112 protein-coding genes and 1 pseudogene (1 of these 113 only partly in view) are annotated in these 111,677 nt (G+C 56.5%); 32 read left to right on the top strand and 81 right to left on the bottom strand.

Annotated features, from left to right (window positions below):
• The 3 genes from BMX59_RS30985 to BMX59_RS24215 all read left to right on the top strand — a co-directional run.
• The coding region (locus tag BMX59_RS30985; protein WP_175486704.1) for an RHS repeat-associated core domain-containing protein at positions 1-678 on the top strand (678 nt) is incomplete at its 5' end.
• A gap of 3 nt (positions 679-681) precedes the next feature.
• The gene (locus tag BMX59_RS30290) at positions 682-1,314 is read left to right on the top strand and encodes a hypothetical protein (RefSeq protein WP_139212925.1); all 633 of its coding nucleotides are present in this window, start codon (positions 682-684) and stop codon (positions 1,312-1,314) included.
• 191 nt (positions 1,315-1,505) lie between these two features.
• Positions 1,506-1,868, top strand: coding sequence for an Mpo1-like protein (locus tag BMX59_RS24215; protein ID WP_058424472.1), 363 nt, complete (start codon positions 1,506-1,508; stop codon positions 1,866-1,868).
• Between the two features lie 2 nt (positions 1,869-1,870).
• Here the strand turns inward: BMX59_RS24215 and BMX59_RS24210 are convergent, their stop codons facing one another.
• The 3 genes from BMX59_RS24210 to BMX59_RS24200 form a co-directional block, all read right to left on the bottom strand.
• A complete protein-coding gene (locus BMX59_RS24210; protein ID WP_093126573.1) occupies positions 1,871-2,668 on the bottom strand; it encodes an acyl-CoA thioesterase in 798 nt (265 codons plus the stop codon).
• A gap of 90 nt (positions 2,669-2,758) precedes the next feature.
• On the bottom strand, positions 2,759-3,520 hold the full coding sequence (locus tag BMX59_RS24205; protein WP_093126569.1) for a CHAD domain-containing protein: 762 nt from the start codon (positions 3,518-3,520) through the stop codon (positions 2,759-2,761).
• Between the two features lie 44 nt (positions 3,521-3,564).
• Positions 3,565-3,843, bottom strand: coding sequence for a hypothetical protein (locus BMX59_RS24200; protein ID WP_012722962.1), 279 nt, complete (start codon positions 3,841-3,843; stop codon positions 3,565-3,567).
• 214 nt (positions 3,844-4,057) lie between these two features.
• Between BMX59_RS24200 and BMX59_RS24195 the strand changes: the two genes are divergently transcribed.
• Positions 4,058-5,095: a patatin-like phospholipase family protein gene (locus BMX59_RS24195; RefSeq protein ID WP_093126566.1), complete on the top strand. Its 1,038-nt coding sequence runs from the start codon at positions 4,058-4,060 to the stop codon at positions 5,093-5,095.
• Positions 5,096-5,156: 61 nt separating this feature from the next.
• Here BMX59_RS24195 and BMX59_RS24190 read toward each other — a convergent pair whose 3' ends face one another.
• The 6 genes from BMX59_RS24190 to kdpF all read right to left on the bottom strand — a co-directional run bounded on the left by BMX59_RS24190 (position 5,157) and on the right by kdpF (position 13,135).
• A complete protein-coding gene (locus BMX59_RS24190) occupies positions 5,157-5,846 on the bottom strand; it encodes a response regulator (protein ID WP_071490041.1) in 690 nt (229 codons plus the stop codon).
• 37 nt (positions 5,847-5,883) lie between these two features.
• Complete coding sequence (locus tag BMX59_RS24185) at positions 5,884-8,535, bottom strand: sensor histidine kinase (RefSeq protein ID WP_093126563.1); 2,652 nt, start codon at positions 8,533-8,535, stop codon at positions 5,884-5,886.
• A gap of 124 nt (positions 8,536-8,659) precedes the next feature.
• On the bottom strand, positions 8,660-9,205 hold the full coding sequence (gene kdpC, locus BMX59_RS24180; RefSeq protein WP_071490039.1) for a potassium-transporting ATPase subunit KdpC: 546 nt from the start codon (positions 9,203-9,205) through the stop codon (positions 8,660-8,662).
• Between the two features lie 64 nt (positions 9,206-9,269).
• Positions 9,270-11,333, bottom strand: a complete 2,064-nt coding sequence (gene kdpB / locus BMX59_RS24175) for a potassium-transporting ATPase subunit KdpB (RefSeq protein WP_093126560.1) — start codon at positions 11,331-11,333, stop codon at positions 9,270-9,272.
• Positions 11,334-11,341: 8 nt separating this feature from the next.
• The gene (gene kdpA / locus BMX59_RS24170; protein WP_093126555.1) at positions 11,342-13,036 is read right to left on the bottom strand and encodes a potassium-transporting ATPase subunit KdpA; all 1,695 of its coding nucleotides are present in this window, start codon (positions 13,034-13,036) and stop codon (positions 11,342-11,344) included.
• Between the two features lie 9 nt (positions 13,037-13,045).
• Positions 13,046-13,135 carry a K(+)-transporting ATPase subunit F gene (kdpF, locus tag BMX59_RS24165; RefSeq protein WP_003218754.1) on the bottom strand — a complete coding sequence of 30 codons (90 nt, stop codon included), beginning with the start codon at positions 13,133-13,135 and terminating at the stop codon, positions 13,046-13,048.
• Positions 13,136-13,533: 398 nt separating this feature from the next.
• Between kdpF and eat the strand changes: the two genes are divergently transcribed.
• Both eat and BMX59_RS24155 read left to right on the top strand, forming a co-directional pair.
• Positions 13,534-14,898 carry an ethanolamine permease gene (gene eat, locus BMX59_RS24160; RefSeq protein WP_093126552.1) on the top strand — a complete coding sequence of 455 codons (1,365 nt, stop codon included), beginning with the start codon at positions 13,534-13,536 and terminating at the stop codon, positions 14,896-14,898.
• Between the two features lie 112 nt (positions 14,899-15,010).
• On the top strand, positions 15,011-15,178 hold the full coding sequence (locus BMX59_RS24155; RefSeq protein WP_003172675.1) for a DUF2897 family protein: 168 nt from the start codon (positions 15,011-15,013) through the stop codon (positions 15,176-15,178).
• 8 nt (positions 15,179-15,186) lie between these two features.
• On the opposite strand, the gene BMX59_RS24150 is transcribed toward BMX59_RS24155, so the two are convergent.
• Both BMX59_RS24150 and BMX59_RS24145 read right to left on the bottom strand, forming a co-directional pair.
• Positions 15,187-16,035, bottom strand: coding sequence for an urea carboxylase-associated family protein (locus BMX59_RS24150; protein WP_093126549.1), 849 nt, complete (start codon positions 16,033-16,035; stop codon positions 15,187-15,189).
• 15 nt (positions 16,036-16,050) lie between these two features.
• Positions 16,051-16,695 (bottom strand): GntR family transcriptional regulator, encoded by a 645-nt coding sequence (locus tag BMX59_RS24145; protein ID WP_093126546.1) that lies wholly within the window; start codon positions 16,693-16,695, stop codon positions 16,051-16,053.
• A 121-nt stretch (positions 16,696-16,816) separates the two neighbouring features.
• Here BMX59_RS24145 and BMX59_RS24140 point away from each other — a divergent pair, with 121 nt between their 5' ends.
• Positions 16,817-17,395: a TetR/AcrR family transcriptional regulator gene (locus BMX59_RS24140; protein ID WP_093126543.1), complete on the top strand. Its 579-nt coding sequence runs from the start codon at positions 16,817-16,819 to the stop codon at positions 17,393-17,395.
• Positions 17,396-17,414: 19 nt separating this feature from the next.
• On the opposite strand, the gene BMX59_RS24135 is transcribed toward BMX59_RS24140, so the two are convergent.
• Positions 17,415-17,747 (bottom strand): ComEA family DNA-binding protein, encoded by a 333-nt coding sequence (locus BMX59_RS24135; RefSeq protein WP_092247604.1) that lies wholly within the window; start codon positions 17,745-17,747, stop codon positions 17,415-17,417.
• Between the two features lie 725 nt (positions 17,748-18,472).
• Here BMX59_RS24135 and gmd point away from each other — a divergent pair.
• From gmd to BMX59_RS24120, 3 genes are read left to right on the top strand one after another with little or no spacing between them, the layout of a single operon-like run.
• Positions 18,473-19,558, top strand: a complete 1,086-nt coding sequence (gmd, locus tag BMX59_RS24130; protein WP_093126539.1) for a GDP-mannose 4,6-dehydratase — start codon at positions 18,473-18,475, stop codon at positions 19,556-19,558.
• Between the two features lie 6 nt (positions 19,559-19,564).
• Positions 19,565-20,509, top strand: coding sequence for a GDP-L-fucose synthase family protein (locus BMX59_RS24125; protein WP_218189507.1), 945 nt, complete (start codon positions 19,565-19,567; stop codon positions 20,507-20,509).
• On the top strand, positions 20,506-21,678 hold the full coding sequence (locus BMX59_RS24120; RefSeq protein ID WP_092247598.1) for a DegT/DnrJ/EryC1/StrS family aminotransferase: 1,173 nt from the start codon (positions 20,506-20,508) through the stop codon (positions 21,676-21,678). The genes BMX59_RS24125 and BMX59_RS24120 overlap by 4 nt, the downstream gene beginning before the upstream one ends.
• Positions 21,679-21,791: 113 nt before the next feature.
• Here the strand turns inward: BMX59_RS24120 and BMX59_RS24115 are convergent, their stop codons facing one another.
• The 26 genes from BMX59_RS24115 to mtnA all read right to left on the bottom strand — a co-directional run bounded on the left by BMX59_RS24115 (position 21,792) and on the right by mtnA (position 52,954).
• Positions 21,792-23,786, bottom strand: a complete 1,995-nt coding sequence (locus BMX59_RS24115; protein WP_092247595.1) for a polysaccharide biosynthesis protein — start codon at positions 23,784-23,786, stop codon at positions 21,792-21,794.
• Between the two features lie 109 nt (positions 23,787-23,895).
• Positions 23,896-24,906, bottom strand: coding sequence for an MraY family glycosyltransferase (locus BMX59_RS24110; protein WP_092247592.1), 1,011 nt, complete (start codon positions 24,904-24,906; stop codon positions 23,896-23,898).
• Positions 24,907-24,947: 41 nt separating this feature from the next.
• A complete protein-coding gene (locus tag BMX59_RS24105) occupies positions 24,948-25,904 on the bottom strand; it encodes an NAD-dependent epimerase/dehydratase family protein (RefSeq protein ID WP_092247589.1) in 957 nt (318 codons plus the stop codon).
• A gap of 1 nt (position 25,905) precedes the next feature.
• Positions 25,906-26,991: a glycosyltransferase family 4 protein gene (locus BMX59_RS24100; RefSeq protein ID WP_256572992.1), complete on the bottom strand. Its 1,086-nt coding sequence runs from the start codon at positions 26,989-26,991 to the stop codon at positions 25,906-25,908.
• An 11-nt stretch (positions 26,992-27,002) separates the two neighbouring features.
• On the bottom strand, positions 27,003-28,037 hold the full coding sequence (galE, locus tag BMX59_RS24095; RefSeq protein ID WP_092247583.1) for a UDP-glucose 4-epimerase GalE: 1,035 nt from the start codon (positions 28,035-28,037) through the stop codon (positions 27,003-27,005).
• Positions 28,038-28,055: 18 nt separating this feature from the next.
• Complete coding sequence (locus tag BMX59_RS24090; RefSeq protein WP_093126529.1) at positions 28,056-28,868, bottom strand: glycosyltransferase; 813 nt, start codon at positions 28,866-28,868, stop codon at positions 28,056-28,058.
• Positions 28,828-30,237 (bottom strand): mannose-1-phosphate guanylyltransferase/mannose-6-phosphate isomerase, encoded by a 1,410-nt coding sequence (locus BMX59_RS24085; RefSeq protein ID WP_092247578.1) that lies wholly within the window; start codon positions 30,235-30,237, stop codon positions 28,828-28,830. Before BMX59_RS24085 ends, BMX59_RS24090 begins: the two co-directional genes overlap by 41 nt.
• Before the next feature lie 244 nt (positions 30,238-30,481).
• Complete coding sequence (locus tag BMX59_RS24080; protein WP_092247575.1) at positions 30,482-31,345, bottom strand: alpha-1,2-fucosyltransferase; 864 nt, start codon at positions 31,343-31,345, stop codon at positions 30,482-30,484.
• Complete coding sequence (locus tag BMX59_RS24075) at positions 31,342-32,679, bottom strand: hypothetical protein (protein ID WP_093126522.1); 1,338 nt, start codon at positions 32,677-32,679, stop codon at positions 31,342-31,344. Before BMX59_RS24075 ends, BMX59_RS24080 begins: the two co-directional genes overlap by 4 nt.
• Positions 32,679-33,869 (bottom strand): hypothetical protein, encoded by a 1,191-nt coding sequence (locus BMX59_RS24070; RefSeq protein ID WP_139212924.1) that lies wholly within the window; start codon positions 33,867-33,869, stop codon positions 32,679-32,681. Before BMX59_RS24070 ends, BMX59_RS24075 begins: the two co-directional genes overlap by 1 nt.
• Positions 33,870-33,920: 51 nt before the next feature.
• Positions 33,921-35,195: an O-antigen translocase gene (locus BMX59_RS24065; RefSeq protein ID WP_092247566.1), complete on the bottom strand. Its 1,275-nt coding sequence runs from the start codon at positions 35,193-35,195 to the stop codon at positions 33,921-33,923.
• On the bottom strand, positions 35,195-36,322 hold the full coding sequence (locus BMX59_RS24060) for a DegT/DnrJ/EryC1/StrS family aminotransferase (protein ID WP_092247563.1): 1,128 nt from the start codon (positions 36,320-36,322) through the stop codon (positions 35,195-35,197). The genes BMX59_RS24065 and BMX59_RS24060 overlap by 1 nt, the downstream gene beginning before the upstream one ends.
• Positions 36,319-36,783 carry an acyltransferase gene (locus tag BMX59_RS24055; protein WP_092247560.1) on the bottom strand — a complete coding sequence of 155 codons (465 nt, stop codon included), beginning with the start codon at positions 36,781-36,783 and terminating at the stop codon, positions 36,319-36,321. Before BMX59_RS24055 ends, BMX59_RS24060 begins: the two co-directional genes overlap by 4 nt.
• Positions 36,767-37,180 (bottom strand): sugar 3,4-ketoisomerase, encoded by a 414-nt coding sequence (locus tag BMX59_RS24050; RefSeq protein ID WP_092247557.1) that lies wholly within the window; start codon positions 37,178-37,180, stop codon positions 36,767-36,769. The genes BMX59_RS24055 and BMX59_RS24050 overlap by 17 nt, the downstream gene beginning before the upstream one ends.
• A 568-nt stretch (positions 37,181-37,748) precedes the next feature.
• Entirely contained in the window at positions 37,749-39,098 is a 1,350-nt protein-coding gene (locus tag BMX59_RS24045; protein WP_093126511.1) for a Wzz/FepE/Etk N-terminal domain-containing protein, read from the bottom strand.
• Between the two features lie 424 nt (positions 39,099-39,522).
• Positions 39,523-39,765 carry a lipopolysaccharide assembly protein LapA domain-containing protein gene (locus BMX59_RS24040; RefSeq protein WP_093126506.1) on the bottom strand — a complete coding sequence of 81 codons (243 nt, stop codon included), beginning with the start codon at positions 39,763-39,765 and terminating at the stop codon, positions 39,523-39,525.
• A 24-nt stretch (positions 39,766-39,789) separates the two neighbouring features.
• On the bottom strand, positions 39,790-40,086 hold the full coding sequence (gene ihfB, locus BMX59_RS24035; protein WP_003189779.1) for an integration host factor subunit beta: 297 nt from the start codon (positions 40,084-40,086) through the stop codon (positions 39,790-39,792).
• Between the two features lie 132 nt (positions 40,087-40,218).
• Complete coding sequence (locus BMX59_RS24030) at positions 40,219-40,503, bottom strand: hypothetical protein (protein WP_071489068.1); 285 nt, start codon at positions 40,501-40,503, stop codon at positions 40,219-40,221.
• 162 nt (positions 40,504-40,665) lie between these two features.
• Positions 40,666-42,357, bottom strand: coding sequence for a 30S ribosomal protein S1 (rpsA, locus tag BMX59_RS24025; protein WP_071489067.1), 1,692 nt, complete (start codon positions 42,355-42,357; stop codon positions 40,666-40,668).
• Positions 42,358-42,476: 119 nt separating this feature from the next.
• Entirely contained in the window at positions 42,477-43,166 is a 690-nt protein-coding gene (cmk, locus tag BMX59_RS24020) for a (d)CMP kinase (RefSeq protein WP_003172653.1), read from the bottom strand.
• A complete protein-coding gene (locus tag BMX59_RS24015) occupies positions 43,163-45,373 on the bottom strand; it encodes a bifunctional prephenate dehydrogenase/3-phosphoshikimate 1-carboxyvinyltransferase (RefSeq protein ID WP_256572993.1) in 2,211 nt (736 codons plus the stop codon). Before BMX59_RS24015 ends, cmk begins: the two co-directional genes overlap by 4 nt.
• Before the next feature lie 28 nt (positions 45,374-45,401).
• Positions 45,402-46,514, bottom strand: a complete 1,113-nt coding sequence (hisC, locus tag BMX59_RS24010; RefSeq protein ID WP_093126497.1) for a histidinol-phosphate transaminase — start codon at positions 46,512-46,514, stop codon at positions 45,402-45,404.
• A 9-nt stretch (positions 46,515-46,523) separates the two neighbouring features.
• Positions 46,524-47,618: a prephenate dehydratase gene (gene pheA, locus BMX59_RS24005; RefSeq protein WP_003172650.1), complete on the bottom strand. Its 1,095-nt coding sequence runs from the start codon at positions 47,616-47,618 to the stop codon at positions 46,524-46,526.
• The gene (serC, locus tag BMX59_RS24000; RefSeq protein ID WP_093126493.1) at positions 47,618-48,703 is read right to left on the bottom strand and encodes a 3-phosphoserine/phosphohydroxythreonine transaminase; all 1,086 of its coding nucleotides are present in this window, start codon (positions 48,701-48,703) and stop codon (positions 47,618-47,620) included. Before serC ends, pheA begins: the two co-directional genes overlap by 1 nt.
• Before the next feature lie 216 nt (positions 48,704-48,919).
• The gene (gene gyrA / locus BMX59_RS23995; RefSeq protein ID WP_010211963.1) at positions 48,920-51,574 is read right to left on the bottom strand and encodes a DNA gyrase subunit A; all 2,655 of its coding nucleotides are present in this window, start codon (positions 51,572-51,574) and stop codon (positions 48,920-48,922) included.
• A 303-nt stretch (positions 51,575-51,877) separates the two neighbouring features.
• On the bottom strand, positions 51,878-52,954 hold the full coding sequence (mtnA, locus tag BMX59_RS23990; RefSeq protein ID WP_093126488.1) for an S-methyl-5-thioribose-1-phosphate isomerase: 1,077 nt from the start codon (positions 52,952-52,954) through the stop codon (positions 51,878-51,880).
• A 108-nt stretch (positions 52,955-53,062) separates the two neighbouring features.
• Between mtnA and BMX59_RS23985 the strand changes: the two genes are divergently transcribed.
• From BMX59_RS23985 to BMX59_RS23970, 4 genes are all read left to right on the top strand, one after another.
• A complete protein-coding gene (locus BMX59_RS23985) occupies positions 53,063-54,394 on the top strand; it encodes a TRZ/ATZ family hydrolase (protein WP_093126483.1) in 1,332 nt (443 codons plus the stop codon).
• 64 nt (positions 54,395-54,458) lie between these two features.
• Positions 54,459-55,157: a bifunctional 2-polyprenyl-6-hydroxyphenol methylase/3-demethylubiquinol 3-O-methyltransferase UbiG gene (ubiG, locus tag BMX59_RS23980; RefSeq protein ID WP_071489061.1), complete on the top strand. Its 699-nt coding sequence runs from the start codon at positions 54,459-54,461 to the stop codon at positions 55,155-55,157.
• Between the two features lie 4 nt (positions 55,158-55,161).
• Positions 55,162-55,833: an N-acetylmuramic acid 6-phosphate phosphatase MupP gene (mupP, locus tag BMX59_RS23975; RefSeq protein ID WP_093126479.1), complete on the top strand. Its 672-nt coding sequence runs from the start codon at positions 55,162-55,164 to the stop codon at positions 55,831-55,833.
• A gap of 185 nt (positions 55,834-56,018) precedes the next feature.
• Positions 56,019-56,759, top strand: coding sequence for a YciK family oxidoreductase (locus tag BMX59_RS23970; RefSeq protein ID WP_071489059.1), 741 nt, complete (start codon positions 56,019-56,021; stop codon positions 56,757-56,759).
• Between the two features lie 128 nt (positions 56,760-56,887).
• Here BMX59_RS23970 and BMX59_RS23965 read toward each other — a convergent pair whose 3' ends face one another.
• From BMX59_RS23965 to BMX59_RS23940, 6 genes are read right to left on the bottom strand one after another with little or no spacing between them, the layout of a single operon-like run.
• Complete coding sequence (locus tag BMX59_RS23965) at positions 56,888-58,402, bottom strand: ABC transporter substrate-binding protein (RefSeq protein ID WP_092247541.1); 1,515 nt, start codon at positions 58,400-58,402, stop codon at positions 56,888-56,890.
• Between the two features lie 35 nt (positions 58,403-58,437).
• On the bottom strand, positions 58,438-59,409 hold the full coding sequence (locus tag BMX59_RS23960; RefSeq protein ID WP_093126476.1) for an ABC transporter ATP-binding protein: 972 nt from the start codon (positions 59,407-59,409) through the stop codon (positions 58,438-58,440).
• On the bottom strand, positions 59,406-60,362 hold the full coding sequence (locus BMX59_RS23955) for an ABC transporter ATP-binding protein (protein WP_093126474.1): 957 nt from the start codon (positions 60,360-60,362) through the stop codon (positions 59,406-59,408). The genes BMX59_RS23960 and BMX59_RS23955 overlap by 4 nt, the downstream gene beginning before the upstream one ends.
• Entirely contained in the window at positions 60,359-61,216 is an 858-nt protein-coding gene (locus BMX59_RS23950) for an ABC transporter permease (protein WP_092247535.1), read from the bottom strand. The genes BMX59_RS23955 and BMX59_RS23950 overlap by 4 nt, the downstream gene beginning before the upstream one ends.
• Complete coding sequence (locus tag BMX59_RS23945; RefSeq protein ID WP_093126469.1) at positions 61,213-62,160, bottom strand: ABC transporter permease; 948 nt, start codon at positions 62,158-62,160, stop codon at positions 61,213-61,215. The genes BMX59_RS23950 and BMX59_RS23945 overlap by 4 nt, the downstream gene beginning before the upstream one ends.
• A gap of 3 nt (positions 62,161-62,163) precedes the next feature.
• Positions 62,164-63,051: a proline iminopeptidase-family hydrolase gene (locus tag BMX59_RS23940; protein ID WP_071489053.1), complete on the bottom strand. Its 888-nt coding sequence runs from the start codon at positions 63,049-63,051 to the stop codon at positions 62,164-62,166.
• 182 nt (positions 63,052-63,233) lie between these two features.
• Between BMX59_RS23940 and BMX59_RS23935 the strand changes: the two genes are divergently transcribed.
• A complete protein-coding gene (locus BMX59_RS23935; RefSeq protein ID WP_071489052.1) occupies positions 63,234-63,998 on the top strand; it encodes a LuxR family transcriptional regulator in 765 nt (254 codons plus the stop codon).
• Positions 63,999-64,090: 92 nt separating this feature from the next.
• A complete protein-coding gene (locus BMX59_RS23930; protein ID WP_092247523.1) occupies positions 64,091-65,023 on the top strand; it encodes a proline iminopeptidase-family hydrolase in 933 nt (310 codons plus the stop codon).
• Between the two features lie 115 nt (positions 65,024-65,138).
• On the opposite strand, the gene BMX59_RS23925 is transcribed toward BMX59_RS23930, so the two are convergent.
• Positions 65,139-66,641: a nucleobase:cation symporter-2 family protein gene (locus tag BMX59_RS23925; protein WP_092247648.1), complete on the bottom strand. Its 1,503-nt coding sequence runs from the start codon at positions 66,639-66,641 to the stop codon at positions 65,139-65,141.
• 158 nt (positions 66,642-66,799) lie between these two features.
• Here BMX59_RS23925 and BMX59_RS23920 point away from each other — a divergent pair, with 158 nt between their 5' ends.
• Complete coding sequence (locus tag BMX59_RS23920; protein WP_093126464.1) at positions 66,800-67,633, top strand: nucleoside-binding protein; 834 nt, start codon at positions 66,800-66,802, stop codon at positions 67,631-67,633.
• Here the strand turns inward: BMX59_RS23920 and punC are convergent.
• The gene (gene punC, locus BMX59_RS23915) at positions 67,630-68,814 is read right to left on the bottom strand and encodes a purine nucleoside transporter PunC (RefSeq protein ID WP_093126461.1); all 1,185 of its coding nucleotides are present in this window, start codon (positions 68,812-68,814) and stop codon (positions 67,630-67,632) included. The genes BMX59_RS23920 and punC overlap by 4 nt on opposite strands.
• A 122-nt stretch (positions 68,815-68,936) precedes the next feature.
• Between punC and punR the strand changes: the two genes are divergently transcribed.
• Positions 68,937-69,860, top strand: coding sequence for a DNA-binding transcriptional activator PunR (punR, locus tag BMX59_RS23910; RefSeq protein WP_092247516.1), 924 nt, complete (start codon positions 68,937-68,939; stop codon positions 69,858-69,860).
• Here the strand turns inward: punR and BMX59_RS23905 are convergent.
• Positions 69,832-71,010: an aspartate aminotransferase family protein gene (locus tag BMX59_RS23905; RefSeq protein ID WP_093126457.1), complete on the bottom strand. Its 1,179-nt coding sequence runs from the start codon at positions 71,008-71,010 to the stop codon at positions 69,832-69,834. The two genes, punR and BMX59_RS23905, sit on opposite strands and share 29 nt — an antisense overlap.
• Before the next feature lie 101 nt (positions 71,011-71,111).
• On the opposite strand from BMX59_RS23905, the gene BMX59_RS23900 reads away from it, so the two are divergent.
• Positions 71,112-72,017 (top strand): LysR family transcriptional regulator, encoded by a 906-nt coding sequence (locus BMX59_RS23900; protein WP_071489046.1) that lies wholly within the window; start codon positions 71,112-71,114, stop codon positions 72,015-72,017.
• On the opposite strand, the pseudogene BMX59_RS30880 reads toward BMX59_RS23900, so the two are convergent.
• Positions 72,014-72,384: pseudogene (locus tag BMX59_RS30880) on the bottom strand (hypothetical protein). The gene BMX59_RS23900 and the pseudogene BMX59_RS30880 sit on opposite strands and share 4 nt — an antisense overlap.
• Before the next feature lie 295 nt (positions 72,385-72,679).
• Between BMX59_RS30880 and BMX59_RS23890 the strand changes: the two are divergent.
• Positions 72,680-73,903, top strand: a complete 1,224-nt coding sequence (locus BMX59_RS23890) for an anthrax toxin-like adenylyl cyclase domain-containing protein (protein WP_093126454.1) — start codon at positions 72,680-72,682, stop codon at positions 73,901-73,903.
• A 69-nt stretch (positions 73,904-73,972) separates the two neighbouring features.
• Here the strand turns inward: BMX59_RS23890 and fabV are convergent, their stop codons facing one another.
• Entirely contained in the window at positions 73,973-75,166 is a 1,194-nt protein-coding gene (gene fabV / locus BMX59_RS23885) for an enoyl-ACP reductase FabV (protein ID WP_092247508.1), read from the bottom strand.
• Positions 75,167-75,477: 311 nt separating this feature from the next.
• Here fabV and BMX59_RS23880 point away from each other — a divergent pair, with 311 nt between their 5' ends.
• Positions 75,478-76,302 carry an aspartyl/asparaginyl beta-hydroxylase domain-containing protein gene (locus BMX59_RS23880; protein ID WP_093126450.1) on the top strand — a complete coding sequence of 275 codons (825 nt, stop codon included), beginning with the start codon at positions 75,478-75,480 and terminating at the stop codon, positions 76,300-76,302.
• A gap of 150 nt (positions 76,303-76,452) precedes the next feature.
• Positions 76,453-77,826: a nucleotide 5'-monophosphate nucleosidase PpnN gene (gene ppnN / locus BMX59_RS23875; RefSeq protein ID WP_025856956.1), complete on the top strand. Its 1,374-nt coding sequence runs from the start codon at positions 76,453-76,455 to the stop codon at positions 77,824-77,826.
• A 1-nt stretch (position 77,827) separates the two neighbouring features.
• On the opposite strand, the gene BMX59_RS23870 is transcribed toward ppnN, so the two are convergent.
• Positions 77,828-78,220 (bottom strand): RidA family protein, encoded by a 393-nt coding sequence (locus BMX59_RS23870; RefSeq protein WP_093126445.1) that lies wholly within the window; start codon positions 78,218-78,220, stop codon positions 77,828-77,830.
• A 145-nt stretch (positions 78,221-78,365) separates the two neighbouring features.
• On the opposite strand from BMX59_RS23870, the gene BMX59_RS23865 reads away from it, so the two are divergent.
• The 3 genes from BMX59_RS23865 to BMX59_RS23855 all read left to right on the top strand — a co-directional run bounded on the left by BMX59_RS23865 (position 78,366) and on the right by BMX59_RS23855 (position 79,461).
• A complete protein-coding gene (locus BMX59_RS23865) occupies positions 78,366-78,623 on the top strand; it encodes an AbrB/MazE/SpoVT family DNA-binding domain-containing protein (RefSeq protein ID WP_093126441.1) in 258 nt (85 codons plus the stop codon).
• Positions 78,620-79,015, top strand: coding sequence for a PIN domain-containing protein (locus tag BMX59_RS23860; protein ID WP_092247496.1), 396 nt, complete (start codon positions 78,620-78,622; stop codon positions 79,013-79,015). Before BMX59_RS23865 ends, BMX59_RS23860 begins: the two co-directional genes overlap by 4 nt.
• A gap of 101 nt (positions 79,016-79,116) precedes the next feature.
• On the top strand, positions 79,117-79,461 hold the full coding sequence (locus BMX59_RS23855; RefSeq protein WP_071489039.1) for a hypothetical protein: 345 nt from the start codon (positions 79,117-79,119) through the stop codon (positions 79,459-79,461).
• 25 nt (positions 79,462-79,486) lie between these two features.
• Here the strand turns inward: BMX59_RS23855 and BMX59_RS23850 are convergent, their stop codons facing one another.
• The gene (locus tag BMX59_RS23850) at positions 79,487-79,816 is read right to left on the bottom strand and encodes a YXWGXW repeat-containing protein (RefSeq protein ID WP_071489038.1); all 330 of its coding nucleotides are present in this window, start codon (positions 79,814-79,816) and stop codon (positions 79,487-79,489) included.
• A gap of 177 nt (positions 79,817-79,993) precedes the next feature.
• Positions 79,994-80,890, bottom strand: coding sequence for a LysR family transcriptional regulator (locus tag BMX59_RS23845; protein WP_093126435.1), 897 nt, complete (start codon positions 80,888-80,890; stop codon positions 79,994-79,996).
• 99 nt (positions 80,891-80,989) lie between these two features.
• Between BMX59_RS23845 and BMX59_RS23840 the strand changes: the two genes are divergently transcribed.
• The gene (locus BMX59_RS23840; RefSeq protein WP_093126431.1) at positions 80,990-81,661 is read left to right on the top strand and encodes an NADPH-dependent F420 reductase; all 672 of its coding nucleotides are present in this window, start codon (positions 80,990-80,992) and stop codon (positions 81,659-81,661) included.
• Positions 81,662-81,726: 65 nt separating this feature from the next.
• Here BMX59_RS23840 and mqo read toward each other — a convergent pair whose 3' ends face one another.
• Positions 81,727-83,373, bottom strand: a complete 1,647-nt coding sequence (gene mqo, locus BMX59_RS23835; RefSeq protein ID WP_093126426.1) for a malate dehydrogenase (quinone) — start codon at positions 83,371-83,373, stop codon at positions 81,727-81,729.
• Between the two features lie 483 nt (positions 83,374-83,856).
• Between mqo and BMX59_RS23830 the strand changes: the two genes are divergently transcribed.
• The gene (locus tag BMX59_RS23830; RefSeq protein ID WP_071489035.1) at positions 83,857-85,044 is read left to right on the top strand and encodes an MFS transporter; all 1,188 of its coding nucleotides are present in this window, start codon (positions 83,857-83,859) and stop codon (positions 85,042-85,044) included.
• 99 nt (positions 85,045-85,143) lie between these two features.
• Here the strand turns inward: BMX59_RS23830 and BMX59_RS23825 are convergent, their stop codons facing one another.
• Positions 85,144-85,365 (bottom strand): hypothetical protein, encoded by a 222-nt coding sequence (locus BMX59_RS23825; protein ID WP_093126421.1) that lies wholly within the window; start codon positions 85,363-85,365, stop codon positions 85,144-85,146.
• A gap of 263 nt (positions 85,366-85,628) precedes the next feature.
• Here BMX59_RS23825 and BMX59_RS23820 point away from each other — a divergent pair, with 263 nt between their 5' ends.
• From BMX59_RS23820 to BMX59_RS23810, 3 genes are all read left to right on the top strand, one after another.
• Positions 85,629-85,871 (top strand): CopG family ribbon-helix-helix protein, encoded by a 243-nt coding sequence (locus BMX59_RS23820; RefSeq protein WP_093126416.1) that lies wholly within the window; start codon positions 85,629-85,631, stop codon positions 85,869-85,871.
• A complete protein-coding gene (locus tag BMX59_RS23815) occupies positions 85,822-86,145 on the top strand; it encodes a type II toxin-antitoxin system RelE/ParE family toxin (RefSeq protein ID WP_093126412.1) in 324 nt (107 codons plus the stop codon). Before BMX59_RS23820 ends, BMX59_RS23815 begins: the two co-directional genes overlap by 50 nt.
• Positions 86,146-86,564: 419 nt before the next feature.
• Positions 86,565-87,458 carry a DUF2971 domain-containing protein gene (locus tag BMX59_RS23810; protein ID WP_093126407.1) on the top strand — a complete coding sequence of 298 codons (894 nt, stop codon included), beginning with the start codon at positions 86,565-86,567 and terminating at the stop codon, positions 87,456-87,458.
• Between the two features lie 129 nt (positions 87,459-87,587).
• Here the strand turns inward: BMX59_RS23810 and BMX59_RS30285 are convergent, their stop codons facing one another.
• The 4 genes from BMX59_RS30285 to BMX59_RS23795 form a co-directional block, all read right to left on the bottom strand.
• Positions 87,588-88,631: a hypothetical protein gene (locus BMX59_RS30285; RefSeq protein ID WP_139212923.1), complete on the bottom strand. Its 1,044-nt coding sequence runs from the start codon at positions 88,629-88,631 to the stop codon at positions 87,588-87,590.
• Positions 88,631-89,626, bottom strand: a complete 996-nt coding sequence (locus tag BMX59_RS30875; protein WP_256572991.1) for a hypothetical protein — start codon at positions 89,624-89,626, stop codon at positions 88,631-88,633. Before BMX59_RS30875 ends, BMX59_RS30285 begins: the two co-directional genes overlap by 1 nt.
• 413 nt (positions 89,627-90,039) lie before the next feature.
• Positions 90,040-91,317: a translesion error-prone DNA polymerase V subunit UmuC gene (umuC, locus tag BMX59_RS23800; protein ID WP_093126401.1), complete on the bottom strand. Its 1,278-nt coding sequence runs from the start codon at positions 91,315-91,317 to the stop codon at positions 90,040-90,042.
• The gene (locus BMX59_RS23795) at positions 91,310-91,735 is read right to left on the bottom strand and encodes a LexA family protein (protein WP_044286813.1); all 426 of its coding nucleotides are present in this window, start codon (positions 91,733-91,735) and stop codon (positions 91,310-91,312) included. The genes umuC and BMX59_RS23795 overlap by 8 nt, the downstream gene beginning before the upstream one ends.
• A gap of 101 nt (positions 91,736-91,836) precedes the next feature.
• Here BMX59_RS23795 and BMX59_RS23790 point away from each other — a divergent pair, with 101 nt between their 5' ends.
• Positions 91,837-92,586, top strand: a complete 750-nt coding sequence (locus BMX59_RS23790; protein ID WP_093126396.1) for an SOS response-associated peptidase family protein — start codon at positions 91,837-91,839, stop codon at positions 92,584-92,586.
• A gap of 123 nt (positions 92,587-92,709) precedes the next feature.
• Here the strand turns inward: BMX59_RS23790 and BMX59_RS23785 are convergent, their stop codons facing one another.
• Positions 92,710-93,504, bottom strand: a complete 795-nt coding sequence (locus tag BMX59_RS23785) for a DNA adenine methylase (RefSeq protein ID WP_093126392.1) — start codon at positions 93,502-93,504, stop codon at positions 92,710-92,712.
• A 172-nt stretch (positions 93,505-93,676) separates the two neighbouring features.
• Here BMX59_RS23785 and BMX59_RS30280 point away from each other — a divergent pair, with 172 nt between their 5' ends.
• Positions 93,677-94,216, top strand: a complete 540-nt coding sequence (locus BMX59_RS30280) for a hypothetical protein (protein WP_139212922.1) — start codon at positions 93,677-93,679, stop codon at positions 94,214-94,216.
• Positions 94,217-94,222: 6 nt separating this feature from the next.
• Here BMX59_RS30280 and BMX59_RS23780 read toward each other — a convergent pair whose 3' ends face one another.
• The 22 genes from BMX59_RS23780 to BMX59_RS23675 form a co-directional block, all read right to left on the bottom strand.
• Positions 94,223-94,759 carry a lysis system spanin subunit gene (locus tag BMX59_RS23780; protein WP_093126388.1) on the bottom strand — a complete coding sequence of 179 codons (537 nt, stop codon included), beginning with the start codon at positions 94,757-94,759 and terminating at the stop codon, positions 94,223-94,225.
• The gene (locus BMX59_RS23775) at positions 94,741-95,304 is read right to left on the bottom strand and encodes a glycoside hydrolase family 19 protein (RefSeq protein WP_093126383.1); all 564 of its coding nucleotides are present in this window, start codon (positions 95,302-95,304) and stop codon (positions 94,741-94,743) included. The genes BMX59_RS23780 and BMX59_RS23775 overlap by 19 nt, the downstream gene beginning before the upstream one ends.
• Positions 95,305-95,360: 56 nt before the next feature.
• Positions 95,361-97,256: an acyltransferase family protein gene (locus BMX59_RS23770; protein ID WP_093126377.1), complete on the bottom strand. Its 1,896-nt coding sequence runs from the start codon at positions 97,254-97,256 to the stop codon at positions 95,361-95,363.
• 127 nt (positions 97,257-97,383) lie between these two features.
• A complete protein-coding gene (locus BMX59_RS23765) occupies positions 97,384-98,427 on the bottom strand; it encodes a phage late control D family protein (RefSeq protein ID WP_093126372.1) in 1,044 nt (347 codons plus the stop codon).
• Between the two features lie 16 nt (positions 98,428-98,443).
• Positions 98,444-98,650 (bottom strand): tail protein X, encoded by a 207-nt coding sequence (locus BMX59_RS23760; RefSeq protein WP_093126368.1) that lies wholly within the window; start codon positions 98,648-98,650, stop codon positions 98,444-98,446.
• The gene (locus BMX59_RS23755; RefSeq protein ID WP_093126363.1) at positions 98,625-99,470 is read right to left on the bottom strand and encodes a phage tail protein; all 846 of its coding nucleotides are present in this window, start codon (positions 99,468-99,470) and stop codon (positions 98,625-98,627) included. The genes BMX59_RS23760 and BMX59_RS23755 overlap by 26 nt, the downstream gene beginning before the upstream one ends.
• Positions 99,471-99,479: 9 nt before the next feature.
• Positions 99,480-101,960: a phage tail tape measure protein gene (locus BMX59_RS23750; protein ID WP_093126359.1), complete on the bottom strand. Its 2,481-nt coding sequence runs from the start codon at positions 101,958-101,960 to the stop codon at positions 99,480-99,482.
• A 140-nt stretch (positions 101,961-102,100) separates the two neighbouring features.
• Entirely contained in the window at positions 102,101-102,403 is a 303-nt protein-coding gene (locus BMX59_RS23745; RefSeq protein WP_093126356.1) for a phage tail assembly protein, read from the bottom strand.
• Between the two features lie 14 nt (positions 102,404-102,417).
• A complete protein-coding gene (locus BMX59_RS23740) occupies positions 102,418-102,921 on the bottom strand; it encodes a phage major tail tube protein (RefSeq protein WP_093126353.1) in 504 nt (167 codons plus the stop codon).
• Between the two features lie 12 nt (positions 102,922-102,933).
• Positions 102,934-104,109 (bottom strand): phage tail sheath subtilisin-like domain-containing protein, encoded by a 1,176-nt coding sequence (locus BMX59_RS23735; RefSeq protein ID WP_093126350.1) that lies wholly within the window; start codon positions 104,107-104,109, stop codon positions 102,934-102,936.
• A 119-nt stretch (positions 104,110-104,228) separates the two neighbouring features.
• Positions 104,229-104,741 carry a DUF4376 domain-containing protein gene (locus tag BMX59_RS23730; protein WP_093126346.1) on the bottom strand — a complete coding sequence of 171 codons (513 nt, stop codon included), beginning with the start codon at positions 104,739-104,741 and terminating at the stop codon, positions 104,229-104,231.
• Between the two features lies 1 nt (position 104,742).
• Positions 104,743-106,287: a phage tail protein gene (locus tag BMX59_RS23725; RefSeq protein ID WP_093126342.1), complete on the bottom strand. Its 1,545-nt coding sequence runs from the start codon at positions 106,285-106,287 to the stop codon at positions 104,743-104,745.
• Positions 106,284-106,889, bottom strand: coding sequence for a phage tail protein I (locus BMX59_RS23720; protein ID WP_093126338.1), 606 nt, complete (start codon positions 106,887-106,889; stop codon positions 106,284-106,286). Before BMX59_RS23720 ends, BMX59_RS23725 begins: the two co-directional genes overlap by 4 nt.
• Positions 106,886-107,773, bottom strand: a complete 888-nt coding sequence (locus tag BMX59_RS23715; protein ID WP_093126335.1) for a baseplate assembly protein — start codon at positions 107,771-107,773, stop codon at positions 106,886-106,888. Before BMX59_RS23715 ends, BMX59_RS23720 begins: the two co-directional genes overlap by 4 nt.
• A complete protein-coding gene (locus tag BMX59_RS23710; RefSeq protein WP_093126331.1) occupies positions 107,770-108,096 on the bottom strand; it encodes a GPW/gp25 family protein in 327 nt (108 codons plus the stop codon). Before BMX59_RS23710 ends, BMX59_RS23715 begins: the two co-directional genes overlap by 4 nt.
• A gap of 5 nt (positions 108,097-108,101) precedes the next feature.
• Entirely contained in the window at positions 108,102-108,293 is a 192-nt protein-coding gene (locus BMX59_RS23705) for a hypothetical protein (RefSeq protein ID WP_093126327.1), read from the bottom strand.
• A gap of 46 nt (positions 108,294-108,339) precedes the next feature.
• Positions 108,340-108,897, bottom strand: a complete 558-nt coding sequence (locus BMX59_RS23700; protein ID WP_093126324.1) for a phage baseplate assembly protein V — start codon at positions 108,895-108,897, stop codon at positions 108,340-108,342.
• Positions 108,894-109,412 (bottom strand): hypothetical protein, encoded by a 519-nt coding sequence (locus tag BMX59_RS23695; RefSeq protein WP_093126319.1) that lies wholly within the window; start codon positions 109,410-109,412, stop codon positions 108,894-108,896. Before BMX59_RS23695 ends, BMX59_RS23700 begins: the two co-directional genes overlap by 4 nt.
• On the bottom strand, positions 109,405-110,061 hold the full coding sequence (locus BMX59_RS23690; RefSeq protein WP_093126315.1) for a hypothetical protein: 657 nt from the start codon (positions 110,059-110,061) through the stop codon (positions 109,405-109,407). The genes BMX59_RS23695 and BMX59_RS23690 overlap by 8 nt, the downstream gene beginning before the upstream one ends.
• Positions 110,058-110,378: a head-tail joining protein gene (locus BMX59_RS23685; protein ID WP_093126312.1), complete on the bottom strand. Its 321-nt coding sequence runs from the start codon at positions 110,376-110,378 to the stop codon at positions 110,058-110,060. Before BMX59_RS23685 ends, BMX59_RS23690 begins: the two co-directional genes overlap by 4 nt.
• A 2-nt stretch (positions 110,379-110,380) precedes the next feature.
• Positions 110,381-111,376 (bottom strand): major capsid protein, encoded by a 996-nt coding sequence (locus tag BMX59_RS23680; RefSeq protein WP_093126308.1) that lies wholly within the window; start codon positions 111,374-111,376, stop codon positions 110,381-110,383.
• A gap of 64 nt (positions 111,377-111,440) precedes the next feature.
• On the bottom strand, positions 111,441-111,677 hold the 3' portion of the coding sequence (locus BMX59_RS23675) for a head decoration protein (RefSeq protein WP_093126303.1). The gene runs 102 nt beyond the window's last position; 237 of the gene's 339 nt are visible here — the last part of the coding sequence; its start codon lies beyond the right edge, outside the window; the stop codon is at positions 111,441-111,443.

Raw genomic sequence — 111,677 nt, 5'->3', positions numbered from 1 at the left:
CCGCAGGAACTCACCGCCCAAGACGGCGAAATCGTCTGGTCGGCGCACTACCGCGCCTACGGCGAAATAACCCGCCTCGATATAGGAAAAGTCGACAACCCGCTGCGCTTCCAGGGTCAATACTTCGATCAAGAAAGCGGGCTGCACTACAACCGCCATCGCTACTACAATCCGGATGTTGGTCGCTACCTCACGCCGGACCCGGTGAAGTTGGCGGGTGGGCTTAACACGTACCAGTACGTGCCTAACCCGACCGAATGGGTAGATCCGCTAGGCTTAAGCACATGCCCTGGCGGTAATGGATGTAAACCAACACACAACGCTGACGAGCCGGAAAAACATGCCAAGGTAGACGAAGGCGATGCAGAACTCCCTAAGGGTGCTGATAGCAAACTATCTAGACGTGGTGCATTTAAAAGAGCAAAAGCAATAGGTGGAGTTCCAAAAAATCAACACCCAACTCAAATACATAGAGAGAAGATCAAAGATCAAGACCAACATACGATGGGCAGGGTGTATATATTTGAACTAAAGGAGCTCCAAATAGAGATCCAAGAACACTCACTTGGCCACAAAAAAGGAAACCTGGGTCCACACTTCAATACGAAGGTTACCATTGACGGAAAGTCAGCCCCATTAAAAAACCACACAGACAATCACTCATACTTCAGGAAATAAAAAATGGAAGCAGTATTTATCAGAGAGCTAGGCATACATCCCTGGGACCAGTTACACCCTAGCAACGATGAAAACTATATTACGGTCACACTGCTTCACCAAGATTACGCAGGCGCTTGGAAAGCCTGGTGTGAGTTCAGCTCTTTACTTACGCAAAAATGGCCAAAAATTGTACAATGGCACACCAACCTATTACCGTACCACAGTAAGACTCAAGAATACCTGTCACTAAAAAACTTCGCCAAAACCTCCCAACCAGGAGATATTTTCAGAAAAAATGAATCAACCGGAATTTACTCTAGAGTAATTCATTTAGATTGTGATCCATTTCACATAGATCCTAATCGTATGGCCTGCTATCGAACATCTGTAACACTGATGCAAAAAAGCAATAGCAGCCTTGAAAATCTGTGGCAAAACTTAAGTCAGCTCACAGACATTTCTAAAACGGAAGACTTTAAATTAATACTTGCTGATGAGCATTCTATTTCTTTCAGATTCTATGATGCAGAAACACATGGTGTGGCTCAACTCATTTGCCACTCAGAACATCTACCTCTTCTGAACGAAACAATAAAAAAGATTAACTTGGAAGAAATTCAGCAGGAAGGTGTCTACGCGTATATCCACAGTTAGCTTAAATTGGCAACGACATTCATTTATTTGTTTTACGTGCGCGCCCAATCAAAAGCTTCATCTTGGATTACTAATGGATCTCTTTTTTTCCCGCAAAGCTATAGACTCCATAGCCAGCCCCAATTCGCCGCCCCGCCCGCCCCCGCCTAAACTCTGTTCAAGTTGTTTCAACGGACAGAGGATTCATCATCATGGGCAAACGTCACCCCAATCTCCCCGCCTGGCAATGGCGTCACTACCCGCAGAACCATCAGCACCCGACCAACCTGGCGTTGCACCTGATTGCCGTGCCGCTGTTCATCATCGGGTTTCTGTTGATTGTATCCGGGGTGTTCAGCCTGAGCCTGGCCAGTTTTGCCGTCGGTGTGGTCGGTATCCTGGCTGGCCTGGCGTTGCAGCGTCATGGTCATAGCCTGGAAGCCCAGGCCAGTGAACCGTTCAGTGATCGTAAAGATGCTGTCCAACGCCTGGTGGTCGAGCAGTTCGTGACCTTTCCGCGCTTTGTGTTGAGCGGTGGCTGGTGGCGCGCCTGGCGGCAGCGCCACAGGCATTGAGATCAGGCGAAGACCACCACGGTCTGACGGCTGATGGCGATGAGTTTGCCGGTCGGGCTCCACAGGGCGGCGGCGGCATGGCCGTAGCCGTCGCGGGCGTGCTCGATATTGACGCAATACTGGCACCAGTCGAGGGTCGTGAGGTCTTGCAACGGCTGGATGAATTCGATGGTCCAGGTCAGGGTGCTGCCCGGTGCCGGCTTTTTCAGGTGCGGCAGCAACGCAGGGGGCCAGGCGTCGACCAGGGCAAGGATATGCGCCTCCGTCAGCGGCTCTTCCTTCACATCGCCGCGCAACCGTACCCAACCGCCCATGTCGCGGGATTTATTACCGGTAAAGGGTAAGCCGCCGACGCTCCAGCGCATCGCCAGATGGCGCATGAATTCCGGGGTGACGCCCTTGATATAAGGCAGTTCCTGGCACTCATCCCAGTGCTTGAACACCGGCGGCGCTTCGCTTTCGACCGCAATTTCCGACTCACGGGCCCCACCGAAACTGGCCTGTACCAGTGTCGCCACTTCACCGTTCTGCACCACACGGCCAAGCAATTGGCTGACGGCTTTGCCTTCGCGCAGCACTTCGACTTGATAACTGGCGGGGACGTCCGGCGCTACCGGGCCGACAAAGGTGATTGCCAGCGACCGTAAAGGACGATCCGCGGGCACTTGGGCACGCAGGGCTTCGTATTGCAATGCGGCGACCAGGCCACCAAAGGTCGCACGGCCCTGGGCCCATTCGGCGGGGATGGTGACATCCAGCGGGTTGCTGCGGGCGGCGTCGAGCAAATCACTAAAGCGCATGGCGGTCTCACATCAAAGGGAACAGATGAGGGATCTTAACCATCAGGCCAGTCAGGTACAGCGCCTATTCCGGCCAAAAGCCGGACCGGCTTAGAAACAATCAGCGCTGAGTTTATCCAGCACTCGATCCGCCTGCCCTTCCGCCTTGGCCATGGTGCGATGCCATACGGCAACACAAGGTTGCAGATCAGCCTGGTGTTCAGCCTGGGCCAACCACTGCCAGCAGTCATGCCAATCCCCCAGGGCGCCCTGGGCTTTTTTCAGGTGCGACATGGCGTTGGCGGGCAATTTATCCAACTCGGGATAGGCCTCGGCGGCGTAGCGCACGCGCTTGATCAGCAAGCGGAGGCGATGGCGATCATGGCCCGGATCCTTCAAGGCCTTATCGAGTGCCTGCCATTGCTTGGCCAGACGCTTTTCGATGCGTGGGCGCAGGCCTTTGAGCAACTTCTGGTGCTCAGAAGCACGGATGAAACGCGGGAAGGCGTCGAGGATCAGCAGCAAGTGCGCAAGTTCCGGGCTTTGCGCCACCTGACGATAGGCCTCGGGTTGCAGGCGCAGTCGTCGGTTTGCAGCCTCATGATGGCCATGCAGGTGCAAATACGCCGCCAGCACCTCGCGGTCGCGTAGCGGCGTAGTCAATTGGCCGACGGTGCTGGCCGCCAATTCAAGCTGCTCCACCCCTGGCAAGCCGCGCAAGGGGCGCAACAGGCTGCGCAGACGGCGCACAGTGGTGCGCAGGTCATGCAGGGCTTCATCGTCGGTGACGGCGGCAAGGCGAGCCTGGCAGCTCAGTAACCCTACTTCCAGGCCAATGACCTGAGCGACTAACTGATCGACCAAAACTGACATCCTGCCCCCACTACCTGATGAGAAATCCTACTCGCTGCTACAGGTCAACGCCCGGCGCGAGACTCACGAATATAGAACCGCGCTTTCTCGGCCTTGTTGGAGCAGCCTTCAAACGCTTCAAATTGCTGCTGGGTCTTGGCGCCTGTCAACAGAGACAGTGCCTTAGAGTAGCTCACGGTGCCGGCAAAGCCTTCGGCCTTGGCCAGGTCAAGTTCTTTCCAAGCGGCGTCCAACTGGCTGCCGCAACTGTCGCGGTAGGCGGTTTTCCCGGCGCAACCAGCCAGGGCCAACACGATCACAGGCACACACATCCAGGCTTTCATCAATGACACCTCAAAAAGAAAAAACAGTCGTACGTTGTAGACGTTGCCTACAGGGAAAAGTGCCTGTCCTTAGCCTGAAATCGATAGTACCTATTGGCCAGAGCATACCCGAGCAGCAGCGCTATCCTGGAAAAATATTGCAGGCTCCCACGAATATTGAAGCCGGCCTCTCATGGGTGCATTGTGGGCACCTGCCTTGGGGAGGACATGGACCATGAAGAAACGTGTTGCCTTGGTGCTGGGTTCCGGTGGAGCCCGGGGCTACGCCCATATCGGGGTGATCGAGGAAATCGAGCGGCGCGGCTACGACATCGCCTGTATCGCCGGCTGTTCAATGGGAGCGGTAGTCGGCGGCATTTACGCCGCTGGCAAGCTGGACGAGTATCGAAACTGGATTGAAAGCCTCGACTACCTCGACGTGTTGCGCCTGGTCGACGTGAGCTTCCGCCTGGGCGCCATTCGTGGCGAGAAAGTCTTCGGGCAGATCCGCAAGATCGTCGGCGAGATCAATATCGAAGAACTGCGCATCCCCTACACCGCAGTCGCCACCGACCTTACCAACCAGCAGGAAATCTGGTTTCAGGAAGGCTGCCTGCACCAGGCCATGCGCGCCTCGGCGGCGATTCCCAGCCTGTTCACCCCGGTGATGCAAGGCAACCGCATGCTCGTGGACGGCGGCCTGCTCAACCCGCTGCCCATCGTGCCGGTGGTGTCGAGCCACTGTGACTTGATCATCGCGGTCAACCTCAACGCCACCAATCAGAAGCACTACCAGTTGCCGGTGATCCAACGCCCGCCCGCGTTCAAGAGCCGCTTCAACAACCTGGCGAGATCACTCGGTTCGCACCTGCCCTTTCGCCGCAAGCAGGCCGAACAATTGATGAAACTCGAGCAGGAGGCGTTGGAAGCGCACGCGGCGGAGATCAACCCGTGGCTGGAATCTGCCGAACCGGAATCCCAACAACCCGCCGCGGCACCGGAAAAGCCCGGCGCACCGAAGTCGGCAACCGGGTCGTTCATCATTGATAACGTCGGCCCGGCTTCGCTGCTGGACCTGATCAACCAGAGCTTCGAGGTGATGCAGACGTCGCTGGCGCAGTACAAGATCGCCGGCTACCCGCCCGACGTGCTGATCAACGTGCCGAAGCGGGTGTGCCGTTTTTTCGAGTTCTACAAAGCGCCGGAATTAATCGCCCTGGGGCGGGAAATTGCCAGTGATACGTTGGATCGCTATGAAAGTGAGCAACGCTGAAACAGGCGCGTCACTAACGCCGTTGTGGCGAGCCCGCTCGCCACAGAGAAGCACCTGAGATCTATCCGCCCAACAACCGATACCCCACCCCCGCCTCGGTCACGATAAACCGTGGCTGGGTCGGGTCATCCGCCAGCTTCTGGCGCAGGTGTCCCACGACGATGCGCAGGTAGTGGCTGTCCTCGGTATGGGTCGGCCCCCAGATATCCTTGAGCAATTGCTGCTGGGTAATCACCCGCCCAGGGTGCCGTGCCAGTTGCGCCAGCACCGCGTACTCCTTGCGCGTCAGCGCCACTTCAGCGCCGTCCAGCAGCACCCGGCGATAGGCCAGGTCCACCGTCAGCGGGCCAAAACGCAAGGCTGCTTCCTGGGCTTCCCCCGCTGGCGCCTGGCGTAGCAATGCACGCACCCGGGCGAGAAACTCCTGGATGCCAAAGGGTTTGGTCACATAGTCATTCGCACCACCATCCAGGGCCTCGACCTTTTGCCCCTCGCTGGCCCGCACCGACAGCACCAGCACCGGCACCGTCGACCACTCGCGAAATTCACGCAGCACCTGCTGGCCGTCCATGTCGGGCAGGCCAAGATCGAGGACCAGGAGGTCCGGCTTGTTCAACGCGGCCTGGGCCAGGCCTTCGTTGCCGGTACCGGCTTCGATCACTTTGTAGCCCTGCGAGGCCAGGCTGATGCGCAGGAATTTGCGGATCTGCGGTTCGTCATCAATGACCAAAATCGTCGCGGTCTGGCTCATGGCTTCCAATCAAAATCCGTGAAGAAAACAGGGTAGCTCATGCCTCGCGCTCCAGGCCAGGCTGTGTCGGCAACGGCAGGAACAAGGTGATGCAGGTGCCACGCCCGTCAATGCCGTCGGCCACGCTGATATGCCCACCGTGGGCGCCGACCATGCCCTGGCAGATTGCAAGGCCCAGCCCCGTGCCCTGCCCGCCTCGATCACCGCGTGCTGCGGTGTAGAACATATCGAAGATCTTTGCGCGCTCATCATCGGGAATGCCGGGGCCTTCGTCGGCCACGGCGAAGAACAGCTGGTTATCGGCAACGCCGGCGCTCAGTTGCAAACGCCCTTGCGGCGGCGAAAAACGCGCGGCGTTTTCCAGCACATTCACCAACGCCTGCTCGATCAACGCAGCATGCACATACAACAATGGCAACTCGGGCGGTACGTCGGTACTCACCTGCAACGGCGCCAGCACTGCACGCAGACGGCCGAGGGCGCTGCCGACGATATCACCCGGCGACACCCAATCCCGCGCCAGCTTCAACGCACCGTGGCCGAGGCGGGTCATGTCCAGCAGGTTCTGAATGTAACGGTCAAGACGCTCAGCCTCATCGCGAGTGCCTTCAAGCAATTCGCGACGATCCTCCAGCGGGATCGCTTCACCAAGTGCCAGCAAGCTGTCGATGCTGCCACGCATGGAGGTCAGCGGTGTGCGCAAATCATGGGAGACCGACGCCAGCAAGGCGCTGCGCAGTTGCTCGGTTTCGCCGTGCAACCTTGCAGACTCCAACTCCTGGGCCAGTTGCGCCCGCGCCAGCGCCTGGGCCAATGGCTGGCTCAAGGCGGTGAGCAGGCGACGGCGTTGGCCGCTCAATTCCAGGCCCGGTTTGGGACTGACCCCCAGCAAACCCAGCGGGCCTTCTTCGCCCGACAACGGCCACCACCACCAACGCCCGAACGGCAGGGTCCCGGTGCCCATGCCCGCTGGTTGGTCATGTTGCCAAGCCCAATCGGCGGCGGCGCGCTCGGCTTCGGTAAGCGTCAGCGGGCCGCCGGTCTCGATTGTCCAACCGCCTTGGCCATCACGATTGACCAGGCACAGGTCCAGGTCGCTCCAGCCTTCCAGGTGATGTGCGGCAGCACTGATCACCGCCTGGCGATCGGTGGCGGCCGTGAGTTTGCGCGACAGGTCGAGCAGCTCGCTGGTTTCTTCCTGGGTGTCGCGCAACGCCTGCAACTGGCGGCGCTGGCGCGCAGCCAGGTTGCCGGTCAGCGCCGCCATCAACAGGAAGAACAACAGGGTCAGTACGTCTTCTTCACGCTGGATGGCGAAGGAAAAATTCGGCGGGATAAACAGGAAATCATAGGTCAGGAACGACAACGCCGCACACACCAGCGACGGCCCCAGGCTGCTACGCACTGCCACCAGCAATACCGCCGCCAGGAACACCAGAGAGATGTTCGGCAGCGGCAAGGCGCTGGACACCGCCCAGGCCACCGCCGCCGCGACCACCGTGGCCAAAACCGCCAGTGCGTAGTCGAACCACACTAGCCCGCGTACATCCGGCAAGCGCGGCGGCGCCGGGATATCGTCGCTGTCGAGGACGTTGATTTCCAAACCTCGCGCATTACGCAACAAACGCGCAGCCAGGCCGCCGCCGAACAAGCGACGGCGCCAACGCATCCGCGACTGCCCCACCAGCAGCAGACTGGCGCGGCGTTCGGCGGCGTGCTGGATCAGCGTCTTGGCCACCTCCCCTGCGCGCAGCAACACCACCTCGCCGCCCAGTCGCTCGGCCAACTGCTGGGCATTTTGCAGGCGCAGCCGCGACTGCTCGTCCCGCGCTCGGCCGTTATCGATATGCACCAGGCTCCACGGCAAATGGCGGCGCTGGGCAACCCGGCTGGCATGGCGCACCAGGCGCTCGGCCTGGGCATCGCCATCCACGCCCACCAACAAGCGCCCACGCACCGCCGGCGCGGCTTGGCCGAGCTGGCGATAGCCTTGGGCCAAATCGTCATCGACGTGGGCGGCGGCGGTTTGCATGGCCAACTCGCGCAAGGCCATCAGGTTGGTCTGGGTGAAGAACGCATCGATGGCCGCCCGCGCCTGCTCCGGCACATAGACCTTGCCATCGCGCAGGCGCTCCAGCAGCTCGCGGGACGGCAGGTCGATCAGCAGCAGTTCGTCGGCCTCTTGCAGCACCCAGTCCGGCAGGGTTTCACGCACTTGCACGCCGGTGATGCCGCGTACCTGGTCGTTGAGGCTTTCCAGGTGCTGGACGTTGACCGTGGTAAACACGTTGATGCCGGCAGCGAGCAGTTCCTGGATGTCTTGCCAGCGCTTTTCGTGACGGCTGCCGGGGGCGTTGCTGTGGGCCAATTCGTCGACCAGCACCAGCTTGGGCTTGGCGGCGAGCAGGCCGTCGAGGTCCATTTCTTCGAGCATCACGCCACGGTATTCGCTGCGCAGCAACGGTTGCTGCGGCAGGCCGCTGAGCAAGGCTTCGGTCTCGGCACGGCCGTGGGTTTCGACCACACCGGCGATCAGCTTCACCCCCTGTCGCAGTTGCGTGTGCGCGGCCTGGAGCATGGCGTAGGTCTTGCCCACACCCGGCGCGGCGCCAAGGAAGACTTTGAGCCGGCCACGGCCGTCCCGGGGTAGATCGGCTAACAGGGCATCGGCGCGGCCGGAGTCGCTCATGCTCGGGGTTCCTTCAGATGTTTATGGGTTGCGCCCCAGGCCGTCATCGCGGGCAAGCCCACTCCCACATTTGGAATGCATTCCCCTGTGGAAGCCGGCTTGCCTGCGATGGCGGCGCCACTGCCTACAACTTTTCCAGGGCCATATTCAGCGCCAGCACATTCACCACCGGCGGGCCTACCAGCGGGCTTTCGATGTGTTCATCGAGCAAACGCTGCAAAGTCGACACCGGCACATTCCGCGCCGCCGCCACCCTTGCCAGTTGATAGGCAATCGCCTGGGGTGGCAAGTGTGGATCAAGACCGCTGCCAGAGGTAGTCAGCGATGCCAGAGGCACCGGCCCTTGGCTCGGCACCAACTGTTTACTCGCGTCATCGAAGATACGCGTCGCCAGCGCCGGGTTGCTGGGGCCGAGGTTACTGGCGCTGCTGGAGACCGTCGCAAACGCGCCAGCCGATGGGCGCGGATGGAACCAGCTGGCACCGGTAAAGTCCTGGGCAATCAGGCTGGAGCCACGCACCTTGCCGCTGTCGTCGCGCACCAGGCTGCCATTGGCCTGGTTCGGGAAAGCCACTTGGGCGACACCAGTCACCACCAGTGGGTAAGCGACGCCGGTGATCAGGGTCATGAGCACCAGCAGGCTCAGGGCCGGGCGGATCATGTTGGACATTTCGGATTCCTCAAGTCGGTCATTGCAACCTGTGGGCACCCGTCGGGCGCCCACAGGAATCGGGTCAAACCAGGTGCAACGCAGTCAGCAGCATGTCGATCGCCTTGATGCCCACGAACGGCACCAGAATCCCGCCCAGCCCATAGATCAGCAGGTTGCGCCGCAGCAATGCCGCCGCGCTCGCTGCCTGTACGCGCACACCGCGCAGCGCCAGGGGGATCAGCACCACGATGATCAGCGCGTTGAACACGATGGCCGAAAGGATCGCGCTCTGCGGGCTCTGCAAGTGCATCACGTTGAGCACGCCCAGTTGCGGATAGATCGAAGCGAACAGCGCCGGCAGGATCGCGAAGTACTTGGCCACGTCGTTGGCGATGGAAAAGGTGGTCAATGCGCCACGGGTCACCAGCAATTCCTTGCCGATCTGCACCACGTCCAGCAGCTTGGTCGGGTCGCTGTCGAGGTCGACCATGTTGGCGGCCTCGCGCGCAGCCTGGGTGCCATCGTTCATCGCCATGCCGACGTCCGCCTGGGCCAGCGCCGGGGCGTCGTTGGCGCCGTCGCCGCACATCGCCACCAGGCGACCATCATTTTGCTCATGACGGATGCGGGCGAGTTTTTTCTCCGGGGTGGCTTCGGCCAGTACGTCGTCCACGCCCGCTTCAGCGGCAATCGCGGCGGCGGTCAGCGGGTTGTCGCCAGTGACCATCACGGTGCGAATGCCCAGTTTGCGCAGCTCGGCGAAACGCTCACGGATGCCCGGCTTGACCACGTCCTTCAGGTGGATCGCGCCGAGCAACTTGCCATCGGCACACACCAGCAACGGGGTGCCGCCGCTCTGGGCGATCTTGTCGATTTCCCGCGACAGCGCAGGCTGCAAGTCGCGACGTTGTTGACCGATGAAGGCCAGCAGCGAATCCACCGCGCCTTTGCGGAACACACGGCCCTGGTAGTCGACACCGGACAAGCGGGTTTCAGCACTGAACGGCACGGCCATCAGTTCGTCTGCGGTCGGCTCGGCTTGAGGGTGCAAGGCGCGCAGGTATTCAACGATGGATTTACCTTCCGCCGTGTCATCGGCCAGGGAGGCAAACAATGCGCCTTCGGCCACTTCCTTACCACTGACGCCAGGCGCCGCGACCACCGCCGCACAGCGACGGTTACCGAAGGTGATGGTGCCGGTCTTGTCCAGCAGCAACACATGCACGTCGCCCGCTGCTTCCACGGCACGCCCGGACTTGGCGATCACGTTGAGGCGCACCAGGCGGTCCATGCCGGCGATGCCGATCGCCGACAGCAAGCCGCCAATAGTTGTAGGAATCAGCGTCACCAGCAGTGCGACCAGGAACACCAACGGCAAGCTGCCGCTGGCGAAATGGGCGAACGGCTGCAGGGTTACCACCACCAACAGGAAGATCAGGGTCAGGCCGATCAGCAGAATATCCAACGCGACTTCGTTGGGGGTTTTCTGGCGCTTGGCGCCTTCCACCAGGGCGATCATGCGGTCCAGGGTCGACTCACCAGGGTTGGCGGTGATACGAATCAGCAGCCAGTCAGACACCAGGCGGGTGTTGCCGGTGACGGCTGAACGGTCACCACCGGACTCACGGATCACCGGTGCCGATTCACCGGTAATGGCCGCTTCGTTGACTGCCGCAATGCCTTCGATGACCTCGCCGTCACCGGGGATCATTTCCCCGGCGGCAACGCGCACCACATCGCCTTTGCGCAGGCTGGTGGCCGGCACGACCTTGAAGCTGCCATCGGCCTCCTTGCGGCGTGCGCTGAGGCCTTCGCTGCCGGCCTTGAGGCTGTCGGCGCGGGCCTTGCCACGCCCTTCGGCCAGGGCTTCGGCGAAGTTGGCGAACAGCACGGTGAACCACAGCCACACGGCGATTTGTACGGCGACAAACGTGGGCACGGTGGTGTCGGGCACGAAGCACAGCACAGTGGTGAGGATCGCGGTCAGTTCGACCACCAGCATCACCGGCGAACGTTGCAGTTGGCGCGGGTCCAGCTTGACGAACGCCTGGACCAGCGCCGGGCGCCACAGAGCCGAGACGGCGGTTTTGGCAGGCTCCTGGGTTTTGAACGGGGCCGCATTTTTTGCAGGCATATTCATGTTCATATCGCCTCTTAGAAGCCCATGCTCAAGTGTTCAGCAATGGGACCCAGCGCCAGCGTTGGCAGGAAAGTCAGGCCGCCCACCAGCAGAATGGTCACGGTCAACAGGGTCACGAACAGCGGGCCATGGGTCGGGAAGCTGTTCTGGCCGATCGGTGCGGTCTTCTTCATCGCCAGGCTGCCGGCCAGGGCCAGGACCGGGAGGATGTAGCCGAAGCGGCCGATCAACATGCCCAGGCCCAGCATCAGGTTATGGAACGGTGTGTTGGCGCTGAAGCCACCGAACGCCGAGCCGTTGTTGGCACTGGCCGAGGTGTAGGCGTAGAGCAACTGGCTGAAGCCGTGGGGGCCAGGGTTGCTGATGGCACTGGCCGGGCCAGGCAGGCTGGCGGCAATGGCGCCGAGCACGAGCACGCCCACCGGCATCACCAGCAGGGTCACCACCAGCAATTGCACTTCCTTGGCCTGCAGCTTCTTGCCCAGGTATTCCGGGGTGCGGCCGATCATCAGGCCAGCGAGAAACACCGCGATCAACACGTTGAGCAACATGCCGTACATGCCGGCGCCGACGCCGCCGAAGATCACTTCGCCGACCATCATGTTGACCAGTGCGACCATGCCGCTGAGTGGATTGAGGCTGTCCTGCATGCCATTGACCGAGCCATTGGATGCCGCTGTCGTCGTCACCGACCACAGCACCGTACCGGCGGTGCCGAAGCGTGCCTCCTTGCCTTCCAGTGGCGCAGTCTGCTCCACGGCCGGATTGTTCAGGGTCGGGTTGGGCTGGTATTCGGCCCACAGCGAGGTCGCGCCGCCGATGATGAACAACGCCAGCATGCAGCCGAGGATCGCGCGGCTCTGACGCAGGTCTTTCACGTAATGGCCGAAGGTGAACACCAGCGCCACGGGGATCAGGATGATTGACGCCACTTCGAACAAGTTTGCCCAAGCGGTAGGGTCTTCAAACGGATGCGCCGAGTTGACACCGAAGAAGCCACCGCCGTTGGTGCCCAACTGTTTGATCGCAATCTGACTGGCGGCCGGGCCCAGGGGGATCACTTGATCCACACCCTGCAGGGTCACGGCATCCACGTAATGGGCGAAGGTCTGCGGTACGCCCTGCCACACCAGGAACAACGCCAGCACCAGGCACAACGGCAGCAGGCCGTAGAGGGTGGCGCGGGTCATGTCGACCCAGAAGTTGCCCAGGGTCTTGGTGGATTTGCGACCGATCCCACGGCAAAGCGCGACCAGCACTGCCAGACCCGTCGCCGCGCTGACAAAGTTCTGCACGGTCAGGCCGGCCATCTGGCTGAGGTAGCTCAGGGACGCCTCGCCACTGTAGGACTGCCAGTTGGTGTTGGTCATGAAACTGACCGCGGTGTTGAAGGCCAGGGTCCATTCCTGCCCCGGCAATTTCTGCGGGTTCAGTGGGAGGTAGTCCTGGAACAACAGGATCGCGAACAGCAGCAAAAAGCCCGCGAGGTTGAAGGCAAGCAAGGCGAGCATGTACTTCTGCCAGCTTTGCTCCTGATGCTCGTCCACGCCCGACAGGCGATAACAGGCGCGCTCAACGGGACCGAACACCGGCGTAAGCCAGGTGCGCTGCCCTTCCATTACTTTGTAATAGAACCGCCCCAGGAACGGGGCCGGCACCAGCACCACGGCAAAGAAGGCAATGATCAGCCAATAGTCATAACTGTGCATGGCCAGCTCCTAGTTCCGATCCGCGCGTAACAGCGCAACCAGCAGATAAATGAACAGCGCCACGGCCAATAGCAGTGACACCCCGTCCAGAACGCTCATGGAAGTCTCTCCGTTTAGCGGCGAGTGCCGCGTGTGGGGCAATTGTCGGCAGGAGTGGCGTAAAGGAACGAGAGCGAGGGAGTGGGCGGGGCGTAAAGACGGCGTAAAGAGTGGGTTTATGCGGGGTTTACAGGGAGGGTTGTGCTGGATTGGAGGGCCTCATCGGGGGCCCCCTCCCACACCGGGCCTGCGTACACCGGTCAAAATGTGGGAGGGGGCTTGCCCCCGATAAGGCCCTGCCAGCCCCCCCCGCACTTATCTGGTGCGCAGTTGAAAAATTTTAAACGCCAAACCATCCCCCAGACGACAGTTGCGCCGCTTTACGACACGGTTGTAAGGCATGGCATGTCCGCTGCAACACCTTGAATCATTCCAAACCGTTCAGGGAGCGCGTCACGATGAACACACAACTCAAACCCACCCTAGGCACTCTGCACTTATGGGGCATCGCCGTCGGGCTGGTGATATCCGGGGAGTACTTCGGCTGGAGCTATGGCTGGGGCGTCGCCGGGACCCTGGGCTTCCTGGTGACCTCATTGATGGTCGCCGCGATGTACACCTGTTTCATCTTCAGCTTCACCGAACTGACCACCGCGATTCCCCATGCGGGTGGTCCGTTTGCCTACAGCCGTCGCGCCTTTGGTGAGAAAGGCGGCTTGATCGCGGGGCTCGCGACCTTGATCGAATTCGTTTTCGCACCGCCCGCCATCGCCTTGGCCATCGGCGCCTACCTGAATGTGCAGTTCCCGGCGCTGGACCCCAAACACGCCGCCGTCGGTGCCTACATCGTGTTCATGGGCCTGAACATCCTCGGCGTCAAGCTCGCCGCCACCTTCGAACTGGTGGTGTGCGTGCTCGCCGTCGCTGAGTTGCTGGTGTTCATGGGCGTAGTGGCGCCCGCCTTCAGCTTCAGTAACTTTGCCCTGAATGGCTGGGCCGGTTCCGACACGTTCGGCGCACCGGCGATTGCCGGCATGTTTGCCGCAATTCCCTTCGCCATCTGGTTCTTCCTTGCCATCGAAGGCGCCGCCATGGCCGCCGAAGAAGCCAAAGATCCGAAGCGCACCATTCCAAAGGCCTACATCAGCGGCATCCTGACCCTGGTGATCCTGGCCATGGGCGTGATGTTCTTTGCCGGCGGCGTGGGTGACTGGCGCACCCTGTCCAACATCAACGACCCACTGCCACAAGCCATGAAAACCGTGGTCGGCGACAGCTCCGGCTGGTTGCACATGCTGGTGTGGATTGGCTTGTTCGGCCTGGTGGCCAGTTTCCACGGCATCATCCTCGGCTACTCGCGCCAGTTCTTCGCCCTGGCCCGCGCCGGTTACCTGCCGTCTTTCCTCGCCAAACTGTCGCGTTTTCAGACACCCCATCGCGCAATCATCGCCGGCGGCGTGGTCGGCATCGCGGCGATCTACAGCGACGGCCTGATCAACCTCGGCGGTATGACACTGACCGCGGCGATGATCACCATGGCGGTATTCGGCGCCATCGTGATGTACATCATGAGCATGCTCAGCCTGTTCAAACTGCGCAGGACCGAACCGCTGCTGGAACGCACCTTCCGCGCGCCGGGTTACCCCATCGTGCCGAGCATTGCCCTGGTGCTGGCGGTGGTGTGCCTGGTGGCCATGGCTTGGTTCAACGCGCTGATCGGGCTGATCTTCCTGGGCTTTATGGTGGTGGGGTTCGCCTACTTCCAGATGACTGCGCAAGACCGTGCCGATGCACCGGCGGATGCGATGTTGACCGGGCTCTGATCTACTGCGAGGCAGAACGGGCCTACACTGAACTAGTAAGAAAGCCCGTCACTCAAAGCAGTCATTACCGTGGGAAAACTCTCCCGCGGCAATCTGCCTCAAGGAGAGCCTTATGCCGTGGTATGCGTGGTTGATTATGGTAGTTGCGATCGGGTCGATCGTCGGTGGACTGATGATGCTGCGTGACAGCGCCAACAAAGTGGAACTCACCGACGAACAACGCAAGCGCGTGGCCGAGCGCAACGCCCAGGCGGATGCCAAGGATGCGCAGGATCGCTGAGCCTTGGGCTACTCCCAATCCGCCTTGGCAATATGCAACCCGTGCTGCCCCTTGTAGGCAGCACGTTCCGGCTGGCTCCAGCCATTGAGCAGCGCATCCTCCAACGTGTAGATCTCAACCCCCAGCGGACGGCATACCGTCAGCGGGTCCTGCGCCTGCGGCCCCCACATCGGCAGCGACAAATCCCCTCCTGGGCACGTCGACAGCGCGCATAGCAAATCAATCTCGGCAAAGAACTCCAGGTAGTCGCCCTTCTGCGCGGGGCAGGCCTTCATGAAGTACATGTCGTCGTGATTTAGACCGGTGCACTGGAAAATATTCAGCACGTCATGCACGTCGAATTCCGTCAAACCGTGAGGCAAAACCGCGCGTGTCAGGTTGGAGTGGCAATGGTGATGGAAGTCTTCACCGGTGAGCATGCGGTTCACATAGGGATCGCAACGGGTACCGAGTAAATCGTGCAGCCGCCCGCCGTGCTCATCAATGCCGTAGCTGGCCAGGCTGTCATCGGTGATCGTCACCAAAGGCCGCAGGAATGGCAGGTTCGACCACAAGCGGTCATGGGTGCTGACATGGGCGCCCTGCAACTGCCGGGTGCGAGCCGCCCACAGGCGCTCACGGGGGTCATTGGCATTCCATACGTTGAAATCACCCACCTGCGGGCCGACCGGCGTGGTCACACGGAACACATGTCCGGCTGGCACCTTCCACGCCCTGCCCGTACGAATCGGCACCTCAAACTGCTCGATCAGCGTGCGCTGGTCTTTTCGATCACGGATGCGCTCGTAAAACGCTGTGTCGACCTGCAACGCCGAACCTTTACTGACCTGATAAGCGGCCGGATAGTCTTTGTACATGGTGCGGATCCTCGATCAGGGGTGGTTAAACAAGGCCAGGGACAAGCGTTCCGAATCATCCAGGTAGAGGCTCATCGCCTCCCCCGCCGCCGGTTTATCTTGCCGGACCAATAACGTGTAGATTTCACGATCACGCTCCAGCCACGGCGACTGGAAGCGCCGCTCATCGGGCGCGGCGCAGAACACCAGCCGCAGCTGGGCGATGACCTGGGCAAAAAACTCATCGAACAACGGGCTGCGCATCAACCCGACGATGTGCTGGTGAAACACCAGGCTATGGGTGGCGACCGCACGCCAGTCTTCGCGCTCGCGGGCGAGGGTGGTGGCATCGATGGCGTTCTGCATGCGCCTGGATTGATCTTCTGTCAGAGGGCCGCTCTGGGCGATGGCCTGCAACTCCAGGGTGCGGCGCACGACAAACAAATCCCGCACTTCCTCGCGCGCAACCCGCCGGACCATCACGCCTTTATTGCGCACATAACGGGTCAACCCTTCTTGCCCAAGGCGGTGCAACGCTTCACGGATCGTATTGCGCGATGCGTTGTAGGCTTTGACCAGTTCCCCTTCGACTAATGGCATGCCTGGCAGCAATCGCCCGCCGATGATGTCGGCGCGGAGCTCCAGGGCGATCTGGTCGGCGAGAGACAAACTGAGTGTCATGGTTACCTTCACGATTGTTGAACAATCCTTAGTGGGCAGGTAATCACTTTTCATGCCAACGTGTCAGCGTGTAAAAAGATTCAAGTCGGTTAAAATGCCAGCCTGTCACTGAGGCCCACCTATGCGTTACTCATCCGACCACAAAGCCAAGACCCACCAACGCATCATCAAGGAAGCCTCGGTACGCTTTCGTCGCGACGGGATCGGCGCGACCGGTCTGCAGCCGTTGATGAAAGCCCTGGACTTGACCCATGGCGGTTTCTACGCGCACTTCAAATCCAAGGACGAACTGGTGGAAAAGGCACTGCAGGCCGCGGCTGCCGAGCTGGATGCGCATTGCGAGATACTGTTCAGCCAGGAACGGCCGCTGGAAGCATTCATTGATAGTTACCTGTCTGAATGGCACCTGATCTCGCCGGCTGAAGGCTGCCCATTGCCGACCATGTCTTCCGAGTTGGGGCTGAGAGGCCAACACAGCGCGACTACAGATGCTGTGCTCGGCGCAAGGCTTCAGCAGATTGAGACAGCGCTGGGGGATGGACAACGTGATGCACAAAGCCTGGTGATGATGTCGACACTGGTGGGTGCCTTGGTGCTAGCCCGGAGTGTCGAGGACGAGGCACTAGCGATGCGCATCATGGACGTGGTGCGCGACAGCTTAAAAAACCAGGTTGCAGAGGATGAAAAAGCCGGTCAATGACCGGCCTCCCCTCATTGGATTAGTTGATGACAAGCCTATCGCGATTCTTTTCCAGCAGAGCCTTGCCGATCCCCTTAACTTCCAGCAACTCATCCACCGCAGTGAATGGACCATTGCTTTCACGATAGGCAACGATTGCTTTGGCTTTGGAGACGCCAATACCGAAGAGGTCGCGGCGCAGGGTTTCGGCGTCGGCAGCGTTGAGGTTGACCTTGGCGGCCTGATCTACCTTGTTCATCTGTGCAGAGATCGGCGTTTGCGCCTCGGGTCTACTGGCAGGTGCTGCTGCGCTGGCGACGGAGAGGCTTGTGAGAAAGGCAAATATAAGGGACGAGATGTAAGTGATTTGCATCGGTGACGCTCCATGACATAGTTGAGAGAGCAGCTTTTCCGAAGCTGCTTTTCTAGGGTAGGCGATGGAGGAAAGCTGTCAAAAATAACGCAGTTACAGAGTATGTGGAAGCTAAAAACAGATGACTAATGAGCAAGAAAAATGCATGCCCGTGCGCCAATGCTCATTGAGACCATGAGCACATCTACAACACTTGAAAAAATAACCTCCCAGTCCTCGCATCAGGTAAAATTGGTCAGAAGCGCGAAGTCAGGTGTAAAGTACTATGTTGACTTTGACTGCAGCGAAGCGGTGCGCCGCGAAAGCTCGCGAGACCACTATCAACAGCCTAATGCATAAGGTTTTGCTATGCGGTATGAAAATAGAGGGTCCCTTTTGCAAGGCCGTACATTTAATGACAATTCAGGTAAACATCTTAATTTGAACATACTCTCAGTCTTTTATTTTCCCGGAGGCTAATTAGGTCATGCGAATATCAGCTCTCCAAGCTTTTAGCCAAGCAGATCAATGATTATGACTGCGCACAATCTTAGATTAGAAATGGGATGAAACGCCGCGTAATGGAGGGACTATTACGAAGTAAATTTACATCGACCAAATATAGACTTACGTACGCCCTCTGTAAGATCTTCGAGTTTAAAAAACGGACCGTCTGAACTAGAAACCATCGAGTAAGCTCAGACAAATCCAGCCACTAAATCCAAAATACAATTATGGAAGAGAACATGACTAAAAAAGCACTTATTACTGGCATCACAGGACAAGATGGTGCTTACCTTGCTGAACTTTTGCTGAGCAAAGGTTATGAGGTACACGGGATAAAGCGACGCAGTTCGTTATTTAATACTGCCCGAATTGATCACCTGTTCCACGACGTACACGACAAAGGTCACCCTTTTTTCCTCCATCATGGAGACATGACTGACTCATCCAGCTTGACTCGTATCATTCAAAAAGTTCAACCAGATGAAATTTACAACCTTGCAGCACAAAGCCATGTTGCCGTTTCGTTTGAAGAACCAGAATACACCGCAAACTCTGACGCACTCGGCTCCCTGAGAATTCTGGAAGCCATTCGAATTCTTGGCCTCGAGAAAAAAACTCGCTTCTATCAAGCCTCCACCTCAGAACTTTATGGCCTGGTTCAAGAAACTCCCCAGAAAGAAACCACCCCGTTTTATCCGCGTAGCCCTTACGCGGTCGCCAAGCTCTATGCGTACTGGATTACCGTCAATTACCGTGAAGCCTATGGAATCTACGCTTGCAACGGTATTCTCTTTAACCACGAAAGCCCGATTCGCGGTGAGACTTTTGTTACTCGCAAAATCACCCGCGCACTCTCCCGCATCAAGCTTGGCCTGCAAGAGTGCCTCTATCTGGGCAATATGGACTCACTTCGAGACTGGGGACACGCCAAAGACTATGTCGAGATGCAGTGGCTGATGCTTCAACAGGAAAAACCTGAAGATTTCGTAATCGCAACCGGTGTGCAATACAGCGTACGAGACTTTGTAAACGCTGCAGCCAAAGAACTAGGTATCACCATCACTTGGAAAGGTGAAGGTGAGGATGAAAAAGGCTACAACGAAGTCGGTAAATGCATTGTAGAAGTGGATCCCCGCTACTTCCGCCCAACCGAAGTTGAAACTCTATTGGGGGATGCATCCAAAGCTAAAGAGAAACTTGGATGGACTCCGAAAATCACGTTTGAAGAGCTTGTCAAGGAAATGGTACGTGAGGATCTGAAAAGTGCTGAACGGGATGAGCTGATCAAAAAGCATGGATACACAACCTTCAGCTACAACGAATAACTCTATTTGGCAATCTACCAGATGAATAAGATGCGAATATTGTTGACGGGCGGCGGCGGGATGGTCGGGCGCAATCTCCTCGAGCACCCCTGCATTGAAGACTTTGAAGTTCTTGCTCCGCGTAGTAGCGAACTGGACTTACGTGATTTCAACGCAATTCAAAAGTATCTATCTGAGTCCAAGCCCGACTTGATCATTCATGCGGCCGGAAAAGTGGGTGGTATCCAAGTGAACATCAGAGAGCCTGTGGGGTTTCTGCTGGACAACCTTGATATGGGCAGAAACATTGTATGGGCTAGCCGTCAAGCAGGCGTAAAGCGCCTAATAAACCTAGGTAGTTCCTGCATGTACCCGCGCAATCATTCCGAGCCTCTCAGCGAAGAAATGATTTTAAAGGGCGAACTGGAACCGACTAATGAAGGCTATGCATTAGCAAAAGTTACTACAGCACGCCTTTGCGATTACATCACACGCGAAGACTCGAGCTTTCAATACAAGACTCTGATTCCTTGCAATATTTATGGTCGTTTTGACAAGTTCGACCCTGCGCACTCACACCTGCTACCCGCGATTATACATAAGATTCACACAGCGAAGATAAACAATGATTCAAATGTCGAAATATGGGGTGACGGGACTGCCCGACGTGAGTTCATGTATAGTGGAGACTTGAGCGACGCCATTATGCAGGCATTACGGAAATTCGATTCCCTGCCCCTGAACATGAACGTGGGTCTTGGGCAGGATCACTCAATCAATGAGTACTATCACGCTGTAGCTGCAGTAATGGGATACAGCGGTCAATTCGTACATGACACTACCAAGCCGGTAGGGATGGCGCGCAAACTCGTGAATATCGAGCGTCAGACACTGTGGGGTTGGAAGCCGCACCATACCCTGCAAGAGGGTATTGAAAAGACCTACAGCTATTATATGGAGCATCAACAATGAGTATTAATTTTCCGCTAGCCGCTTCTTCTTGGGAAAAAGAAGAACTCGACGCAATGCAACGCGTTATAGCCACCGGCATGTTTACAATGGGCGAAAATGTAAAAGCATTTGAACAAGACTTTGCGCAGTTTGTAGGCAGTAAACATTGTGTAATGGTTAATTCTGGCTCGTCCGCAAACCTCTTGATTATTGCCGCTCTTTTTTACACTAAAAACGCCGACTTAAAACTGCAACGCGGCGATGAAATCATTGTACCGGCCGTTTCGTGGAGTACCACTTACTACCCGCTTTACCAGTACGGCTTGAAGATTAAGTTCGTTGACATTGATCTCCAAACCTTAAACTACGACCTTGAACAGCTTAAACTCGCTGTCACCGATAAGACCCGCGCCATTATGGCCGTAAACCTTCTTGGCAATCCGAATGATTTCGCACGCATTCAAGAGATCATCGGTAAGCAGAAGATTGTCCTGATTGAAGATAACTGCGAGTCGATGGGAGCATCTTACAACGGAAAACAAGCTGGCACCTTCGGTATTATGGGTAGCTTCAGTTCCTTCTTCAGCCACCACATTTCGACGATGGAGGGAGGTCTGATCGTAACCGATGACGAAGAGCTGTATCAGATCCTGCTCTCCCTGCGAGCCCATGGCTGGACTCGAAACCTGCCTAAGCAAAACTTAGTATGCAGCGATAAGAGTGATGATTCGTTCGAAGAGTCATTTCGCTTCGTTTTACCCGGTTACAATGTTCGGCCGCTTGAACTCGAGGGCGCACTAGGTGTGGAGCAGGTAAAACGCCTGCCCACTCTAATTCAGGAGCGACGTAAGAATGGTGCTCTTCTACAAGCAGCAATGAAAGACCACCCGGAAATCATCATTCAACGAGAGATTGGCGAATCCAGTTGGTTTGGTTTCAGCTTGGTGATACGCCCGGGAAGCAAGTTGACACGCAAGTCACTTGTTGAAAAACTGAACGAACTCGGTTTTGAGTGTCGCCCTATCGTAGCTGGAAATTTCGCAAAAAATGAAGTTGTAAAGTATTTCGACTGCGAAGTTCATGGAGAACTGAAGAACGCCGAGCATATCGATAAATTTGGCCTATTCGTTGGCAATCATCATTATTCGATCTCGGAAGCTTTTCCACTGCTTAACAGTATTAAAGCCTGATTCAGCTGCAAAGCTTAAAAGCACAAAGTGCGGAAAACTTACAATGATGGCAATAACAGCAACTAATTGTAAGATTTTCCGCACCGGCTATCTGGAATCCAACTCTCCGAGCTTCAGGGCTCAAAGCGGCGTTGCTGATAGATCCAATCAACGATTTCCCCATCAGGACTATAACCACTGACTGTTTCACGTAGTAGTTGGCGGACACGAGCGTAATCGTCTTTATCTACTGCCACAAGCAGCTCGGCGAGTTTAATTTTGAGAGACTCCCAGGATAGATAATCTTCGTTGGCACTCATAATCATCGGGTGTGGCGTTGCGACGACATTGTCACCAATGAGCAGTTCTTCGTAGAGTTTTTCACCCGGCCGCAAACCCGAAAACTCAACTGAAATATCTCCATGAGGGTTTTTCTCTGAGCGAACACTCAAGCCAGAAAGGTGAATCATTTTCTCCGCCAGTTCGATAATTTTTACCGGTTCCCCCATATCCAAGACAAAAACGTCGCCCCCTTGCCCCATGGAGCCAGCCTGAATCACCAGCTGCGCTGCTTCAGGAATGGTCATAAAATAGCGCGTGATTTTAGGGTGAGTAACAGTGAGCGGGCCACCCGACTTAATTTGCTTATAAAATAATGGGATAACCGAACCTGAAGAACCGAGAACATTCCCAAAACGAACCATCGTAAAGCGAGTCTTGTTAACTCGCGAAACATTAGACTTTTCCCCGAACAAAACAGGAGCCACCTCCTGACTGAGAGCCTGCAGCGTCAACTCTGCTAATCGTTTCGTGCTGCCCATAACATTAGTTGGTCGAACAGCTTTGTCAGTAGAAATCAGGACGAAGTTCGCGACTCCCACCTGCAACGCTGCTTGAGCGGTGTTAAGCGTTCCCATTACATTATTTAATACGCCTTCTGCAATATTATGCTCAACCATGGGTACATGTTTGTACGCCGCAGCATGATAAACTGTATCAACGCGCCAAGCCCTCATGACGTCGATTAGCTTTTTCTCATTACGCACTGAACCCAAAATCGGAAGCAACCTGACGGGCAAAGAATCCCTAGCAATTCGCAACTCTAACTCTGATAAAATACTATAAAGATTGAATTCGCTATGCTCGAACAGCAATAACGTTGTTGGATTTGAATTTAGTATTTGCCGACAGAGTTCAGAGCCGATCGAACCGCCTGCACCAGTGACTAGAACAGATTTCCCTTTTATACAGTGCTCCAACAACTCGTTTTGAGCAGGCACTGCATCTCGTCCGAGTAAATCCGCAATATCAACCTCTTGAATGTCATCTACTTTTACGCGCCCACTCGCGAGATCCATAAATCCAGGAACACTGCGGACATGCAAAGGAAAGCCTTCAAGAAAGCCCAGAATCTCTCGACGGCGAGCGCGATTTGAAGACGGAATTGCAAGCAAGATTTCTTGAGCGCCAGTGACATCAATCATGCGCTGAATATGTTTTGGCTTATATACCTGCAGTCCAGAAATCACTCGATCGGAAATACTGGAGTCGTCGTCAATGAAAGCAACCGGACGCATGACACGTCCCATACGCAACGCTGCAACTAATTGGTTACCCGCAGCGCCCGCACCATATATAGCAACCCTGGGCAAACCATCCTCACGGCTGGTAAAGGGTACATGTTGTGCCGCAGCAAACCAATCACCAAGAAAGTATTGACGCATTGCCAGTCGCAGTCCACCAACCAGGATCAAACTGAGCCACCAATAGTTAAAAATGATTGAACGAGGAACTACATTTTGGTGATTACTATACCAGTAGACAACAACCCCCAGAATTAACGACGACAAACTGACAGCTTTAATAATCGCAATAAGTGCATCATTGCCAAAATAGCGCATTACTGCACGGTACATTCCAAAGCGTATAAAAAGCGGAATTGCCACGATAGGTGCGGTCAGAAACAACCAAAAATGCGTGGTAAACGGGTTAACCAGCTCGTCCAAACCCAAACGCACCAGAAAAGCCATCCATAGCGCGAACCAAACCAGCAAAATATCAGCAGCGACTTGGAGGATGCGCTTTTGCCTACGCGGTAAACTCAGCAAAAATGCTCTCATTTTGTCCATAATTTACAGCACCTTACGAAGCTCCTGTCGCTAATGCCACAGGTCATTAATTGCATTTTAACCGACCTAATGACGGTTATTTTAAAGTAATATATCTCGACCACAAAACTTAACCATCTTTACCTGCACGACATTTATAGACCAGGATGACCAAAGGCACATAAGCAATAATCACGCCCAGAAGACTATTTAGTTCAAAAACAGCAATGCAGATAGCTATCGGAAACAACCAAAGCGTGTTGATAGCAGCAACAGCCCCTGTCACCGAAAGATGGTTACCAAGTTTACGTGCCGCATGCTGATAAGCATGACTTCGATGAGCCTCATACACCCGGCGCCCTTGCAAAAATCGAGAACATAGAGTGAACGTCGCATCGACTATAAAAACACCTAAAAGAACCAACCATACCCAAAGAAAAGTCGGACTTTTCCAAGCAGCATAAAGCGAGAGAACCCCCATCATTAGACCGAGAAACCCACTACCCGCATCACCCATAAAAATGCGCGCCGGTGGGAAATTCCATATGAGGAATCCAGCGACAGCCATTGCCAAGAGCAAGGGTGGCCCAATTAAACCGGGAAAGCCTGTTAGCCAGTAGATAACGCAAACCCCAACACAAGTACAGATAGCCTCAACGCTCGCGAGTCCGTCTATACCATCCATAAAGTTATATAGATTCAACAACCATACAAGATAGAAGGCAGCCACAATTACGCCGAACCACTGAAGATCAATAACTCCTCCCCAGTACCCAATCGGTGGGAGGCCCCCCAGCCAACACAATGCCCAGGCGGCGCACAGAAAATGACCGAGCAAGCGCCACCGAGCAGCGATATGACCATGATCGTCAAGAAAACCGAGTACAGCGACGCCTGTACCAGCCCCGATTATCGACCAAATCAAGGACCATTCCGATTCCCCGGTAACACCAAAGAATGGTAAGAACAGCAAAAAAATCAGGACGATCGCAACACCGCCGCCTCTAGCCGTAGGAACCGAGTGAGAACTGCGCGCGTTAGGCACATCGATGAGGCTACGACTAATCGCGTATCGACGAATACCCCCCGTCAGCAAAGCGGACAAAATGACAATAGCAGGATATAAAAGCCACATACTCATAAAAAAGACACGTCCTTGAGGCTACGGATTAATAGTTGGCATCATGATCTTAATGTTAGGAACTCGCGACCACATTTTTGTAATGCAAGCTCGGGAGACAGCGGTGGTGTCCATTCAAGGAGCGATCTGGCTTTGCTCGAGTCAATCGTGAGAGACTCACATAACTGTGTATACATACCCTGTCTGCCTATCAAACTCGCCCCCCATCGCATCAGGGCTGGCGGACAGGGTAGCAAACGGGTTTTCACGCCCATCCCGAGGGCTAGGTGGACAATTATCTCCGGAGTAGACAGAAAAATACCGTCAGAAACCAGAAATAGCTGATTAGCGGCGGATGGATGAGTGATGCATTGACGCAAAAAATGCACCAAATTTTCTAACGCTATCATGCTTCTGGAGTTTTCCACCCAAGCAAAAGGCAAAGGAAAACCGGATGATACCAATTTGAGCAGCCGCCCAAAGTTCCCAGGAGCCTCAGCCCCGTAGACGAGTGGCGGACGAACGATGACCCACTCCATTGTCGAGCCTTCGGCAACCTGACGTAATGCCTCCTCGGCCTCGAGCTTGGAAACGGCATAGTCTGCATGCGGTAAGGGAATAGAACTTTCGACAAAAGGCGTATTCATCGTTCGCGCGCCATTGACCCCAATTGAACTAATAAGGATGAAGCGCTTCACCCCCGCTTCAAGTGCCTGTCTAGCAATCGCGCTGGTTCCTGCAACATTGACTGCTCTGAACTTATCCAGTGCGTTTGCGGGTAACTCGCCCATGACATGAGCACGGCCAGCCAGATGGACAACCACATCCACCCCCTCAAGCGCAGGTGCCCAATTAACCTGTCCGGAGATATCGCCAACAACTACTACGTCAACGTTTCGCTCAGTGGCCCCCTGAGGATGACGCACTGCCGCCAATACATCAATGTCATCAGAATCTGTACATGCATGAATCAAAGCACGGCCGACGAATCCGGTAGCTCCCGTTACAAGAACACGCATATCACACCTTTACCACTTCTGAATAAACGGTAATTGTTCGCTGCAACATTAGCTCAAAAGTGAAGTCACTAGAAAACCTTGATTTACCCAAAATTCCCATCTTTGAGCGCAACTCCCGCGAGCCAATTAACGCATCTAACGCGTATACCAATCCCTCATGATCGTGCTTAGCGACCAAAATCCCTGTCTCCTGCTGCTTTACTGCCTCTGGAACACCGCCAACCCCCGATGCGATGACCGGTAGTCCAGAACGCATAGCTTCCAGTACAGTCAACGGTAGTCCTTCCCAATTTGATATAAGGCAAAAGACGTCAGATCTGGACAGCCGTTCGGATACATCAGAACAAGCGCCCGGGAAGAAAATTTTATCTGCCAAGTCGAGTTCGGCAACGAGCTGCTTTACTTTTGACATAGTGGGCCCATCCCCGACAAACTCCATAGCCCAATCATTACGAGTCAATGAGGCCAGGGCACGAACCAGAAAAGCATGATCTTTGGGCGCATCGAACCTTGCAACCATTATAAGCCGAGTTATTTCGGATGCGACTTTTGTAGCAGAACTGTCCTCTACGGAAGGCATTCCATTATGAATGGTGACAATGAGATCCGCACTTCCCACGCCCGACCTCAGCGCCAACAAGCGATCATAATCAGAGACAGTAATAATTTTATTCGCAAAATTGGCGACAGCGCGTTCAATCCAGCGGTATAAAAACCGCCGAGACGCTGATACGCCTTCGGTAAAAGCCCAACCATGCGCGGTGAATAAACATGGAACGGACAACTTTTTTGCAACCAATCGCCCTATTATTCCGGCTTTCGATGAGTGCGCGTGAATCAAATCCGGTTTCCAGGCCGACACGATGCGCTTTAGTTCCAAATAGCAGCGAAAATCGTTGATGACGCTCAAGGGACGGACCAAATGATTCGCGGAAACACATGCAAGCCCCCGATCTTTAGCGCGCTCGATAAAGACACCCTCGCCGCCTACAACTATAATCACTTCATGCCCTGCCTCTTGGACTCCGCTGGCGAGATCAAGAAGATGAACGCTCGCCCCTCCGATAACGTCGGAACGGGTAATCACATATAAGATTCTCACCCTTCTTCCTCCACATCATAACCATGAGGATTTCGGGATTGCCAACGCCAGGAATCTTCAACCATCGCCTTCAAATCCAGAGTTGCGGCCCAACCCAGGTCCCTCTTTGCTTTAGAGGGATCAGACCAACAAGCAGACAAATCACCAGGCCTACGTCCGAGGTACTCAAACGGTATGTTCACTTGGCTAACCGTGGAAAAAGCCTTGATTACTTCAAGAACCGAATAACCTCTCCCTGTACCCAAGTTCCATAAAAAGCAACCGTTGTGTGAATCAAGATAGCTCAATGCAGCCAAGTGCCCCTTGGCTAAGTCCACTACATGGATGTAGTCCCTAATACCAGTGCCATCAGAAGTAGGATAATCATTGCCAAACACACTCACAGAGGGCCTTAGCCCCACAGCCACCTGGCTAATGTAAGGAAACAAATTGTTAGGGGCCCCCTTGGGATGCTCCCCTATCAGGCCACTTGTATGAGCACCAACGGGATTAAAGTAACGCAAAACAGCAATAGACCATCGGGAATCAGCATGAGCTAAATCAAACAAAATTTGCTCAACCATCAATTTGGAATGCCCATACGGGTTGGTGGGGGACGCAGTACGTGAATCTTCGCGGAGCGGCATCTCAAGAGAATTACCATACACTGTAGCAGAAGAGCTGAACACCAACTTATAAACACTCATTCTGGCCATAATCTGAAATAGAACAATGGACCCAAGCACATTATTATTATAGTACTTTAAAGGCTTTTCAACACTTTCACCGACCGCTTTGACGCCTGCAAAATGAATTACAAAATCAATTAAATAGGTGTTAAATATTATTGTGAGCAATTGAGCATCACAAACACTTCCATTAAAAAATACAGGACTAACACCGGTGATATTTTTAATTCGAACCAGTACTTCGCTGGAGCTATTACTGAGGTCATCTAGGACCACCACTCTATAGCCCGCCTGAAGACATTCCACAAGTGCATGAGAACCGATATAACCTGCCCCTCCAGTAACCAAAACCGTTTTCAAAATTTCACCTCACACCAAAAACTATTTTTTTGACTTAAAAAAAACTTTAAACACGGAAAAAAACACACTCACGAGCTTTTTAAAACCAGGCTCAATCAGGAATTCTCTAAAAAAATATGAAGCAACCTCCGCATAGGCTTGACGGCTTCCTTTTGATTGGAAATCTGAAATTCTGTAATCAATCATTGGAAACGATGTAAATACACACTTTACATCTGCACGCTTGGCCAACCTGATCCAAAGATCATAGTCCTCGCTCTGAAAACCACCCAGATATCCTCTTGCAGATAGGATCAGATCTCTCCTAATTACCATTGCTGGATGGATAAAAGGGTTCGAGTACGTGATTTTAGAACGCCAATCCTCCTCCCTTAGAACTCGAACACCGACCACATTACCCAAAGCATCAATGACCCGACAAGATCCAGCAACGATGTCCGTATCCAAGTCTTTTTGAATAATCTTGTAAGATTCCGCAAGCCTATCAACATGACAAATGTCATCACTGTCAAATCTGACGATATAAGTTCCAATCGCACTGTTGACGCCAAAGTTAAGATTGAAGGATAACTGGCCTATTTCTGTTCGAAACAACACAATTCTCGGGTCTTTTATTGCGGCTACCGATTCATATAACTCATCAGTACAACGATTCAAAACGATTATAAACTCAAACGAACTGAAATTTTGTGCTAGAACACTTTCAATGGCCTGATTAAGATAACCATCATCACGATTACAACACATGAGTACACTGAAAAACGGCGTCTGAGCATCCTCTACCTCAACCATTTCAGCTACGCCCATAATTATCTGAAAATCGGATAATGTCATCCTCCCCCAGGTAAGAGCCTGACTGCACTTCAATAAGCTCTAGCGGTATTACACCTGGATTTTCGAGCGCGTGGACCCCGCCTATTGGGATATAGGTAGATTGGTTTTCAGTGACAAGATAGGTTTTTTCCCCGTTAGTAACTTTTGCAGTGCCACTAACGACAATCCAATGTTCAGCGCGATGGTGGTGCATTTGTACAGACAGCTTATGTCCTGGCTTCACTGTAATTCTTTTAACTTGGTAGCGCTGCCCACTATCAATAGCATCGTACATACCCCAAGGCCTGTAAACCTCACGATGTGATATATGCTCTCTCCTTGCATCTGCCTTTAGTTTCTCAACTACTCTTTTTACGTCCTGAACATGATCCTTGTGAGCTACAAGTACAGCGTCCTTGGTTTCAACGACAATCAGATCATTGACGCCAACCGTAGAAACCAGACGACTCTCTGAATAGACGTAACTATTTGACGTATCTATCGAAATCACATCACCTTCTAGCAAGTTTCCATCTTCGGAACGGCTACCCGCCTCCCACAACGCGGTCCACGAACCAATATCACTCCAATTGGCATCAAGTGGCACCATGACAGCTTGAAGGGTTTTCTCCATCACAGCGTAGTCGATCGAGTTATCAGGGCACCGCAAAAATGCATCCCGGTCGACCCGAGTGAAATGCATGTCCTGTTGCCCTTTGGCCAACGCCTCGCGACAACAGGAGACAATTTCGGGCTCAAAGGTCTGTAGCTCCTCCAAGTAACGACTTGCCCTAAACATGAACATTCCGCTATTCCAGAAATAATCGCCGCCAGCAAGGTAAAGCTGCGCAGTCTCGGTATCTGGCTTCTCAACAAAGCGTGTAACTTCAAACCCTCCTTTTCCGACTGAAGCACCCTGCCGCAGATAACCGTAACCTGTTTCTGGCCTTGTGGGCGTGATACCAAAGGAAACGAGTTTACCCGCCCCTGCAAGTTCCGCCGCAATACGTATTGCGTCTTGGAAGGCTTCGGTATCCTGAATCAGATGATCCGCAGCCAACACCAACAACAGAGGGTCATCGCCTCCGGCGGTCGCTTGAAGAGCCGCCAAGGCAATGGCGGGAGCCGTATTACGGCCCATTGGTTCCAACAGAATATTGATATCTTCAAGACCAAGCTGGCGTAACTGCTCCGCAGCTAAAAACCGATGCTCCTCATTGCAAATCAACTGCGGTGAGGCATGAGTCAAACCTTCCAAGCGATGAATTGTGGCTTGCAGCATCGAAAATTGGGTGTCTACCAGCGGAAGAAACTGTTTTGGGTGAAGCTGACGAGACAATGGCCACAAGCGAGTCCCCGAACCACCTGCCATAATAATTGGAACAAACATTGATATCGTCCTTTGATTGCCTACCAGAAGGCGTAATGACACCACATACGAACCCGAACGGCATGGCGAGTTGGGAAGCAATAGGGCAAATGCCCATTGTCACTCATCAGCACATTTTTTTGAACGTACAAAATTGAGGCAGAGACTACGAGTTACCCATTATGCGAGTATACCGGCGATTTTCAAGCCAGAGTTCTGACTCTCATGACTTGGCAATCACTCAGCAAAGCATACCTTACGGGCGTTACTCACTCAAAATATAACTCCAGCCAATCAGCTGATTACTCATTTCGCTCTGGAATGGGAGATTCACGCGAGGCAAGTAAACAACCGGGTTGTTGCTGAGACTTAAAAATGCAGCCCACCAAGCGAACGTGCTAGTGCCTACTATATAATCTTTACAACAAATCAAGCTCAAAAAATCCGCGATCGCAGGCTTCACTTCATTTCCAAGAAGCCCACAGATTTCAAAATCTTGTCCCTTGAAGACCTCTTTACACCACTCCCTATCATCCGTGAATATCACGAAACGACGACCTTTGAAACTCTTGATTGCTTTTAAATAATAATCCTCGCCCATGACTTTATGACGAGGATCTGTTGATAGTAAAAAATCGCCTCGACGAACATGAACACCAACGCTGCCGGAGTAGAGCTCTCTGCCCTTTGCCAACAATACAGAATTTTTCTGAAGAATCAGCGACTTCAGCTCATCCCTGAAATAAAGAGCGCTTTGGACATACTGAAAGTAACCAAAATGAAATTTCGAATTTATCGCCTGGCAGGCTTGATCAAAGTTGGTATCCGCATCGTAATCATAAAAAAGATGATCACCTAATCGTCTAATATTCAACTTTCTAATTATGAGTCGAATAACCTTTGCAAAAATATTATCCTCAAAAAAAATACAACTTTCCGATGACTGATCATGATCAAAATCAATCAGATCCGACAGACGGATACCTCCATGAATCCCCTTACTGAGCAGTCTCTTACTATTACACGCAACCTTAGAACTAGACACAGACTCGATGTACCTGGCCCACGCCAGCTGAAACAGTTGATTTCCCAATCCGCCTTGGAGCATAACGCTAACATGCATATTCATTTGAAAACCCTACGATATCTTTTTATATAAGTCATTACTATAGCCATGACCATCAGCACCATTGAAACTTGCAAGAACTTAAATAAAAACTCATACATGCTTGAGCGCGAAAAATACACGAGATTTGGTAAGACCGAGAGAATCAAAAAAATAACGCCGCCATGGTTCCCACAGGCAGATCTATTGTCTTTATAAAAAGCAACCGCTCCATCTAACGTACGCACCAAACATCCAAAAAGAAGACACCAAAATATATAAAAAAACCATCCCTGATAGTAGGCTTCAGCAAAGAAACTTGTAGAAAAACCACCACTGACAAAGTTTATATGACGAGCCTGATCAACACAGATACCAAAAGCTTCATTCGTCGAGTTCAAACATTCACGCACCGCGTTACCAAAATTAACAGCGCCATATAAAACCTCGAAAGAAGCACCTTGCCCATGCAATGTTTGAGATATCTTATCTACCACTCCAGTAGCGACCTCAAAACCCAATCTATACTCGAGCAATATATTCGCAAAAATCAATGAGCCCAGCCCTAACGCCACTAGAAATATGTAATTGATCCGCCGCTCCAACCCGTATACAAAAACAAACAAAAATAAATAGACAAAAAAATAGCCGCGAAGGCCGATCATTAAAAAGCCTACTGCAAAAAATACCCATATGAACGAAATAATTAAAAGTCGATTAGAGTTTTTTCCAAAAATACCCCACAACAACAAAATATTTTTCGCAATAAAAAATGTTAATATGTGCGCATGAAACTCAGGATTTTCCAATGCTGCGAAATAATCGCCGACCATATACTTGCTAGCTAAAACATAAGACTTGCCCAAAAAGTACATACCACTGCACGACGCAAGAAAAATTATAAAACCACTTGTGAGGCGAGACAAAGTAAACACCGGAAATTCTACCAATGCCCTGGATAGCCTTGAAGTAAGCCTTGAGCTAAAGAAGTGGCCTGAAAATATAAATATACATCCCATCGCCAGGATAACGACAGATTTTCGAACTGAGCTTTCGCCCAGCACTATTCCCGCTTCAACAATGTCTTTATCAAAAATTAATGTCAAAAACGGACGTGCCCACATGAAAAAAAATATCGAAATCGATACCAGCGATGTAATATTTAAAGGGTTCTTGTAAGCCCCCTGAAAACAGAAAAAAACCAAAAGAGCAGTAGTAGAAACCAAAAATATATTAAATAGGAAAGCCTCGACACCACCAGTCTCCTCACTTATCGACAGAGCCACCAAGACAGTCAGTATAAAATTGAACAGCAAAAGAAAACCAAATGCGAGTTCATTCCGCTTGACAATAATCATTAAGCCCGCCTCAAAATAATCTTGGTGGCCGCCTTGATTTTTTTAAGCATAAAAAGCTCAAAAGACTTTACATATAACATATACGAGGGCAGACTTTTTCTCGCCACGACATCTAGTTTTTCAAATACTAGTTCAGCATCAAAAAACTTCGAATATTCGTAGGCAGCATCTGAAAGCTCACTGGCGCTGTTAATAAATTTATCGAGTAAAATATTCATCTGACTTGATGGTTGTACCGGCCTGATTCCTGCGTAACTAAGTTCTCCCAGAGAGTAACCTTTAGACTCTGAAACCCACCTATATGAAGGCATCTGTAAATCATCTCTGCGAGCTCTAGGAGGAACTACTATAGTGGGAATTTTATTTTTGGCCGATTCTAATGACGACGTTCCCATCGCAAACATCAAGTCGATATTTTCTCTAATAAATCCACTGAGCTTTGCTTTATCAATGAAGGGAATAAGGTGATATTCAATACTTAAATCAGTAGAAACGAGCTCCTTCAAAGCCTCAATAGCATCACCATTTCCGACGATATAAAAAACAATTTTTCCGTAGCGCTTTAATATCTCTTCTTGAAGCGCACGAATATCAAGTATGACTCGCTCCAAAGCATAGAATTTGAAATCCATATCAACGCGACCAACCCACCCTAGCCGAAGAATATTCGTTGGAGCGCTATATTCAAAATATTCAGAAGGACTTTTATCTATGACAATCGGGCAAATCAAATCTTCTAACTTCTGATCAAAACTCAAGCCGCCAATATCAGCAAACGCCCCAACCTCGTCAGTAAAAGCTATAGATTTGCTATTAAGAAACGTAGCTAACCCGCGCTGGGATCTTGCCTTCAGCGCCCTTATGACTTTGGCTTTGAGGTTGTTGGAGGTAATGTGCTGGGAGTACTCCTCATCAGCAATGGACACGTATGCGCCGCGAAATGCTGCATACCCCATACACCATATGCAGACATGCTTAAACTTTACAGATGATACTGAAAAAAGCCAAAGCCGGCTGACCTCGGAGGTTGGAAGAAATACAATATCGTATTCCTTCAGACCCGGCCTTTCAGCCGGCGTGATGATATCAACGTAGCAATGGTTTAATTTCAACCAACTACTGAGGCGCGCAAGAAGAAAATCCGTCCCACCAAAACGCCCCTGAGTTAAAATCAATACTGTCGTCTTCACCACAACGCTTTACTCCGACGCTTTTTAAAATAGTTTGAACTAGACTAGTAGCTAATTTTTATTTTCCGTAAAACCCTGTCGATCAACTAATTTACGCCATATAAAAAAAGCCATAACCAGCCAATAAAGAAAGTAGTTCACAGCATGTGCTATTGCGACCCCTTGAAATCCATATATCTTGGTAAAGCCCCATGTAAATGCTACAAAACCAGCTGCAAAAATCACTTCCGAGCAAATAAATAGTTTCATCATGGCTTTACCCAACATAAGATAAGCCAAAACCCACCCCCCTATCTTCAAGGTATCGCCAAGCATTTGCCAGGCAAACAGTTCACGCATAGGTGAAAAATCCCCGGTGAACAATGTAACAATGATAAAGTCTCTCATCAGGTAAATAATCAATGCACTAACAATAGCAATTGGCAAAATGACTCGATACCCTTGTACTATTTCACTCCTGATTTCATTTGCGCCTTTAAGCTCAGACAACCGGGGCAGGTAATACACACTCAATGTGGTTGTCACGAGCATTAAGTACGCAGCACTTAAACGCCACATTGCCTCCCAATAACCAGCCGCCTGCAAACCAAACGTTTCGCCAAGGTAATCACGAACCAGTATATGGCTTACGGGAACACAGGCCGCCGACGTAAACGCCATCAACGCATATTTACTCAAGTTTAGGGCAACGGCAGCGTCAATACCGGAGAAGAAATATGAAACTCTAAACCAAGGAGCTCTATAGCACAGCGCCAGCGTAACAACGAAAGCAAAAGATTGATAAACTGCAAGGGCAATCAAAGCTCCATATAGGCCAAAGTTCATAGCCATGAATGCGGTGATTACAAGTGAAAAAATACTTCCAGCTATATTAGCGAGCACATAGGTTGCTATTTCTTTCCGCCCATTTAGGACAGCCAACAATAGTGCGTTAAACGAAAAAAACACAAGCGAGACCGCAAAGCATATGAATACTCCGCCATACCCCTCGCTGCTCAAAAACCAACTCGACAGTGTTTTGTTACAAAAAATTATGATAAACGCGCTCAGCAAAGACCCTATTAGCGCTATTGTCCCTGCGGTCCCCCATACTTTGCGCTGCGATATGTGATCCCCGACATACTCCGCAGTATATTTTGTGACGCCAGTATTAACTGCACCACTTGCAAATGTCGTGATCATTTGGATAGCGTTCTGAAATTGCCCAAGCGCTGCATATCCACCTGGGCCAACATAGATAGCAAGAACCTTGTTGACCCCCAAAAGTGTCAGCATTTTTATAGCAACGGCAATGCTATTCAACAAGCCTGTGCGTATTAATGTCATTAGATGCTGCCGACCCGAAAGCTGTTACAGGCCGACACAACTTTCCACGCCTCTTCCAAGGTTAAAGTAGGGCCAAGTGGAAGGCTCAAAACTTCATCATGGATCAACTCTGTAATGGGCAATGATAATCCTGACATATGGGTATATGCTTTTTGCTTATGAATCGGTACTGGGTAATGAATGAGTGTTTGAACTCCGTTATCTTGAAGATGTTTTTGTAGTTCATCGCGATGGGCGGTTCGAATGACGAATAAATGCCAGACGTGCTCTGCAAATTCCTGCACGCATTTATCTACTGGCAATGGTAAAATTAGGTTTGGGTTTTTGATACCTTGTAAATATACGTCTACAATCTCACGTCTCCGTGCTGTCTGCGCATCCAGATATTTTAGCTTCACAGACAGCACCGCTGCCTGTAGTTCATCTAAACGACTATTTACCCCTCGATATATATTCTGATATTTTTCATGAGATCCGTAATTACGAAGAGCACGCAACACTTGAACCAGTTCTTCATCGTTCGTTGTAATGGCCCCTGCATCTCCAAGGGCTCCTAAGTTTTTTCCTGGGTAAAAACTAAAACCTGAAGCATCCCCCCAAGCCCCCGCCTTCTTCCCCTGGTGAGTTGCCCCGTGAGATTGCGCGGAATCCTCAAGCACCAATAACCCATGTTTCTTTGCGACCGTAAGCAAAGCTGGCATATCCGTAAGTAACCCATAAAGATGTACAGGTAGCAAAACCTTTGTTCTCAGGGTAATCGCGCTCTCAATATTGCTTACATTTAAATTGTATGTCGCAGGGTCTGGTTCAACCAAAACTGGGACGAGACCGTTTTCAGTAATAGCGAGAACACTTGCTATGTAAGTGTTTGCCGGAACAATTACTTCATCACCATCCCTAAGGCGACCCAGTTCTTTCCAGGCCCGTAACGTCAGGCTTAATGCGTCTAAACCGTTAGCTACTCCAACACAAAATTTAACGCCGCAATATTCCGCGAACTCTTGCTCAAAGCGTTGCAACTCAACCCCACCGATATACCAGCCAGAGTCAATTACGCGGGCGCATGCCTCCAGTAACTCACTCCGCATATCGTGATTAATTGTTTTCAGATCTAGAAACTTGATCATACCGTTAGATACCGAATTATTTTAGCTGGATTACCGACTACCACGGAGAAATCAGGCACGTCTTTCGTCACAACGGCGCCTGCACCGACCATAGCGGAACGCCCAATAGTAACGCCAGGCAAGATAGTTGCATTAGCACCGATGCTTGCACCAACCTTCACCGTAATACCTACAAATTTCTCCGGGTAAACTTTCGAACGAGGCATCGAATCATTAGTAAAAGTTGCGTTAGGTCCGATAAACACATTATCTTCAATGCGAGTGCCATCCCACAAAAAGACACCAGACTTCAGAGTCACGTTATCACCAATGACTACATCTCCTTCAACTAGCGTATGCGCGCAAAGGTTGCAACCTTTACCAATCTTCGCGCCCTCAAGCACAACACAAAACTGCCAAACACGTGTACCCACGCCTATATCACTACTTTTTACATCTGCAAGCTCATGTATTTTCGGCATAACTTACAAGACCTATAAACTCTGAATAATCTCGAATATAGTCCTGCTCATTATAATAATCACTGGCCAGGACTAAAAGAACGCAATCTGATGAAAAATCATGCATTTCATGCCATATCATTTTATCGATAAATATTGCCTTACTTGAGCTATTCAATAGAACTTGCTCGCTGGTTATGCCATTATTCATCAACATACGACACTGACCCGAAACACAGATTGCTGCTTGCTGTAACTCTCGATGAGCGTGAAAACCGCGAGATACCCCTGGGCGTGTTCCCATCAGAAAATAAACGCGTTTAATGTCAAACGGCACATTTTTTTGCGCTTCTAAAACTACCAGCTGCCCACGCTCATCGCCTAGAACTTGTAAGTCGACCAAGTCTACCAAACTCATTTAGATCCCTCTCAAAGCAGCTTTCATGTCAATTCGCCAGCACGATGCCAGATCGTAGGGAAATATTTATTATTAGACCACGAAAAACCCCACATGCCAAAAAACCAATGTTCTTTTGCAGCGATGAGTGGGTCGGCTCAAAACAATTCCTTGCCGCTGCCCTCTGTCGATTTACCAGTAGTCGCGTCGCTGAGGACACGTGGCGAGTACCGCAGCTCTTGGTGCTGGGGAGCCAGCCCTTCCAGCAGAGAGGTTCCGCTCAGTTTGTATCGACCTCTGTGAAGGGCATCATCGCTTAACTAGCTAAAGGTAGTCACCTAGTCCATACGATGACTTCGGCTATTCAAAGCCGTGGACAAAGCATTTGCTTGAGTCCCGATCATCAAACGACAGCTGCTGCAAGCTCTACTTAGGGTGGGGGAACGCCCCACCCTTCGCCCAACCGGAGATGAATGTAAAACTGGCTGACTTTCGGAATCGCTAACACTGACCACTGGATCTGCTCTTGACCAAAACGATCAGGAGGCAATCCCAGCCACAATACCCTTGAAGTCCTGTACCAAGCTCATCATTGTACCTTTTCGTAGTTTTGGCTGAACGCCCGCGGAACAGCAACTGCTGCGCCAGGCGAAATTTGTAATTCTTTTTCGACAAGACGCCTCGAAATTAGAGTGTAAATAAAAGCAGCGATTACTCCAAGGATCACTCCGAGAAGAAGTCCTGAAGCAACGATGATGGTTTTATTTGGAGAAACTGGACCTAAAGGCTCCAACGCCTCTTTATCTAAAACCACCAATTTCAAAAAGTCCATGTTGACATTCAGATTCCGCAGTCGCGCAACTTCTGCTCTAAGTGGCTCAACACCATCGAGAAAAAGATCTTCATTCTGACGGCTGTTTAGCATTTCAATTTGGCGATTGAACTGAAGCAATTGAAGCTCTCTGGCAATCTGAGCAACACGCCCTTCGCTGAAGTCATCGGACTTGCGTCGCAACAGCACTTGCCGTTCTGCCTCCAGAGCCTCAACCCCCATAAAGTATAGCGGGGTTTGCTGACTATTAATTTCTGTTCGCATGACACTCGATGCCGTATTACGCCGAGACTCCTCCATAGAGGAAGGTGTCGTAGGCCTTAGGATGTTCAAAGACTTGGCGATACCAATCGCCTCAGCAAGCTGTTCTATGCGATCATTCCGACGGGTCTTGAGTTCAGCCCTAAGCGCCTTCAGCTCATCTTGAAGCTGAGCTTTTTTCAGGAAGTCCGACTCCGATAGCGAAGCAATTTCTGCCTCCTTTCTCCCGGCATAACTGGATCGTGCGGCAGCCAATCTTCCATCCAATTCGCCTAGACGGTTCCTTACAATCACACCTAGATCTGCGGCTACCTGACCACGCGCACTTGATATAGCATAATTAACAAAGCCATTGAGAATAGCCACCCCATCAACCCCCTCGGGGTAACTCATTTCAACTTTTATATAAGAACTTATAATATCTTTCTTATTTGAATCCGGAAAAACAATTACGAATGAATTTCGATTAAACTCTTCAAAGCTTTGCTCCAACGTCCGCCCTGGTTTTTCGAATGATTGAAATATGTTTTGATTGGCACGAAAGAAGCTGAGCCGGGTGTCATAAGATTCCAGAGCAGCACCAACTTTAGTCAGAGCGTCTTTTGGCGAAAGTTCATAAATTTTTGATCGATTTAAAGCATCAAGTTCATTAATGGCAGCAGGGCGCAGGATACTAGATACCTTATATTCAGGAGTGATCGTGAAGGCATAGACACCCGAAAGCAATGTCACGATCAACGCTACTGTGCAGACTATAAACTTCTGCCGCCATACAGACAGGAAAAGGGCGTATAGGTCAATTTCATCCGCAGGGGGAGTTGGGGGGGTACGAAAATTACTACTCACAACAAAAACCTGCCTTCAAAGAGAAACTGCGGGCTCGTTATGCAGACTATTTCATGTGTTTTTTATTTTAGTTATATGACCGCCAAAACCCAGCGTCTCTGCCAAATTTTGAGCACACAAAATGCCCGTTATCGAGAACAGATTTCATTTTGCCATCTCTCTGACATATTACAAGTCTTGACAGAGCCGTCAGATTTTTCCCAAACAGGCACGTTAACCCGCCAGAGGCCATGTCTGAAAAATCTGAAAGCGCAAAGGAAATTCCGAATTGTCGAGTTAGACTCAATGAATCCGGGGATGGGAACTACTCGAGGATGACCGCATCATTACAGGACAAAGGCAAAACCGATGCGCCATATCAAGGCAGTTTTCTGACGAACGGCTGCTAAACGTGCGCTCACGCGGTTTAAAGAGAGAGAGTCCCTTAGGCGCGCCCTGCTGGGACCGACCCATGACGCCTAGTGCGCACCAGCACACCTAACAACGGCCCTATCAGCATACCGAGAATCAACGCCACGATCACAAATACCGACACCGGCAGCGGCCCAGTCGCCATCCCTAGGAATGAGAGAGACACGCCCTGCTGATTCTCCAGCACAAACGCCAACACCACTAGCGAAACCACCAGCACCGTCAGCACCACAACAACGCGTTTAACTCCGCGCATAACCTTCTCCTACCCCAAAAAAACTCAGACGCCCTCTTCCTCTTCTTCGTTCACCCGGTCGCGCAATTCCTTGCCCGGTTTGAAGTGGGGAACGAACTTACCGTCCAGGCTGACGGACTGGCCGGTTTTAGGATTACGGCCTACACGGGGCGCACGATAGTGCAGAGAGAAACTGCCAAACCCACGGATCTCAATCCGATCCCCGGTCGCCAGGCACTGGGACATTTGCTCAAGCATGGTCTTGATAGCCAGCTCGACATCCTTGGATGAGAGCAGCCCTTGATGGGTGACAATTCGTTCGATCAACTCCGACTTCGTCATATTTTTCCCTTCTTTTTCAAGCAGCTAGGAAAAGCGCTTCGAAGGTTTTAGCATGACTTGATGAATTTGAACAGCCCACCGAACAACTTATCCGCAGGATAGGTGGCAACCGGCTATAGGCGTATTCCGACCTCAATTACAGATGACCAGCATAGTGCGGGTTACAGCGCCGGCAGGGTTCCAACCGAACAGATAGTCACCCTCTTCGTCCTTGGCGTCGCTGGACCTGGTGATCACCTTATAGCCCTGCATCTTGCACTCACGGGCAGCGCGCCTCTCGCACTTCTCCCAGCGATTGCCAAGGCCCGAGCAATCGATCTCAATGCCGCTGACGCCGCGCTTGGCGTGGGTTTTAGCGCTGGTGGAGGAGCAACCGGCGAGCACTATCATTGCAAGTATTACGATAAGCCTGTTCATTCAAATCCTTACTGAAACAACAACACAAGAACCGCATTTTTCTTAAGACTATAGTGAGTTCTGACACTGAGCTGTATGCCTTGGTTCTAGGTTGTTGATTCAACGAATTTCAGGCACAAAAAAGGGCGACCGAAGTCGCCCTTTTTTATGGTCTGACAGAACTTAGTTCTGTTTTTCCATTTGTGCACGCAACAGGTCGCCCAGAGTGGTAGGACCAGCAGCGATGCTATCCGAAGGCTTGTCTTTCAAGCTCTGGATGGCTTCTTTCTCTTCAGCATCGTCTTTCGACTTGATGGAGAGCTGGATTACACGGCTCTTGCGGTCAACGCTGATGATCTTGGCTTCTACTTCCTGGCCTTCTTTCAGAACGTTACGCGCGTCTTCAACGCGGTCACGGCTGATTTCGGAGGCTTTCAGAGTCGCTTCGATATCGTCGGCCAGAGTGATGATGGCGCCTTTAGCGTCAACTTCCTTCACGATGCCTTTAACGATTGCGCCTTTGTCGTTGTCCTGAACGTATTCAGAGAACGGGTCGCTTTCCAGTTGCTTGATACCCAGGGAGATACGCTCGCGCTCTGGGTCAACCGACAGGATAACGGTGTCCAACTCGTCGCCCTTCTTGAAACGACGAACAGCTTCTTCGCCCACTTCGTTCCAGGAGATGTCGGACAGGTGAACCAGGCCGTCGATGCCGCCGTCCAGACCAATGAAGATACCGAAATCGGTGATCGACTTGATGGTGCCGGAGATTTTATCGCCCTTGTTGAACTGGCCAGAGAAATCTTCCCATGGGTTAGATTTGCACTGCTTGATGCCCAGGGAGATACGACGACGCTCTTCGTCGATGTCCAGAACCATAACTTCCACTTCGTCGCCGACCTGTACGACTTTCGAAGGGTGGATGTTCTTGTTGGTCCAGTCCATTTCGGAAACGTGTACCAGGCCTTCCACGCCTTCTTCCAGCTCAGCGAAGCAGCCGTAGTCGGTCAGGTTGGTAACACGCGCGGTTACGCGAGTGCCTTCTGGGTAACGGGCTTTGATAGCAACCCATGGATCTTCACCCAGTTGCTTCAGGCCCAGGGAAACACGGTTGCGCTCGCGATCGTATTTTAGAACCTTGACATCGATCTCGTCGCCAACGTTGACGATTTCGGAAGGATGCTTGATACGCTTCCAAGCCATGTCGGTAATGTGCAGCAGGCCATCCACGCCACCCAGATCGACGAATGCGCCGTAGTCGGTGAGGTTTTTGACGATACCTTTGACTTGTTGGCCTTCCTGCAGGGATTCCAGCAGAGCTTCACGCTCGGCGGAGTTCTCTGCTTCCAGGACGCTGCGACGGGAAACGACAACGTTGTTGCGCTTCTGGTCGAGCTTGATGACCTTGAATTCAAGTTCTTTGCCTTCCAGGTGCGTGGTGTCGCGCACTGGACGAACGTCGACCAAAGAACCTGGCAGGAACGCACGGATGCCGTTAACGTCGACAGTGAAGCCGCCTTTAACCTTACCGTTGATAACGCCCTTGACCACTTCTTCAGCTGCGAAGGCTGCTTCGAGAACAATCCAGCATTCAGCGCGCTTGGCTTTTTCACGGGACAGCTTGGTTTCACCGAAACCGTCTTCAACCGAGTCCAGAGCAACGTGAACTTCGTCACCGACATTGATTGTCAGATCACCAGCATCGTTGTAGAACTGTTCCAGCGGGATCAGAGCTTCAGACTTCAGACCAGCGTGAACGGTTACCCAGCGAGCTTGGTAATCGATATCAACGATAACACCGGTGATGATGGAGCCTGCCTGAAGGTTCAGGGTTTTTAGGCTTTCTTCAAAGAGTTCCGCAAAGCTTTCGCTCATTTTAATTCCTGTTGATAAGGGCGAAGAATACGCCCATCTCCACACCCCAGACGGTGTGGGTCAGTTTCAATTAAAAGAAGCACCACAGGACTATGACTGGTCCCCTGCAGCCTTCTTGGTCACCCGGCGATATCGCGAATGGCGATCTCGCTCAAGATGCGTTCCAGCACCTGCTCGATGGACAGCTCCGTGGAATCCAGCTGTATGGCATCAGCCGCCGGCTTGAGCGGGGCTACTGCGCGCTGGGTATCACGCTCATCGCGTGCACGGATCTCATCTAGCAGACTCGACAGACTAACACCATCGACTTTGCCCTTCAACTGCAAGTAGCGGCGGCGAGCCCGCTCCTCGGCGCTGGCGGTCAGGAAAATCTTCAATGGCGCCTCGGGAAACACCACGGTTCCCATATCGCGGCCATCGGCCACCAGGCCCGGCGGCTCCTGGAAAGCCCGCTGGCGCTGCAACAATGCGTCCCGCACCGCTGGCAGCGCGGCAACCTGGGAGGCCCAGGAGCCAACTTGCTCATTGCGCAGGTCATCGGTCACATCGTCCCCTTCAAGGATGATGCGCTGGGGATGCCCTTCCGTCGCGCCGACGAACTGTACATCGAGGTGCGCCGCCAGCAGCTTCAGGGATTCTTCGTTGGTCAGGTCGACGCCATGGTTGCGTGCGGCGAATGCCAGCAGGCGGTACAGCGCGCCGGAATCCAGCAGGCACCAGCCCAGGCGCTTGGCCAGGATGCCGGCGATCGTGCCTTTGCCCGAGCCGCTTGGCCCGTCGATGGTAATCACCGGTGCTTTGATATTCACAATTGAGCCTCTTGGGCAACACGGATGCCGACTTGGGCACACAGTGTAAGAAAGTTCGGAAAAGACGTAGCAACATTGGCGCAGTCACGGATACGAATCGGCGCCGCCGCCCGTAGGGAAGCCACGCTGAATGCCATGGCAATCCGGTGATCGCCATGGGCATGTACGTCACCGCCACCCATCGGGCCACCGTCAATGATAATCCCATCAGGGGTCGGTTCACACGTCACGCCCAGTGCCAGCAGACCATTGGCCATGACCTGAATACGGTCGGATTCCTTCACGCGCAGCTCTTCGGCGCCGCGCAACACGGTCCGCCCTTCGGCACAGGCCGCCGCAACGAACAGCACCGGGAACTCGTCGATCGCCAAAGGCACCAGTGCCTCGGGAATTTCAATACCTTTCAACGCCGCGGCACGTACGCGCAGGTCAGCCACCGGCTCGCCACCCACTTCACGCGGATTTTCCAAGGTAATGTCCGCCCCCATCAGCCGCAGAATGTCGATCACGCCGGTGCGGGTCGGGTTGACACCCACGTGCTCCAGCAACAACTCGGAGCCTTCGGCAATCGAAGCCGCCACCAGGAAAAACGCCGAAGAGGAAATATCCCCCGGCACTTCAATATGTGTTGCAGCCAACGCATGGCCCGACTCAACCGACGCCTTGCCCCCTACCACATCAACCGGATATCCAAAACCGCGCAACATGCGCTCGGTATGATCACGGGTCGGCGCAGGCTCGGTCACCGAGGTCTTGCCCTCGGCGTAAAGCCCGGCCAGCAACAGGCAGGATTTAACCTGCGCACTGGCCATCGGCATCGAATAATCGAAACCTTTGAGCACCTGACCACCCCGGATAGTCAGGGGCGGACGCCCTTCCGGGCCGGTCCCGATCACCGCGCCCATTTCCCGCAACGGCTTGGCCACGCGATTCATCGGACGCTTGGACAGGGAAGCGTCGCCCGTCAGCACGCTGTCGAAGCTCTGCGCAGCCAGCAAACCGGACAGCAGGCGCATGGAGGTGCCCGAGTTGCCGAGGTAAATCGGCCCCGGTGCGGGCTTCAAACCATGCAGCCCCACGCCGTGGATGGTCACGCGCCCATGGTGCGGCCCTTCAATCACCACGCCCATGTCGCGAAACGCCTGCAGAGTCGCCAGGGCGTCCTCGCCTTCGAGGAAACCTTCGACTTCCGTCACACCCTCAGCCAACGAACCGAGCATGATCGACCGATGAGAAATCGACTTGTCGCCCGGCACCCGAATGCTTCCGCTCAAGCGGCCGCCCGGGTTGGCGAGGAAGGTCAGGTCATCAGCGTTCACAGCGGTTTCCATATACGCCCGGCGTGCCAGGATCTTGCTGAAATGCTCACGCGCCACCCGCGCACGGGTGAACACACCCAATAATTGATGGCCATCCCCGGCTTCGACCGCATCGCGCAAGGCGTCGAGGTCGCTGCGGAAGGTGTCCAGGGTGCGCAACACCGCTTCGCGATTGGCGAGGAAGATGTCGTGCCACATCACCGGGTCGCTGCCGGCAATCCGCGTGAAGTCGCGGAAGCCACCGGCGGCGTAACGGAAAATCTCGAGGTTCTCGTTGCGCTTGGCCAAAGAATCCACCAGGCCAAACGCCAGCAAATGCGGCAGATGGCTGGTCGCGGCCAGCACTTCGTCGTGACGCTCGACCTGCATGTGCTCGACATCCGCACCCAACTCGCGCCACAGGCGATCGACCACCGCCAGCGCCGCCGGATCGGTTTGCGCAAGCGGCGTCAGGATCACCTTGTGACGACGGAACAGCTGCGCATTCGACGCCTCCACCCCGCTTTGCTCCGAACCGGCAATCGGATGACCCGGCACGAAGCGCGTCGGCATGCCACCAAACGCCTGCTGCGCCGCGCGCACCACATTACCTTTGGCACTGCCGACGTCCGTCAGGATCGCCTGGCCCAGGTCCATGCCCGCCAACACGGCGAGCAATTTCTCCATGGCCAGGATCGGCACGGCCAGCTGGATCACATCCGCGCCCCGGCAGGCGAGCGCCAGGTCCGCTTCACAGCGATCCACCACGCCCAACTCGACCGCCAACTGGCGCGATTGCGGGTCCAGGTCCACACCGACCACTTCGCCACACAGCCCGCTTTCACGCAGGCCTTTGGCGAAGGAGCCGCCGATCAACCCCAGGCCGACCACCACCAGGCGACCGATCATAGGCACAGCAGGTTGCAATGCAGTGACATCAACCACGAGCCAGAACCTTGGCCAGCGCCTCCAGGAAGCGACTGTTTTCAGCCGGCAGACCGATGGTGATGCGCAGGTGGTTCGGCATGCCGTAGTTGGCCACCGGACGCACGATCACACCTTCACGCAACAAGCCCTGGAATACCGGAGCGGCCACCTGACCGAGGTCGACGCAGATGAAATTACCCTTGGACGGAACCCAGCCCAGGCCCAGCTCGCGGAAGCCTTCCTGCAACTGCAGCATGCCGCTTTCGTTGATACGACGACTTTGCTCCAGGTACTCGGTATCCTTCACCGCCGCACAGGCCGCTGCCAGAGCCAGGCTGTTGACGTTGAACGGCTGGCGCACGCGGTTCAGCACATCGGCAACCACCGCAGTGGACAGGCCGTAGCCCACGCGCAGCGATGCCAGGCCGTAAGCCTTGGAGAAGGTGCGCGACACCAGCAGGTTCGGGTACGCGGCCAGGAAATCGAGGCCGTTCGGCAGGTCACTGCCTTCGGCGTACTCGATGTAGGCCTCGTCCAGCACCACCAGCACGTGCTTGGGCACGTCTTGCAGGAAGTCGTTCAGCGCCTGGGCGTCGAACCAGGTGCCGGTCGGGTTGTTCGGGTTGGCGATGAACACCACGCGGGTCCGGGCATCGATGGCTGCCAGCATGGCCGGCAGGTCATGGCCCCAATCCTTCGCCGGAATGATGCGCGCATCGGCACCGACGGCCTGGGTCACGATCGGATAGACCGCGAAGGCGTGCTCACTGAACACAGCGTTCAAGCCCGGCGCCAGGTAGGCACGGCCGACCAGCTCGAGAATGTCGTTGGAACCGTTGCCCAGGGTCACCTGGTTCAGCTCGACGCGGCATTTTTCCGCCAGCAACGACTTGAGCGCGAAGCCGTTGCCGTCCGGATACCGGGTCAGCTCAGCCAGCTCTTCACGGATCGCCGCCAGGACTTTGGGGCTAGGGCCCAGCGGGTTCTCGTTGCTCGCCAGCTTGACGATTTTCGAAGGATCCAGGTTCAACTCACGCGCCAGCTCGTCCACAGGCTTGCCCGGAACGTAAGGCGACAGTTGTTGCACGCCCGGCTGCGCCAGGGCGAGGAAGTTGCCACTCATGTTAAAGCCTCACAAAACCGCTTTCGGGTAAGAGCCCAGCACCTTGAGTGCCACGGCTTCCTGACTGATTTTCTCGAGCACGCCCTTGACCAGTGGGTCGCGGTGATGGCCGATGAAGTCGATAAAGAACACATAAGTCCATTTACCGCTGCGCGAAGGACGAGTCTCGATGCGCGTCAGGTCAATCCCGTTGTCGTGGAACGGCACCAGCAGCTCATGCAGTGCGCCGGGCTTGTTGCTCATGGACACGATGATGGAGGTCTTGTCGTCACCGGTCGGCGGTACTTCCTGGCTGCCGATCATCAGGAAGCGCGTGGAGTTGTCCGGGCGGTCCTCGATTTTCTCGGCCAGGCGCGTCAGGCCGTACAGACCCGCCGCCATATCGCCAGCGATGGCTGCCGAATTCCACTCACCCTTGACCCGCTTGGCGGCTTCGGCGTTGCTGGAGACCGCCACGCGCTCGACATTCGGGTAATGCGCATCCAGCCACTTGCGGCACTGGGCCAGCGACTGGGCGTGGGAGTAGATGCGACTGATGCTGTCGGTCTTGGTGTTCTCACCCACCAGCAGGTGGTGGTGGATGCGCAGCTCGACTTCGCCACAGATCACCATGTCGTGTTCGAGGAAGCTGTCCAGCGTGTGATTGACCGCGCCTTCGGTGGAGTTTTCCACCGGCACCACGCCAAAGTTCACCGCACCGGCCGCCACTTCACGGAACACTTCGTCGATCGCTGCCATTGGCTTGCTGATCACCGCGTGGCCGAAGTGCTTCATGGCCGCCGCCTGGGTAAAGGTGCCTTCCGGGCCGAGGTAGGCCACTTTCAGCGGCTGCTCCAGCGCCAGGCACGAGGACATGATTTCACGGAACAACCGCGCCATCTCTTCGTTGCCCAGCGGGCCCTTGTTGCGCTCCATCACACGCTTGAGCACCTGGGCTTCACGCTCGGGCCGATAGAACACCGGCACTTCGCCTTCGGCCAGGGACGCCATCTTCACCCTTGCCACTTCCTGGGCGCACCGCGCGCGCTCACTGATCAGCTCCAGGACTTTCTCGTCCAGGCTGTCGATGCGTACACGCAGGGCCTTGAGTTCTTGCTCAGACATTAGCCGTGTTCCTTTTCGAACTCTGCCATGTAGGCAACCAGCGCGTTGATCGCGTGGATGTCGACGGCGTTGTAGATGGAGGCGCGCATGCCACCCACCGAGCGGTGACCCTTGAGGTTCAGCAGGCCACGCGCGTCGGCACCGGCCAGGAACGGCTTGTCCAGGCGGTCGTCAGCCAGGCGGAACGGCACGTTCATCCACGAGCGGTCGATCAGGTTGATCGGGTTGCTGTACAGGCCGCTGGCGTCGATGAAGTCGTACAAGACGCGCTTCTTCTCTTCGTTGAGCTTGCCCATCGCAGCGACACCGCCCTGCTCTTTCAGCCACTCGAAGACCAGGCCGGACAGGTACCAGGCGAACGCCGGCGGGGTGTTGTACATCGAACCGTTATCGGCTGCGACCTTGTAGTTGAGCATGGTCGGGCACAGCGAACGGGCGCGACCCAGCAGGTCTTCGCGGATGATGTTGACCAGGATGCCGCTCGGGCCGATGTTCTTCTGGGCACCGGCGTAGATCATGCCGTACCGGGACACGTCGATAGGACGCGAGAGGATGTCCGAGGACATGTCGCACACCAGCGGCACGTCGCCCACTTCCGGCACCCAATCGAACTCCAGGCCGCCAATGGTTTCGTTGGCCACGTAGTGCACGTAGGCAGCGTCCTTCGACAACTTCCACTCGTTCTGACCCGGAATGGCGAAATAGTCGTAAGGCTTGGCGGTGCCCGCCACATTGACGTGACCGTAACGGGAAGCCTCTTCAATTGCCTTCTGGCCCCAGATACCAGTGTCGATATAGTCGGCAGTGCCGTCTTCCGGCAGCAGGTTCAGCGGGATCTGGGCGAATTGCTGGCTGGCGCCGCCCTGCAGGAACAGCACTTTGTAGTTGGAAGGGATGTCCAGCAAGTCGCGCAGATCCTGCTCGGCCTTGGTGGCGATGGACACGAACTCATCGCTGCGATGGCTCATTTCCATCACGGAGAGGCCTTTTCCATGCCAGTCGAGGAGTTCACCCTGCGCACGCTGCAGGACTGCTTCAGGAAGCGCCGCGGGACCGGCACAGAAGTTATAGGCTCTCTTGCTCACATCCAATCTCACTCTGATCTGGTGGGGCTGCAATCATGTTCGGCAACGCTCTGCTTCCGGAGCGGACCGTTGTGGAAGCTGGCTTGCCTGCGATACAGGCGCCTCGGTAAGTCAGTGATACCGTGGTGATGCCATTGCAGGCAAGCCAGCTCCCACATGTTTCTAAGGGGACAAACAACAAGGGGGCGAATCTTCATCCGCCCCCTGTGTGTCCGCTTATTCCTGCGGTTCTTCTTCGTCTGCGGCAGCGTCGAGGGTTGGCTCGTCGACGTTGTCATCGCCTGCTGCGATCACCTCGCCTTCAAACTCCTCGCCTTCCAGCTCTTCGCCTTCGACTTCCGATGGCTCCTGGACACGCTCCAGGCCGACCAGTTTTTCGTCCTTGGCCAGCTTGATCAGGGTCACGCCCTGGGTGTTACGGCCCAGGCTCGACACTTCAGCCACACGGGTACGTACCAGGGTGCCCTGGTCGGAGATCAGCATGATTTCCTCGCCGTCGAGCACCTGCACCGCACCGACCAGACGGCCGTTGCGGTCGTTGCTGACCATGGCGATCACGCCCTGGCCGCCACGCTTGTACTCCGGGAACTCGCTGATGGCGGTGCGCTTGCCATAACCACGCTCGGAAGCGGTGAGGATCTGGCTGCCTTCTTCCGGGATCAGCATCGAAATCAGCTTCTGCCCTTCCGGCAGGCGCATGCCGCGCACACCGCGGGCAGTACGGCCCATGGCACGAACGTCGGATTCCTTGAAGCGCGTTACTTTACCGCCGTCGGAGAACAGCATGACTTCACGCTCGCCGTCGGTGATGGCAGCGGAGATCAGCACGTCGCCTTCGTCCAGCTCCAGGGCGATCAGGCCCACGCTGCGCTGGCGGCTGAAGGATTCCAGCGGGGTCTTCTTCACGGTGCCTTTGGCGGTGGCCATGAAGATGAAGTGACCTTCGGTGTATTCCTCGACCGGCAGCATGGTGGTGATGTATTCATCACTGTCCAGCGGCAGCAGGTTGACCAGTGGGCGACCACGGGCGGCACGGGACGCTTCCGGGATTTCGTAGGTCTTGAGCCAGTACACCTTGCCCTTGCTGGAGAACAGCAGCAGCGTGGTGTGGCTGTTGGCAACCAGCAGGTGAGCGATGTAGTCCTCATCCTTCACGCCGGTAGCCGATTTACCTTTACCACCACGACGCTGAGCCTGGTACGCAGCCAGCGGCTGGGTCTTGGCGTAGCCACCGTGGGAGATGGTCACCACGCGCTCCTCTTCCGGGATCATGTCACCCAGGGTCAGGTCGAGGCGTGCATCGAGAATCTCGGTGCGACGCACATCGCCATATTCGGCGCGGATCACTTCCAGTTCTTCGCGGATCACTTCCATCAGGCGCACGGCGCTGCTGAGGATGCGGATCAACTCGCCGATCTGGTTGAGGATCTCCTGGTACTCGGCCAGCAGCTTCTCGTGCTCCAGGCCAGTCAGGCGGTGCAGGCGCAGTTCCAGGATGGCCTGGGCCTGTTCCGGCGACAGGAAGTACTTGCCTTCACGCAGACCGTATTGCGGGTCCAGGGTCTCCGGACGGCACGAGTCGGCGCCGGCACGTTCAACCATCGCCACCACGGCGCTGGATTCCCAAGGGGTGCTGATCAACGCTTCCTTGGCTTCCGACGGGGTTGGCGAGGCCTTGATCAGAGCGATCACCGGGTCGATGTTCGACAGCGCAACTGCCTGGCCTTCCAGGATATGGCCGCGCTCGCGGGCCTTGCGCAGTTCGAACACGGTACGGCGGGTGACCACTTCGCGACGGTGACGCACGAAGGCTTCCAGCAGGTCCTTGAGGTTCAGAATGCGCGGGCGGCCATCGATCAGTGCAACCACGTTGATACCGAACACGCTTTGCAGCTGGGTCTGGGCGTAAAGGTTGTTGAGGATCACCTCAGGCACTTCGCCACGACGCAGCTCGATCACCACGCGCATACCGTCTTTGTCGGACTCGTCGCGCAGCTCGGTGATGCCTTCGAGCTTCTTCTCTTTGACCAGCTCGGCGATCTTCTCTATCAGACGTGCCTTGTTCAGCTGGTACGGCAGCTCGGTGATGACGATCTGCTGGCGGCCACCGACCTTGTCGATGTCTTCGATGATCGAGCGGGCACGCATGTAAATGCGGCCGCGACCGGTGCGATAGGCTTCGATGATGCCGGCGCGACCGTTGATGATCGCGGCGGTCGGGAAGTCCGGGCCGGGGATGTATTGCATCAGCTCATCGACGGTCAGCTCGGGGTTGTCGATGAGGGCCAGGCAACCGTCGATGACTTCACCGAGGTTGTGCGGCGGGATGTTGGTCGCCATGCCCACGGCGATACCGCTGGAACCGTTGACCAGCAGGTTGGGGATCTTGGTCGGCATGACGGCCGGGATCATTTCGGTGCCGTCGTAGTTCGGCACCCAGTCCACGGTTTCTTTATGCAGGTCGGCCAGCAGCTCGTGCGCCAGCTTGGTCATGCGCACTTCGGTGTATCGCATGGCCGCGGCGTTGTCGCCGTCGACCGAACCGAAGTTGCCCTGGCCGTCTACCAGCAGGTAGCGCAGGGAAAACGGCTGGGCCATCCGAACGATGGTGTCGTACACCGCAGTGTCGCCGTGAGGGTGATACTTACCGATCACGTCACCGACAACACGGGCAGATTTCTTGTACGGCTTGTTCCAGTCGTTACCCAGCTCGCTCATCGCGAACAGCACACGCCGGTGCACGGGCTTCAAGCCATCGCGCGCATCAGGCAGTGCCCGACCGACAATTACGCTCATCGCGTAGTCGAGGTAGGACTGTTTCAGCTCGTCTTCGATATTGACCGGGAGGATTTCTTTGGCCAGTTCGCCCATGAGAAGCCTGATTCCTTTTTCGGGTGAAACCTCGTCACATCCATATGGGACGAACGAAGCTCGCCGCTGCCGGCAGAGTGCCTGACAACGACTTACGACAAATCAACGAGTTATGACACGGATCTGCACGTTATAGGCCACCCCTCGGGGCAGCCCTGGAAACCGCCGAATGTTATCACAATCGCCGCCACGCACCTATCCCCCTGATGCGCATGGAGCATAGTAAGTTGACGGATGACAGGCTTGAGGGCGACGAGAGGGGCTCAGAGCTGGAACCAAGCCCGATTTCGGGGGCAAATTGGCTTAATGCAAGCGCTTACGACACATCAACCTGGCCAGCTTGGCGGTGTCCGGCCGTTCGACCACGCCTTTTTCGGTCACGATCACATCGATCAGGTCGGCCGGGGTCACGTCGAACACCGGATTGAAGGCCGCCACATCGGCCGCGAAGCGCTGGCCGGCGACTTCCAGCAACTCACCGGCATCGCGCTCTTCCAGGGCAACGTCATCGCCAGTGGCCATCATCAGGTCCAGGGTGGAACTCGGCGCTACCACCATGAAACGCACGCCGTGGTGCATCGCACACACGGCCAACTGGTAAGTGCCGATCTTGCTGATCACATCGCCGTTGGCGGCAATGCAGTCGGCGCCGACAATCACCCAGGTCACGCCTTTGGTCTTGAGGATATGCGCACCGGCCGAGTCGGCATTCACCGTCACCGGGATGCCCTCGCCCGCCAGCTCCCAGGCGGTCAGCCGCGAGCCTTGCAGCCAGGGCCGGGTTTCATTGGCGTAGACCTGCTCGACCATGCCTTCGAGGTAGGCCGCACGAATCACCCCGAGCGCCGTACCGACACCGCCGGTCGCCAGGGCGCCAGCGTTGCCGTGGGTGAGGATGGCCTGGGCGTTGCCCTGGTGCTTGCGGATCAGCTCGACGCCCAGCTGGGCCATGGTCAGGTTGGCTTCGCGGTCGCTCTCATGGATGGCGATGGCTTCCGCTTCCAGCACCGCCACAGGGTCGGCGTGCTTTTTGACGCGGTCGAGCCGGTCACGCATGCGCTTCAAGGCCCAGAACAGGTTCGACGCGGTGGGGCGGGCATCGGCTAACAATGCGTAGTCTTCTTCCCACGCTGCCTGCCAGTCACCGCCCTCGGCGATCCGCTCGCGGGCGGCCAGCACCAGGCCATATGCGGCGCTGATGCCGATGGCCGGCGCACCGCGCACTACCATCGAGCGAATGGCTGCAGCCACTGCATCGACCGTCACGCAGGCCACCCAGCTTTCGCGGGACGGCAAGGCACGCTGATCAAGCAGGTACAGTGCGCCATCACGCCAATCGATGGCCTTCACTTTCTCCGCTGCCAACAGTCGATCGCGCATCCCTTACTCCGCACTCATAAACAAAGCCGCCGATTATAGCGATCCGCCAGCCAGGACGCTCGGGTATACTTCGCCCTTCTTTTATAGCTGCCTGGGAAGAAGCCTGCGATGACTGCCACTGCCGCCCCGCTCGACTTACTGTTGCTGCCGACCTGGCTGGTACCTGTCGAACCCGCCGGCGTGGTGCTCAAGGAACACGGCCTGGGCATCCGCGATGGGCGCATTGCGTTTATCGGCCCTCGCCAGGCGGCGTTGAAGCTGACCGCCAAGGAGACCCGCGAACTGCCGGGCATGTTGCTCAGCCCCGGCCTGGTCAACGCCCACGGGCACGCGGCGATGAGCCTGTTTCGCGGCCTGGCCGATGACCTGCCGCTGATGACCTGGCTGGAAAAACACATCTGGCCCGCCGAAGCCAAGTGGGTCGATGAAGCGTTCGTGCGTGACGGTACCGACCTGGCCATCGCCGAACAGCTCAAGGGCGGCATCACCTGCTTCTCCGACATGTACTTCTACCCCAAGGTCGCCAGCGACTGCGTGCACAACAGCGGCATGCGCGCACAGATCGCGATTCCGATCCTCGACTTCCCGATCCCCGGCGCCGGCAGTGCCGACGAGGCGATTCGCCAGGGTGTCGAGCTGTTCGGCGACCTCAAGCACCACCCGCGCATCAAGATCACCTTCGGCCCCCACGCGCCCTACACCGTGTGCGATGACAACCTGGAAAAAATCCGGGTGATCGCAGAAGAGCTGGACGCCGCGATCCATATGCATGTTCACGAAACCGCCTTCGAAGTGCAGCAAGCGGTCGAGCAGACCGGCGAGCGCCCGCTGGCGCGCCTGGGTCGCCTGGGGCTGCTGGGCCCGCGCTTCCAGGCCGTTCATATGACCCAAATCAGCGAGGACGACCTGGCTTTGCTGGTAGAAAGCAACACCAGCGTCATCCATTGCCCGGAATCCAATCTGAAACTGGCCAGCGGCTTTTGCCCGGTGGAGCGTCTGTGGCAGGCTGGCGTGAATGTGGCCATCGGCACCGATGGCGCCGCCAGCAACAATGACCTTGACCTGTTGGGCGAAACGCGCACGGCGGCGATGCTGGCAAAGGCCGTCGCCGGTTCGGCCACCGCACTCGATGCCCATCGCGCCCTGCGCATGGCCACCCTCAATGGCGCGCGAGCCATGGGCCTGGAAAGCGAGATCGGCTCGCTGGAAGTCGGCAAGGCGGCGGATATCGTTGCTTTCGATCTGTCGGGGCTGGCGCAACAACCGATCTATGATCCGGTCTCACAGCTTATATATGCCACCGGACGCGATTGCGTGAAACACCTTTGGGTCGCTGGCAAGCAATTGCTCGACGACCGGCAATTGACCCGCATGGATGAACAACAGTTGACCGCCACGGCCATCGCCTGGGGCCAACGCATCAGCGGGCACAGCGAATAACGACGGCCTTGAACCCTGGCGTTCAAGACCGACAAACCGATTTATCAGATTCAGAGGATTCACCATGAGCAACGTCGACCACGCCGAAATCGCCAAATTCGAAGCCCTGGCTCACCGCTGGTGGGACCGCGAAAGCGAGTTCAAGCCTTTGCACGACATCAACCCGCTGCGGGTCAACTGGATTGACGAACGCGTCAACCTGGCCGGCAAAAAGGTACTGGACGTCGGTTGCGGCGGCGGCATCCTCAGCGAAGCCATGGCCCAACGCGGCGCGACTGTGATGGGCATCGACATGGGCGAAGCGCCCTTGGCCGTGGCCCAATTGCATCAACTGGAGTCCGGGGTGAGCGTGGAATACCGCCAGATCACCGCCGAAGCCCTGGCCGAAGAGATGCCCGAGCAGTTCGACGTGGTCACCTGCCTGGAAATGCTGGAACACGTGCCCGACCCGTCCTCGGTGATCAGCGCCTGCTTCCGCATGGTCAAGCCCGGCGGCCAGGTGTTCTTCTCCACCATCAACCGCAACCCCAAGGCTTACCTGTTCGCGATCATCGGCGCCGAATACATCATGAAGCTGCTGCCGCGCGGCACCCATGACTTCAAGAAATTCATCCGTCCGTCCGAGCTGGGTGCGTGGAGCCGCCAGGCCGGGCTGACCGTCAAGGACATCATCGGCCTGACCTACAACCCGCTGACCAAGCACTACAAGCTGGCCAACGATGTTGACGTCAACTACATGATCCAGACCCTGCGCGAGGAGTGAGCCTGTGAAGTTGCGAGCGGTTCTCTTCGATATGGACGGTACCCTGCTGGATACCGCGCCGGACTTCATCGCGATCTGCCAGGCGATGCGCGCCGATCGCGACCTGCCGCCGATCAACCCCCAGCACATCCGCGATGAAATCTCCGGCGGTGCGCGGGCAATGGTTGCGGTGACCTTCTCGATGGACCCGGAATCCCCAGGCTTTGAAGAACTGCGCCAGGAATTCCTCGAGCGCTACCTCAAGGGCTGCGCGGTCCACAGCAAGTTGTTCGACGGCATGGCGCAGCTGCTCGAAGACATCGAGAAGGCCAAGCTGATCTGGGGCGTGGTCACCAACAAACCCCTGCGTTTTGCCGAGCCGATCATGCAGCAACTCGGCCTGGCCGAACGCTCGGCACTGCTGATCTGCCCGGACCACGTGAAAAACAGCAAGCCGGACCCGGAGCCGATGATCCTGGCCTGCAAGATGCTAGGCCTGGACCCGGCCAGCGTGCTGTTCGTGGGCGATGACCTGCGCGACATCGAGTCCGGCCGCGACGCCGGCACCCGCACGGCGGCGGTCACTTATGGCTACATCCACCCGGACGACAACCCACGCCATTGGGGTGCCGATGTGGTGGTGGATCACCCGCTGGAACTGCGCAAGGTGCTGGATAGCGCACTGTGCAGTTGCTGATTACTCAACGCCCCCACCCTCTATGAAGATCCAATGTGGGAGGGGGCTTGCGCCCGATAGCGGTGTGCCAGCCCGCACCTCTATGACTGATAGGCCCTCATCGGGGGCAAGCCCCCTCCCACAGGGGATCTTCAGTGTTTTCAGAGTTGGGGTTCATAAGCTGCTGAATTTTATCGAGGCTATTTATGTTTGATTACTCCGCGCGTCCAGACCTGCTCAAAGGCCGAATCATCCTGGTGACCGGCGCCGGTCGCGGGATTGGCGCGGCGGCGGCGAAAACCTACGCCGCCCACGGCGCTACCGTGCTGTTGTTGGGCAAGACCGAAGCCAACCTTGCCCAGGTATATGACGAGATCGAAGCCGCAGGCCAACCACAGCCGGTGGTGATCCCCTTCAACCTGGAGACCGCCCTGCCCCATCAATACGATGAGCTGGCGGCGATGATCGAGAAAGAATTCGGCCACCTCGACGGCCTGCTGCACAACGCCTCGATCATCGGCCCGCGTACGCCGCTCGAACAGTTGTCCGGCGAGAACTTCATGCGGGTGATGCACGTGAACGTCAACGCGATGTTCATGCTGACCAGTACTTTGTTGCCGCTGCTCAAGCTGTCGAAGGATGCCTCGGTGGTGTTCACCTCCAGTAGCGTCGGCCGCAAGGGTCGGGCTTACTGGGGCGCTTATGGCGTGTCGAAGTTTGCGACCGAAGGCTTGATGCAAACCTTGGCCGATGAGCTTGAGGATGTGGCAGCAGTACGCTCCAACAGCATCAACCCAGGTGGCACGCGCACCAGCATGCGCGCCCAGGCGTATCCAGGGGAAAACCCGATGGAACGGCCTGCTCCGGAAGAAATCATGCCGGTGTACCTGTACCTGATGGGGCCGGACAGTGCCGGCATCAACGGCCAGGCGTTCGACGCGCAATAACCGGCACATTGTAAAACCAAATGTGGGAGGGGGCTTGCCCCCGATAGCGGTAGGACAGTCACTGTATCTGTTGACTGATCCACTGCAATCGGGGGCAAGCCCCCTCCCACATTTTTCAGCAGTGTGCTTTAGTTTTTCACCACTTCTTCAAGGGTGAAGCGGCCTAACGGGTTCTGCAGGAAGTTGCTCACATTCTTACGTGAGATGTTGATGTAAGGGCTGTAGTACAAGTCGATCCAGTTCACATCCTGTTTCGCCAGTTTCTGCAATTCCACATACATCTGCTCACGCTTGACCGGGTCGGCCTCGATCCGTGCCTGGGCCACCAGGTCCTTGACCTTGTCATTCCTGTAGCGGGTCATGTAGTTCTGGTTGGTGTCGTGGCCCAGCACGAAGGTGGTCTTCTGGTCCGGGTCGAGGATGTCGTTGGTCCAGTACATCACCGAAATATCGTACTCACCGTCCACCAGCATCTGCCAGCTCTGGGTCGGATCGACTTTTTGCAGGTTGGCGGTTACGCCGACCTTGGCTAGCTGGTCCTTGATGATCACCGCAATCTGCTCGTCGGCTTCGTTGCCGGCGTTGACCACGTAGTTGAGCTTCAAGTCCTTCGCACCGGCCTGCTCCAGCAGCTTCCTGGCGGCGGTGGGGTCATACGGGCGCTGCAGGTTGTTGGCGTAGTGGTACAGCGAGCCCTTTGGAATGTAGGAATAGGCCACAGTGCCCTGACCATAGGTGGCGGTCTTCACCAGCGATTGTTTGTCGATGGCCATGTCCAGCGCCTGGCGCACTTCCGGCTTGGCCAGCAACCCGTGGGCGTGGTTGATCAGCAGGTGATCTTCACGGGTGGAAGGGTCGGCGTGGATCACCACGTTCTTGTCTTTCTTCAGCTCTTCAACCCGCGAGAACGGTACGAAGATCGCCGTGTCCAGCTCATTGTTCTGCACCATGCGCATGCGCGTGTTGTCGTCGGTAACGGAGACCCACTCCACGCCATCCAGGCTCACGTTCCTGGCCTGCCAGAAGTTCGGGTTCTTCTTCAGGATCACCCGATCGCCCTTGCGCCACTCGTCTACGGTAAACGCGCCGGACGTCACCGGGTTTTCCGAGTAGGCGTCTTCGCCCATCTTGGTCATGGCTTTTTCCGACAGGATCGACACCGTCGGCGACGCCAGTTGCGAGAGGAAGGCGACGGCCGGAGTTTTCAGCGTGACCACCAGGGTTTTCGGGTCCGATGCCTTGGCCGTGTTGATCAAGTTGAACGGATCAGCCCACAGCGAAGCCTTGTTGTCGCGGATACGCAGCAGGCTGAATGCCGCATCGTCGGCGGTAATGGCCGAGCCATCGGAGAACTTCGCGTCACGCAGTTTGAAGGTGTAAGTCAGGCCGTCCTTGGAGATATCCCAGCTTTCGGCCAGGCCCGGCTCCATCTTGGTGCCCAGGTTGTCCACGCGTACCAGGGTGTCGTAGACGTTGGCGAAGACCCAGGTGTCGCGGTTTTGCGCGCTTTTGATCGGGTCGAACGTGGTGCTGTCTTCACGGCAGCCGATGGTCAGGACACCGGCGGCCTGGGCGAAACCGGCGGTCAGCGACCAGGCGGTCAGTGTGGCGGCGGCGAGCAACTTCAAGTGGCGCGATTGCATGTCATAACTCCTTGTTCATGAATGGCAGGGATGGGTCAAAGCAAAGGTTCTTCAAGCACGCAACTGTACCGATGCTCGTGCAGGAAATGGGTCGGCGGCAACACCACGGAACACAGGGTGCGGGCATGCCGGCAACGCGGGTGAAAGGCGCAGCCTGTGGGCAGATTCAGTGGGCTCGGTGGTTCACCCGGCAAGGGTTCTGTCGGCAATGGCCGATGCGGATCGATCTCGGGAATCGCCTGGATCAACGCCGCCGTGTACGGATGACGTGGCGCCGTGAAGACCGCCTCCACCGGTCCTTCCTCGACGATCTTGCCCAGGTACATCACCGCCACGCGGTCACACAATCGGCGCACGATGGCCAGGTCATGGGCGATAAACAGGATCGCCAGGTTCATGCGCTGTTGCAGTTCCAGCAGCAGGTTGATGATCTGGCCCTGGATCGACACATCCAGCGCCGCCACGCACTCGTCGGCGATGATCAGGCGTGGCTCAACCGCCAGCGCCCGGGCAATGCCGACGCGCTGGCACTGGCCACCGCTGAGGGCGGCGGGTTTGCGACTGGCGAGTTCGGTGCGCAGGCCGACCAGGTCGAGCAGTTCATTCACACGAGCTGCAACCTGCTCTGGCGCGACTTTGCGCTGCACGCGCAGCACCTCGGCAATGGTTTCGCCGATGGTGTGGCGCGGGTTCAATGCAGCGTACGGGTCCTGGAAGATCATTGCGGTTTCATGCCGCAGACGAGTGATGTCGATGGCGCTGCCATGGGCCATGTCGATGCCGTCAAACAACACCTGGCCGGCGCTGATCGGGTTGAGGTGCAGGATGGCGCGGCCCAGGGTGCTTTTGCCGCTGCCCGACTCACCCACCAGCCCCAGGGTTTCACCCGCCGCCAGGTTCAGCGACACGCCGTTCACCGCCCTCACCCACTGCTTGTTCAACCCGAACACGCCGGTGCCGGAGGCGGCAAACTTCACCTCAAGGTCCTTGATCTGCAACAGGCTCATGGCTGCGCTCCCAACGGGTAATGACAGGCGACCCGAGCACCTTCCGGCAACACCTCGGTGCACAACGCGCCAACCTGCGGGCAACGCGGGTTGAACCGGCAACCGGCGGGTAATGCATCCAGCAACGGCGGTTGCCCGGGGATCGTGCGCAGCAAGGCGTGACCGCTGCTGTGGGCGGGCTGGCAATCGATCAGGCCGGCGGTGTAGGGATGCTGCGGTCGAGCCAGCAAGTCGTATTTGCTGCCGTGCTCGCACAGCCGCCCGGCGTACATCACGGCGATGGAATCACAGGTTTGCGCCACCACGCCGAGATCATGGGTAATCATGATGATCGACAGGCCGCGCTGGTCGCGCAATTCCATCAACAGCCGCAGGATTTGCGCCTGCACCGTCACATCCAGGGCGGTGGTGGGTTCGTCGGCGATCAGCACTTTCGGGTTGCAGCCCAGCGCCACGGCGATCATTGCACGCTGGCGCATGCCGCCGGAAAACTCGTGGGGGTAGTTGTCGACCCGCGCCTGGGGATCGGGGATGCCAACCTGGCGCAACACGTCGATGGCCTGCAATCGCGCGTCTTTTTTCGACGCACCTTGATGCAGGCGGATGCCCTCGGCAATCTGCTCGCCGATACGCATCAGCGGATCAAGGTGGCTGCTGGGGTTCTGGAAAATCATGCCCAGTTGGCCGCCGCGCACAGCGCGCATGCCAGCGTCATCCAATGCCAACAGGTCCTGGCCGGCCAGCCGCACCGAGCCGCCTTGCACGCGCAGGCTGGGCGATGGCAACAGGCGCATCAGGCCACGGCAGGCCATGGTCTTGCCCGAGCCGCTTTCCCCTACCAGGCCGAGGATTTCGCCTTCGGCCAGATCGAACGACACCCGCTCGACCAGGGTTACATCGCGCCCCGCATTGTTGGCGATGACACTGAGGTCGCGCACTTGCAGCAGGCTCATGAGCGGTCCCCCAATACTTGCGCCACGCCATCGGCCAGCAGGCTGAAGCCCATGGCCAGGGTCACGATGGCCAGCCCCGGAAAGGTGCAGATCCACCAGGCCGTGGTGATAAAGGCCTGCCCCTCGGCCACCATGGTGCCCCACTCGGCGGTCGGCGGTTGCACGCCCAGGCCCAGATAGCTCACGGCGGCGCCATTGAGCAGCACCAGCACCGCGTCAGACATGGAAAACACAATCGAGCCGAACATCGCATTGGGCAGCAGATGCCGGAACAGAATGCGCCCGTGGCCAAAGCCCAGGCTCTTGGCGGCCAGGGCAAACTCGCTTTCCTTGAGCACCAGGATCTGCGAGCGGATCAGCCGCGCATACGACACCCAGCCCACCAGCGCCATGGCGATGTAGAAACTCTTCAAGCCCGGCCCGAGGATGGCCATGATCGCGAGCATCAGCACCAGGAAGGGAAACGCCAGGATCACGTCGATCACGCGCATGCAAACGCTGTCGAAGCGCCCGCCGATATAGCCCGAGACCGCACCGATGAAGGTGCCGATCATGAAAGGGAAGATCACCCCGACAATGGCCAGTTGCAGGTCGATGCGCGCGCCCCAGATCACCCTCGAAAGGATGTCTCTTCCGTAGTTATCCGTGCCAAACGGATGCATAAGGCTTGGAGCGAGCAAACTGAAATCAGGGTTCTGCGCAATCGGGTCATACGGTGCAATCCAAGGCGCAAACAGCGCAAGCGCCAGCCACACCAGCAGGATCAACAGGCCCCACGCCGCCGTCAGCCGACCATTGCGCAAACCGAAACGCAGACGCAAGCGCCACGGGGCAATCAACGGGCGGCTGCTCATTGCATCTTCACCCGTGGGTCGAGGGCCACCGTCACCACGTCAGCGATGAAGTTGACCACCACCGTCGCACAGGCCAGCACCATGGCCACGCCCTGCACCACCATGTAATCGCGGGTGAAAATGCCGCGCACCAGCAATTGGCCGATACCGGGAATGGCGAACAGGCTTTCGATCACCACCGTGCCGCTGATCAGCCAGCCGATGTTCACCGCCAGCAGGTTGACCGCCGGCACCAGAGAATTTGGCAACACATGCCGACGAAAAACGGCGGTTTCCGACAGCCCACGGGCGCGGGCCGCGGTCACGTGATCGGCCTGCAACTCCATCAACATGCTCGCCCGCAGGTTGCGCACCAGCACCGCCGATAACGCCAGGGCAATCGTCAGGCACGGCAGCACCATGTGATGCGCCTTGTCCAGCCAGGTGCGGCCGTAGCCGGACACCGGAAACAAGCCCCACTGCACACTCAGCAACAGGATCAGCATCAAGCCCAGCCAGAACGCCGGCATGCCCAGGCCAACCGTGGTGAACACGCGGATCAGGTTGTCCGCCCAGCCGCCCTTGTTGCGTGCGGCCCAGGTCGCCAGCGGCACCGCGATCAGCAGCGCCAGCACCACGCTGCCTATTACCAGCACCAGGGTGGGCTCGATGCGCGTGACAATCAGCTTGAGGGCGTCGACCTTGTACAGCAGCGATTGGCCGAGGTCGCCCTTGAGCAGGTTTTTCAGGAAGTAGAAGTATTGCTGCCACAACGGCTGGTCGAGGCCGTACTGGGCGCGGATCTTCAGCAAGGCATCCGGCGTGCTGCGCGAGCCCAGCAAGGCGCGCGCCGGGTCGCCAGGGATCGAGCGCACCAGCACAAAGGTGATCAGGCTGATGCCAAACAGCACCGGCAGCAACTGCAGCGGCCGGGACAGCACAAAACGGTAGCGCGCCAGGTTCATCCGTCAGCCTCGGTGACGCGAGAGGAAGTCCAGCAGCACCGGGAAATATGCCTGGGGCTCTTCATAAAACGGCATATGGCTGCTGTTGGGGAACACATGCAATTCGGCGTGCCGGGCCGCCATTTTCATGCGCATGGCGCAGGCCGGGGTGAGTTCGTCGTGCTGGCCGGTGGTGATCAGGATCGGCATCTTGAACGCGGCCATCTCGGGGAGGCGGTTCCAGTCCTTGAGGTTGCCGATGTAGAGAAACTCGTTGGGACCCTGCATGGTTTCGTAAGGGCCCATGTTCCAGTCGTCGAGAGAGCGTCTGACCGGTGCAGGCCACTCGTCCAGCCGGCACACGTGGCGATAGTTGAGCAAGGTAATCGCGGCCTGGTACTGCGGGTGGTCGAGGGTACCCATGGCTTCGTGACGTTGCATCATCGCCACGGTTTCGCTGCCGAGGGCGCCGCGCAGGCGCTCCAGTTCCTGGGACAGGTGCGGAATGTCGCCCACGGTGTTTTCGAGGATCAGGCTTTTCAGCGCGTCGGGGTAATGGATCGCGTATTCGATGCCGAGCCAGCCGCCCCAGGAATGCCCGAGCAAATGCACGCGGCCCAGGCCCAGGGCCTGGCGCACGGTTTCGACTTCTTCGACATAACGGCGGATTTCCCACAGCGAAACATCGGTGGGTCTGGCTGATGCACCCGTGCCAAGCTGGTCGAATGCAACCACTCGCAGGTTATGCTCCTTGAGCCAGCCATGGGCGTCGCGCAAGTAGTCACACGGCAGGCCCGGCCCGCCGTTGAGGCACAGCAGCACCTCATCGCCTTCGCCGAAGCTGTAGACCACGAGGTTATGGCCATCGACTTGCACGTTGTACTGCTGGTCGGGGGCAATTTCACGCCACATGCATACATTCCTTGTGTTGTATCGGCCTGGCAGGTAGCGGCCGTTGATCGGCCAACACTACCGAGGATGCCGCGCGTCCATAACCTAGTATTTCTTATAGGTTTGGCCTGGCAGTCCTTCGCCGGGGCGTGGCATTCTACTTGCCGCAAGTCGAGATTCAAATGAAATCGGGAGCAGAACGGATGCTGGCCAAGCTGACTGCCTTAAATCACCGTCTGATGCCGGGCAGGAGCCTGGACGAGCAGATGGACAACACCTTTATCCTTGCCCAACAGTTGGGCTTCGACGCCTTGGTGTACGACTACACCCCGGTGCCGATCGATCAGGATGGCGCATTGATCACCCCCTCGGTGCTGCAACTGCGCAACACCCCGGCCGACTGGCATGCCTTGTGGTGCAGCGAAGGGTTCTACCAGATCGATCCGGTGCAACACCTGGCTCTGAGCCGGGTGTCGCCGTTCGTGTGGTCCTACGACGTCAAGGCCGACACCCCCCTGCAAAAGATCATCGATCCCTGCCACGCGCCGGTTTCATCCTACCTGCATGACCAGCAATTGACCTGCGGCGTCAGCGTGCCGATCCACCTGCCCCGTGGCGGCTTCGCCTCGCTGACCGGCCTGCGCACCGGCAACGCCCGCAGCGTGTTGAAGGATGCGCAGCAGACCTTGTCGGACTTCAGCCTGATTTCCCATGCCTTGCAGGAAGCGGCCTACCCACTGTTCAGCAAAGAGCTGCGCACTTACCCGCATATCCACCTGACCAAACGCGAACGTGAGTGCCTCAAATGGGCCGCCGAAGGCCTGACTGCGGCCGAAATTGCCACGCAATTGAGCCGTTCGCTGGCGGTAGTCACCCTGCACCTGGCCTCGGCCATGCACAAACTGGGGGCCAAGAACCGCGTGCAGGCGGTAGTGCGCGCCACCCATTACCGGTTGCTGGAAGACTGACCCCCCGGCAAAACCTAGCTGTTTTGCTAGTTACCTAAATTTCTGCCACGCATTATCGTGTCCCTGATCCTTTTTTCAGAGCAGGGTACGAAATGGAATTCATCGAAAAAATCCGCGAAGGGTATGCGGCGTTTGGCGCCTACCAAACCTGGTACCGCGTCACCGGTGACTTGTCGAGCGGTCGCACGCCCCTGGTGGTTATCCACGGCGGCCCCGGATGCACCCATGATTATGTTGACGCGTTCAAGGACGTCGCCGCCAGCGGTCACGCGGTGATCCACTACGACCAGTTGGGCAACGGCCGCTCCACCCATCTGCCCGACAAAGACCCGTCCTTCTGGACCGTGGGCCTGTTCCTCGAAGAACTCGACAACCTGCTGGACCACCTGCAGATCAGCGATAACTACGCGATCCTCGGCCAGTCCTGGGGCGGCATGCTCGGCAGTGAACACGCGATCCTGCAACCCAAGGGCCTGCGCGCGTTCATCCCGGCCAACTCGCCGACCTGCATGCGCACCTGGGTCAGCGAAGCCAACCGCCTGCGCAAATTGTTGCCTGAAGGCGTGCATGAAACCCTGCTCAAGCACGAAGCCGTCGGCAACTACCAGGATCCGGAATACCTCGCCGCGTCGCGGGTGTTCTATGACCATCACGTATGCCGGGTCATCCCTTGGCCCGAGGAAGTGGCGCGCACCTTCGCCGCGGTCGATGCAGACCCGACGGTGTACCACGCCATGAGCGGCCCGACCGAATTCCATGTGATCGGCAGCTTGAAAGACTGGAAGTCCACTGGCCGCCTGTCGGCGATCAACGTACCGACGCTGGTGATCTCAGGTCGCCACGACGAGGCCACGCCGCTGGTGGTCAAGCCGTTCCTGGACGAAATTGCGGATGTGCGCTGGGCGCTGTTTGAAGACTCCAGCCACATGCCCCATGTGGAAGAACGCCAGGCGTGCATGGGGACTGTGGTGAAGTTTCTGGATGAGGTGTGTTCAGCACAATACAAAGTGCTCAAGGCCGGCTGAATGCTCAAGCTGGATGCATTCCAATTGTGGGAGGGGGCTTGCCCCCGATAGCGGTGTGTCAGGCGCCAATCACTCAGTTGATACACCGTCATCGGGGGCAAGCCCCCTCCCACATTCAGGCCTCGCTAGCCTCGGGTTTGGTGACCTTCCTAGGCACTTCCGCCACCAACGGGATCTCCCTGCCCTCGGCATCAAACAACTTGCCGCCCTTGAAGTAATCCCCATCACGCAGTTCCGACACATCGCGAAAGCACAGGCTGCGTTCGGTCCCCGCCACGAAAACCGACTGCTGGTCCGAATTGCCGGCGGTGAAATGGTTGAACGCCAGGTTCAGCAGGATCGCCATGATTGCCGACGAGCTGATCCCCGAGTGGAAAATGGTCGCGAACCAGCTCGGGAAGTGGTCGTAGAAGCTCGGTGCAGCAATCGGGATCATGCCAAAACCGATGGAAGTGGCCACGATGATCAGGTTCATGTTGTTGCGGTAATCCACCTTGGACAAGGTGCGGATACCACTGGCTGCCACGGTGCCGAACAGCACAATCCCGGCCCCGCCCAGCACTGAAGTGGGCACCGCCGCGATGACCCGGCCCATGAAGGGCAACAAGCCGAGGATCACCAGGAACAGCCCGCCCGTGGCCACCACGAAGCGGCTCTTGACCCCGGTCACCGCCACCAGCCCGACGTTCTGGGCGAAGGCGCTCTGGGTGAACGAACCGAAGATCGGCGCGAACATACTCGACAGCATATCGGCACGCAGGCCGTTGCCCAGACGCTTGGAATCGACTTTGGTGTCGATGATTTCACCCACCGCCAGAATATCCGCCGAGGTCTCGACCAGGGTCACCATCACCACGATGCACATGGAAATGATCGCGGCCACATGGAAGGTGGGCATGCCGAAATGGAAGGGTGTGGGGAAACCGAACATCGGCCCCTGGGTCACGCCGGAGAAGTCGGCCATGCCAAGGAACACCGCAATCACGGTGCCGATCACCATCGCCAGCAGGATCGACAAGCGCGAGATGGTCGCGCTGCCTATCTTGCTCAGCAGCAACACCAGCACAAGGGTCAACGCCGCCAGGCCGATATTGGACATGCTGCCGAAATCGGCGGCGCGGCTGTTGCCGCCCATGGCCCAGCGCGCGGCAACGGGCATCAGGGTCAGGCCGATGGTGGTGATCACAATGCCCGTTACCAACGGCGGGAAAAACTTGGTGATCCGCGAGAACACCGGGGTTATCAATAATCCGATAAACGACGCGGCCATTACCGCGCCAAGAATCGCCGGCACACCACCGGCGCCATCACTGCCGACAATCGCCACCATGGTTGCCACACCGGCGAACGACACGCCCTGCACCAGCGGCAACTGACAACCAAAAAACGGCAGGCCCAGGGTCTGCAACAGCGTGGCCAGGCCACCGGCGAACAACGACGCGGCGATCAGCAGGCCGATATCCGCCGGCGACAAACCCGCCGCCTGGCCGACGATCAACGGTACCGCGACGATGCCGCCGTACATGGTGAGCACATGTTGCAGGCCGTAAGCCATGTTGGCGGCGACGCCGAGATTCTCATCTTCTGGCCGCTGCGGTGACGCCTTCGGGATAGTCATGGTGAGGGGTTCTCTGTTTTTGTTGTGCGGCCACTGTATGCAATGTTTGGACTGGATGTCCATAGAGTTGTATACAATCAATCGAACAAGTTACCCTCCGTCGGCGTTACAAAAACAATCCGGCCGTGATGAGCCAGAACGCCAAAGGACCCATAACAATGAAAAAGGCACTACAGGGCGCAACCGTCGCACTCACCCTCCTCGGCGGCGGGGAGGCCGTCGCGGTGGAATGGATGAACAACAGCGCAGGGTTTCGCTACGGCCAGCAGTTCACCAACCCGAACAACCCCGACGAATTCAGCAAGCGCATCTACAGTTTTACCCACGCCAGCGGCTACCGGTACGGCAGCAATTTCCTCAACCTCGATGTGTTCCTGTCCGACAGCCGCGACCCGCGCAAGGGTACGGATCATGGCGGGAGCGAGGTGTATGCGGTGTACCGTCACCAGTTGTATGCATCGCGGGTGTTCGATGTGCCGCTGGGCACTGGCCTGGTCAAGGATTACGCGCTGACGTTGGGGTTCGATGCCAACCGCAACAACAACTTCGCCTCAGCCAGGAAGCGCGCCCTGGTGATCGGCCCGACCTTGAAGTTCAACACCGTCGGCGTGCTGGACCTGAGCCTGCTGTACTACAAGGAAAAGAACCACACCGGCATCCCCGGCGCGCAGGAGTCGAACCACACGTTCGACGATACCTACATGCTCAACCTGACGTGGATGCGCCCGTTCGAGATTGCCAATCATGCGGCGAAATTCCAGGGTTTCATGAATTATGTCGGGGAAAAAGGCGAGGACTATCACGGTCGCGACACCGCGCCGGAAGCCCTGATGCGCACCGCGCTGATGGTGGCGGTGCGACCGGGCAAAAGCGTCAAGCCGAACCTGTACCTGGGGGTGGGTTACGAGTATTGGCATAACAAATTCGGCGTGGATGGCGGCCGGGGTAGCCGCACATCGACGCCGACGGTGAACCTGGAAGTGACGTTCTAGGCGGCTGCCAGTTCCGAATCCTCGGCCTTGGGCCGCGCCAGCCAGTACCCCAGCACGGCCAACGGCGCGGTCGCCAGCATCACAATCACGGTAATCAGCAGTGGCTGGTCAATCATTGACGACACCAGCAGGCTGCTGAGAAAGCACAGGCCCAATTGCAGCGTATTTTGCAGCGCCGCCGCCTTGCCGGAGTTTTGCGCAAACGGCATCAGCGCGTTCGCCACGACGATGGGGTAACTGGCACCGTTGCACAGCGCCATCAGGCAGAACGGAATCAGCAAGGTGGTAAGGCTCGGCACGGTCAAGGTCGCGACCAGGTACAACGCCACCATGCTGATGCAATACGCCAGCAGCAGCCACGGCAACAGCGTCTTGCCCTGGAAGTGTTGCAAGGCGCTGCGGCAGCTGTAGCCGCCGACCAGAAACGCCAAGGTCGGCAGCACGTAGCTCAGGCCGATGTCATTCGGACTGTAGCCCATGCCGCCCAGGATGAAGGGCGACGCCGTCAGCCAGGCGAAGAAACTGGCCGAGCACGCGGCAAAAATCATGACATTGCCGGTAAACACCCGAGACGTCAGTAACTGTCCATAACCCAGGCGCGAAGGTTCGCCCTTCGCGGCCTGACGTTTCTGCGCAGTACGCAGGAACAACGTCGGCAACAACAGCAACAACGACACACCCAGCAATACGCCGAAGATCGCCTGCCAGCCGAAGTGACTCAGCACCATCGCGCCCAACAGCGGCGCTAAAGCCGGTGACAACGACATCAGCGGCATGATGCTGGCGAACACGCGATGGGCCTTGTCGGCCGGGTAGCGGTCGATCACCAGGGCTTGCCAACTGACGGCGGCGGCGCATACGCCAATGGCTTGGATAAAACGCAATGCCAGCAACTGAGGCGCCGTTTCGACCCAGAACATGCCCGCACAACCGAGCACAAACAGGCTCAGCCCGGCGAGCAGGATCGGCTTGCGCCCCAGGCGGTCGGACAACGGCCCCCATAACAACTGCCCCACCGCAAAGCCAGCGAGGAAGATGCTCAAGCTGGCGCCTACTGCACCGGCGCCAATCTGCAAGTGCTCGCCCATGGCGCCGAACGCCGGTAAATACATGTCCATGGCGAGGTAACCGAGCATGCTCAGCCCCGCCAGATACCCAGTGAAACCAAAAGAATTTTTCATTGAAGCCTTGTTGATCCTGCCATCAAACTATTTGCTGACTGCCGCCCATTATGAAGCTGACAGTTTTGCTGTGAAGCGATAATAATTGGATACTCTTATCAATAAATTTGAAGGCAACCGCCATGTGGTCCGAATATTCGCTGGACGTTGTCGATGCAGTCGCGCGTCATGGCAGCTTCAGCGCCGCTGCCCAGGAACTGCACCGGGTGCCGTCGGCCATCAGCTATACGGTGCGTCAGATCGAGGAATGGCTGGCAGTGCCGTTGTTTGTGCGGCGCCACCGGGACGTCGAGCTGACGCCGGCCGGCCGGCTGTTTATCGACGAAGCCCGTGGCGTGATGAAAAAAATGCTCGGCACCCGACGCCTTTGCCAGCAAGTGGCCAACGGCTGGAGTGGCCAGTTGAAGGTGGCGGTGGATTCCATCGTCAAACCCCAGCGCTGCCGGCAGTTGGTCATTGATTTCTACCGGCAGTTTCCCGAGGTCGAGCTGTTGCTGGAATACGAGGTGTACAACGGCGTGTGGGATGCCCTGGCGGATGAGCGCACCGACATTGTGATCGGCGCCACCAGCGCGGTGCCGGTGGCCAGCCGCTTCACCTTTCGCGACATGGGGTTGTTGAATTGGCTGTGTGTGGTCAGTGCGCGCCACCCGTTGGCCCGCGTCGAAGGCTTGCTGAGTGACGATCAACTGAGGCCCTTCGCTTCGTTGTGCATGACCGATACATCGCGCAACCTGCCCAAACGCGACACCTGGACCCTGGATAACCAGCGTCGGCTGGTGGTGCCGAACTGGTCATCGGCCCTCGATTGCTTGCGTGACGGCCTGTGCGTCGGCATGGCGCCGGCGCATCAGGTGCTACCGTGGATCGAGCGCGGGGAATTAGTGGCGCTGCAATTGAGCCGGCCGTTTCCTGCCAGCCCGTCGTGTGTGGCCTGGGCACAGGACAAGCTGTCCCCGGCCATGGCCTGGCTGCTGGAGTATCTGGGCGATACCGAAACCCTGAACCAGGAATGGCTCAACGGGCCTGATCCAGTAGCCGGGTAATGGCCCGCACGATCATCTCGACCTCCTTGGCAGCCAGGGTCAGCGGCGGCAGCAGCCGAATGACCTTGCCCCGCGTCACGTTGATCAGCAGGCCGTGTTCCTGGGCCGCGCGCTGGGCCAGGTCACGATAAGGGCTCGCCAGTTCGATCCCGATCATCAACCCCTGCCCACGAATCGCCAGGACGTGCGGGTGCTCACCCAGTTCCACCCGCAACCGCGCCAGCAAGCGCTCGCCCTGTAGCGCCGCGTTCTGCAGCAAACCTTGTTCTTCGATAATGTCCAGCACGGTGCACCCCACGCGACACGCCAACGGGTTGCCGCCGAAGGTGCTGCCATGGCTGCCCGGCGTAAACAACTGGGCCACACCGGCCCGCGCCAGGCAGGCGCCGATGGGTACGCCGTTGCCGAGGCCCTTGGCCAGGGTCATCACGTCCGGGACGATGCCTTCATGCTGGAAGGCAAACCAGGCGCCGGTGCGCCCAATGCCGGTCTGGATTTCATCGAGCATCATCAACCAGCCATGGCGGGTGCAGTGATCACGCAGGGCTTTCAGGTAGCCCGGTGGTGCCGGCAGTACGCCGCTTTCACCCTGGATCGGTTCCAGCAGGACCGCTGCGATCCGCGCGCCAAACGTCTGGGTGATTGCCTCAAGCGCAGCCAGATCGCCAAAGCCCACCTTGAGAAAGTCCCCCGGCAAGCGCTGGAAACCCAGGCGTACCGACGGCCCGTCACTGGCAGCCATGGTGCCGAGCGTACGGCCGTGAAAAGCATTTTCCATCACCACCACCAACGGTTCTTCAATGCCTTTTTTCCAGCCATGCAGCCGCGCCAGTTTCAGCGCTGTTTCGTTGGCCTCGGCACCGGAGTTGTTGAAGAAGGCCCGGTCGAGGCCAGACAGTTGAGTCAGGCGCTGGGCCAGCCGTTGCTGCCAGTCGATGCTGTAGAGGTTGGAGGTATGCAACAACAAGCCAGCCTGCTCGCTGATGGCCGTCACCAACCTGGGGTGCGAATGGCCGACATTGGTCACCGCCACACCGGCCACCGCATCCAGGTATTCACGGCCCTGCTGGTCCCACAGGCGCGTGCCCAGGCCGCGGGTAAAGCTCAGCGCCAGGGGTTGGTAAGTGGTCATCAAGCAGGTTGCGGTCATGGTGCGGCTCCAGTGCATCGTTGTGATGGCTTCAGTATCGTTAGCCACCTGAGCTGGATAAACTGCACATTCCTGCAATAACTTTAAACCAGGGCTTGATAATGGATCTGTTCCAGGCAATGTCGGTGTACGTGAAGGTGGTCGAGACTGGCAGCATGACCGCCGCAGCCCAAGCCTGCGGGATGTCGACCACCATGGTCGGCAACCACTTGCGCGCGCTGGAACAACGCCTTGGCGTCAGCCTGCTCAAGCGCACCACGCGCAAACAGAGCCTCACGGAATTCGGCGGGCAGTATTACCAGCGCTGCCTGGAAGTGCTGGGCTTGGTGGCCGACTCCGAGCAACTGGCCGAACAAGCCCATAGCGATGTCCCCAAGGGCACCCTGCGCATCACCGCGCCCCCCGTATTCGGCACCGAACGCCTTACACCGGCCTTGAGCGAATTTTCCCGGCGCTACCCGCTGATCAACCTGTACGTGGTGTTGAGCAATGAGCGGATGGACTTGGTCGACAGCGGCTTCGACGTGGCGATACGTCTTGGCGAACTGGAAACATCGAGCCTGATCGCACGGCCCATGCAGGACTACACCCTCACCCTCTGCGCGTCACCTGCTTACCTGGCGCGACGCGGCACGCCTTCGACACCCGAGGACCTCAGGCAGCATGACTGCCTGGCGTTCGCCTACCCGGCAAATGACAATTGGCGCGACACCGAAAAACTCTGGCGCATGACCGACGATAGCGGCGAGGTGGAAGTGCCGGTGTCCGGCTCATTGACCATCAACAGCTCGCAAGGGTTGCGCCAGGCAGCCGTCAACGGCATGGGCATCATCATGCTGGCCGATGCCCTGGTACAACCGGACCTGGAGAGCGGCAAACTGGTGGCCTTGTTGACCACCTATCGACTGCCCAGTCGCCCCATGCATCTGCTCTACGGCCAGGACCGTTATCGCCTGCCCAAGCTGCGCGCCTTCGTGGATTTCGCCATGGAAAAGTGGGCGCGCTAGAAGCCCACGCCCAACTCACGCAACTGCGCCGCCGTGCGCGCGGCAGACACATGGTGAGTCCGCTGCCAGCCCAGAGCGATGGCCGCTTCGATATTGCCGGCAACGTCATCGATAAACACCACTTCAGAGGGCTGGATATCCGGCAACTGGGCCCGTACCTGGCTGAGGCGGGCGTGGTAGATCAGGCTGCGGGTGCCTTCGGCCAGGGAGCGACCGGCGTCCTGCTCGGTGTTCCAGGCCTGGGTGCAGATGTGGTCGAGAAACCATTGTCGCTCGTGATCATCGGCAATCCGCTTGCGGTACAGGTGCTGCGGGCTCCAATCAAACAGGACACCGCCGAATCAAAGACCACTGCACGAATTGTCATACGCACCTCCCAATTAATGTGCTGCATCTGTCTCACACCGGTGACCTGCGTCGGCAAGTAAGCAGGCGTAGGACCGCTCCGATAATTTTCCGGCTCACGCACAACAGATATCGCTGCAACTCCCATGCATTCAGGCCTGAACCTTCCGTTGCAGATCGGCTTCATACAGCCTGTAGTACTTCTTCCCCCCCCCGCGCACAAAATGTCTCTAGTGTCGCTCTGTGTAATCGAGGGAATGCGCTGTTCCGAAAGGAATCATCCAACATGCCGATATAACATGACTTGGAGCAACTCAATGAGCGACATCATCTCCCCTGTCATTTCACCTTCCGCGCTAAGCCTGCACACACTGCTGGGCGCTCAAGCCACTCAGTCGAGCGGCACCGTCCAAGCGGCGAACAGCTCGGTCATCGACGCATTTGAACGCGTCAAGGAGCAGACGGGAATAGTACCGAGCCACCTTGTTCCCCTGCAGAACATCGCAGCGGCCACCAATTCCATCATTGGCGTACGCCCTGTAGAAACCGTGGCTACCGGGTTGATAGCGGCCGGTCATCCCACCAAGGACTTTCATATCAAAGGAAAAAGTGCCAACTGGGGACCGCAAGCTGGCCTGATCTGTACAAACCAGGCGTTCAGCAAGCTTGAAAAATTCAAGGAGGACGCCCCAGCAAAAGTGACCACCGCCAATGAGCAAATCCAGGCATGCATTCGCGACGGGCACGCCGTTGCGGTCCCCTTGAAAATCTCGGGCGAGCGTATCGGCGAACTGATAAAACTCGGGCACATTGTCCAGTTGGCAACAAGGCCCCACGAAGAAGCACTGCGTTTCAGTGCCCAAGGGCCCAGTCAACAGCAGTATGCATTTGAAGGTAGACGCACATCTGCGTCAGAAGACAGCTACCTCATCACCCATAAGGGAGTACCGGTTGAAGTTCTGGCGAAACACGTCGGTGGCAAGGCGTTGACCGCCGATTATGACCTGCACATGGTGGCGCCTCACATCAGCGATTTTGGCCCCCAGGATACAATCCCGGTGCCCGATGTAGCGCACAGTGTTTTCACACAACGGATCGACAGCTACAGGCATCGACACCCAGTCGATGGCTGTTTTCAGTTGCCCGAAGCGCTGCGTGCAGACTATGAAAGCGCCGCCCGTTTCTATCAAAAGGAAGACCCCGACTTGGGTAACGCCACGCCACGGATAAAGCAGATGATAGCGTTGATCAATCATCAATTGGTCGGTAACGGAGAGCGGGTGGTACACCACAATGCGGACTCCGGCAGCCCGGCGACGGACGTCGAGGCCAACTACCCGGCAACTTTCTTTCTGCCAGTCAGACTGGGACGGTTCGATGAAATCTGCATGATCAACGACAGCCGAGACATGGCGGAGCTGGTCAAAACAGCCAAGGACAGCGGCTATCACGCTCCGGTGAATCCGCTTTGGGAAAAAGAAATAGTGAGCATCAGGCGTTCTGACTTCGTCAAAGCCCAAAGGCGGTTCAACCAAGGCTGAACACGCCGGGGCGCCAACAAAACAGCAGCCTCATAATAGGGTTATGGAGACTGCTGTCGGCCCAGATCGTTACGCCGAGATCAGACCGTTAATCTTCACGGTAGGATTCACGTCAGCCTCGTAGTCCACGCCGTCGATTTCAAAGCCGAACAAACGCAGAAACTCAGCCTTATAGCCGGCGAAATCGCTGATCTCGTTGACGTTTTCGTCGGTGACCTGGTTCCAAAGGGCCGCCACGGCGTCCTGGACTTTCGGTTCCAGTTCGGCCAGGTCGGCACGCAGGCGGCCGTCGGCGTCGAGCTTCGGCTCCTTGCCGTACAGGCTGTCCTTGAACAGGCCATAAACCTGCTCGATGCAACCTTCGTGGGTGCCCTGTTCTTTCATCACTTTGAACAGCAGCGACAGGTACAGCGGCATGATCGGGATAGCGGAGCTGGCCTGGGTGACCACGGCCTTGAGCACCGACACGCGGGCGTCGCCCTTGAGCGCGGCGAGGTTGTCGCGCAGGGTCAGGACTTTCTTGTCGAGGTCTTTCTTGGCTTCGCCGATGGAGCCGTTCCAGTAGATGTCCTGGGTCAGCTTCTCGCCAAGGTAGGTGAACGCAGTGGTCTTGGCGCCTTCGGCCAGGACGTCGGCGTCACGCAGGGCGTCGATCCACAGCTGCCAGTCTTCGCCACCCATGACTTTGACGGTGCCGTCGATTTCTTCCCGGGTCGCTGGCTCCAGGGTGGTGTCGACCACAACGCCTTTGTCGGTGTTGATGCCACGCAGGGTCACGGCCTTGCCGATCGGCTTGAGGGTGGAGTTGTGCACCACGCCTTGCGGGTCGGTACGGCGAGGCGCGGCCAGGCTGTAGACGACCAGGTCGATTTTGCCGAGGTCTTTCTTGATGGTTTCGATGGTCAGGCGCTTGATCTCGTCGGAAAACGCGTCGCCGTTGATGCTCTTGGCGTACAGGCCTTTTTCGACGGCAAACTTCTCGAACGCGGCGCTGTTGTACCAGCCGGCGGAGCTCAGCTTGCCTTCTTCGCCTTCTTTCTCAAAAAACACGCCCAGGGTGTCGGCGCCACAACCAAACGCGGCACTGATGCGCGCGGCCAGGCCGTAGCCGGTGGAAGCACCGAGGACCAGCACCTTTTTCGGGCCGCCTTCGATGACGCCGTGTTGGGTCACGTAGTCGATCTGTTCCTTGACGTTCGCTTCACAGCCAACAGGGTGAGCGGTCACACAGATGAAGCCACGAACCCGCGGTTTGATGATCATAAAATTTCTGCCTCTTCCAAGGTGCCGAAGGCCAGTGGTGGCCATTCAACTTCAATCGTACCGGTCTATGACGTCCAAAAAACCGAAGCGTCACGATAGTCGCAAATCTTCTGTTTACAAAATCCACTCCACACAGCGCTGCCGGGGTTAAAAACTGTGTAAAGCCTTCACAATTTCGCAATATTTAAAACGCCTGGCGGCCGGAGAAAGCCCTATCATAAGGACATTGTTTCATAATGTTTCATACCTCCGCATCTCGCGATGTCCAGAGGACTGGAACTCGTGCACCTTCCCCGCTGGAGTTGAGCTTCATGAGTGCGAGTGTCAACCGCAAGAAAATAGTCTCGACCGCCTGGATCTTCGGCGTGCTGCTGGTTATTTATTGCTTCCCGGTCACCACCCTGGTGTTCCTGGGCCTGGTGCTGGTGTGTGGCGTCTACGACTTTTTGCGCAATGGGTTGTACGACCGCACGACGATCAAGAAATACTTTATCGGCAGTGGCCGCAACACCTGGCTGCTGGCCCCGTTCAACACCCTGTTCGACCTGTTGAGTTCGCCTAACCGCCACGTCTACAAGATGGCCGACCTGCCACCCGCCTGGCGTGAAGACCTGCAACAGGTGATCAACGATGCCATGGCCCACAAGGACGAAATCATCGGCTACCTGGATGAGCGCATGGCCGAAAAGAAACGCGGCATGCTGTTCTTCCAGTGGTATGGCCAGCCCATCGAGACCGCCCTGGACATTCCGAGACTGCGCGAAAAACTGCCGTTCGTGAAGACCATCGGCGTGTCAGTGTTCAACGAAAACCGCTCGACCTCCTTCCACTTCGGCCCGCTGCGCATGATGTTCCGCGTGCTCTACAACATGGCGCCGGCACCGCATCACGAGGGCGTCTACATCCAGGTGGGCCGGCACAAACACTACTGGCATGACGACCCGCTGTTTATTTTCGATGACACGCTGATGCACGCGTCTTTCAACAAAAACGATGCCAAGCGTTACTGCCTGTTTATCGATATCGTGCGGCCGACCCCGGTGCCCCGGGTGCTCAACGCCGTGATCGCTGGGTTTGCCGGGATGGCCTTTACCCTGCGTCGGGTTTTCTACAAAAACTGGAAGCTGATTCAGTGAGTTCTGCGGCATGATGGTGCTGGACGGTATTTGCGCTGGGCCTTGCGCCTGAGGTAAATAACCGTCTCGTGCGACCGAATTCGGCGCCCATCATTCTCAAGCCATCGCGGCCCCTTGCGGGTGCGGTGGCTGCGCTTTCAAGGAATCAGAATGCCCCAACGTCAAGTCATCAATGCCTCCGTCAGCCCCAAGGGCAGCCTCGAAACCCTGTCTCAACGTGAAGTCCAGCAACTGAGCGAAGCCGGTACCGGCAGCATCTACACCCTGTTCCGCCAATGCGCCCTGGCGATCCTCAACACCGGCGCGCACATCGACAATGCCAAGACCATCCTCGACGCCTACAAAGATTTTGAAGTGCGCATCCACCAACAGGACCGCGGCGTGCGCCTTGAACTGCTGAACGCTCCGGCAGACGCCTTCGTCGATGGCGAAATGATCGCCAGCACCCGCGAGATGCTGTTCAGCGCCCTGCGCGATATCGTCTACACCGAGAACGAGTTGGACAGCCAGCGCATCGACCTGAGCAACTCCCAGGGCATCACCGACTATGTGTTCCACCTGCTGCGCAACGCCCGTACGCTGCGCCCGGGTGTCGAACCGAAGATCGTGGTGTGCTGGGGCGGGCACTCGATCAATACCGAAGAATACAAATACACCAAGAAAGTCGGCCATGAACTGGGGCTGCGCAGCCTTGACGTGTGCACCGGTTGCGGCCCTGGCGTGATGAAAGGTCCGATGAAAGGCGCGACCATTTCCCACGCCAAGCAGCGGATTACCGGCGGGCGCTACTTGGGCCTGACCGAACCGGGCATCATCGCTGCCGAAGCGCCGAACCCGATCGTCAATGAGCTGGTGATCCTGCCGGACATCGAAAAACGCCTGGAAGCCTTCGTGCGTGTAGGCCATGGCATCATCATCTTCCCTGGCGGCGCCGGCACGGCCGAAGAGTTCCTGTACCTGCTGGGCATCCTGATGCACCCGGACAACCGCGACCTGCCGTTCCCGGTCATCCTCACCGGGCCGAAACACGCCGCGCCGTACCTGCAGCAGTTGCACGCATTCGTCGGCGCCACCCTGGGCGAAGCGGCGCAGGCACACTACCAGATCATCATCGACGACCCCGCCGAAGTGGCGCGCCAGATGACCGCTGGCCTCAAGGCGGTGAAGCAGTTCCGTCGCGAGCGCAACGACGCCTTCCACTTCAACTGGCTGCTGAAGATCGACGAAGGCTTCCAGCGCCCGTTCGACCCCACCCACGAAAACATGGCCAGCCTGCAATTGAGCCACGCCCTGCCGCCCCACGAACTCGCCGCCAACCTGCGCCGCGCGTTCTCGGGGATCGTGGCGGGTAACGTGAAGGACAAGGGCATCCGCCTGATCGAGCAGAACGGCCCGTATGAGATCCACGGCGACCCGGCCATCATGAAACCGCTGGATGAGTTGCTACAGGCCTTCGTCGCCCAGCACCGCATGAAGTTGCCGGGCGGCGCGGCGTATGTACCCTGCTACCGCGTGGTGCAATAAGCTAGCGCTGTACCGCCACACATTTGATTTCCACCAGCAGGCCGGGGTGCGCCAGTTCGGACACCCCGATTGTGGTCCAGGCGCAATGCCCACGTGGAAACAGGCGGTTTTTCACTTCACGGAAAACCGCCATGTGCTGGCTCATATCGACGTGATAAGTGGTCATGTCCACCACATCGTCGAAGGTGCAACCGGCCTCTTCCAGCACCTGCCGCAGATTCTCCCAGGCCGCGACGAATTGCGCCTCGGGGTCCTCGATCACCGCCAATGCAGCCGTACGCCCGACCTGACCGGCGCAGTACAACGTCTTGCCCACCTTGACCGCGGGCACGTAGCCGGCGCGCTCGACGATTGAGTGCATGGAGGGAGGGATGATGAGCTGGCGGTCGGTCATGGCTTGTATCTCTTTAAGCCCGGCAGGCGGGCACAGTTGGGACTAGTGTTTTACCTGTTCCGACTAACCCACACCAGATGAGCACCCTATGGACCAACGGATATTGTCCTCTGTCATTCCTTACCCTAAGGTAAGGAATATCACGATGGAGATCTTCAACATGGCTATCGCTACACTCACCTCAAAAGGTCAAATCACCATTCCTGTCCAGGTCAGGACTGCCCTCGGCCTGGAAACAGGGGATCGGGTTGAATTCGTAGAAATGGAAGATGGGCAGTTTTCCATCATTGCCGCGAGCAAAACGGTGCATGACCTCAAAGGGTTGATCCGCAGCTCCGCCAGGGCCGTCTCCATCGAAGAGATGAACCAGGCCATCGCAGCGCAGGGGGCAAAAGCCGGATGATCGGGCTGGATACCAATGTGCTGGTGCGCTACATCACCCAGGATGATCCCGTTCAATCCGCCAAGGCATCCGATCTGATCGAATCATTGACCACTGCCTCGCCGGGCTTTATCAGCCTGGTTTCCATTGTGGAGTTGGTGTGGGTACTGCAAAGCTGCTACCAGTCGGCCAAAAGTGATGTGGTGATGGTACTGGAGACCCTGCTGCGCACCCGCGAATTGACCGTAGAGCATGCCGAGATCATCTGGCAGGCGCTGCGCAAGTTTGTGGCGAACAAGGCTGACTTTGCAGACTGCCTGATCGAGCGCTGCGCCCATGCCGCTGGTTGCGAGTACACGGCAACCTTCGACCTCAATGCGATCAAGACCACAGGCATGAAGCGACTGGCCTGAACCGCAGCATTGCGGCAGCGGGCGGGCTTTGATACAAACCGTTTTTTACCTTGATCGAGAGAAAGACCGACGTGCGCACGTTTCTACTCGCAGCCCTGGCTATGGCTCCCACTCTCGCCCTGGCCGATGCCATCACCTGGCCCGATCTGCCAAAAACCTGCTTCGTCAGCGGCCGCTCCGCCACCAGTGCGGATGTCGACAGCGGTTGCGCCGCCTTCCTGATCAATGTGAAAGGCCAGGCGGCGGGGACGCCGATCAAGCTGGATATTCCCCAATACGCGATGCATATCGACGAAACCACCGGCAAGGAAACCCCGGTGATCCTCATCCAGGCGGAGGAAAACGGCGAGGTCAAGGCCGTGGGCTATCGGGAACTGGGCACCGACCAACTCGGTGCCGCATTGTTGCGAGAGGTTCGGCTGCTGGGTACCCACAAGCCGATCTAACGCTACTGGCCAATGAAACCTGGGCTCAGCGAACCCAGCCACCACCCTGCCAGTGATACCCGTCATTACGCTGCACCCAATGCGGATGCACGTAGCGATAGCCTTCGCGTACCGGCTCCCAGTGACCATGTACAGCCACATATCGCCCGCCGTCCCAGCGCCAATAACCACGCGACCATATATAGCCGTAGCGTACGGGTGGCTCGACTTCGATCACCTGCACCGGCGGCGGTTGCGGCGCGATGACTTCCACATACTCATGTTGCACCGGCCTGCGCTCATGCACGACGCGCTCTTGAACACACCCGGATGCCGCGACGACCATGGCCGCCAATGCCCCATAACGTAGCCACATAGAAAAACCCTCGGACGCTGACGCCCAGTACCTGCACCGCTAGAAAATGCCCCCTTGTTGCAGCCTCGCTCCTGCTTGGCTCTGGAGTATTTTTAACAGGTGGCGTCTGTCAGGTTGCTGAACCTGAGGGCGTTGCGTTCATGAGGTAGACGAAAGGCCCGTCGGGTACATGAATGCTCAAACCGGACCGAAACGCGCCAGCACTGCCTCGACAAATCGCCGCAACTTGGCGGTGCGCTGCCGATTTGCGGTGTAGACCAGATGCATTGGCCGGCTCGGGGCCTCGAAGTCCGGCAGCACCTGTACCAACTCACCGCGGGCCATTGCCGTATGCAAAAAATCCTGGGGGCCGAGAACCACGCCAAAACCGTCCAGCGCCGCCGACATCAATGCCCGGCTTTCGTTGATCTGCAGACGACTGGTCACCTGTACGCTGTACAGCGTCGAGCCTTGATGAAATATCCACTCGCGGTCCGCCGGGCGTGACCAGAAGGCATAGCCCAGGCATTCGTGACGTTCCAGGTCTGCCGGCACCTGCGGCGTACCCCGCGCAGCCAGGTACGCAGGCGAAGCACAGACCACCAGGCGATAAGGCGCCAGTGGCCGGGCTGTCAGGCCGGTGGTCGCCAATGGACCGATGCGGAAGGCTGCTTCATAGCCCTCTTCCACCAGGTCGACGAAGCGATCCGTCAGGTGCAGGTCGATTTCCACGTCCGGGTTATCGCGCAGGAATGCAGTAATCAGCGGCATCAGGCTGTAGGAACCGAAGGTCACAGGTGCGGTGATCTTAAGCTTGCCACGCGGCGTGTCATTCATGATTTGCGCCAGCGAGTCCGCAGCTTCGGCCTCCGTAAGGATATGTTTGCAACGTTCGTAGTACGCGCTCCCCAACTCCGTGAGGCTCTGCCTGCGCGTGGTGCGATTGAGTAACCGCGCACCGAGGCGCTGCTCCAGCGCGGCAACGTGTTTGGCCACCATTTGCGCCGACATGTGCAAACGCTCGGCGGCGCGGGCGTAGGAGCCCAATTCGGCGGCGATCACAAAGGCATTCATGCTCGATAGACGGTCCATCATTCCCTACTCCCAGTAACAACACCCACGCCATAGTGCTTATTTATCGCCATTTGGTTGCCAATCATCATAGCGGCTTCCCCCTTTATCAGGAGCAAGACCATGAAGATTGGCGTGATTGGAGCCGGTTTTATCGGGCGCGCCGTGGCACAGCGGGCACTGGCGGCCGGGCATGAAGTGATGTTGAGCAACTCTCGCGGCCCGCAGACCATGAGCAGCGTGGTAAGCGGCATACGCGGCGTCAAAGTGGGCAGCGCAGAAGACGCCGCACAGTTTGGTGACGTGGTGCTGGTGGCGATTCCGTTTGAACACTACCGAAAAGTCCCGACGCAATGGCTGGCAGGCAAGACCTTGCTCGACGCCAACAACTACTACCCGGAGCGCGACGGTCATTTCCCCGCGCTGGATCGATTTGAAACCACCACCAGCCGACTGCTCGCCGAACACTTCACCCACTCAAAGGTGATCAAAGTGTTCAACGCGATTTTCGCCGCGGACATTACCGATCATGCTCGCCCCCACGGCGCACCTGACCGTCGCGCATTGCCGGTGGCCGGCGACGATGCTGTCGCCAAAGCGCAGGTGATCACCCTGCTCGACGAGCTGGGCTTTGACGCCGTCGATGCCGGCAGCCTGGATGAAAGCTGGCGGTTCGAGCGGGCCAAGCCCGCGTACTGCGTGCCGCTGGACCAGCCCGGGCTGAAGGCGGCCCTGGCCGCGGCCGAGCGTACGGTCGAACTGCCGCCGGTCGACCGCGAGCACACCCGCGCTTAAACACCGCCCCACAAAAAAGCCCGCTGACCGTTACCGGTTCAGCGGGCTTTGTGCATCAGCCTGGCTTACAGCGCCAGATCAGACGCCGGCTTGCTCGGCTCAGCCGCGGGCTTGGCAGCCTCGGTGGCCTTGGGTGCAGCCATTTGCGGAATCACAGGCGGCGTAGGCAGTTGCAGGACTTCGGCGGTGTAGGCCCATTCCTTGGCAACCGCTTCCGGGCTGTCGTTCAGCTTGGTGCCGTAGCTCGGTACGATCTGGTGCAGCTTGGCCTGCCACTCAGGGGTCGCGACCTTGTCCTTGAACACTTTCTGCAACACGGTCAGCATGATCGGGGCCGCGGTGGACGCGCCTGGCGATGCACCCAACAGGCCCGCGATGGTGTTGTCGGCGGAGCTGACCACTTCAGTGCCGAGTTTCAGAACGCCGCCCTGCTCCTCGTCACGCTTGATGATCTGCACGCGCTGACCGGCTTGCCACAGGCGCCAGTCGGATTGCTTGGCGTTCGGGAAGTACTCTTGCAGCGCCTTGAAGCGGTCGTCGTCCGACAGCATCAGTTGGCCGGCGAGGTACTCGACCAGTGGGTATTCACGAATACCGACTTTGGTCATTGGCCAGATGTTGTGGGTGGTGGTGCTGGTCAGCAGGTCCAGGTACGAGCCTTCTTTCAGGAACTTGGTCGAGAAGGTCGCGAATGGGCCAAACAGGATCACACGCTTGCCATCCAGCACGCGGATGTCCAGGTGCGGAACCGACATCGGTGGCGCGCCAACCGAAGCCTTGCCGTAGGCCTTGGCCAGGTGTTGCTCGGCAACGGTTGGGTTATCGGTCACCAGGAACGAACCACCTACCGGGAAGCCAGCGTATTCCTTGGCTTCAGGAATGCCCGACTTCTGCAGCAGGTGCAGTGCACCGCCGCCGGCGCCGATGAACACGAACTTGGCGTCGGTTTCGGTCTTGGTGCCGTCTTTCAGGTTTTTGTAGCTCACACGCCACGAACCGTCGGCGTTCTTGGTGATGTCCTGCACTTCGCTCGACAGTTTCAGGTCGAACTTAGGCGTGGTCTGCAGGTGAGCGACGAACTGGCGGGTGATCTCGCCGAAGTTCATGTCGGTACCCAGCGGGCTCCAGGTGGCCGCGATTTTCTGGTTCGGGTCACGCCCTTCCATCATCAGCGGAACCCACTTGGCGATCTGCGCCGGGTCTTCGGAGTACTGCATGCCAGCGAACAGCGGGCTGGCCTTCAGGGCTTCGTAGCGTTTTTTCAGGAACTTGATGTTGTCATCGCCCCACACAAAGCTCATGTGCGGTGTGGTGTTGATGAACGAACGCGGGTCCTTCAGCACGCCTTGGCGGACCTGCCAGGACCAGAACTGACGGGAAATCTGGAACGCTTCGTTGATCTCGACCGCTTTCGGGATCTCAACGTTGCCGTTCTTGTCTTCCGGGGTGTAGTTCAGCTCGGCCAGGGCCGAGTGACCAGTACCGGCATTGTTCCAGCCGTTGGAGCTTTCTTCGGCCACGCCATCGAGGCGCTCGACCATCTCCATCGACCAGCCCGGCTCCAGCTCGTTGAGCCAGACACCCAGGGTCGCACTCATGATGCCGCCGCCAATCAGCAGCACATCGACTTTCTTTGCCTCTTCCGCCTGAGCGGAGCTGATCCCCAGCGACAAAGCCAGCCCCAGCAGGGCAGTGTTTACTTTTTTAAACATCAGTAGCACCTATGATAAAACGCCATCCGCCCTACCGCCCCTGATCATGGGCAACCCTCCATCACGATGCGCCAGGCAACGCACCGCGGGGTTTGCACATTCACGAGAGGGCCGCAGGGTGGGCACACAAGGCCGACGTATCGACCTCACTGTTTATGTCCCTTCTGCGCTGACTTTTTATCATTATTGGCTTCAGCTACCTGGGCGACAGCCAACCGCCGGGACGTATACGGATGTACGTACCCAGGAGAGACTAGACCAGGACGGCGCGCAGAATATCACGGCAAACGGCGTTTATGCGCCGTTTGGCCAATTGACAGCTCTAAATCGCGGCTTTTAACCCGTCGATGTCAAGCGTGGCAGGCGCGACCAGGGGTCACAGGCCTGGAACTCTGACGCAAACGGCTGTTCTAGACACCTTTGCCGCCGCTTGCGTAGCATCAGCGGCTCTCCTTCGTGCGCTCCATCCAACCAGAGTTACCCATGACTATCCAGCAAACACCCGGGCATGTGCTGCCCGCGCGCAGCGCCGCCAAAATGGAAGCGGCCATGGCCGTGGGCGCCTTCGCGATCGGCACCGGCGAATTCGCCATCATGGGCTTGATGCCCGACATCGCCCACAATCTGAATTTGAGTGAACCGCAAGTCGGCCACGCCATCAGCGCCTACGCCCTGGGCGTGATGGTCGGCGCCCCACTGCTGGCCATCCTCGGCGCCAAGTTGCTGCGCAAACATATGCTGCTGTTACTGATGGGCCTGTATGCGCTGGGCAACCTGGCCACCGCCTTCACCCCGACCTTCGGCTCGCTGGTGGCCTTCCGTTTTATCAGCGGCCTGCCCCACGGCGCCTACTTCGGCATCGCCGCCGTGGTCGCCTCGAGCATGGTGCCCAACGACAAACGCGCCGGCGCCGTGGCCCGCGTGATGATGGGCCTGACCCTGGCCATGCTGCTCGGCAACCCCATCGCCACCTTCCTCGGCCAACACCTGGGCTGGCGCTCGGCGTTTGCACTGGTCAGCGTGATTGCCCTGTGCACCCTCTTACTGGTCTGGCAATTCGTGCCCCATCGTCACGACGAACAACGCAGCGACCCGCGCAAGGAACTGCGCGCCTTCACCAAACCGCAGGTGTGGATGGCGTTGTCGATTGGCGCGATCGGGTTTGCAGGGATGTTCTGCGTGTTCAGCTACCTGGCGCCGACCATGCTGGAAGTGACCAAAGTCTCGCCGCAGTGGATTCCCTTCGGCCTCGCCGCGTTTGGCGTCGGCGGCATCATCGGCAACATCGCCGGCGGCAAGCTGTTCGACCGCCTGCAATTTCGCGCCGTGGGTTGGATCATGGTGTGGTCGATGGCCGTGCTGATCTTCTTCACCTTCGCCGCCAGTTCGCTATGGAGCGTGCTGCTGGGCATTGGCCTGGTCGGCACCATGATCGCCATGGCAGCTCCCCTGCAAATCCGCTTGATGGACATCGCCCACGAAGCCCCGAGCCTGGCGGCGGCGTCGAACCACGCGGCGTTCAACCTGGCGAATGCGCTGGGACCGTGGTTGGGCGGGATGGCGATTACAGCCGGGTATGGCTGGACCAGCACCGGCTACATCGGCGCCGCTACAGCGTTGATCGGCCTGGGCATCTACCTCATCGCCCGCCGCATGAAGGGCGGCCACTGACGCCACACTTCCCGATCCAATGAAGATCCAACTGTAGGAGGGGGCTTGCCCCCGATGGCAGTGGGTCAGTCAACACACTCACGACTACCCACCACCCCATCAATCATCATGCAACAACCCCGCCCCATACTCCCCATAACTACTCCCCAACTCACCGCCGCCAAAATTCATCTTGGCGGCTTTGCTGGGCGTATGGTCCCCAAACGCCTGGCACCCGCTTGAAAAACAAGGGTCGCTGCTCACGCCGGAAGAACCCGACGAACAGGCACTCAACAGCAATGTGCCAGCAACCATCACGACTTTAACGAGGTTCGAAATCATGGTTTCAGTTCCCTGTGGAATGGAGGCGCGGAGGTCCTCTCTTGAAGAGGATCGTAGCGCTCAAAAGCGCCGGAAATGATGAAACTTTGCTGGGTGACAGGAGGGGTTCAGGTTGCCGGTTGGGTGTTCGGAGGGAAATCGATAAAACCATGATGCTCTGAATTAAGGTTAGTAGCTTCTGGATACACCTCGCGACGACCTGCTGATTCAAGCCAACGATCCACAGTGTAGGATGCCCACAACCATCCACCTTCGAGGTCGCCATGACTGGAATCTCCCTAACCCTGCCGGAAGACCTGTCCAACTCTCTTGCCGACTTGGCCAAAAGCAACGGCCAGACTGCGACCTACCTGGCGATGGACGTTCTTCGCGACTACATCGAGCATGAAAAAACGCTGACCGCTCAGATCGAGTTGGCCGTGAAAGAAGCCGACCAAGGCAAATTCGCCACCGACGATCAAGTGGCGGCCATGCGCGCTAGGCGCTGGAGTCGGAAGGCGGGTTGAGTGGCTTGAAAAATCGCTCAAAAATCTAGAAGACGAAGCAAACTATATCGCCCTCGAAAATCCAACGGCTGCTGACGACTTCTCCGATGCCATTTTCGCCAGCGTCGACAAACTGGCTCAATTTCCCTCTATGGGTCGTGAAGGCAGGGTCAAAAACACCCGTGAATGGGCAGTCCCCAATTGGTCATATCTGATTCCGTATCGGGTACGCGGTGATCGCCTGCAAATCCTCGGTGTATTCCATACACGGCAGCGTCCCCGTTCGAAATGGTAGTGGACGCAAATCTCGGCTCCCCGACACCCAACACCCATCCCTGATAAACTGCGCCCCATTCGCCTCGCTAACTCAGACGCCCCAATGCCCCTACAAATCGCCCCACTCTCCCGCCGCTTCTCCGTCGCCCCGATGATGGATTGGACAGCTTGATGCGTTAGGGCACCGCTTTACTTGCTTCCTGTGTTGAAATTCGCCAGCCTCGTAGCAAAAATTAAGCAACAAGCAATCTCCCAATTCCCCTCAACAGTTTGGTCAGTCCTAAACAGCGAGCACACAACTCTGTACCGTCCAAACATAATTGCTACAAATTATAGAGAGCAACTCCTACCTCCTCACGTTTAATACTATCATTTGTCTATCTGAACCTTCCTCGATCACATCGCTTGCACCTACACATACAGACGGAGCCTAAAACAATGACTAAAGTCTTCTATAAATATATGCCATATAGCACAGCAAGCATTGTGCTCGAAAATCAAACACTTCGCTGGAGCACACCAGCGACCTTGAACGACCCGTACGACATTCAATTTGACCTTCAGATAAACTTTGACCGAAATAAAGTACTTAGAAATACACTTGAAAAGTTATGGAAGGTATTTATCGGAGAGCTAACAGGCCACCCTGAAAACAAAATGACTTCTGCAATAAATATCATGCGACCAGCCCTTAAAGGCATCCCTAAAAAAAACTTCATGCGTCAAATGGAAGAAGGCATAAAACAATCATTCTCCGCAATCGACAAAAAAATTCACCGTACGTACTGCGAAACAAGGGAGCATCTCGCCACGACCAAAATACTATGCTTAACTGACTCTCCTACCAACCAACTAATGTGGGCCTACTATGCTGACAGCAATAAGGGGGTAGTCCTTCGTTTCGAAGATGAGCCCGGAGCAGACAGCCCCTATTGCACCGCAAAAAAAATGTCTTATATGCACGACATCCCTAAACTCTTCGAAAATGACGAACTTTCAGACTTCTTAGCAGGCTTAGTCACTTTCGATCAAGAAAAACGAGTTAACAGTCTAATTTACACTAAATCAGATGCTTGGAAACATGAAAGTGAGTGGCGAATTTTTGCCGGTGACGGGCGCGATAAAAATGCGCCTTATGAGGATAAAAAATTTGGTTCCAAAGAGCTCACAGGAGTCGTGTTTGGCTGCCGCATGCCACTTGACCACAAAATCGCATTATCGCAAACCATCACGCATAGCTATCCCCACGCTGAGATATTTCAGGCAACTCCAGCAAACCATTCCTTTCAGCTTGAACTATCTCCATTAGACATAAACAAATTACTTCCATGAAAAATCTTATCAACCAAGAAATTAGCCCATGCATTTTCTTTAGATCAAAAATACTAACCAACTGCGTCCACGCCTTAGCACGCGGACGATTCACACCGACTTGTTAGTCCTCCGATTCAACAATACATACTAATTACTTATTATTGAAGAATATACGTGCAGCACCATTAGAGCAGTCGCCTCACACAATCTATTCCAATCAACTTTATCAGGATCAAAGGACTGATGAAAAGATCTATAATGAACCAACGAATTACGTAACTGATACATTTGCTTCGTAGTAAAATTAACCAAGTCTGCATTTGCAGGCAACGCAACTCCCAGCGCGGAAAGCAGCAGCCGTAAGTCGTCAGAAACTGCTTGCTGTAAAAGCACTCCCAAGCTAGGTTCTTCTCGAGGATGCCAAGAAAGAGTTTCCTCTAAAATCCGAGCAACATGATTCCACTCCATGCTCATACCGAGCTTCCCCATAAGCTCAGATGTTTGAGAATAGGCATAAAGGGCTTCCAAACATCTGTACAGAGCCAAAAAGACGGCACTTGGGTCCGTATCAAACAAAGAACGACACAAAATCCTGTAAGGAATTGCTACAGGGCTCAAATCCGCAATCAATTCTAGATTGGCTCTAAACTGTTTATCTATCCAAGCGCCAGCACGAATTCGATCGGCTAAACAAATTAAAAAGAACACTCGGGACGTCTCGGAGTCACTAATATCTACACCCGAAAAAACCCTAATTGTGGGATACAATGGGGATATGTCAATGACGTCATGCCCACTGTAACCATTTGTATTTTTCCCCGTGCCAATTATGTTACCAACTTCAACCGGCGTAGCCTTAGGCATAGGCCTAAGTTCTGACAATATAGCTGTCATCATACCACCGGCTAAACCCTCATCTGCCAAGCCTGCTATTTCGTCCGGCAACTCTAACCCAACCGTACAAAACATTGAGCTACCATCTAGATCAAAACGAGCCAGTTTCAATGACGTACTTAACGACATTGCCGTTGTTAAATCCGCCTTCACTAATCTTCGCTGATCTTTGCCCTTTTCGCTTATAAGCCATCGACCTTCCCCTGCATTTTTACGAGCCACCTCGTTTACGATGCAGTACTGGTCTAGGTCTGCAAATATTAAATTATTTGCTGCAATTTTATTCCTGGAAGTCATTAACTTGCACGCCAGCAGGGTTCCATATTAGGTATTTCAAAAGCATCCTCTATAAGGACCTTAAACGCTTCTACAAATACGCTTCGCTCATATCTACCCACCTGTCCGACTTTCTTATCCAAAATCTCACTCAGTACATCCAAGCGAAGAAAACCGCCCACTTCGACTGGACTAAGTCTGTTCAATTTATCAACCATAGTGGATGCATGCTTGACAACCGTACCCATCCGAGTACTTCTTTCTATTACTTCCCTATCTAGGCCAGGGCGACCCAAGACATATTGAGCGATCGCAACCATAAACCCAATGCGTGCAGGCTGACTTCCGAACACCTCTTTACCGCGCGAAAATCGCCCACTATTTCCATTATCATATCGATCAAAGGCTTTATCGAGCGCAACTAGCAATGAAAGCGCGCTATAAAAATGCTCTTGAAAACCTGTATCCGCAAGATTATCTACAAAGTCCAATCGAGAAAACTCTTCTGACAAAGTCTCCTTTGTATCAACATTCGTTTTCCGCAAAGAAAATGCCAGGTACAGTTCTACTAATGCATCCGAGCTAAATTGCGCACTAGCTACACGCCGCCCAGGTTTATCGGGTGAAAAAATCCTATCAATTTCCGGAACATTATTTTTTATCTCGTCCAATAACGGTGCATATACGACTGATAGCTGACGCGCTAACGTCCATGGTACCTGCCCTGTATTCAAGACCAGCATCCTGTAAACTAGAGACCTCACCGATCTAGCAACCCAAAACTCTACTCTCATCTCTCGAGATGCGATGCTTACATCGATCTCACACGCATCTATTAATGCTGCAGTTCGCTGCATACCATCAATAATTGTAAGATCATGACGGGAAAGTCCCTGAAGAAACAGATTGATATCTGAGAGCCCCCCGGAAGATATATCATTAACAACTGCTTCATCTACTATTACGCCGATCACTACCGGAGGTAACACTGCACCAGCGCGAATATCAGAAATCATTCGGTCTCGTATTCGCTTTGCTGTTGTCGTCTTAAGCACCTCTCGCTGCCCGGTGATACCACCCCGTTGCGCGTGCGCCCCTCGGACTAAACTTAGATACTCTCCTGCTGTCATCTTTCCGAGAACCGAATAACAGTCTGTGCGACGATCATGTATCAAATCCACTAAAAACTCCTTATTTTAGTTACTCAAAAGGTAATACTTACTGCACCCACACCCTATTAGCTCAATACAATATATCTTCTCACCTGAACTGCATAGGCACATCTCGGAGGGGCTCTATAATAGGACCGTTTGCTGCCAAGCATAGTCCCCCATAAATGCAATGAAGCAGAAAATGTGCACACCTTAGCTGGACGAGCACTCAATAGCTGCAAAAGGCCTGATTGCCTTGCTTTCAGCCGATGGCAGGCTCATCGGCAAGCCACGGACCATAGCTCATCAAGTTTTGTCGTAAAGCTTTGGCTCATCATATCGCGCCTCATACCCCAGTCAGGATCTGCTGGCACGCTCGCGGAGCGCAGCGTTCCGCTGCCCCACCGATTATTAATCTGATCCAACACCGTCATCACCCGAGTAGCACCCGCAGGCTGTGACATGGCAAACAGATCATCGGTGTATTCACCTGCCTGACAGAGGTTGAGCAACATGACCTCAGCCTTGCTGTACTTAAAGCCTAATCGAAATATCCGATCAAGCGCCCCCACCGCAGCTTGAGTAAGCAACCGCACATCGTCAGTGGGATAAGGCATATCCACAACCACCCCATTGGCATACTTCGCCTCCTCTGGATTGAACATGCCAGTGCGGATGCACACCCGCACCTTCTTGCACAGCGAGCCCTGGGCGCGGAGCTTCTCAGAGGCGCGCATCATGTATGTGGCCACCGCCTCCTTGATGGGCGGCAGCTCTGCCAGCCTCATGCCGAACATGCGGCTGCAGCAGATCTCCTGCTTCGGCGGATCCGGCTCATCAAGCTCCAGGCAAGGCGTGCCGCCCAACTCCCTGGCCGTCTTCTCGATCACAATGCTGAACTTCTTACGAAGCGTCCACGGATCGGCCTTAGCCAGGTCCATCGCCGACTTGATACCCATGGCATCAAGATGGAGTTTCATCTTTCGACCGACACCCCACACCTCCACCACGTCCGTATTGCGTAGCACCCAATCACGCTTAACCGGATCGGTGATGTTGACCACCCCACCGGTTTGGGACTGCAGGCGCTTCGCGGTGTGGTTTGCCAACTTCGCCAAGGTCTTTGTGTGAGCGATACCAACACCGACCGGGATACCCGTGCAGCGAAGCACCTGGGCGCGAATCTGCCGGCCTAAGGCATCCAGCCCACCGATACCGGTCAGGTCGGCGAACGCCTCGTCGATGCTGTACACCTCGACTGCCGGCACCATCGCCTCGATCAGTCTCATGACGCGCTCGCTCATGTCGCCGTACAGCGCATAGTTGGAGGAAAACGGGACAATGCCGTGCTGCTTGAGCTTGTGTTTGATCTGGAAATACGGCTCGCCCATCTTGATGAAGGGTTTGGCGTCGTAGCTCCGGGCGATGACACACCCGTCGTTATTGCTTAGCACCACGATGGGCACCTTCGCCAGGTCAGGTCGGAATACTCGCTCGCAACTAGCATAGAAGCTGTTGCAGTCGATCAGTGCGAAGGTTGGCTGCTGCTTAGACATGGCTGCGCACTGTGCTGGTGATCACGCCCCAGATCGATAGTTCGTCGCCTTCGAGAACGTAGCGTGCCGGGAACTTGGGGTTTTCGGAAAGCAGGACCACTTCCCGACCGCGCTTACACAAGCGCTTGCAGACGGGCTCATTGTTCAGCAGTGCCACCACCACATGCCCGTGGATCGGCTCGATGGCACGGTCCACCACGGCCAGGTCACCATCGAAGATCCCGACTCCCTGCATGCTCTCACCGGTGATTGCTACCAGGTACACGTGGGGTGCCCGGATATTCAAGACCTCATCCAATGAGATGTGCTGCTCGATGTGGTCCGCTGCCGGCGACGGAAAACCGGCCGGAACCTGGAACGAGCACAACGGCAACTTCGCGCCGACCTCAGCGATGGGACCTAGAATGGTGAAGCTCATGATGCGGCCTTTTACATTTACTGTATGAATGTACAGTTAACTTTGTAGGACGCTTGCGGTCAATTTTTCTGTAGGGGATTTCGACAAGCGGAGAGGTGCGTATGTGTGGGCGATTCGTGCAATACGAAGGGATGGCGATCTTCATTGAAGAGCTGAGCCCGCAGATAGAGCTGTTCAGCGGGTATGACGCTCAGCCAATTGATCGCTACAACGTCGCACCGTCAACGCGGGTGCAGGTTCTACACACAGCTGAGGATGGGCTGCATATCGATGCAGTCAAATGGGGATGGGCGCCGTTCTGGGCGAAGGGAAAACCTCCGGATCCGATTAACGCTAGGGTCGAGACGGTCACCACCGGGAAGTTCTTCAAACAGCTCTGGCCGAATGGCCGGGCCATTGTGCCCAGTGAAGGCTGGTATGAATGGGTAAAAGATCCGGACGATCCGAAGAAGAAGCAGCCCTACTTCATCCGCCTGAAGAGCCGGCGTCCGATGTTCTTCGGGGCGCTTGCCCAGGTCAATCCAGGGTTGGAGCCTCATGAGGGCGATGGTTTTGTCATTATCACCGCCGCAAGCGATCAGGGCATGGTCGATATCCACGACCGGCGCCCCTTGGTGTTGACCCCAGAACATGCCAACGAGTGGCTTGATCCCGGCATAACCCCATCGCGAGCGGAGGAGATTGCAAAGGAACTGTGCCAACCCACGGAAGAGTTTGAATGGTTTCCCGTAGGCAAGGACGTAGGGAATGTTAGAAATCAGGGGCCGGAACTGATTGAGCCAGACAGGTCAGCTCAGGTACCACATCACGAAGGCGACTGCAGAGATCCACACCAGGGTAAGCAGAAATGAAAGACCCGCGAGTTGCTTATCCATCCGCTACCCAATGTGAGGTTAAAAGACTGCAATACGAGCTACAGGGGCAACTTTAGTTCAGTGAGGGCAACGCGCCACCGTTCAAAACGGCGGCGCCTATCAGAACAGCCCACCCAACGCTGCCGGCTCCCAATTCATGATTACCAACTCGCCGCTGATCTCGGCTTTGCTTTGGCGCTGGTTAGCTGTGCTGTATCGGATATCTACCGTCTCGAAGTGAAAGCCTTCAAACACTCGTCGGATATCGGGATGGTCATTGATGCTGACCATAACCTTGCCCTTGCAGCGCCGCATGAAGTCGGCCATTCGCTCGTAGTTTTCAAAAGGAAAGTCGACGCCATAGCCTGCGGTTTGCCAGTAAGGCGGGTCCATGTAATGGAAAGTGTGCGGTCGGTCATAACGTTCGGCGCAATCAATCCAGGGGAGATTCTCAACATAGGTGCCGGACAGGCGCTGCCATGCGGCAGAGAGGTTCTCCTCGATCCGCAGCAGGTTGATAGCCGGGCCAGTGGTCGCGGTGCCAAAGGTCTGCCCCGTCACCTTGCCAGCGAAGGCGTGATGCTGCAGGTAGAAAAATCGGGCGGCGCGTTGGATATCGGTAAGGGTTTCAGGGCGGGTCATTTTCTGCCATTCGAATACCTGTCTCGAACTGAGTGCCCATTTGAACTGGCGCACGAATTCTTCCAAGTGGTTCTGCACAACGCGGTAGAGCGTCACCAGGTCGCCGTTGATGTCGTTTAGGACTTCGACCGGGGCGGCCTGGGGACGCATGAAGTAGAGCGCGGCACCGCCGGCAAAAACTTCGACGTAGCATTCGTGCGGCGGGAACAGCGGGATAAGGCGGTCGGCCAGGCGGCGTTTGCCGCCCATCCAAGGGACGATGGGTGTAGACATAGAAGCAAGACCTTTGCTGTATGGATAAACAGTGCTAGGCTCGCTTCGCTTTGTGCACGAAGCAGGAGCCTTGGCTGGACTTGCAGGGACGATCTGCGGGGAAGGTGGCTGTTTGAATGTTGACGCATCCAAAACAGCCGCTCCTTTTTAAATCGGTCTAACAGGCTGGCTAATGAAAAAAGATCTACTACATAATTTCAAAATTGAGCTACCGCAGTTCGCAACTAAGCTTATTACAGAGCTGTTGTTAGGGATCATCATAGGCTCCATTCCAGTATGGATTAACTCCAGATCCAAAGAAGGGTTTGAAGCTACTATCAACGGCCTACTTGCAGTAAAACAGCTATCGGATCATGCCTCATTTCTCCTGATACCCTACACCGTTATTTGTATATATAGCTTTGCATTCACCCGAAAGACGGAATGGGGAGCGAGAAGATTTAATTACATCCACAAGATAACCTCCGAAGTAGGAACGAATTTATTAGCAATAGTAAGAGCTGGGCTAGGCGCAATGTTTGGTTATTTAACGGCTTCTGCATTCACCGAGTTCGGAGCAAAATCCAATACCGAATACGTAACAACAGCTCTATACCTAGTATTCACACTGATTTTTTGCGCTGCAGTTTCACTCTTTCACGACACCCTCACACCACAAAAATTGACTAGCCGGTATAAAAACGATCTTAAGTTTGATCGTAACTTGAAATAGCCCCTCTCAATGTAGGATCTCCCGAACGTAGGATTGGCACGCCGCAAGGGCGATCAATCCTTGATCACCTGCATCGGTGATTCCGATAATTCGTTGAGCATGCGCTGGGTCAAGTTCGGCTCTTGTGGGGCCATGAACCACGCGGCCGGTGGCGGTGGTGGTTGGCACTGAACAGCGGCTGGTGGCGTCGGTGGCGGCGAGAACGACTGACAGCCGCAGATCAGCAGTAGCCAGGCGATCACGCAGACGAGCCTGCTTGGTTTGCTCATCGGTCAATTCCTTGTAGTGGGTTTCATCTTTGTTCCGCAGGCGCTGCTCAAGGGCGAGGTGCTTGTCCTGTTCTTTGCGCTGCTGGGCGGCAGCCGCTCGGGATAACTCGCCGAGGGTGTCGGCGTGTAGCCTGGCCTGGCGCTCCAACTGCTGGCCGTAGCGCCAACCTTGAGCGGTCCAGGCGAAGGCAGCAGATCCGGCCACCACCGTCACCATCAACGCGCCGACTGCGGCGAGCCGGTATGGCATGGGGATCAGGTAGAAGAGACGCATAACACCGCCCTCGCCCTGGCCCACAGCTGCAGCCGATCCTCCAGGCCATTGAGGCCCCCATTGATCCGCCGGGTGATGGTGGTGAACTGCTCCTGATCCGCGAGCACATTCAATCCATTCACCGACCAGAACCACGCGGCCGACTCAGCGGCCCATTGCGGCAATTCAAGCAGCTCCGGCGTGCGCAGCAATCGCTCATCACCAAACAACGCCAGGCTGCAGCGCAGGTAGTTGTCGTGCCCGGTGACCTGGATAAGCCCACGACCGCGATAGCGTTGGCCGTCACCGTCGGCGGTCGGAGTGTTGCCAAGCCTGGCTGCCAGCGGACCGGTGTCGTACTTGCTGAGGTATTGATCGCTCCCCAGTTCACGCACGTACTGCAGCTGGCCGGACTCGTGCCCAACCTGGGCAAGGAAGGCCGCCTGGCGCGTCGGTGTATCGATCTTGCGGTTGGTCATGGCCGCGTTTAGGGCGGATACAAAAACGCCCGCTTGGCGGCGGGCGTTGGGCATGATGCGTTGGAGCTGTGCTTCGGTTAGTCCCATGATTTTCTCCAGACGAAAAAAACCCGGCAAGTGCCGGGTTTGGTTACAGATGTTTGTCAGCCGTTAGAGGGGTGCAGTAATTGCTTCAGCCTCGGGGCAAGAATCGTTCGTCCTACGTACAAGGAAGCCGAAGGGGTCAGGTGACCGTAATCCACCGCCATTAGCGACTTTCCATCATCGACCTTGGCCAAACAGGCCAAGCCTTTACATACACCGCCGATAACAGAAATATAGTCGATCACACTCGAATCGAGTTTTTCCTTGAGCAATGCGTCAGTTTTGAGGATCCGTTCATCCAGCCCCTGATCGACGATCTGACTGTCAGCAGAATTCCAATGACGCTTAGTGATCACCAGTGGCAAGGACGGTTGCCATTGCGGTACAGGCCCGACCAGCACGACCTCTTTGACTCCCAGCGTCTTTAGATGCCGAGCAATTTCATTCCAATCCGTAAGCTCGTGAGAATTCTGTTGAGCCATCACGACGATCTCAGGTTGGATCCGAGCAATTTCCTGCAATGCAAAGGCATTGGATGCATTACAGGTAGCTTGGAACGCCACAGGAGACTTGTTCTGGCCTAGGGTTGCTCCACAAGCAGATGAGGTGACTTGATAGAAAGGAACACCGGCAGGCAAATTGCTCCGAATTCCGAATGAAAGCGCTTCAGCGTGCGAGTCTCCCCAAAGAAAAACACCCCCCACCCCCTTCTTTTCAGTGCAAGAAGCGTCAATATTTTTTGCACCGGTAGCGGCAAAAACCTCATAAGAATTACATTTAAGCCAGTATGCTTCACCAAGATTTTTATGCAGCGCTGCATAACTATCCACGAATCTTGTTTTCTCAGTGATGCTCTCACCTCTTATATCCAAGTTGAGGCCATCGGATTTAAAAACTAAAACACTGAGTAACACGAGACTTACGAAACCGCCACACCAAGCCAAAGAACGAGCGCCACTCTTAGGCTTACCCCTCTTACGCTCAATCAATGCATAGGATGCATAACCGAACACCAGTGAAATAACAATACCTATCAAGGCGCTGAAAAAGCCATCGAGCTGCCCCGAATAAGTCATGTAGACCATGACAGGCCAGTGCCAAATGTAAATCGAGTACGAGTACAAGCCTACACGCTGAAACACCCAATTGCCGGTCAACCGAGAATTCTGTCTATTGGCGAGGATTACCATCAGCGTTCCCGTGACCGGCATGAGCGCGTAATAACCGGGCCACACCACAGTTTTCGATATCACGATATAGCCAGACAGGATTAGCACTAACCCTGCCCATTCGAGGATACGGCTTTTCGCTTTGTTCAATGCGAGAGGAAAAAGGAAGGCAAGGCCACCGGCGCAAAGCTCCCAGGCGCGGGCTTTCAGCAGATAAAACGCTTGTTCTGGGTACTGTGGAGAAAGTATGAGCGAGTAAATAAAACCAATCAAAACCGCCGCCAGCACAAACCAACGGATAGCCCTAAGTCCAAATACTTTCCTCAGGACCAGTAGCACAATTGGATAGATAATATAGAACTGCCACTCAACAGAAAGCGACCAGGTGTGAAGCAGCCAATTCTCGTTAGTGCTTGCGGCAAAATACCCTACCTCCTTCAGATAAACAGTATTCGAGTAAAACCCAAGACTACTATAAACATGCTGCGCCATTTGCTTGTATTCGGTCGCTAACAAGTTAAACCAACCAAACACCATTAACGCAAAACACATAACAGCTAGGACGGGAATGATCCGCTTAGCCCGCGCAATATAGAAACGAACCAAACTGAAATCATCGCCACTCAACCCACGGCAAATAATCGCCGTCATCAAATAGCCGGAGATAACAAAGAAAACATCTACCCCAGCAAACCCGCCCGGCAGCCATAACGCATTGAAATGGTAAATGACAACAGCCAGTACAGCTAGCGCTCTTAAACCATTTATATCTTTTCTAAAATCCATTATTCGCTATCCGATGACTGTCTTTTCACGAGGCATATGACTTGATATTTTGGGGGTGACGGCTGACTCCCAAACTCGTCGCGGGCGAGATATTACAGGATTTCTCTCTGATTGAGCCTCGCACTCATCAAAGCTCCATCACTTTGACTTCTTTTGACTTTTTCTTTTTCTTGCTTGCAGCCTTAGCCTTGCCCTTCTTACCTGCGTTGCATTCCACTGTGGTGCTCCAGCCAGACTGGGTGAACACCTGCTCTACCGAGTCCACTAGGAACTCCCCGTCCAACCCTTCCTTGAAACCCTGCGCATTGACCTGTCGTTCAGCATAGAGATCCGTACGCCCTAGCATCTCCAAACGTACCTCAGCGGTCGAACGATTGAATGCGGCGAGCCGGGCTTTGGCTGCCTGCTCAGCGGCGGATTTGTTGGGATGAATATGTCGGTCGGTATGCACCGGGGGCAACCCTACAGGTGCGTCATTGTTGTCCAGAGTCAGGTTCACCAGCTCTCCGGTTTTCTTGTCCTGATACCTGGCTTTGACTGCCTTTTGAGTGGTGCGGTCGGTAAAGCGGAATTGCCAGCGGCTGACGTCACTGCGTCGGATGGTGATCGCTGGCAAATTCTTGCCACTGGCGGTCTGCCCACTCTGACGTGTCAATACCAGCAGCTTGCTGTCGGCCACCTTGGCGGTACAGTCGTGATCCTTGGCGAGCCGGGTGATGAAGTTATAGTCAGACTCGTTCATCTGATCGGCCCGAGGAACTACAGTTGCTACTGGGCATTCAGGCTTCCATCCATTACGTGCGGCAATATCACTGACGATCTTGGACAGCGGCACATTTTCCCAACTGCCGCTGCGGGTGGTCTTGCCACTGCCGCGCATGTCGCTGGCCTTACCGCGAATGACCAGGGTATCCGGCGGACCGGAGACCTCGATGTCATCCACGGTGTAACGCCCAAGACGTGCCAGCGCTTTGCTGTCGTAGCCAAGATAGATCTCGATCCCGGCGCCCTTCTTGGGGAGCGCGACGGCGCCGTCACGGTCATCAATACGTAATTCGAACTCGTCCGACTCCATACCAGGTTTGTCGAGCGTACGCAGTAACAGCAGACGGTCGTTGATCAAGGCTGTGATGTCGTTGCCATCAGCGACAATTCGAAAGATTGGCTTCATGGTTGGTCCTCGAAATTCAATCCCACAGCTGCACCTGTTCGACCGCCGTTTGTTCAATGTCAGGGAAGGTTATTAGCAGCCCGGTGCGCAACGGTTGTGGTTCATCCGCTAACAACCGATTGGCCGCCAGCACCGCCTCGACTGTGCCATTGAGGTGGCCGTAATGCTGGTAACACAAGGTATCGAGCAGGTCGCTGTCAGACGTTCTGCATATCATCGCCATAGCGCGTGAACTCCAAACTAAAGGTTTGCTTGCGCGGGATCCCGCCGGCCAGCAGCGCGCCCTGCTCTTCCTCTACGCTGCCCAGGCACCAAGTGCCGAGGACAACGCCGTACCCCGTAGTGAGGTTCAACGGCAACAGTTGCCCGCCGATGGAGCGCAGAGTGTCGAGCTGCTTGAGGCCTCCCTTGAAGGAGGGGAAAATTGCGCCCTTGAGGCTGAGCTTATCCTCGCCGATACCCACAGCCTGCTGTGATGGCCGACGACTGAGGCGCTCTTGTGAGGCCCAGCGGAATTGTGTTTGCCGGCGTAGTTCGTCGAAGGCCGCCGTGTCCAGGTTGAAGTAGAAAGGCTGGGCATTGGCTTGCAGCGGCTGCAGGATCAGCAAGTGGGGAAACGGTTTGACCGCTTCCGCCATGGGCGTTGCACTCGGTGCCAAGGCGCTGGTGGGCAAGATGTTCGCCAGGCGCGGGCTGACCTTGCCCGCGATCTGGTTGATTGCCGTGCTGGCCCGAGCGGCTTGTTCCTTCAAAGTGCCCACACGTTCATCAATCGCCGACATCGCGCGCGTTGCTTTGCTGTAGGTCGACAAAACAGTGCCAACCTTGGATTGCGCCGCATTGATACCACTCATCACCCGTTGCAGCTTTTCCCCTACAGCGGGTGGTACGCCTGAAATGCTCGACAGCTCATCAGCTGCCCCTGTGATTTCACCAATGGCACCGTTCACCGGGCCGATCATATCGTCGATGCTATGCCGCCCGGCCTCTCCTGCCTGGACCAGGGATGTGAAGCCGGATTGCAGCTGCTCCATGTAAGCCATGACAACTCCTTAAACGTGGGGGGCATCGAACAGGTTGCGCCTCGCCTGCTCGCGGCTGAACTCCTCAAACAGCTGACGCATGTACGGCATCATTTCCTGAGCCAATTGCCGTGGGTCCTTGACGTCACCCTGCACCGTCACCGGCATGGTTGGGGCGAACGTCCAGGCCTGCTCAACGCGAGCGGGATCCGGCTTCGCGGCGGCGCTGGCGCTGAGCAGTGCAGGCACTGCTGCGGCTGATGGAGCAGTCGCCAACGAACGGGCAACGTCCCCCATCAATGGGCCTGTAGCCGGGGTCGGGGCCAACTGAGTAAACCGTGAAATACCTGGCCCGGCGGGCTTCGGCAGCAGCAACGGCGAGGGCTGGGCCAGGCGTTCTATCGGCTTGTCCGGCTCACCGAATGCAGCCTTGCCCACTGCACTGCCCAGCTCGCCGCCGCCCCAGCTACCGAGAAACCCGCCAATTAGCCCGCCGACGACGGTGCCGATCACCGGTACCACAGAACCAATCGCGGCACCCGCTGCAGCACCGGCCAGCGTGCCGGCCAAAGTACCGGCGGCGTTGCCATAGCCTTCGGCTTTTTCGTCGCGAGTCTCCGCGTTTTGATAGGTATCGGCCGCGATCAACCCTGCCTCAATCAGCGCCATGGGAGCGCCAACCTTGGCGAACCCGAGGCCCTTGCCCATCATGGCCTTAGGTGCAAATCGACTGGCAGCAGCTGCGGCCGGGGGTGCTGAAGCCAGACTAGGGATAGATCCTCGACCACCGCGACCACGTTTGCCCTTGCCACGGCGACGCTTTCCATCGCCGACATCCACCCCACCCGCACCGCTGGAAGGGTTGGTGACGAACACCCGCTGGATCACGTTCGGGTTGCCCATCAAAGAGCCACGCCCAACATTGAGCAAACCTTTGCCAATCTTGATCGCGTTGATCGCAGCACCCAGGCCGACAACACCGGCCGCCAATACCGTCGCCCCGCTGATGACAGTTGGAAACTTCCCAGCCAACTCCCCCAGCCCGTACGCCACCTTCGCCAATCCATCCGCAGCCAGGTCAGTCAGCGGCCGCACCGCATCGCCAATACGCGTCATCGACGATTCAATGCCAGCCGTCGCGCTTGCCCACTTCCGGTTGGACGTCTCACGCGCCTTCGCCGCATCCGCCTCAATCTTGGCCTTGCCATCCGTATCCTTGATCGTCGCCATATCAGCCTTGATCTTGTCGCCGTATTTGATCTGCGCGAGCAAACCCGCACTGGCGCTCTGATCGCTGACGATGTTCGCCAGCCCGGCAGCCTCAGTCAGGGCGATCATGGCCTGCTCTTCCTCGGCACTGCCATCCGCCGACGCCTTGATCTTGGCCTTGAGCGCCTCGATTTTCTTGGCTTTAGCGGGGTCCTGCTTTCTGATCAACTGCTCGCTGAGCATGATGAACGCATCGACCGGGTTCGCCGCCTTGCCGCTTTTGGTCGCGGCGAGGATTGAGCCGGCCAGGTCGTAGCCTTCCTTGGCAAACCGTTCCTGGCTGGTGCTGCTGATCACGGCGTTGAGCAAGTTGTTCATGTTGGTCGCCGCTGCCGCCGCGTCCTGGGTTTGCGAGAACTGCGACTGCAGGCTTGCTCCCAGGAAACGCACGGCCTCAGGCCCTTCCATGCCGAGGCGCTTGATGTTGCCGAGCATCGCCGGCAGGTACCGCGCCATTTCCTTCGGCCCAAATGCGCCGATATCTCCAGCCGCTGCAACCTGGCCCAGCATCGCTGCCATGTCGCCTTGCTTGACCCCGGCCTCTTTGAAGGAGTTGATCAGGGTCGCGATGGTTTCAGGCTCCATACCCTGGCCGTCGATCAGGTCGGCGATCTGCCCGGCATAGGCGGTGGCCACGTCCCAATCAACACCTTTTTCGATCAACGCACCGACCGACTTCGCCAGCAGTTGCTGGCTCATGCCCTTCTCTGCCGCGACTTTGCTGATGCTCGCCGCCAGCTCGGCCTCATCGCCGGTACCGGCAGTGTGGGCCCATAACGACATCTGGCGGACCTGCGCCTGGTAATCGCCGGAGACCTTGGTCGGAATCGCTAACGATGCGGTAAGCGCCGCCGCTTTGCCGAGGGAACTCTTCATCCCCTCTTTACCCTGCTGGATCTGCGCATGACCCAGCGCCTTGAGTTCGGCGCCCCGCGCTACCTGGCCGAGGGCTTGGTATTCCTTGCGCAGTTTGCCGACTTCAATGCCCTGATCTCTCAAGGTTTTGAGGTTACCCTCCAGCTTTTTCAGCAGGTCACCAGCCGAGGCGGCACCGGTATCGTGGGCCTTTTTCCATTCGTCCCGCAGGCGGATGGTGTCGCCGATGGTGCTTTGCAGTACGCGGGCTTTGGTGCCAGTTTCGCCAAGCTTTTTGATGCGGCCTTCAACATCCTTGAAGGCCGCGCCTACCGTGGAGCTGACGACGCCGCCGATAACCAGGCCGAGCGACAGGTTATTTGCCATGGGATTACTCCGGGCCGGGATGCGGGGCTCAGTCCGTGAGCCACCAGATCATCGTGGAAAAGGGCATGGTCTCGACTTCGCTAGCTGAAAAAGAGAATTCCACAGCCAAGCGTTTCGCGACCTTCTTCTGCAGTTCGGCGCTAAATCCCGTCGTCCTGCACCAGGCGAAAATAGGCGGCCTGCAACCGCTGGTAATCCGTCAGTTTGAGCCCCTCCAGATCCTTGGTGCCGGCTTCGGAGAGCGAGGCGAACAGGTGCATCTCGCGCAGTTCGTCATCGCCGCCACTGGTGGCATTGGCGGCGCGCACTTCGCGCACGGTAGGAGAGCGCAGGGTCAGGCGGTCGACCATCACGCCGTTAATCTCGCTCGACCGAGACAGCGTAATGGCGGCGCTCTCGGCGGTGACGGTCAGCCAGGTAGGCAGTTTTTTCAGTGTGCTCATGATGAAAGGCTTCCTTACATACCCAGGTCGCGGCGGACGCTGGCGAGTTGATCGACACCGTTGATAACCCGGACGCAGTTGATTGGATCGATTTCGAACATTACCCGGCCCGCGACCTCCAGCTTGTAGTAGCTGCAGGCCACGGCGTACTTGAACTCGGCAGCTTCACCGGCCTTCCAATCGCCAGGATCTACCTCTTTGAGCATGCCTCTGACAGTGGCGACAACACCCGTGGTCGCGCCTTTCTGGCCCTTGAAGGAACCACGGAACACTGCGTTGAATGCAGTCTGATCGGCCAGGCCGTAAAACTTCATGGCCTCAGGGCGCACGCCTTTACCGGCGAAACTGGCCTCAAGTTTTTCCATGCCCTGATCCATCTCCACCGGGGCATCCATGCCCCCTGCGCGATGCTCCTCGGTTTTCAGGGTCATCTTGGGTAGCGTGAAGCTGGTGATATCCCCGGCAAAGCTGACGCCATCGATATGGGCGTTCATGTTGTAGAGCGTTTGCGGAACCATCGGGCGTTCTCCTTAAGTGTTGGTGTCGAGGACTTCGGTCAGCCACTGGTTGGTGACCTCGACCCGGAAGTTAGGGTTTTCTGCCGGTGGCACGTCGGTAAAGCGGATGTTCCAGTACACCTTGCCCTGCTCCAGCTGGCTGGCCGTGTTCAGCACCGGATCGGCGAACACCTCGAAGTTGATCACCGCGCCCTGGTTCTTCAGATCACGCATGAAGTTCGCGAGGCCCTCGGTCACGTCGCTGACATAGGTCTTGGTGATTGAGCGGTCCACCGCCCATTTGTGGCCGTAGAGGATCGCGTCCATGACGATGTCCATGGTCCGCACACGGGTGACAAACGCCCACTTCGGATCGCTGGAACAGGTGCGATTGCCCCACAGGCGGTAGCCGTCATCGCGGATGATCGTGGTGATCTGCGCGTTGTTGAGCAGGTTGGCGCGGCAGGTTTCGTCGCCATCCAAGAACTCTATGGGACGGCAGGTGCCGGTGACGCCGACAAACTCTTTGTTCGACGGCGAGGCCCAGAAGCCGTATTCCGAATCGGTCCAGGCGAAGAGCCCGGCGACCCAGGCGGAACTCGGTGCATCGACAGTGGCACTGAGTGCGGTGTCCCAATACTGCACACCAGGGTCGACCAGGAATACGCGCTTACTGCCGAAGTTTTCGCGGTATTCCATCGCGGCTTCGTCGGTGGTGTTGGGCCCGTCGATGATGGCGAGGGCACGTAGTTTTTCGCTCAAAGCCACCAGCGCCGTAGCGGCGGGCAAGGTCGCGGTGTGCTTGGGCGCGGCCAGCAAACGCGGCTGAGCGTTGAAGCGGCTCTTGCCATCCAGCAGCGCCTGCATGCCGGTACGGGTGCCGTTTGCCAACACGCCGCCGATGATGGCCGAGATTTGCGCTGCAGCGTCTGCCAGCTTCTCCACACCACAGGCAACGATCACCGCCTTGGAGCGAACGTAGATAGCCTTGATCGCCTTGGTGATCGCAGCATCTGCGCCCCAGGCGGCGATGGCTTCGCTTTCGCGGGTGATCAGCAGCAGTTGATTGGGCAAGGCACTGGCAGCGGGGCCAGGGGTGAAGGTGTCGCAAAGCCCGATGATGGAAGACGACGGCACAGCGATAGGCCGCGTGCCGGTGTCGACGTTGGTCACCGTGACGCCGTGAAAAAATCCACCTGCATTACTCATAGTTGAACTCCAGAAACAACAAAACCCCGCCAGGGCGAGGTTTGTGTTGGGGGGGCGGAAAATGCTTTGAAGAGCCTTTTGGCCGAGGGTGAATGTCAGTGCAATCTGTGAAATCGCTTTCAGGTAGGCCAGCCCTGGGTCAGCATGTCTTCCGCATAGCTACCTTCGGCTAAAGCCTCCAATAGCTGACTCTCTCGGTCAAAACACGCTTGGACGTGGGTTCGAACCGCTGCTGCGATATCTATGAGTTGCTGAGCATTTAGCTCAACAGGACCATTCAACGCCTTCCAGGTGCAGCGATAGGTAGGGTCAACGACTGCAGATAGAGCGGCACCAGTAATCAGAATTTGACCGTCACGTCCGGTGTCGATGGCTATATCTCCAAATCGAATACCTGCCGTTTCGTAACGAAAACGTGCAGCTGAAATACGCTGAGAGTGATTCACCTCTCTATCCGATTTCTGAAGACCGTCCTTGGGCGTCCATGTCCAGATGGAGTCAACGAAAGCATTAACTTGCTGCCATTGTTCTTCATTGATCTCTATTGCACGTTTGGGGATGTCATGAACGCCATGAATCAACAGGCTTTTGAGGACACCAGCATCAGAGAAAACTGCGTATTTTTTAGCCATGTCAACGCCCCAGCGCAATCCAGAAAAAGTTGTACGGACCGTTCGTTGCCGTATAGCTAATGATCATCGACTCTCGCCCTAGCGACTGGACGTTAGCGGCGGCAGAGCTGACATTGCCGCCAACAATCGAGTTAGGCCAAGCTCCTGCGATATAAGCCTCAGTGGGAAAAGGTACGGTAAAAGCAGAGGCCGCTCCCGAGGAAAACAGCCTACTCCCCCACATCAAAACCCACCCACCTAACCAAGAAGGGAAGAAAACGTAACCGTTCGGTGCAATAAGAAGCTGGCACCCCGCTCGCATTTTTTTTGGAGTAACAAAGCTTTCGTCATCCAAACCCGCGTTCACCTGTAGCTGCGTTGCGACTCTGGCTAAACCCAGCGCTGCCTCAGTTGCTTGGACTAACAACTTCTTCAAGCAACGGGCAAGCTTCAACGGTGTAACTGTCCTTGCGTCAGTTGTGCCTTGCGCCACATCTTCGTCCGTTGCGTTAGCTTGGATGCCGGAGGTGGACTCTGTGGCTTCAACAATGTGTTTCTTAAAGAACTGAAAAATCCGAAGGATCGTCGCTGGCTTGGAATTATCAAAATCCGCATCTGCTTCCGCGTCCTTTTGACTGGCAGGCACAATTTCGTATTCAGCCAGCGTGGTTGGAGAAGTGCCCGCCAGCACGCGGCCAAATTTATCAACCGTAACACTTCGATAGGTACCAACCCCTTCTTTTGCTGTTGCGGAAAGCAACTCGAAATTCAGAGCGGTGACGCCCAGCACGATGGCTGTGTCGTTGGTCAGCGTCCACACCGTATCCGCATAAACGTTTCCACGCTCCACAGCGACGGTCAGTGCCGAAGTTACCTTCGCACTGCTATCCGCGTCAGGCGCACGCGACCAGGCACCGCTAGCCACAATGTAGATACCGTTAAGGTTCGCTTGTGCCTGCTTCCTGACTAACACACGCCAGCCCGGCTCAACAGGAACACCGTCAAGCACCTGCGTGCCGCTGAGAGTGATATCGGCAATGCTAGCCGCGACCACGGACTGTTTGTTATCCAGCTTGCCAAGCTCGTCAATCACCTTGAGGTCAACGTACTCGCGAGTAGCGAGGACTACGGCAGGGTCTATCTTCAGCACGATATTGTTGGTGCTGGAAACAATGAAGTTCATCCGCACAATCTGCGTGCGGCCTGACCCCTGGTCCAGCGCCGGCTTAAAGCTCGGCGCACAGTTCGATACCGCGACCAGGTCGCCGTCCGAATCGTATAAACCGATCTCGCGAATCCACCAGCCACCGACATCGGCCGGGATCACTTGCTCGGCAATAATCACCGCCGAATTCACCGGATCGACACGCAGCTGATTCAGTGGCGCCCGGCGCTGTTCGTTGATCAGCTTGGTCTGAGTCGCGCTGGGGATCGGATCAGTGCCATTGGCGTCGCCAACCCCCAACGCGGTGAGGTTCCAGGGAATGCCCAAGGCATTGGCGTTCGCCAGCTTCGCGGCCCCCACGCTGGTGAGGATCGCCATAAATTGCGAGTTGCGGTCAATCATGGGTAAACATCCAGAGTGTCTATGCTGTGTTCGCGCCCGACCACGCCGATGTAGCCGGTGACTTCGATGTCACGTTGCACGGGTGGGTAGACGTCGATTACGTCGCCTTCATAGAGGGCGACACCGATGTTCATGGTGCCTTGGGTTTCCAGGCTGATCGCCAGGCCGGTCAAGGGACGGCTGACAGGCTTGGCGTCGTCGATCAGGCGCTCCAGCTCCAGGTACATCTCTTCGGTGATGCCGGTGTCCAGCACGCCGACCTTCAAGGCGAAGGTGCCGGGAATGCCCTTGGGCGTGGTCTGCCACCACTCAAGCACTTCGATCAGGTAACCGAGCGGCTCGACCACACGTCGCAGGGCGCCGATGGTGCCCTTGTGCGCGTGCACGTAGAACGCGGAGCGGATGGCTGAGCGCTTGACGGCTTCCGACCACTTGTTGTCCCAGCGGTCGACCGACCAGGTCCAGGCCAGCCACGGCAGCAAATGCGCCGGGCAGGTGTCGGGGTTGTAGAGGTCGCGCAATGGAATCTTGGTTTTCTCAACCAGGGCGGCCTCAATGGCGCGCTCCAGCTGCGTGCTGTTCAGGGGAAGCAAGCTGGTCATTTCGATCCCCCAAGGACGACGCTAAAGCCCGTGCAATACGCCGCTTGGGCTTTGGTGGGTTTCAGGTCGACCCAGTCACGCAGCTCGACCCGGCCGACGCCGCTGATGTGCAGTTGGGCATCGACACCGGACTGAGCAACCTCCAGCGCCAGGCGCTTGCGTGGATTGATCCAGGACGCGAGGCGCTTGGTGGCTTCGGCCAGGATCGCGTCGTTTTCCGGGCCGGCGCCTTGCATGTGCAACACGGCATCAATCCGGTAGTTGAGGATCTCGGCACTCTGCACAATCAGACGGTCGCCCACCGGGCGGATGTCATCGTCGCTAAGTTTGGCGTACACCGCGTCCAGCAGCGGCTGATCGGCCTGGCCGCTACCGATCAGGCTCAATACGGTCACCTCCACAACTGCCGGCGATGGGCTTTCCGCCGTGGCGTCAGCCACCAGCGCCGAGGCGTTGCGCGCATGGAAGATGTAGCTGTTGCGCGGGCCTGCGGTGGTCAGCCCTTCGTAAACCAACTGGATGCGTTCACGCAGGGCGTCGTCCGACTCCTTGACCTCCTCTACCGGCGGCACCGCCAGAAGGTTGGCCGGCTGAATCACCAGGCGCTGGAGTTTGACGTTGGCCGCGAGTTGATCGAGATCCTCCTTCTCGGCGTAGGCCAGCATCAGCGCCTTGGCCGCGTCGTTGACCCGCGCCCGGTTCTGCATCTTGCCGTACGCTCCCAGTTCCACCAGCTTGACCACTGGGTCGCTTTCCAGCGCCGCCGACCAGTTGTCACCCATGTACATTCGGAAAGCGGCGAGCCCCTCTTCGTACAGCGCTTCGTAGTCTAAGGACTCCAACACCTGCGGCGCCGGCAATGCCGATAAATCCACCGTGCTCATGCCGACACCTCCAGCAGCAGGCGTTCGCCTTGATAGTCACCGGTTAATTTGAAGTCGATACGCCCGCCGACAATGGCAACGACTTGCACCTGTTCCAGTTTTAGCCGCGGCTCCCAGCGCCCCAGCGAGCGGGCAACCTCTGCCTGCACCGCGCTCTTCCAACCGGCATTAACTGGCAGGTCGACAAAGCGCCGGATCTGGCTGCCGTACTCCGGGCGCATCCGCCGACTGCCCACGGGCGTGCCGAGAATGTCCCCAATGGACTGTCGGAGATGGTCGTGCCCGGACAACGGTTTGCCGGTGTGGCGGTCCATTCCGATCATCGGGATTACTCCTGTACCAGGTCCGGGTGAGCCTTGAGGAAGGCGAGCTGATCATCGGTGGTGGCCGTCACGCGTGCCTTGGTCACTGCCAGGGTGCTGCCATCGGGAAGTACCAGCGTGCGCGAGGTGAAGAGCGTGTCGCGGAAGACGCGGCCAGGCCCGGCTTCGTCCTGGCTGTCGGATTTGGTCTTGCTCATGAACGGAGGCTCCTAAAACGAAAAACCCGCACTAGGCGGGTTGGAATCAGTGTTTGTGGTTCGGCGTGTTACCGCCGACATCGATGACCTGGCCGGCACTGTTGATGTCGCCGGTCGTACTCAGCGTGCCGTCAATGGCGACCGCGCCTACCAGCTCAATCGTGCCCGACACCAACCGCATGCTTGTCGGCGTCACTTCCCAGACCGACCCTCCGACCTTGACCGTGACGTTGCCCGCCGGCAGATCGATGGTGTAGCTGCTGGCCTCCCAGTCGTAAACCAGGGAGCCGCCATCATCGAAACGCCAGACTTCGACGTGGTCGCGGTTGTCCGGTTGGGCACCGGCGTTGCCGTACAGACCGGGGATGAACGTGCCCATCGCCGGCTCGCCGCTGGGACTGATCAACGCGCCCTGCTCTCCCATACTTGGCACCCGCCAGTGGCGTGCCTTGCCAGCCGCCTGGCTATGCCAACGCACCCAGGCACTGGTCCAGTCACCGGACTGCACGCGCACCATGGCGGTGGTCAGATCCACCGCCACCACGACACAAGGCATCACTGTCGAGGCAATCATCCGGTCATGCTGGGCAACCGCGTAACTCATTGCAGTTCTCCCGGATTGATTGGGCCAACGCCCGGCCCCAGATCGATGACCAGCGAACCCGGCGGTTCATCCGGCCACGGCCATTGCTCGGCCCCCAGGTAAACCGTCTGGTCCCACTCCACCAGCCAGACGAAATAGCCGTCCAGTTCGGGTTTGGTCCAGTCCTGGGTGGAGCGCACGAATTCGGCGAAGTCGACCGCCAAGCCCCAGCTCTGCCCGCGCAGCAGCACCGCCAATTGAGACGCCAGCTGCACAGCCTGCCGTTGCGGGTCCGTGCTGATCGAGTCGACGATGATGCGCGCCTCGAACTTGCAGGTGAGCGAAGTTTCACCGGTGCCGATATCCGGTGCCGGTTCCATCTCGGCTATTTCCAGCAGCACCACGGGCGTGGGAATGCTGGTCGCTGTCGACAGATCCGGCCAGAACGACACACCCTGAATTCCCGGCAGATGCTCCTGCAGGTGTTGCTCGACGGCCGTATACAACTGATCGAGGCTGAAAGGTTGATCAGACACGGGCGCTCCCCTTGAGGTACTTCTGCAGTTCAAAGTTGAATTCTTGCTTGAGGATCTCCAGCAAACGTTCATCGGCGCGTTTGACCCAGCTGTCGAAGTGCGGCCGCACCTGGTCCAGCGAGACCTTGGCTTTCGCCAGCGGGAAACGGTTGTCGCTTTCCGCGATGAAGCCAGAGCTGCGCCGGCCCTGAGTGCTACCGGGATAATCCGTGGCGTTGAAGTGCTTGCTCGATGTACGGATCCAGATGTCGGGACTGCCGCCGTACACCTGCTTGAAGAACGCACCTTGGAATCGACGCCCCGCCACCGACACACCGGCACGGGTTTGCCGAGCCTTGCCGACCCGGCTGGCCTCGATGGCGTTGACCCCGAACCACAACTTGCCACGCATCGCCCCGCCGCTGACCGGATAAGCCCGAAGGCGTTGCCGGACGGCGCCGATGGCGATGCGCTCCTGCTTGCCCACGGACCGGGCGATGTGAGTGCGCAGCCAGCCCAACGTCTTGTTGATCGCACGGCGTTGAGCTGCTGCGGCTGCCTTGGGGACCAACTGGCCGAACTCACGCAGGGCCTGGGAATGCACCGCCGATGGCTGGATGTTGATCATGCCGCTGTCGCGGGTTTGCTGTACGTGGCTGCCGACGCTCATGGACGCTTCCTCAAGATCAGGGCCACCAGGCCATTACCGTTGGGCTCCAACTGCAGCAGGTCGTACTCGCCACCACCATCCAAAGCCGGTACATCGACCGTGACCCGCAGACCTTTGCTGAGGCCTTCCGAATCCTTCACGCGGATCTCAAAGCGAGGCTCGCGTATGGCGGAGTGGACCTTGCCGAACGCGGGTTGCTTCCAGGGTGCCGAGAACATGCCCAACACCGGTTCGGCGCGGCCTTCGATCTGGGCACTGTCGCCCAAGGTCTCGAAGACCACATCGTCGATGTCGTCGATCAGGTCGCGGAAGGCCACGGTCACATCTCCAGCAGGATCTGCGCCCGAGGCCGCGTGCACAGGTGCAGCGGGTTCGACTGCGCTTCACCGGCCACGCCCTTGTTAAACGGCAGCGGCTCGATCTTGCTGTAGTACGGGATACCCTGGGTATTGACCGTTTCCATGTAGTCAGCCGGTGCGAAAGACGAGATGTACAGATCCGGTACGCCCTCGGGGATCAGCAGCGCCTTGTCGTCGTGGACAAATGCAACGCCGGCAACTTTGCCGCGATAACGCTCCCAGACAATCCCGCCGAACTCGAAGCTTTCACGAGCATCGCCACGCAGAGACGCGGCCTGCATAGTGTTGAGGTAGGTCTCCTTCACCGACTTATGAACAATCAGCTTGTTCCAGAAGTTCTTACCGCACAAACCGCGAGAACCGCTGCTGGTGACGCTGCCGAGGGCCTCCTCCTGCATATCCAGCGCTTCGCCGCATTTGACCCGCACCTCGGTATCCGGACTGTTCAAACCCATCTGCAGCTTCTGGCGATTCACGCCGAAGGATTTGTAAATATCCAACAGGACGGTCTTGCCATCGGCGTCCAGCACCTGCCCGTTCAATGCACCCATGCGCTGGAATTCGTGGGTGGCATCCAACTGGCGACGGGCCTTCGCCAGTCGCTTGTTGACCACGTCCTGCACCGCCTGCAATTCGCTGCGGGTGCCAAAGGCGCGGATGCCCTGGATCTCATCCGCCTTGATGGTAAAGCGCTCTGGCAGGTGCACAGTGTTGAACGGAATCAACATGCGCTTGGTCCCGCCAACCACCAGGCCCGAAGTACCACGTTCACCGGCTGGCACCAGAGCCAGGGTGTCGCCGTCCTTTTCGATCTGCACAGTCAATGTGCTGATGCCCTCTTCGCGGAACAGGCCGAGGCTGCTGATACGGCCCGGCAGGTATTCCTGTTCATTGATTGCAGCGGTCAGCGAGGAGACGCTGAACGCATCGTCTTCAAAAATGGCGATATCGGCCATGGGGGTACTCTCCAGAAACGAAAAATCCCGCACGCGGCGGGATGGATAAACGAGGATGATTGTCTTAGCGGACGATCAGGAAATGCGCGGCCAGGGCCTTTTCGGCAGCGGGGTCGAGGCCGGTCAGGTGTGCGAAGCTGACCTCGGCCAAACGCACCACGGCGCGACCGCGACGGACAACATCCGACTCGCCGAGCGGCCCGTACAAGATCGCGACGGCGTTTTCGGTGCCGTCCTCGGCGGTGGGCTGGTACGGTGCAAACTCGCTGGTGGCGGTGATCAGACCGAGGATCTGGCCCGG

The organism is Pseudomonas sp. NFR09 (assembly GCF_900111535.1).
In the GTDB taxonomy this organism is placed as follows: Bacteria; Pseudomonadota; Gammaproteobacteria; order Pseudomonadales; family Pseudomonadaceae; genus Aquipseudomonas; species Aquipseudomonas extremorientalis.
The sequence above is the reverse complement of the archived record's forward strand: the minus strand, read 5'-3'. Positions and strand labels throughout refer to the sequence as shown.

What these genes read in the sequence shown, in the direction of transcription:
- BMX59_RS30290 (WP_139212925.1), top strand. Translation starts at nt 682, where the DNA reads ATGGAAGCAGTATTTATCAGAGAGCTAGGCATACATCCCTGGGACCAG.
- BMX59_RS24215 (WP_058424472.1), top strand. Translation starts at nt 1,506, where the DNA reads ATGGGCAAACGTCACCCCAATCTCCCCGCCTGGCAATGGCGTCACTAC.
- BMX59_RS24210 (WP_093126573.1), bottom strand. Translation starts at nt 2,668, where the DNA reads ATGCGCTTTAGTGATTTGCTCGACGCCGCCCGCAGCAACCCGCTGGAT.
- BMX59_RS24205 (WP_093126569.1), bottom strand. Translation starts at nt 3,520, where the DNA reads ATGTCAGTTTTGGTCGATCAGTTAGTCGCTCAGGTCATTGGCCTGGAA.
- BMX59_RS24200 (WP_012722962.1), bottom strand. Translation starts at nt 3,843, where the DNA reads ATGAAAGCCTGGATGTGTGTGCCTGTGATCGTGTTGGCCCTGGCTGGT.
- BMX59_RS24195 (WP_093126566.1), top strand. Translation starts at nt 4,058, where the DNA reads ATGAAGAAACGTGTTGCCTTGGTGCTGGGTTCCGGTGGAGCCCGGGGC.
- BMX59_RS24190 (WP_071490041.1), bottom strand. Translation starts at nt 5,846, where the DNA reads ATGAGCCAGACCGCGACGATTTTGGTCATTGATGACGAACCGCAGATC.
- BMX59_RS24185 (WP_093126563.1), bottom strand. Translation starts at nt 8,535, where the DNA reads ATGAGCGACTCCGGCCGCGCCGATGCCCTGTTAGCCGATCTACCCCGG.
- kdpC (WP_071490039.1), bottom strand. Translation starts at nt 9,205, where the DNA reads ATGTCCAACATGATCCGCCCGGCCCTGAGCCTGCTGGTGCTCATGACC.
- kdpB (WP_093126560.1), bottom strand. Translation starts at nt 11,333, where the DNA reads ATGAACATGAATATGCCTGCAAAAAATGCGGCCCCGTTCAAAACCCAG.
- kdpA (WP_093126555.1), bottom strand. Translation starts at nt 13,036, where the DNA reads ATGCACAGTTATGACTATTGGCTGATCATTGCCTTCTTTGCCGTGGTG.
- kdpF (WP_003218754.1), bottom strand. Translation starts at nt 13,135, where the DNA reads ATGAGCGTTCTGGACGGGGTGTCACTGCTATTGGCCGTGGCGCTGTTC.
- eat (WP_093126552.1), top strand. Translation starts at nt 13,534, where the DNA reads ATGAACACACAACTCAAACCCACCCTAGGCACTCTGCACTTATGGGGC.
- BMX59_RS24155 (WP_003172675.1), top strand. Translation starts at nt 15,011, where the DNA reads ATGCCGTGGTATGCGTGGTTGATTATGGTAGTTGCGATCGGGTCGATC.
- BMX59_RS24150 (WP_093126549.1), bottom strand. Translation starts at nt 16,035, where the DNA reads ATGTACAAAGACTATCCGGCCGCTTATCAGGTCAGTAAAGGTTCGGCG.
- BMX59_RS24145 (WP_093126546.1), bottom strand. Translation starts at nt 16,695, where the DNA reads ATGACACTCAGTTTGTCTCTCGCCGACCAGATCGCCCTGGAGCTCCGC.
- BMX59_RS24140 (WP_093126543.1), top strand. Translation starts at nt 16,817, where the DNA reads ATGCGTTACTCATCCGACCACAAAGCCAAGACCCACCAACGCATCATC.
- BMX59_RS24135 (WP_092247604.1), bottom strand. Translation starts at nt 17,747, where the DNA reads ATGCAAATCACTTACATCTCGTCCCTTATATTTGCCTTTCTCACAAGC.
- gmd (WP_093126539.1), top strand. Translation starts at nt 18,473, where the DNA reads ATGACTAAAAAAGCACTTATTACTGGCATCACAGGACAAGATGGTGCT.
- BMX59_RS24120 (WP_092247598.1), top strand. Translation starts at nt 20,506, where the DNA reads ATGAGTATTAATTTTCCGCTAGCCGCTTCTTCTTGGGAAAAAGAAGAA.
- BMX59_RS24115 (WP_092247595.1), bottom strand. Translation starts at nt 23,786, where the DNA reads ATGGACAAAATGAGAGCATTTTTGCTGAGTTTACCGCGTAGGCAAAAG.
- BMX59_RS24110 (WP_092247592.1), bottom strand. Translation starts at nt 24,906, where the DNA reads ATGAGTATGTGGCTTTTATATCCTGCTATTGTCATTTTGTCCGCTTTG.
- BMX59_RS24105 (WP_092247589.1), bottom strand. Translation starts at nt 25,904, where the DNA reads ATGCGTGTTCTTGTAACGGGAGCTACCGGATTCGTCGGCCGTGCTTTG.
- BMX59_RS24090 (WP_093126529.1), bottom strand. Translation starts at nt 28,868, where the DNA reads ATGACATTATCCGATTTTCAGATAATTATGGGCGTAGCTGAAATGGTT.
- BMX59_RS24085 (WP_092247578.1), bottom strand. Translation starts at nt 30,237, where the DNA reads ATGTTTGTTCCAATTATTATGGCAGGTGGTTCGGGGACTCGCTTGTGG.
- BMX59_RS24080 (WP_092247575.1), bottom strand. Translation starts at nt 31,345, where the DNA reads ATGAATATGCATGTTAGCGTTATGCTCCAAGGCGGATTGGGAAATCAA.
- BMX59_RS24075 (WP_093126522.1), bottom strand. Translation starts at nt 32,679, where the DNA reads ATGATTATTGTCAAGCGGAATGAACTCGCATTTGGTTTTCTTTTGCTG.
- BMX59_RS24065 (WP_092247566.1), bottom strand. Translation starts at nt 35,195, where the DNA reads ATGACATTAATACGCACAGGCTTGTTGAATAGCATTGCCGTTGCTATA.
- BMX59_RS24060 (WP_092247563.1), bottom strand. Translation starts at nt 36,322, where the DNA reads ATGATCAAGTTTCTAGATCTGAAAACAATTAATCACGATATGCGGAGT.
- BMX59_RS24055 (WP_092247560.1), bottom strand. Translation starts at nt 36,783, where the DNA reads ATGCCGAAAATACATGAGCTTGCAGATGTAAAAAGTAGTGATATAGGC.
- BMX59_RS24050 (WP_092247557.1), bottom strand. Translation starts at nt 37,180, where the DNA reads ATGAGTTTGGTAGACTTGGTCGACTTACAAGTTCTAGGCGATGAGCGT.
- BMX59_RS24040 (WP_093126506.1), bottom strand. Translation starts at nt 39,765, where the DNA reads ATGCGCGGAGTTAAACGCGTTGTTGTGGTGCTGACGGTGCTGGTGGTT.
- ihfB (WP_003189779.1), bottom strand. Translation starts at nt 40,086, where the DNA reads ATGACGAAGTCGGAGTTGATCGAACGAATTGTCACCCATCAAGGGCTG.
- BMX59_RS24030 (WP_071489068.1), bottom strand. Translation starts at nt 40,503, where the DNA reads ATGAACAGGCTTATCGTAATACTTGCAATGATAGTGCTCGCCGGTTGC.
- rpsA (WP_071489067.1), bottom strand. Translation starts at nt 42,357, where the DNA reads ATGAGCGAAAGCTTTGCGGAACTCTTTGAAGAAAGCCTAAAAACCCTG.
- BMX59_RS24015 (WP_256572993.1), bottom strand. Translation starts at nt 45,373, where the DNA reads ATGATCGGTCGCCTGGTGGTGGTCGGCCTGGGGTTGATCGGCGGCTCC.
- hisC (WP_093126497.1), bottom strand. Translation starts at nt 46,514, where the DNA reads ATGAGTGGCAACTTCCTCGCCCTGGCGCAGCCGGGCGTGCAACAACTG.
- pheA (WP_003172650.1), bottom strand. Translation starts at nt 47,618, where the DNA reads ATGTCTGAGCAAGAACTCAAGGCCCTGCGTGTACGCATCGACAGCCTG.
- gyrA (WP_010211963.1), bottom strand. Translation starts at nt 51,574, where the DNA reads ATGGGCGAACTGGCCAAAGAAATCCTCCCGGTCAATATCGAAGACGAG.
- mtnA (WP_093126488.1), bottom strand. Translation starts at nt 52,954, where the DNA reads ATGCGCGATCGACTGTTGGCAGCGGAGAAAGTGAAGGCCATCGATTGG.
- BMX59_RS23985 (WP_093126483.1), top strand. Translation starts at nt 53,063, where the DNA reads ATGACTGCCACTGCCGCCCCGCTCGACTTACTGTTGCTGCCGACCTGG.
- ubiG (WP_071489061.1), top strand. Translation starts at nt 54,459, where the DNA reads ATGAGCAACGTCGACCACGCCGAAATCGCCAAATTCGAAGCCCTGGCT.
- BMX59_RS23970 (WP_071489059.1), top strand. Translation starts at nt 56,019, where the DNA reads ATGTTTGATTACTCCGCGCGTCCAGACCTGCTCAAAGGCCGAATCATC.
- BMX59_RS23965 (WP_092247541.1), bottom strand. Translation starts at nt 58,402, where the DNA reads ATGCAATCGCGCCACTTGAAGTTGCTCGCCGCCGCCACACTGACCGCC.
- BMX59_RS23960 (WP_093126476.1), bottom strand. Translation starts at nt 59,409, where the DNA reads ATGAGCCTGTTGCAGATCAAGGACCTTGAGGTGAAGTTTGCCGCCTCC.
- BMX59_RS23955 (WP_093126474.1), bottom strand. Translation starts at nt 60,362, where the DNA reads ATGAGCCTGCTGCAAGTGCGCGACCTCAGTGTCATCGCCAACAATGCG.
- BMX59_RS23950 (WP_092247535.1), bottom strand. Translation starts at nt 61,216, where the DNA reads ATGAGCAGCCGCCCGTTGATTGCCCCGTGGCGCTTGCGTCTGCGTTTC.
- BMX59_RS23945 (WP_093126469.1), bottom strand. Translation starts at nt 62,160, where the DNA reads ATGAACCTGGCGCGCTACCGTTTTGTGCTGTCCCGGCCGCTGCAGTTG.
- BMX59_RS23940 (WP_071489053.1), bottom strand. Translation starts at nt 63,051, where the DNA reads ATGTGGCGTGAAATTGCCCCCGACCAGCAGTACAACGTGCAAGTCGAT.
- BMX59_RS23935 (WP_071489052.1), top strand. Translation starts at nt 63,234, where the DNA reads ATGCTGGCCAAGCTGACTGCCTTAAATCACCGTCTGATGCCGGGCAGG.
- BMX59_RS23930 (WP_092247523.1), top strand. Translation starts at nt 64,091, where the DNA reads ATGGAATTCATCGAAAAAATCCGCGAAGGGTATGCGGCGTTTGGCGCC.
- BMX59_RS23925 (WP_092247648.1), bottom strand. Translation starts at nt 66,641, where the DNA reads ATGACTATCCCGAAGGCGTCACCGCAGCGGCCAGAAGATGAGAATCTC.
- BMX59_RS23920 (WP_093126464.1), top strand. Translation starts at nt 66,800, where the DNA reads ATGAAAAAGGCACTACAGGGCGCAACCGTCGCACTCACCCTCCTCGGC.
- punC (WP_093126461.1), bottom strand. Translation starts at nt 68,814, where the DNA reads ATGAAAAATTCTTTTGGTTTCACTGGGTATCTGGCGGGGCTGAGCATG.
- punR (WP_092247516.1), top strand. Translation starts at nt 68,937, where the DNA reads ATGTGGTCCGAATATTCGCTGGACGTTGTCGATGCAGTCGCGCGTCAT.
- BMX59_RS23905 (WP_093126457.1), bottom strand. Translation starts at nt 71,010, where the DNA reads ATGACCGCAACCTGCTTGATGACCACTTACCAACCCCTGGCGCTGAGC.
- BMX59_RS23900 (WP_071489046.1), top strand. Translation starts at nt 71,112, where the DNA reads ATGGATCTGTTCCAGGCAATGTCGGTGTACGTGAAGGTGGTCGAGACT.
- BMX59_RS23890 (WP_093126454.1), top strand. Translation starts at nt 72,680, where the DNA reads ATGAGCGACATCATCTCCCCTGTCATTTCACCTTCCGCGCTAAGCCTG.
- fabV (WP_092247508.1), bottom strand. Translation starts at nt 75,166, where the DNA reads ATGATCATCAAACCGCGGGTTCGTGGCTTCATCTGTGTGACCGCTCAC.
- BMX59_RS23880 (WP_093126450.1), top strand. Translation starts at nt 75,478, where the DNA reads ATGAGTGCGAGTGTCAACCGCAAGAAAATAGTCTCGACCGCCTGGATC.
- ppnN (WP_025856956.1), top strand. Translation starts at nt 76,453, where the DNA reads ATGCCCCAACGTCAAGTCATCAATGCCTCCGTCAGCCCCAAGGGCAGC.
- BMX59_RS23870 (WP_093126445.1), bottom strand. Translation starts at nt 78,220, where the DNA reads ATGACCGACCGCCAGCTCATCATCCCTCCCTCCATGCACTCAATCGTC.
- BMX59_RS23865 (WP_093126441.1), top strand. Translation starts at nt 78,366, where the DNA reads ATGGAGATCTTCAACATGGCTATCGCTACACTCACCTCAAAAGGTCAA.
- BMX59_RS23860 (WP_092247496.1), top strand. Translation starts at nt 78,620, where the DNA reads ATGATCGGGCTGGATACCAATGTGCTGGTGCGCTACATCACCCAGGAT.
- BMX59_RS23855 (WP_071489039.1), top strand. Translation starts at nt 79,117, where the DNA reads ATGGCTCCCACTCTCGCCCTGGCCGATGCCATCACCTGGCCCGATCTG.
- BMX59_RS23850 (WP_071489038.1), bottom strand. Translation starts at nt 79,816, where the DNA reads ATGTGGCTACGTTATGGGGCATTGGCGGCCATGGTCGTCGCGGCATCC.
- BMX59_RS23845 (WP_093126435.1), bottom strand. Translation starts at nt 80,890, where the DNA reads ATGATGGACCGTCTATCGAGCATGAATGCCTTTGTGATCGCCGCCGAA.
- BMX59_RS23840 (WP_093126431.1), top strand. Translation starts at nt 80,990, where the DNA reads ATGAAGATTGGCGTGATTGGAGCCGGTTTTATCGGGCGCGCCGTGGCA.
- mqo (WP_093126426.1), bottom strand. Translation starts at nt 83,373, where the DNA reads ATGTTTAAAAAAGTAAACACTGCCCTGCTGGGGCTGGCTTTGTCGCTG.
- BMX59_RS23830 (WP_071489035.1), top strand. Translation starts at nt 83,857, where the DNA reads ATGACTATCCAGCAAACACCCGGGCATGTGCTGCCCGCGCGCAGCGCC.
- BMX59_RS23825 (WP_093126421.1), bottom strand. Translation starts at nt 85,365, where the DNA reads ATGATTTCGAACCTCGTTAAAGTCGTGATGGTTGCTGGCACATTGCTG.
- BMX59_RS23820 (WP_093126416.1), top strand. Translation starts at nt 85,629, where the DNA reads ATGACTGGAATCTCCCTAACCCTGCCGGAAGACCTGTCCAACTCTCTT.
- BMX59_RS23810 (WP_093126407.1), top strand. Translation starts at nt 86,565, where the DNA reads ATGACTAAAGTCTTCTATAAATATATGCCATATAGCACAGCAAGCATT.
- BMX59_RS30285 (WP_139212923.1), bottom strand. Translation starts at nt 88,631, where the DNA reads ATGACTTCCAGGAATAAAATTGCAGCAAATAATTTAATATTTGCAGAC.
- BMX59_RS30875 (WP_256572991.1), bottom strand. Translation starts at nt 89,626, where the DNA reads ATGATTTCTGATATTCGCGCTGGTGCAGTGTTACCTCCGGTAGTGATC.
- umuC (WP_093126401.1), bottom strand. Translation starts at nt 91,317, where the DNA reads ATGTCTAAGCAGCAGCCAACCTTCGCACTGATCGACTGCAACAGCTTC.
- BMX59_RS23795 (WP_044286813.1), bottom strand. Translation starts at nt 91,735, where the DNA reads ATGAGCTTCACCATTCTAGGTCCCATCGCTGAGGTCGGCGCGAAGTTG.
- BMX59_RS23790 (WP_093126396.1), top strand. Translation starts at nt 91,837, where the DNA reads ATGTGTGGGCGATTCGTGCAATACGAAGGGATGGCGATCTTCATTGAA.
- BMX59_RS23785 (WP_093126392.1), bottom strand. Translation starts at nt 93,504, where the DNA reads ATGTCTACACCCATCGTCCCTTGGATGGGCGGCAAACGCCGCCTGGCC.
- BMX59_RS30280 (WP_139212922.1), top strand. Translation starts at nt 93,677, where the DNA reads ATGAAAAAAGATCTACTACATAATTTCAAAATTGAGCTACCGCAGTTC.
- BMX59_RS23780 (WP_093126388.1), bottom strand. Translation starts at nt 94,759, where the DNA reads ATGCGTCTCTTCTACCTGATCCCCATGCCATACCGGCTCGCCGCAGTC.
- BMX59_RS23775 (WP_093126383.1), bottom strand. Translation starts at nt 95,304, where the DNA reads ATGGGACTAACCGAAGCACAGCTCCAACGCATCATGCCCAACGCCCGC.
- BMX59_RS23770 (WP_093126377.1), bottom strand. Translation starts at nt 97,256, where the DNA reads ATGGATTTTAGAAAAGATATAAATGGTTTAAGAGCGCTAGCTGTACTG.
- BMX59_RS23765 (WP_093126372.1), bottom strand. Translation starts at nt 98,427, where the DNA reads ATGAAGCCAATCTTTCGAATTGTCGCTGATGGCAACGACATCACAGCC.
- BMX59_RS23760 (WP_093126368.1), bottom strand. Translation starts at nt 98,650, where the DNA reads ATGGCGATGATATGCAGAACGTCTGACAGCGACCTGCTCGATACCTTG.
- BMX59_RS23755 (WP_093126363.1), bottom strand. Translation starts at nt 99,470, where the DNA reads ATGGCTTACATGGAGCAGCTGCAATCCGGCTTCACATCCCTGGTCCAG.
- BMX59_RS23750 (WP_093126359.1), bottom strand. Translation starts at nt 101,960, where the DNA reads ATGGCAAATAACCTGTCGCTCGGCCTGGTTATCGGCGGCGTCGTCAGC.
- BMX59_RS23745 (WP_093126356.1), bottom strand. Translation starts at nt 102,403, where the DNA reads ATGAGCACACTGAAAAAACTGCCTACCTGGCTGACCGTCACCGCCGAG.
- BMX59_RS23740 (WP_093126353.1), bottom strand. Translation starts at nt 102,921, where the DNA reads ATGGTTCCGCAAACGCTCTACAACATGAACGCCCATATCGATGGCGTC.
- BMX59_RS23735 (WP_093126350.1), bottom strand. Translation starts at nt 104,109, where the DNA reads ATGAGTAATGCAGGTGGATTTTTTCACGGCGTCACGGTGACCAACGTC.
- BMX59_RS23730 (WP_093126346.1), bottom strand. Translation starts at nt 104,741, where the DNA reads ATGGCTAAAAAATACGCAGTTTTCTCTGATGCTGGTGTCCTCAAAAGC.
- BMX59_RS23725 (WP_093126342.1), bottom strand. Translation starts at nt 106,287, where the DNA reads ATGATTGACCGCAACTCGCAATTTATGGCGATCCTCACCAGCGTGGGG.
- BMX59_RS23720 (WP_093126338.1), bottom strand. Translation starts at nt 106,889, where the DNA reads ATGACCAGCTTGCTTCCCCTGAACAGCACGCAGCTGGAGCGCGCCATT.
- BMX59_RS23715 (WP_093126335.1), bottom strand. Translation starts at nt 107,773, where the DNA reads ATGAGCACGGTGGATTTATCGGCATTGCCGGCGCCGCAGGTGTTGGAG.
- BMX59_RS23710 (WP_093126331.1), bottom strand. Translation starts at nt 108,096, where the DNA reads ATGATCGGAATGGACCGCCACACCGGCAAACCGTTGTCCGGGCACGAC.
- BMX59_RS23705 (WP_093126327.1), bottom strand. Translation starts at nt 108,293, where the DNA reads ATGAGCAAGACCAAATCCGACAGCCAGGACGAAGCCGGGCCTGGCCGC.
- BMX59_RS23700 (WP_093126324.1), bottom strand. Translation starts at nt 108,897, where the DNA reads ATGAGTTACGCGGTTGCCCAGCATGACCGGATGATTGCCTCGACAGTG.
- BMX59_RS23690 (WP_093126315.1), bottom strand. Translation starts at nt 110,061, where the DNA reads ATGAGCGTCGGCAGCCACGTACAGCAAACCCGCGACAGCGGCATGATC.
- BMX59_RS23680 (WP_093126308.1), bottom strand. Translation starts at nt 111,376, where the DNA reads ATGGCCGATATCGCCATTTTTGAAGACGATGCGTTCAGCGTCTCCTCG.